The sequence below is a fragment of the Chryseobacterium sp. C2(2020) genome (assembly GCF_014218915.1).
Lineage (GTDB): Bacteria > Bacteroidota > Bacteroidia > Flavobacteriales > Weeksellaceae > Chryseobacterium > Chryseobacterium mucoviscidosis.
This window is the reverse complement of sequence record NZ_JACLCT010000019.1, coordinates 1-81,829: the sequence shown is the minus strand read 5'-3', so window position 1 is coordinate 81,829 and position 81,829 is coordinate 1. Positions and strand designations below refer to the sequence as shown.

The window sequence follows — 81,829 nt, the reverse complement described above, 5'->3', positions numbered from 1 at the left end:
AATACTTACAGTTGTATCTCAACGAGTTTATTTACAAATTAAACAGACGGTATTTTGGAGACAAACTCTTTGACAGACTAGTAATTGCGAATATAACAGGTGCATAAACGGATAATCAGTAAATTTAATAATAAATTGGAAAAGGAAAAAGACATATTAGACAATCTTGAACTACGTTCAGAAAACGTGCAGGATATTCTCACGCAGCCGCCACATTGGATGATTCGATGGGGAAACACGGTAATTTTCGTCATTCTCCTGATGGTTCTCTTGATGAGTTATGTAATTAAATATCCTGAGTTTATACCTGCCCCCATAGTCGTAACTTCCAAAAATCCACCTGAAAAACTTGAAGCAAGAACAAATTCTAAAATTGAAAAAATTTTAGTGAAAGATCATCAGTCTGTAAATAAAAATCAAGTCATGATGGTGCTTCAGTCAGCTGCTGATTACAAGGATATTCTAGCTCTAAAAGATATAGTTGATTCAATGTCATCATCACAAGTTCTCTACTTCCCTACTCAACAGGCATCAACCTTCAAACTTGGCGAAATACAGGGAGAATACAATAGTTTTGCAAAAGCATTGCAGGATGAAAAACTTTTTACTCGTCTTAAGCCCTATGCTCCTGAAAATATTGCAGCAAACCAAAGTCTTGGGGAATACAGGGCAAGGATTGCTACATTACAACAGCAGCGGAACTTAGAAGTTACAAAATTTGACCTTACCAAAAAAAATACTTGCGCTCCCAAGAATTGTTCAATCAAGGTGTAATTGCCGCGATGGAACTAGAAAATGAAAAAACAAAATTTCTACAGGCAGAACAAAATTTGAAAAATATCAATATAACATTGTCACAGATGCAGGAAGCGGTTTCAAATCTAAATAAAACCAAAAGCGGTGCATCAATAAATACTGAGAAAGATAAGATTACATACAGCTCCCAAACGCTCCAATTATTTGAACAGCTAAGAAAATCACTGAGACAATGGGAACAAAATTATCTCATTATTTCTTCTACTGAAGGAGTAGTTAGTTTCCAACAATTTTGGGGCGAGAACCAATTTGTAAAACCCGGTGATATTGTGATGTCTGTTCTACCCAATGATAAGGAATTAGTTGTTGGTCGGATGTTGATTCCATCAGTGAATTCCGGTAAAGTTAAACCAAATCAAAAGGTTTTAGTAAAGCTTGATAATTACCGATACCAAGAATATGGAATCGTTGAAGGCAAGGTCCAAAACATTTCTCTTACTCCAGATGATAAAGGGAACTATTATGTTGACGTTTTGCTTCCAAAAGGATTGCGGACTTCTTTTGGGAAAAAGTTGCCATTTGACAGAGAGCTCAAAGGAAGTGCCGAGATTGTCACCGAGGATTTAAGGCTAATTGAAAGGTTTTTCTATCAAATTAGGAAATTGTTGGGGTATCAAGCTTGATGTTTTTTTTAAAAAAATAATTGTTAATGCTAAGATTTCTTACAGAAACGAGGGATTTCCGTGCATTATTAGTGCAAATTCTCAACAAATAAAGTCATCTTTTTCAAAAACCTGCCTGATTTAACCACAGGCAATTTTTCAACCTGCGTAAATTGGGCACATCCCAATCACAAAGCCGCGTAAAAAAGCCCATTTCCAAGAGAATCTTTTTCATTATTTTTAATTCCAAGATTATCTAAACTAAAATCTAAAAAATAACTCTGAAATAATCATCTACAGAATTTTCAGTCCTTCCGATTCTTTTGTTAAATATGCACTCCCAAAGTAACCACCTGCGAAAAATAGACACAAGTTCAAAATCAACCTGGGTAAAATAGACCCACCCTACATTTTCCTAAATGATAAGCATTCTGACAAAAATTTCAATGATAAAAAGACACACCTTCCTTCAAAACCTGCACCAAATAAACTTATCTTTTTCAATAAGTTGGGTAATTTAGCTACAGGTTATCATGCAACCTGCGTAAATCAGCCACATCCTACTCGCAAACGTGGGTAGAAAAGTTACACCTCAATTCTCCCCGTTTTCCATGTTTTTTTCCTTCCAAAGCAACTTTATCATAAAAAACCGCAAAACAACCCTAATATAAGCATTCGAGGAACCTTTTCAGACCTCTAAAAAAATCAGTAAACTTTTGTTGCAAGATGTGTCTTTGTACCCACAAACTTTTCAAGTTTTGGGACAAAGACGGTCTTGCCTTTTTGCAAAAGGGGAAAAAACGGCGGAACTTGTTTTTTTTAATCACCAAATCTGGTTCAAGCATCTAAACTCGTCTAAATTATTCTTTTTTAATCTTCGGAGAATCTAAACTCGTCTAAATTGTTCTTATTTAGCCCACGCCCCATGAACACTATTGTTTTCACGGATTTGATGTCCCAATTTTGCAACAGAAATTTTAATCAAAAAAATGAAAGCAACCCTCTATGTTCTCCTGACACTTTTTGCCATCAACCTCAATGCGCAGGTCGGAATAAACACACAGACACCCGAAACTACTTTTGATGTAGTAGGAAAACCAAACGACACCTCACATCATGACGGGATTATTCCTCCAAGGATAACGGGCGACCAGTTGGCGAACAAGTTTTACACACAGGCAAAAAAAGGTGCGGTTGTATTTGCCACCGCTCCGGCTTCCAATCTTTCGGGGCAGGTCATCAATATTTCAGAATCAGGAATGTATTATTTTGACGGCAACGTATGGCAGAATTTCGCAAAGGAGAAACAGCCTGTCGAATACAGAATTGTACTCACCTTCGATCCCAACAGCACCGCCGCACTGACAGCAACTTCAACTTGGTCCGCCCCTGTAAACTATTCGGGAAATAGCCACGCCTATCTTACCTCCTCAAAATATTACACCATCGGAACCAAAAATTTCGGAGGACTAAAGGGAGCGGTTTTGTTCAGAAAAGTACAGGGAATTGTAAATGTATGGTTTCAGATGTACAGGTCTTCTGATTCCGCACCGATTACGGGAAACGCCTTCATCAGCATTGCGAGCATCTACAGCGACATCGGATACATTCCCAACCAGATTGTCTTACTGCATACGGAAAATTCCACGCAATATTTTCCAGCCCTGCTGGAGAATTACAGCATCCAGATTCCGCAAACCTCCCTAAACGCAATGTCCACATCCTACTACACCTACGGAGAAGTTCAAGGATATTCCAACTGGATCAAGCCTTATCTGCCCTAATTGATGATTCAACAAAGTCCTTAATGGAAAAAGAAGACTACATAAAATTCAGAATATCCAAAACCAAAAAACAGGACTGGAAAAAAATATGCAAAGACAGAAACCTCACATTGACCGACTTACTGACGGCATCAGTTGAGAACAGAATTTTAGACAACGAAAGAAGACAGATACTGGCGTTCATTGAAAAACAAGACAACGTCTTCATCAAGATAGAGACCAACATCAACCAGGTAGCGAAAATTGCAAACGGACAAAAGTTTATTTCGGAATCAGAACTGAAAAACTTCACCGCAAAGCTTTCAGAAATCGCCAAATTGAAGAAGCAGCAAAACCAAATCTTCGAAAAGATCTATGAAATGCTCGCAAAATGATTGTCAAGATTATTCCTGCTTCAGGCTCGGATTTTCACGGCGTTCAGTACAACGACAAAAAGATGGAGAAAGGAACAGGAGAACTGATGCTGATGAAAAACTTTCCCTCCTTCATCAATGGGGAAAGCAGTCCGGAGCAGGTTCGGGACTACTTCAAATCCATTTCAAAAAATGAGAAGGTAAAGAAACCACAGTTCCACGCCGTCATTTCTGCAAAATATCAGAATCATGGCAAGGAAGAAATCACCGAAATCGCCAAAGACTTCATGCAGGAAATGGGCTACGGAAAACAGCCGTTCATAGTTGTTTACCACAGCGACACCGAGAACAACCACGTCCATATCGTCTCCACAAGGGTTGACAAGCAGACCGGAAAGAAAATCAACGACAGTTACGAACGCTTGAAAGCCCAAAAAGCATTGGCAGATACACTAGAAAAACGATACGGAGTAAGTTCCGAGGAAAAATTAGAAAAACTGCTAAACTATCAAATTGCTTCACTCAGCCAACTGGAACTCCTGCTTGAAAGAAGCGGGTTCAAACTAACTAAAGACACAAATGATGAAAATGACTTTTCCATTCTGAAGAACGGGGTAAAACTTAAAACCATCCACGGTAACCAAATCAGTTTTACCCCCAATTCGGACAACGGACGAATGAGACAGCTGAAAGCCATTTTGAGCAAATACAAAGACCTCTGTTCCAATAAAGTCTTCAAGGTAGAGGACAGAAGGGCGCAGGAATCACTGCTACCGGAAGAAAGGCACAGCGACCATTGGAAACCCAAGATAGAGTTCGAGAGCGAGCTCCAGAAAAAATTGCGGGACATCTACGGACTGGATGTGGTCTTCCACCACAAGGACGGACAGAAACCCTTCGGATACAGCATCATCGACCACAAATCGGGAAAGGTGTTCAAGGGAAGTGAGATCATGAAGATGGACGACCTGTTTGAGATGACCGATGAGAAAATTGACAAGAAACTTTTTGAAAGTCTAAAGGACTATAATCTGGCGGACAGTTTTTCAAAACAAATATTAATGGAGCATCTGAAACGCCAGAATCCCGAAAACGCTATAATAGAATTTATGCTTTTCGAGTCTAAGAAAATAAAGAACAGGGAGGTTTTCAACGCCATAAAAAACGAGGTAAAGGATTATGTCGAAACACAGAATAACAAGGATGTCCACCTCATAAAATCGGAAGATGGAAAATATTATGCCGTCCACTCCAAACTGCATTATGTGGGTTCATTGGAAAACTTAATTGGAGAGAATGCCTATCAAAAATTCCTCAATCCAAGCAAAGAATTGACACCGGAAAGTAGAGATGAAAATCTTTCCAAGGAACTGGATAGAACCATAGACGACCTGATTTTCCAATTCACCAAACCGTCGGGAGGAACAGGGAGAGACCCTGCCGAAGAAGAGTTAAGAAAAAGACGCAAAAATAAAAAAAGAACATAAGAATGATCATCACATTTGCCACCCAAAAAGGCGGAACAGGGAAAACCACCCTCGCCATCGCATTCGCCAACTATCTCTCCAGAATTTCTACAAGGAAGATCAAGGTGTTTGATTTCGACTACCAAAAATCCTTCTTCAACAAATGGAGGGAGGATGCGGACTCGGAACTGCCCAAACTCTACGAGGTGGAAGTCATTGGCGAAGATGACGATGAGCCGCCTTTCGAGGACTTGGAACAGGTTGTCGACCTGAAAGAAAGCAAAGACCTGTTCCTGTTCGATCTGGCGGGAACACTGGACCAGAGATACAGCGATGTTTTGGTGTACAGCGACTTCATCATCATTCCCTTTGAGTATTCCGATGTGTCCGTAAAATCAACCTTGGTATTCAAAAATCTTCTGGGTTTGTTGGAAAGCGAGGCGGAAAGAATCTTCATCCGCTCCAAATACGACAAGGGCTACAAATATCTCAACCAAAAGGAAATGGATATCGAGTTGGCAAAATACGGAACTCTACTAGAAAATCCCGTGTTCAAGAGAAACTGCCTCCAAACCATCGACACGAGAAAACTCACCTACGAGCAAAAATACGCCGTAAAGAAGCCGTTCGACGAAATTATACAGCAGATCAGCGAGGTCAAAAAAGTTGCGCTTTAACGAGAGACAAAAGAGACAAGAAAAAAATAATCCATAAACCACAAACCTCAAATCAATACATTATGTTAAAATACTCACTCATCCTTTTAGGAGCCTACTTTCTGTACTATGCCGGAAATATCGTCTACGACCTTTTCCTAAAAAAAGAGAAAACCGTTCAGACCGATGTTGCAGAAGAATACTCACTCGGCGACTTTGCACAGGCGGAGAATGAGGAACCCACCTTGATCGGCATCGAGGATGTGGAAAATCTCAAAACCCCGAAATCATTCCTAAAAAGCGAACCCATTCCGATTCAAAGACAGAACAATTTTGAAGACAATCCCAGTTTGGAAGAATTGAGGAAACGATTTGAAGAGGAAGAGGATTTGGATGGGACCAGCTCAAAACAGCCCGAAACCAAACACCATGAAAATCCGCCACAGCAAACGGAAATCAGCAAAAAGCCAGAAATTATTGAGCCAATAGTTTCCAAGAAAAAAAATGATGCACAGAGCAAGAAAGACCAATGGAAAGAATTTGTCAACCTTTCTGAAACCAACGTAAAACTGGTGGACAATATTGAGGGACAAAAGGTTTACCACTCGACGATTTAACCAATTTACCATACATAACTAACCTAAATTTTAAAAATGATGAAAAATTTTATCAGAAAAAACGTGACAAAAAAGAAAGTTCTAACCCTTGCCTTGGTGATGCTGGCAATGACCCCGATGCTTGCGCAGGGCGGAGCGACCGCCATCTCCAATGCCGCTTCCGACATTAAGGACTATTGGGACCCCATCAAGCTGATATTAAAGGCAGTCGGTGGACTCGTAGGATTTATCGGAGGATTGAGGGTGTACAACAAATGGACGAACGGCGACCAGGATGTCAACAAAGAAATCCTCGGCTACGGCGGTGCGATGATCTTCCTTATCGTGGTTCCGGAATTTGTAACCGCATTCTTTGCTTAAGATGGGATACTACCTGTACAAGGGGCTCAAAAAACCCCTTGTATTCTTCGGACTCAAAGGCAAATACATCATTTATGCGGTAGCCGTCATCGGCGCAGGTGTGGTTGCGGCACTCATCTTATCCAAATTCGGATTGCTGGGTTCATTATTAGGTTTATTGGTAACCGCAGGAGGTGTCTACCTCATTTTCAAGAAGCAGGACAAAAACGGACTCTACGACAAGACCAAAAATTTTGACCAGATATTCATTTTTCCAAAAAAACTCAACAACAAAAGATTTTTAAAAGATGGTAAAGACAAAGAAACAGGCATTTGACATTCCCTTCATCGGCTACGATTACGGAAAGGATTTTGGATGGGATTTTGATGTCCTCTTCGGACAGTACGGGAATCCGATTATCGGCATCAGAATTAAGAACATTGTGGAACAGTATTCCGCCGACCCAGACAACTACCTGAACTTCCATACCGTGCTGAATCAAGTCGTATCCATTATTGGCGAAGGAAGAATCGTTCAAAAACTCGACATCTTTTCCAAAAAGAGATATACCGCCGAATCCTCCAACCAGTTCCTCCAGCAGAAATACTCCGAGCATTTTGACGGAAGACTATTTAAAACCATCGAAACGGTACTCCTGTTTACGGACATTGTGGACGACAAACTCAAGAAGAAAAACAAGCACTACCAGTTTTCCGAAAAAAGTTACAAGGAACTTCGCGACAAATGCCAAAAGGTGTTGATGCTCTTGAAGCAGAGCGGTTGCGAACCCCAATTTTTATATGAGAAAGATTTTGAATACTACATTTCGGGTGTATTGTCGATGCAGTTTACGGAAACCCCGGTTTTTGACAATATCAAAAGTACCAACGAATATCTCCAAATCGGAAACCGCTTCGTCAAAAATATTTCCTATGTGGATGTCGAAAATATCGACCTGCCTTCAGAAATAGATCCTTTTTCCATATTGGGAGGAAACGGAGCAGCCTCGGAAACGGCGGTGGACAACTTCACCTTCATCAACGAATTGGAGGATTACGAAACCATCATCTACAATCAGGTCATCACCATTCCTCTGCAGGCGCAACAACAGCGGGAACTCGACAAAAAGAAAAAGAAGCACGAGGGGGCGGCAAACAACTCTCCATCCAACGCCATTATTGCGGAAGAAATCCAAACGCTTCTCCACAATATCGCCATCGACGGACAACTCGTGGTCAATGCCCATTTCTCCCTAATATTTTCAACACATACACTGGAAAAAATGGAAGGAATACAGTCGATGATCGAGAACAAGCTTTTTACGAAAGGAATTATCGTCTCCAAGAACGCCTACAACCAGCTCGAACTATTTCGCTCCGCCATTCCAGGCAATGCCACGGAACTTCGGGAATACGATTTATTTATGACGACAAGCGAAGCGGCCTTGTGTTTTTTTTTTAAAGAAAGTTACCCCGTGAACGAGGAATCCAATTTTTATCTGCGTTTTACCGACCGACAAGGCGTTCCATTGAAAGTTGATCCGGCGGACTTGCCGATGAAGACAGGAAGAATCAACAACCGAAACAAGTTTGTCCTCGGTCCGTCAGGTTCTGGAAAGTCCTTCCTGATGAACAATATCGTTGAGCAATACCTGACCTACAATTATGACGTGGTCATTGTGGACACGGGAGATTCCTATTCGGGAACCTGCAAATACAAAGGCGGGAGATACATCCAATACACTGAAGAAAAACCAATCACCATGAATCCTTTTTTGATGAACAAGAAAGAGTTCAACATCGAAAAAATAGAATTTTTGACCAATTTGATTTTCCTGATTTGGCAAGGTCCCGATGCCACGATGTCGTCCGCACAAAAATCTATTTTGGACAATGTGCTGATGTCGTATTACCACCAATATTTCAATTCGGGAACCAGGTGGTATGAGCATAAGACCTCGGAGGAACTCATTCTCTATCTGAACAAATACAACATCCACGAGGAAGACATTATTTCAGATTTTGAGAACCAGTCGAACGGACAGTACAACTATTACGATATTTTGGGAATCGCTTTCGATGCAGGTTCTGACGAGATTAAGGAGGCTTTCCGAAAACTCGCCATCGAATATCATCCGGACAAAAATATGAACAACCCGAATTACGACAGCGAAAAATTCTACAAGGTTTACGAAGCTTATGAAACCTTGAACGATGAAGATAAGAGAAAAATCTACAATGAGACGCAACTCATCCTCATCAAGTCCAACGAGATTATCAGGCAGCCGAAAACGGCGGAAGAATGGAACGAGTCCTTCCGAAAAACCATCATCAAGAAAATTAAGGAGCTCGAAGAAAAATTGGAGGCAAAAGAACTTTCCTTCAACGGATTCTATGACTACTGCGATAAATTTCTGCCCCTTTACCTGAACAATAAGAAACACCACATCACCGAAAAGGAATTTAATCTAAGGACATTCTTGTTCGTGCTGAAGGATTTCTACAAAGGCGGAAGATATGGAACGACACTCAACGAAAGTGCAGACAACACGCTCTTTGACGAACCATTCATCGTCTTTGAAATCGACAATGTGAAAGACAACCCGAAACTGTTTCCGATCGTGACACTCATTATCATGGATACCTTCATCCAGAAAATGCGTCTCCGAAAAGACCGAAGAAAGGCGCTCATCATCGAGGAAGCATGGAAGGCGATTGCCAGCAAACTGATGGGCGGATATATTCTCTATCTCTACAAGACGGTTCGGAAATTTTGGGGAGAAGCAGTGGTTGTTACCCAGGAATTGGACGACATCATCGGAAATGCCGTCGTAAAAGACAGTATTATTAATAACTCGGACACCTTCATATTGCTGGATCAGACCAAGTTCAAGGACAACTTCGACAAGATTGCATCACTGCTTTCATTGAACAAGGTGGAACAAAACAAGATTTTCACCATCAATAATTTGAACAACAAATTTGGAAGAAGCCGTTTCAAGGAATTTTATCTGAAGCGGGGTTCCAAAGGAGAAGTGCACGGCAATGAGGTTTCCTTGGAGCAGTATTTAACCTACACCACGGAAAAACCAGAAAAATCCGCAGTCGAATACTATGTCCAACAATACGGAAACTACGACGAGGCTTTGCAAAAAATTGTAGGCGATTTGAAAAATTTCGGAGACAGCCTTGAAAACTTGGTATCGCTCGTCAACCTTTATCAAAAGCCATTGGACAAAAAGGTGGTTTCCTATTACAGGATGATGAAGAAGACGCACAAAGGGCAAAATATCTTCAAAATCATCTCGCAGGAATTGGAAAACCGAAATATCCATTTTTCAGAATTAATCAACCAAAAACACGAGGAATATGAAAAAGTATAAGCCCCAAAATCCCCAAAGGGGACTTTCAATAAATTCCCTCTCTTGGAGGGTTTGGAGGAGGCTTTTCCTGTTGATTCTCCCCCTTTGGGGGACATGGGGCTTCTCCCAAAACACCTACATCGACCCGACGGTAACGGCGGCGATGATCCTCTATTCAGAAAACTTGAAAGCCAAGCAGAACGATGTGATTGATGAAACCTCCAAACTGAAGGATGCCCAAGCGTGGGTGGGAACCCAGATGGTGGTTGCCAACGATATTCAGAATAAGATTCTGAAAGGTCTGAAGGAAGTTTCGGGAACCTTGCAGAACGGAATCCAGGTGAAGGAGATTTATTCGGAACTCAACAAATGCTACAATTATTCATCGCAGGTAGTTCAGTTGGCATCGGCACATCCACAATATGCCATTTTCGGGGTAAAGGCTTCACAGAAAACCTATGAACAGAGTATAAAAATAGTGACTGATGTCTCCGACATCCTCGCCTCGGGAGAGCTGAACCTTGCCACTGCGGGAGACCGATACAAGATATTGCACAACATTTCCGAGAATGTCAAAAACCTAAAGCTTTGGCTTCTGGCAATCAAGTTAAGACTGGAAAAAGCCAATCGTTTGGGATTCTGGAACTCCATCAATCCATTTGCAGGATACATCAATACCGACAAGGGAATTGTAGAAAATATTATGAACCGATACAAAAGAAATTTCTAGCCCCTGTCCCCAAAGGGGAACAATGTAAAAAAATAAGATGAAAATGAAACATCCCATAATTAACGCTTTAAAAAGCCCCCTTCGGGGGTTTGGGGGCTTGCTGATTTATTTTGTGCTCACTTCATCCAGTGGCGGCTCCACGCCGTCTTGGCAGCAGGAAAACGTATCCTTTCCGATGATGAACCTAGAAATCAAGGCGACGATGGATGAAAACGAGAGGCAGAAGGAGATGCGGAAAAACCAAATTGCCAATGCCACGGTGGAAACTGCCAACAAAACCCAGTGGAACAATTTCAAGGACAAGGTGACCAAAATTCAGGACAGACTTCGAATCGTATCGTTCGCCATTCAAGCGATTCCCACAGGAATTGCGATGAGCAGGGAGATTACGAAAATCACCCAAAACCAGCAAGCCATTATCCATGAAATCAGTACCGCACCTTATTCCATCATCGCGGTTCTGCCTTCACAGGTTCAGTTTGTGGATGATCTGCAAATGGTGACGAGGCTGATTGTCGGGATTGTGGTTTCCTATGGGGCAATGAACCAGATGGAAAAGTCGGAGCGCAAGATTTTATTGGATTATGCCTTGGGAGAAGTCAAGACGCTGAGCAGAAATTCTACCCATATGCTTTTAAAGATTCGGGACATCAAGGCAAAAGTCTTACGAAACAAAAGAGCCTTTCAATACTATGTGAATCGGGACAAACAGGTGGTCGAGAACATTATGAAAAACATCAAATCCTTTTAAAAATGAGAAAACTATTTATCGGAGGAATCTTGTTTTTTTCTGTTGGTTTTGTAAGCGGACAGCAGATTGTTATCAACGACAAACTCTTGGTGCAGATGACCACCAACCACGGCGTAAGGCTGGGAAGCGAGCAGGCATTTCTAAACTCTTATGAAAAACAGAAGGAACTGTACGACGACATTAAAAACAAGACTGCACAGGTCATCGCCATTCAGGAATACATCTACCAACAACTAAAAAATGTCAACTCGGCACTCACGCAGAGCAAAAAGTTAATCTATCTGTACCAATATCTGGGAAAGGTAGCGAACAACTCCAACAAAATGCTGGACTTGTCGGCGCAACATCCAGAATATGCCGTCTTGGTTTCCAAATACTATGTCGAAATCGGCAAACAGACCTTAAAACTCAAGCAGGAAGTCACGCAGGATATTTTGAACGAGAACAAGGATTTCCTGATGGATCCGATGGACAGGGAGATGCTTATTGAAAAGGTGTTTACCCGAGTTCGGAACATCAATGGAAACATCCTCTACATCATATTGCGGTTAGAAAACGCCAAGAAGATTCCGTACCTGTACCAGGTTCCAGTGCTAAGAAACTACCTCAATATCGACAGGGCGATTGTCGGAGACATTATCCAGAAATACAAATACATATTCAATTAAAAAGATGAAAAAATTAGTTAAAAAATTTGCCCTCGTTCCGCTTTTGCTGACAGCAGTCGGCGTATTCGGGCAGTTTACCGTAAAGCGTTTGAACGACCCCTCCATCGTAGCCCAGCACAAAAGGATGGTGTTCCAGAGTTGGGGCGATTGGCGTCCCTATCCAAAATACCTTTTGGGGATTCAGACCAACTTCGCGTATGCCACCGTTTGGGGAATGTGGGCTCCCAGCAGAAACAGGGATTATAAGGATGGAGAAGATATCCGACCGCTAAAACCGACGGGACTTCAAAACCAGCGTTTTGCCCAAGTGAAATTTCAAGAGGAAGAGGCAAAAAAGATAAAGGCGGCATCCGACACCATCTATAAAAGAAGCGTCCAAGACTTTGCCCATTGGACTTCGGCGACGGTCGATGCAGACCCGCTCTGGTTGCTCTACTACAAAAGGATGCTCAGACCCATTACCGAATTTCCAGACAATCCTCAAAACTTTATCGAATGGAGGCTGAAGAACCAGCAAACCTACGAAACGCTCAATACCACGGGAACTTTAAAAAGACTTCAGGAGGAATTGGACTTAATCAAGGAAAAATATTCAATGTCGAGGTCGATGGATATGCCGAGAGGAAAACGCTTTTTGATGTACCATGACACCCTTATCAAATGGAGAAGGTTCGTGCAGGAATTAAGGAAACACAACGATAAGACGACACTTCTTTTGGACTATAAAAATATTCTGAAAAACCATTCGCCTTATGCATTGCCACAGGCTTGGACTCCCGCTTCCGACAAGCAGATCATCCACAACACGATGCAGCAGTACAAACATAAATTTTAGTGATGAAAAGAAATACTACACCCTTATTTTGCCTCTTGGCAATATTGCTGCCGATAATCGGCTTTGCCCAAACCGACGGCGACTACAGCAACCTGCTCCAATTTCTAAAGGGCGACGGCGCATTTGAGAAATGGTTTATGGAGGTCTTTACCAAACTGGACAACAGCGTTCAAGACGGTGCTGTCGGATCCGCTTTGGTTGGAAGGGCGATCGGAGGACTGGGAGCGTTGATGTATCTCGGATACATGGGTTGGCAAATGGCGGCGGGCGACCGGGAATGGGAAATCACCCCGATGCTCAAACCAATCCTCATTGGATTTACCCTGGTGTATTGGAGTGGTTTTGTCAATCTGATTCAGGCACCCTTTGAAGCCATTGCAGAACCGGGAATCGCCATTTTCAGCGACATTGAGTCCGAAGTGAATGATTTGAGGATTCAACGATTCAAGAAACAGCAGCAGCTACTCGATGCCGTCATCAAACTGAAAGCCGACGAGGATGCGAAGCAGGACGTCATCAACAACACCGGCAAAGATGCCGACGACTCTTGGTTCGACATCAGCGAGGGACTGGACAAACTCATCCAACCCATCAAGGAATGGCAGTTACGGATGGAGTTCCAGCTCCAAAAACTGGTTGCAGAAATTATCGAGTTCGTTTGCCTTTCCATCCTTCGAATCTGTGTCTACCTTATTTTCTTCATCCAAAAAATTTGGGCCTACATCCTCATTATTTTGGGGCCTATTGCGGTAGGTATGGCGCTCGTTCCAGGATTTGAAAACTCGCTGTACAGCTGGGTTTCCAAGTTCATCAACATCAACCTATACACCTTTGTAGCCTATACCATCATCAATATTGGTCAGCAACTGATCGCTTCGGGTTATGAAATGGAGATTGAGCGGTATGACACGCTTTTAACCAATGGAACCATCACCAATTTAGATGCCTTGATGGTTTATGTGAGCAATTCGGGAATGATCTACAACCAGCTCTTTACCTGTGTCGCCTATATCGTGACGGGAATCGGGGTATTGATGACGCCCACCATTGCCGACACCATTGTTACAGCGGGAGGTGCAGGTGCGATGACCAAGATGAAGAGTGCTGCTGGAAGAATGGCGAGTGCCGCTAAAACAACGGTATTGGCAGCCAAAACCGGTGGAGCTTCCGTAGCGGGAGCAGCAGCAAAATCGGCTGCATCAGGTTCCGCATCGGGAATGGTCAACAGTGCGATGAATAACAACAAAAAATAAATAAGATGCTGATCAAAAATATCGAACAAAGAATAAAAATCAACAAGGTAGTTTCGCTGGGAACAATAGCATTTGCCGTAATTATCGTATTGGCGGGCTTCTTCTTTGCCTATCGGATGATTCAGGATTCAAGAAAATCCATCTACATTTTGGACAACGGGGTTCCGGTACTGGCAAAGCAGACCGATGTCTTGTTAAACAGACCCGTAGAATACAAAGCCCAAATTGAACTGTTCCACCGACTATTTTTCACCTTGGCTCCCGATGATGCCTACATCAAGGAGAATATTCAAAAATCACTGTACCTCATTGACGACAGCGGAAAAAAAGAATACACCAATCTCAAGGAAAAAGGCTTCTACAACCAGATTGTGGCCTCCAGTTCCATGGTCAGTATTCATACGGATTCCATCTCGCTCAATATGGAGCAACAGAAATTCTCCTTTTTCGGAAAGCAGATGATTACCAGAAAGTCTGCCGTGATTACAAGAAAATTGATTACCGAAGGATACTTTGAGGACATCATCCGAAGTCCAAACAATCCGCACGGTGTGATGCTTAAAAATTGGAGGATTATCGACAACGAGGAAATCTCCAACCAAACCAAAAATTCCTATTAAAGATGAAAAATTTTCTAAAACAAACCGCAAAAAAGGGATTGGAATGGGCGGCAAAAAATCCGAAGAAGTTTTTCACCCATTCGATGGTTTTTCTCTCCGTGTCTTTTATCGGATCGCTGATACAGGGAATTTTCTTTCCGAGCCAGTCGACATTTAAAATCAAGCCCCCAAACCTCTATTCCAAAAGCAACACGACCCAGCAAATTAATAAAAACCAAGAGAAAGAAATGGAGAAAATAGTTAATGAACTCAAAATTTTAAAAATGAAAAGGGACCGAAAAGAACTCCAAAAAGAAGACAGCCTGAGAATAGAATATTTGTACAACCAATACCAAGAACTGCAACATGGACATTAAGAAAATCAACTTTAAGGAAAAAAAATATGTGATGCCCCTTCTGGCATTGCCGTTCCTGCTGCTCTTTGTGTATGTAGGTGCCCAATTTACCAAAGAGGACACCTCTAAAAAGGACAAGCCGAAAGAACTTTCCCTGTCTCTGGGAGAAACACGGGACTCCATCATGACGAAGAACGATGCCTACGACGCCTTTTTCAAGAAGGACGACAACAGGACGATGCTCGGAGGATTGGACAAGGAAGAGGACAGTCTGCTCAGTTATGAAGACCAGTTGTCTTTGGACCAGAAAAGAAAGATCGATTCACTGAAGGCGGTCTCCAGCAGACAAAATCAGCAGGCGTCAAAAGGAGGCAACTCTTCCTATTACAATCCAAAACAGCAAAATGAGGACAAGGATTTCAAGAGGTCTTCTGAAATCATCCGAATGCTGAACGACAAGTCCAATGGGAAACAGGAAAATGAGCAACTTTCAGAAAATCAAAAATCTAGTAATCAAAATGCACAGCAAGACCCCGTAAAATATCTGAAACAGCAGATGCTCGTCATGGATTCCCTAGAAAAAGCGAGGGATCCCGAATACCAAGCCAAACTCTTGGCGGAACAGAAACTCAAGGCAAACAAGGAAAAGATGGACGAGTTCCTCAATTCCACCTTCAATGTCGGCAAGTCGGGAATCAACAGCGAGTTCAATGCCTTCTACAGGGAAAATGAGAACAGTTTTATCAAAGCCGTCATTGATGAAAACAACAAGGGATTTCTGGGAAGCAGAATCCGGTTCCGATTATTGGAAGACATCTTCGTCGGCAACAGAAAAATTGAGAAAGGCTCCATCCTTTACGGGCAAATCTCGGGATTTTCCATGCAGCGGGTTGACCTCAAGATTGTCTCGGTATTTACCAAGGGAGAAATTCTTCCCGTCAACCTTTCCATCTATGATATCGACGGTTTGAAGGGACTTTATGTTCCGGAAAGCGTCTTCAGGGACATGATTCGGGAAATGGGGAGCAACTCCGTACAGGGAACACAGATGGATATGGGCGGACAGGGATTTTTCACGAGCATCGGCTCAAAATTGTTCACTTCCACCTCCAAATCCATAGCCAACCTCATTAAAACCAACAAAGCCAAACTGAAATACAACTCCTATGTATTTCTCATCGACGAAAAACAGCTTAAAGACTCACAAAACCAACAAAAGAAATAAAAATGAAAACAGCAATCAATATCCTATTATTCCTTATATCCAACCTTTTTATTGCCCAAACCGCAACCAAGGAACAAGTCATTTCGGAATTGCCCGAACTAGTGATTACGGAGGGCGTCAACCTGCACATCATCTCACCGGAACCCATCCAATATGTGGATTTGTCCACCCAAAAACTCACGGGTGATCTACCGAACATCAATATCGCGAGAATCAAGATCACGGATGCTCCTACCAACGTCGACCCAAAGGAAAAGGCAAAAACCACCTCTTTATTGAATGGCGACAAAATAGGAATAATAACCGTTGTAGGTCAGTCTTTTATTGCCCAATATAAGGCTATTTACAGAAATTCGGAAAATAAAAACACCGTGACCAACATCCATATCCAGCCAGAAGAGATGCAGCCGATTGAACTGGACAAAACCCGTTTTTCCAACTTGGAGCTGACCAAGTTTGCGATGGACATCATCCAGAAGAAGACGGAAGAAAATCCAATCAGGGAGCAAAAAGACCTTAAACTCAGTATGCAGCTCAACAATGTGTACGTTATCAGCGACTACATCTTTCTCGATATGACCTTCAAAAACAGCTCGAACCTGAGTTACGATATCGAAGACCTAAAATTTTCCATCGAGGACAAAAAAATCTACAAGGCGACCAACAATCAAAGCATCGAGATGACACCGATTTTTAGACTTTACGCCCCGAAACATTTCAGGAAAAATTTCAGAAACATCTATGTCTTCAAAAAATTCACTTTTCCGAACAGCAAGGTGATGATGATCCGCCTGATTGAGGAACAACTCTCGGGAAGAACCATCGAGATGAAGGTGAATTATTCAGATATTTTAAAAGCAGATACATTTTAGTTATGAACCCATTACCAACAGAATTAATTATTGTCCTTCTCCTGGCGTTCATCGCTTTCATCGCTTCTTGCATATCCATATTTTTTTTATTCCGTCTCAGAAAAGCAAAGAAGGAAATAGAAAAGGAAATTATAAAAATGGCTTATCTGAAAGCGTGGTATAAGGAGATTGCAGTGAAGATTTATGGTAAAGACCGTATTGAGGAAAAAGAGAAAGAGTTTTTAAAAAACTACAATTTATAGGAAGTAATGCAGGAACAACAACACCAAATTAAGATTTACGGATTCCTTCAGAAGGCGGTTTATGCGGTCGTGGCATTGGATTGTGCGTCGCTTTTCTACCTCGATGCAGATATTCCTATAGTTTCAAATCTATTGAAAAATTTCTCGAAGATGAGTTTCTTTTACCCACCCATCAACGCAAAGTTTGCGACCCTGATTCTGATTGGATTGGTTGCTGTCGGGACAAAGGCGAAGAAGAAAAAGGATTTGAACATCGCCACGGAAATCGTAATCCCCATGATATTGGGCTTGTTGATGATTTTTTCTTCACTCGTTTGGCAAAACGAGGCAGGAAACTCCAAACTCCCTAAAATTTTTCCTGCACTGAATCTTTATCAGGTCATCTATGCCGTATTGTCTTTTTTGGGTGCAGTAATCCTTCAAATGGGAGCAGACGCCATCTCAAAACTCATGCAACAAAAAATGGGAAAAGACCGATGGAATGTAGAGGAAGAAAGTTTTGCCCAAAATCAGGAACTGGTAGAAACGGACACCTCGATCAATATCCCATATCTCTTCAGATACAGTAAAAAAATCAACAAGGGATGGGTCAATATCAATCCATTTCGTGGGACGATGGTGATTGGAACGCCTGGAAGTGGAAAGTCTTTCGGAATCATCAATCCCGCAATCAGGCAAATGATAGCGAAAGGCTTCTGCCTGTGTATTTACGATTTCAAGTTTCCCGATTTGGCGCAGATTGCCTACTACCATTATCTGTTGAAGAAAAGCAAAGATTCAGGGTATGAATACGATTTTCATGTCATCAATCTGAACGAGGTAGAAAAATCCAAAAGGGTAAATCCATTGAAAAAAGAATACATCCAAACCTTGGCGGAAGCACAGGAAATGGCGGAGTCAATGGTATCGTCGCTCCAAAAGGGAGGTTCAAGTTCGGGAGGCGGCTCCGATGCTTTTTTCACCCAATCTGCCATCAACTTTCTTTCGTCGAGTATCTACTTTTTTGCCACCTACGAGGACGGAAAATATTCGGATTTACCACATATCCTGTCCTTTATGAACCGAAGTTACAAGGAGATTTTTGACACACTTTTTACCAACGAGGAAATATTCTCACTGCTTTCTCCCTTTAAGACGGCGTATGAAAACAAGGCATTTGACCAGTTGGAGGGACAGGTCGGAACCTTGAAGATATTTCTCTCACGATTGGCGACCAAGGAAAGTTTCTGGGTGTTTTCGGGCGACGAAGTGGAACTAAAAATTACGAACAGGGAGAATCCTTCCATCCTGATTTTGGCATCCGATCCAGGAACGCAGGACATCAATTCCGCCCTTTATTCATCGGTTTTAAACAGGACTTTACGACTCATCAACTCCAAACACAATTTGCCGGGAGGAATTATTGCTGACGAGTTTCCCACCATCTACATACATAAAATCGACAACGTGGTGGCGACCGCAAGGAGCAACAAAGTGGCGGTCTTATTGGGACTTCAGGAAATCCCACAACTCCGACAGTTTTACAAAAAAGAAGTTGCCGACACCATTTCCGCCATTGTTGGAAATATCCTTTCAGGTTCCGCAAGGGACAAAAATACTCTGGAATGGCTGGAGAAACTGTTCGGAAAAATCAAGCAAAAATCCTATTCCCAATCCATCTCCCAACAAGGAACGACGACCAGCATCAACGAGAAAATGGACTTTATGATTCCTGCAGGAAAAATTGCGACGCTCAAAACTGGCGAAATGGTCGGAATGATTGCTCAGGGCGAGGAAAACGACACCGAGGAATACAAAACTTCGGCGATGAACGGCAAAATCAATTTGGATATGAAGGCCATCAAACAGGAAGAACACAACTATGTGAAAATGCCTTCCTATTACTCATTTGTCGACAAAATGGGAAACAATAGGAAAAACGATGTCCTGATGACCAACTTCAGAAAAATCAATAAGGAGGTTGAATTAATCGTAAATGAATTTACTAAAAATGAAAAATAGAACGACAATAATAACATTAACAATTCTCCTTTTAACAGGCGGTTATTCCATGGCTCAATTCAATACGCTGATGCCGACAAAACCACACAAAACGGAAGACTTTAAAATTATGGAAACCCCAAAAGAGGAGAATTCCAACCAAAAAAAGGAGAAAAAATCGTGGAAAGAAATCTTCAACATCACCCCAAAATCGGAACTGAAAAACGAAACCGAAAGTTCAATGAAGATGTTAACGAGTCAAATCGACTCTCTAAAGACGATGCTTAAAAACTACCATAATGGAAACAATCAAAGTAACGTGGACTACAAAAAGATGAAAGATTCACTATTTGAACTGATGCAAAATTTTCAACCCGAAAAAAAGCAGGAAAAGGATTTTGAAACCACCTTTGAAGGTTTACGGAAAAATATCTCAATGCCTTTGCGCAATAGAATTAGCGTGACTTCGCCTTACGGAACAAGGATGCATCCAATTTTCGGCACTGCAAAAATGCACAACGGAATTGACCTCAAAGCCAACTACGAAGATGTTCACGCCGTGCTTGATGGAATCATTACCGAAGCAGGTTGGGATTCCAAAGGCGGTGGAAACTACATCAAAATCAAACATTTCAACCGATTTGAAACCTCCTATCTCCACCTCTCCGAAATCTACTACAAAGTCGGAGAAAAAGTCAGGGCGGGCTTCATCATCGGGAAAAGTGGAAACACAGGGAACTCTACCGGACCGCACCTGCATTTTGCAGTAAAGGAGTTTGGACAAAGCATCAATCCCTACCATTTCTTAAACGACCTAAACAAAGCAAACAATTTAATAGCAACCTACTATGCAAACTGAAAACCTACCTACCGAAGAACTTAAAAAGTTCGGAATCATCAATGAAGATTTGTCATTTTCAAAAAAACTGAAAGCGGACGACATCCAAAAATTTCTGCAGGGCTACACGATTGTCGCAGACAACGACAAAAACAGGGCAACTTTCCAACTCACGGAAAACAACACCCGACTGAAAGTCATCTTTCTGGAGCGGGATAAAAGCATCTCCGAAATCCTCAGAAACAGCAAGGATGGAATTGAGTATTCCACTATTCAAGACCTTTCAAACAAAAATGAGAAGAAACTTTCGCTTGAAAAAAAGGCATTCATCTACGACAAGGAAAACAACATCGTCGCCGAGTTCGACCTCATTAAAAATGCCACCGAACTCACCGCAATCATTGCCGACAAGAAGGATGTCGCGGAAATGAACCGCTACAAAAACGAACTTCAGAAACTGAAAAATTTCCTGATGGATAAAATCGACCAATATCCCGAAATCGCCAAGGAAATTTCCAACGACTTGAACATCGTTTCCAGAGAAATCAACACCGTAAACAGCATCTCACCCGATGAGAAGCAGATTTCAAAAGGTGGCAATTCCGAAATTGACCTGAACGTCAATGACAGGGATAGGTACGAAGACGCGAACAGAAACCGGGAAGAGCAGGAAGAAGAAATCGAACAGGAAATCGAACAGGAACAGGAAAAACGCCGTGGATTCCGCAGATAAATTTTTGAAAAGATGGAAACAGAAACGATCAATTACCAGAGCAAATATGGACCGAACACGAATTTCCAATTTCCGACGGACGAGGATACGCAATATCTCAAAACGTCGGCGGGCGAAATATTACCGTACAAACTCTTCAGTGGGAGAAATGATGCTGACCCAAATTCCGCCATCCTACGGGAAAAGGACAATCAAGGTTACGCCAATGACTTTGCGCTCGTAGAGCGGCAGTTTTCGGAAAACAAAAGTCTTTCATTCATGGCGGGAACCAAAATTTCTGATGTGAACGATGTGGCTTGGCTTTTCCGTGCGCTTGAAGACGAGGCGGTGGAACACACCTTTGCACTCTACAAATTCAAGGACGACAGTTATCTCGTTCAACATCTTTCGACAGGCGGAATTACTTCCACCGTTGTGGATTTACGGTTGTTGACGGGAAACGTCTTCAAAATGCAGCCCGAAAGCATCACGCTCGTCCACAACCATCCGAGCGGACAACTGATTTCGAGCAAACATGACCGACTCATGTTGCAAAGACTGCACGAAATTTTCGACCATACAGGAATAAAGGTGGAAGACGGCATCGTCATCAATCTGCGTTCGGGGAAATATTTGGTATTCAACGGAGATTTGGGAAGCGACCGTGTTCTGGAACTTTCCGAGCAAAATCAACAGCAGGGAAAAGTCAGCACCTTTTCCTTTAACAAGCAGATTTTTGCCGCCAATTATCAGCCGTTCAAAATCAACAGTCCCGAAGATTCCGCCGCCTACATTTCAAGCCAAAAGTTTGGACTGTCCGACAAGACGGAAGCCATCATCCTGAACAATGCGAACGACATCGTTGGGAAATTCATTCTTCCGCAGCATCGACAGTTCGAGAAACTGACCGAACTGATGACGATTCACGCCGGAACGGGTGTCATCCTTTATGGAAACAATGTAAACGAGCAGATGTACAAGGAATACCGCGACAAACTCGAACTGATGGGGTTCACGGCTTTGGATGCGATTTTATTGGAAAGCGGAAACTACCACTCCCTTTACGAAAAGACCAAAATCAACGTCTATGACCACCTTTTGGACAAATTCAGCAAGAACCATCTGAATGCGGAACCCATTGTCGGCGTATCGGAAAACAACCTAAATAATAGTTACTCTAAAAATTTTAGAAATATGGAAGAACCACCACAAAAGGATTACGTCAAACTGTTTATTGACGATTCCGAAGGTCATACCAAGCACGAATTTGAAATCTCCTTGACGGAAGACGACAAAGTGAACTACAGCCAGATTGCCTCAAAAATCCAGCTGTATCGAAAGCCGGAAGACCATGTTTTGCTATTCGTTGGCGGAGAACTGCTTACCTACGAGGGAAATGAGGAAACAGAAAAAATCATCGATTCCCTTAAAAGTCTTTTTCTTCCCGATGAGAAAAAACGGAGCAATTTATTCAGCCAAAGTAATTTTCATTCGAGATTTAAAGAAGAAATGGATGCCACAAGGTCAGGATTTTCGATAGACGACATCATTGGAGAGCCTTCTATAAAAGATTACGCCAAAATGAACGGAGATGACTTAACACAACACCTCAATAAAAACAAAGAATATTTTAACAATCAAACCCCAAACATTATGGAAACACAAAAAGAATTCAACCAGGTAGATTATCTAAAAAATCAGCTTAAATACCTCGGTTTCGGCGAAGACGAAAAACTTCACAAAGAATTGGAAAAAGGCATCAAGTCCAAAAACCAGCAATTCGAAATCAAAACTTCCTCGGACAAGGCACTGCCCGGAAACAAGGTTGATTTTGCCTTGAAATTCAACAAGACGGAAACGGGTGGTGTTTTCCTCAACTCTTACGACGCCAAATTGAAGAACGAGAAAGGCGAAGAAATCACCCACAATTTTTCGGTAAACAGAGAAAATACCTTTACCGCAAAAGAAGCCGTAAATCTTTTGGAGGGACGGAGCGTGAAAATCGAGTTCCACAACCCCAAAAGCGACCAGTCGGAAACCGCCTTCGTGCAGTTCAACTTTGAGGAGCCAAAGACGGAGAAAGGAAACTATATGTTCCAGAATTTCTACAAAAACTACGGTGTCGATACCGACAAAATCGTGGAAAAAGCCAACCTCGTTTTCGAAAAGCCGGAATACAGGGATAACACCATCAAGTCACTTGAAAAAGGAAATGTGGTGAAAGTGAAATTTGAAATGGACGACAAGGTGGTGGAAGGAAAAGCAGTGCTCAATCCGCAATACAAGAACCTGAACCTTTACGACAACGACATGAACCGCATCAACACCAACAAACCTTTGCAGGGAATGGAAAATGAAGAAAAACAGGAGAAAGCCCATGTGAAGGAACAGAGCATCAAACGATAATAAATAATACCTGACTATTATCCGAAGGCGGTAAGTCAAATTTTGATTTGCCGCTTTTTTTAAAATGTAATCATTATGAACATCAAATCCATATTTTTAGTTTTCGTTTCAGTATTTATCCTAAATTCCTGCCACAAGGAAATCAAATCCGAAAAAGGCGGAATCGACCTCATTACCAATGTCTATTTTGATGCCTCCAGAGGATTGGACAAGATGCAGAGTTTCCACATCTCGAAAATGAGTTATTCGGAAAACCAAATTATCGAACTGGTTCCAAACCACACCTTTCCCGAAATGAATCAAAATGCCTATCTCGTGAGAGATTCTTTCTGCTATCCATTGGATGCTGAAAACGGCAACATCATACTTTCCGATATTCTTGAAAAACAAAAACCCGCATTGGTTTGGAACAAGAAGGACGGCGCCATATTCTCAAAAGAAATGATTCCGAACTATAATAACAGGCGGAAACTCTCCGACACGGTGTTATTCAAGAAAAAATACAGACGCTTCGAAATCAATTCGCCTTGGAACTATACCCGTTTCTACATCTATCCGACAGACACGATTCTGCCGTATTCCCTCTACAGACACGCCGAAAAGGATTATGGCGGAAGATTGGAGCGCATCGATTCCTACAATAAAAAGACCGACATCTTTGTAAGCCTGCAACTGCTTCCAAGAAAAAACTGGGACGACACGGCGAAAGACATTTTTGAGTTCAACCACTTCGTAAAAAACAGAAAAAGTGAGTGAGACATCCTATTTAAATCATTCTAGTTCAGAAATTTCCATTATTGAGGGAACTAAAAACGAACTGATTGTCTTTAACAGCGATAACGACAAAGATTCGTTTTTGGAACTTTTGAAACTAAACAATCAAAACAACGGCAGAACCCTTGTAACACTCAATTATAATGAAAATACTGGAAGCTTTGTCGAACGGTTTAAAAACTACGACGGAAAGATATTTCTGTGTCTAACCGGTGATGATGACGGAAATAGGTCTACACAAAAAATCCTCAATGAATTTCAAAATAAAAATATCAAGGACATCCGCCTGCTGTATGGAATTTCTGAAAATGGGAACCAAAACCTGGAAGAATATTTAAAAAATAAACTCCAAGTTCAAGAGAAAAATACTACTTTAGTTGAACAAAAAACGATAAGAAATGAAGACGATGGAACTCAATCCGAAGGAATTTCCGACACTCAGCACTTGGGAGCCGAACTTTCTCAACGAAATTCTGGAGAATCTAACCAAACAAGCAAACCCAAGCAAAACGGAAATCACTTTGGAGGACAAGCTGTGGACGGCAACCATACTGGAAATGGACTTGAAGACACAATCTGGAAGCATCTGGTCGGAAAACCAGAGCGAGGACCCGTTGACGGAACACAACCGCAAAATGCTGCAAAAAATGAGGGAGCAGAACATTCCTTGGGCGGAATCGTATCCGGGAGAAATGTATCCAATAGAATAGCAGAAATAGTAAAAACATCTACTCAAAACAATGAGGCATTAGGGGTTCTTATTTCAAAATATAAAGGTCAAAAACTGACCAATGAACAAGTTGCGGAAGTTGTTTCCGCAGCTTGTTTTGTTTCCAGCGATAAGCAAGTTAAACTCAAGGAAAGTCTTAACATTACCGAGGATTTAAAAGAGATCTGTCATCAATTCAAAAGTGGCGGAACAGCTAAAGAAGGCAGGGGTATTTTGGATGAATACTACACCGATTCAAGGATTGTAGATGCCGTCAGAAATTTAATCAAAGACCAGTTTAAGAACAGGCAGGAAATTTCGGTATTGGAACCCAGCGTTGGAACGGGAAATTTTCTGTATGCAGTGAAAGAATTGGGAATCAAGTCCAATATCACTGCCTTTGAAATCAACGAAACCACCGCAAAGATTGCGAAAATCCTTCATCCCGAAGCCCACATCCATCTCCGCTCCTTTGAAACCGAGTTTATCGAAGAGAAAGGCAACAAGAAGGAATTTGCCGAAAAATACGATTTGGTTATCGGTAATCCACCCTACGGCGACCATCGCGGATTATACAAAGGTTTGGGAGAAGAACCCAAAATCTCCAAATACGAGGACTATTTTGTCAAAAGGTCTTTAGATTCTCTTAAACCCAATGGAGTTTTGGCAATGGTGCTTCCTTCGGGTTGGTTGAACCGACAAGCCCAACTAAAAAATGCAGATATTTTGGAAGGTTTTCGTCTGCCGAATGGTGCTTTTGCCGGAACTCAGGTAGGAACGGACATTATTATTCTGCAAAAAAATTCCCAGAAAATTTCTACAGATATTTCCAATTATTTTGAAAAACATCCCGACAGGATTTTAGGGGAAACCCGAGAGAAAACCAACCGTTTTGGGAGGTTGGAAAACTATGTCTATGGAAATTTAGAGGACGCCTTATCTAGGATTGAGCAACTCAAAAATAAAAAGCAGACCGAAAGAATTGGAAACCTCTTTGAAGATTTGTTTTTGGAGGTTGATCAACCTAAAGGAGAATCAAAAAGCAAAACTTTAGAAAACACCATTCCCGCTAAAACAGAAGAAATTGACCTTGCAGAAACGAAAGATAAAATTGAGCAAGTTCTTTCCAGACTTAATGAAGTAAAATTCAAATCTCCCGCAATTGAAAAGGAGATTGAGAAGTATTTCAAACTCCAAACCCAAATTTTTGATAATCCCCCAAATTTTTCGAAAGACCAAATTGATGAAATTCATCGTAAAGCGGATAAAATTATCCAGTCCCACAAAGAGAAAAATGCGGAATATCGAATTCAGACCAAACCGGAAATCAAGAAAGGGGTTTTAAAATACCAATTTTTCAAAGCCGATGAAATTGTGAATGCCTCGCTTCAGAACAGTACCGATATTACTAAAGAACAGATTGAGGCATTTCGGGACACTTCCTACGACGGCACATTAAACAATCACGGTAAGCACTACCAATTTGCCAACTATATGGACGGAAATTGGGTTCACGATTTTTATTACGCCGAAGGGAATATCTACGCCAAATTAGAACAACTGGAAATAGACTTTAAGGACAGGTTCTCGGTTGGCGGAACAGAAAATCAATATGAGAAACAAAAGGATTTACTCCTCAATGTTCTTCCAAAACCAAAAACTTTAGACGAAATCTCAATCAGTCCGAATCATGAATTTGTCCACCAGTTTGATTTGGGATCCATAGAAAAGGAACGCTGGAATCAAAACACAAGACAGACGGAAACTGTAACGGTTCCCTATAATCTTGCAGAAAAATTCAAGGATTTTGTCGGAACGCTTTCCAGTGAGGCATTTGCAGGTTCTTCATCTTGGGAAGTAAGAAGTTTTGTAGACAACGAAAACGTTACCGGAAGCGACAAGGAACGGAATGCCTTGGTTCGCGAAAGACGAAAAGTCGCCGCCAACGACTTGTTTCAAAAATTTTTGAGGGAAGAATTGTCGGACGCTTTAAGGAAGCGTTTTGTCAATGATTTTAACCGAAACTACAACAATATCTATGTTCCGGACTATTCAAAGTTTCCTTTGTTTTCAAAAATCCATTTGAATTTTAAAGGTCGAGAACTTAGATTAACTGAAGTTCAGAAAGCCGGAATCGGAAGGCAGACCACGAAAGGTGTCGGATTACTTGCACATGAAGTGGGATTTGGAAAAACATTGTCTGGAATCCTGTCAATGCACGAAGCGATGGAAAGAGCAAATGCGAAAAGACCGCTGATTGTCGTTCCCAATGACAGCATTCTGAAACAGTGGGTGGAAACCATTTTTGAAACCATTCCCGAAGCCAAAGTGAATGTCTTGGGAAATCTCGGAAAAGACTTCGACCTCTCAAAATTCGACAACAAGGATGGGGAAATCACCATCGTCACTTACGAGGGTTTTAACAATATCGGTTTTTCTGAAAATATTACCCAAAATCTGGCTTCCAAGTTCTCCTATATTTCAGAAAATGAATTAAGAAGTGTAAACACCATCAGCGAAAGGGATTTTCAGAAAGAACTGGAAAAAGAAAAAGAACTGGTGGGTAAAATGAAGCGTGGCAAGATTTACGATTGGGAAGACTTTGGTTTTGACCATCTGACTTATGACGAAGTCCACAACGCGAACCATATCGTAGGAAAAGTAAGAATAAAAGACCGCCGATTTGCTTCAGACTTTAGAAATCAAAACCAGCAGACTTCAAAGTTGGGTATCAATACTTGGATGGCTGCGCAATACATCCAAGAAAAGAACGACGGTAGAAATGTTACCTTGCTTTCTGCAACGCCATTTACCAATAAACCACTGGAATATTATTCTATTCTCTCCTTGATTGCGAACAAGAGATTAGAAGAATCGGGCTACTTCAATGTGAATACCTTCTTTGAAACCTTTATGGAGGCAGACAACGACATGGAGATTGACGCAAAAGGTGATGTGAAATTCAAGGCGAATGTTCGACGTTTTAAAAACAATTCGCTGTTTCAGCAACTTTTATCTGAATTTATTGATATCAAAGGCGAAGAAGACAATCCAGAATTGGTGCGGCCCAACCGAATCAACAAGGAATATAAGATTGAGCAGAACTATTTAACGAGTGAGCAATACGAAATGCTCAATGAAAACTTTACCGAAACCCAAAAAGGGGCAATTCTTACGCATATCCTTAATGCCCGTTTGATTGCGATTTCACCATATCTTTCTCCCTATTATGAAGGAGAAGAACCGTCTTTAGAAGAGTTTATAGAGGATTCTCCGAAACTAAAACAAACGATGGATTTGATTCGGCAGAACAAAAACGACATTCCGGATTCGGGACAGATTATCTACTCTGAATTAGCTGTTTCGGAATTTCCGAAACTAAGGGAATATTTGGTACGGGAGGTCGGCTACAAACCGGAAGAAGTCGGAGTCATCACCGGAGCAACCAGCAAACCAAACCGTTTAAAGATTCAAGATGATTTCAATTCCGGAAAAATAAAGGTGGTCATCGGAAGCGAGGCGATTCAGGAAGGAATGAACCTTCAGGAAAATACGACGGATATTTACATGCTTTCTCTTCCGTACAACTTTACCTCTCTACGGCAAGTGGAAGGTCGTGCTTGGCGACAAGGAAATAGGAACGAAAATGTAAGAATCAACTTTATGTTGACCAATGACAGCATTGATGTCTTTATGCTTCAAAAATTGCAATCCAAACAGGCAAGATACTTGGAGGCAATGAAGAAGGGAGCCGATGTTTTAGATATTTCTGACATCAGCACGCAGGAAATGAAAACCGCCATCATCACGAATCCCGAAACCAGAGCGAATATAGAAATTGAACTGATGAAAAAGCAAATTGAAACCGAAAAAAATAAATTTTTGGCTGATTCTGCTTTTGTGCTTCGAAAATATGACAGTTTTATTAAAATTCAGGAAGAAGTAACTAAAGCGCAACATAACTACAACCGAATCTTAGGCTATTCCAAGGAAGAGGGCGACAATGCCGAATACTGGAAAAACCAGCTTCCATTTTATCAGAAAACGATTGATTTGACAAAGGAGAAAGTCCAAGAGGAAATTGATATTCTTTCTCAAAAAGGCGTGAATGTGACGGAGATTGAACAGCAGACAAAAATTACTGAAGATAAGATTGCTGAATTGGATAAAAGGTTGGAGGATTTGCCTAATGTTCGGGAGGGATTGGTTGAGAAGTATAGGGAGGAGAAGGAAATGCAGTTGAAAATTAATGAGAGTAGGGGTTATTTAGAGGAGAGAATGGTGGAGAATTCACAATTATTTAAGACGAATATTATCAGAGTAATTGATAAAAATTTTGAAAATGAAAATGTACAAAAAATAGAAATACAACAATATGGAAGAAAGAGATAATAAAAAAACAGGGACTTGAAGTCCCTGTTTTAGTCCCCGCTATGCGTAAATCACTGATTTACAGCGTGTGTAGTAGCCCGTAGGGGAATCGAACCCCTCTTACCAGAATGAAAATCTGAGGTCCTAACCGATAGACGAACGGGCCATCTAGTTTCTACGAATAATCGCAGGGTTAGTTTTTGTTTTTATAAGTTTCAACTCTTATTAATTACCAGGTTAGAGTAGTAATTAAGTTTTGTAGCCCGTAGGGGAATCGAACCCCTCTTACCAGAATGAAAATCTGAGGTCCTAACCGATAGACGAACGGGCCAACTATACTTATTAAGCTAGTTTATTAACGTGCTTAGTTAATTTGCTTTTCAAGTTAGCTGCTTTGTTTTTGTGGATAATATTTTTCTTAGCTAATTTATCCAACAAAGAGATTACTTTTGGCAATTGCTCTGCAGCAGCAGCCTTATCTTCTTCATTTCTTAACACTTTCATTGCTGTTCTAGCAGTCTTGTGGTAGTATCTGTTACGAAGTTTTCTTACTTCGTTTTGTCTGATTCTTTTTAATGCTGATTTATGATTTGCCATATCGTTCAAATGTGAGTGCAAAAGTAAAAACTTTTTTTTTATCCTCCAAATTTATTTTCAAAAATTTTTAATTTTCTTCAGATAAATATTTTTTGAGTTTATCTATTGCCTGTTCTATTTTAATATTCTCTTCTTCTCTTTCTAATTTTTTGATGGTGCTTTTCAGCATTACCATCGCATTGTTCCATTCTCCAGTGGTGTTGGTGAAGGTAAGTCCGTCAATCGTTACTTCAAAAGTCACCCTTTCTCCAGTCCTGTCAAGTCTGAAACTTATTTTATCATCACTGCCTGTTATCCCGTCTTCATTGATTTTTAAATCATAACTTTTTGGGTTAGAGTGGATTTTCTTAAAAAGCAATTTTGCTTCTTGTATTTTTAAATCCGGCATGATATAAATTTGGTAGCCTATAGGAGAATCGAACTCCTGTTGCAAGGATGAAAACCTTGAGTCCTAACCACTAGACGAATAGGCCAAATTTTGAGGTTGCAAAAGTAATAATTAACTTTTTAACTTCAAAATTATTTTTTTATTATTTGAAAACTTTTTGAATCACGGTATTCTTAATTCCTTTAGCATCAAGCTCTTTCTGTAATTTTACCGCATCCTCCAAAGTATACACTTTTCCGTAGGTATAATAGAAAACGCCGCTTTCTTTGTTTCTTTCCACATCTTTAAGCGTCTGAAGAATGAAAGAATTTCCATTCAGTTTTTCGCCCACGTAGACTTCAATGGTGTAGTATCCCGTATTTAATTTCTGGTTCGGCATAAATCCTACCGCATAGGCATTCCGGAATCCTGCATCTTTTGCTGTTTTAATGTTGATATCTCTTACAGAAGCAAGGTTGGTAACCCCGTAATAATATTTGTACTGTCCGTTCTCTTTAATAGGCAGAATATAATTTAACCCTTTTAAAGCAGGATCGCCGTCGTTGTGTTTTTCCGGAGAACTCAACAGTAAGATTCGGAAATCATTTTTCAGCGCTACTTCCGCCAGTTTATCCGGTTCAGGTTTTTTCACCACTGCGGAAACACCCGATTTTCTGTCGATCGCTTTTTTGTAATCAATAATTGCCTGATAAATACTTTCCGAAATTTCATCCTGTCCTTTTTCAGAAGCCAGATAATGACTTTCTTCGGGATGATTGATGAATCCGGTTTCAATTAATACGGAAGGCATTGCATTCATACGCAGAACGTGCAGGTTTTTCTGGAACACACCGCGGGAACTTCTTTTGTCTTTATTTACAAAATTATTTTCTACCAATCCGCCCAGAAGAAGGCTGGATTCCAGATATTTGCTTTGCTGAAGTTTCAGGGCTATTAAAGATTCCGGAGAGCTTGCATCATAAGAACCGAAGGTCTGCTTATCTTTTTCATCCAGAAAGATCACATCATTTTCTCTTTTTGCCACTTCCAGATTGGTGTCATTCTGATCCGGTCCCTGTACATAAGTTTCGGTTCCGTACGCGGTTGGTCTTTTGGAAGAATTACAGTGGATGGAAACAAAAAGATCCGCTTTGCTTCTGTTCGCAAGATTGGTTCTGTCCGATAAAGAAGGATATTCGTCGATCTTTCGTGTATAGATTACCTTAAAATCTTTATTTTTTTCAAGCATTGCCCCCACTTTAAGCGTAATGGCAAGCGTTACATCCTTTTCGGAGATCCTTCCGATATCGGTGTAGGTTCTGTTAGCTCCGTAATCACTTCCTCCGTGTCCGGCGTCCAAAACAATGGTAAATTTCTTTTGCGAAAAAATAAAGTTGGTAAACAGGATGAAGAGAAATGATAAAATTATTTTAAAATTTACTTTGTGCATCTTACAGTTTTAAAATTTATATTAATTTTGAGCCTTAATTGTATACATATAAATATAACAAAAAATTGGTCAAAACCGTCTCCAAAAATATATTACAAATTTTAATTATCCTAATTTTTAACAATTTTTTAGCACAGCAAACGCCCAAAAAATTGCCTGAAAATGCGGTTAATGATACTATTTCCAAAAAAGATACCATTGTTCTGAAAAAGGAACCACTGGATGCTGTTCTGCAGACAAAAGCAGACTACCAGAGAAGAGATTTCCAGAAAAAGATGGTGTATCTTAACAAAAATGCGCAGGTGAAATACCAGGATATGCAGATTGATGCAGACTATATTTCCATTGATGAGCAGAAACATCTCATGTACGCACGCGGAAAACAGGACTCTTTGGGAAGAATTATCGAGCCTGTTATTACAACGCAGGCAGGAAAAAAATACGAAACCACAGAATTTCAGTATAATACCTTAACAAGACAGGCAATTGCATTTAATGCAAGAACTGAAGAAAACGAAGGGGTAATTACGGCAAACAAAACCAAAAAGTACAACGACAGTATCTTCGCGATGAGCCGCGCAGATTATACCACCGATGATTATTACATCAAGAAAAAAGATACAGCGGCAGATTATTTTTTAAGAGCAAGATACCTGAAACTTGTAAAAACAAAAAACAAATCTTCCATTGTTTCGGGACCGATACAGATGTATATAGAGCAGGTTCCCACTCCGCTTATCATGCCTTTTGCGATTCTTCCTTTTTCAAGCAAAAGATCAGCAGGTATTCTGATCCCGAGTTTCGGGGAAAGACAGGATGTCGGGTTCTTCCTGAACGGTTTAGGATATTATCAGCCGATCGGGGAACATTTTGACCTTAAAATCCTTTCGGATATTTACACCAAAGGAAGCTGGAATCTGCGGCCTGAAATGAACTATATTAAAAAATACCGCTATTCCGGAAACTTTTCTGCGGACATCGGAACCATGGTTCGTGGGATCAAAGGTTTAGATGATTACAGCAAAACAGGAACGTACAGAATTGCGTGGAGACATACACAGGATTCCAAAGCCAATCCTTTCCTTACATTTTCTGCATCGGTAGATATTGTGAGTACAAAATTTTATAACAATACACTGAACAATAATTATATTTTAAATCAGAATGTTTTAAATACCCAGCAAAACTCTACGGTTACCCTTACCAAAAGATTTTTAAAACTTCCGGTTACCATTACGGGAACGGCTTCCTATTCGCAGAATTTTGCCACCGGTTTATCAGATCTTCGTCTGCCGCAGATGAACGTGGCGATCAATCAGTTTTATTTATTCAGATCCAAGACAGGAGTGCGTTCCGGTCTGCTTGAAAATTTAACGGTAAACACAGGAATTAATTTATCAAACTTTGTTCAGACTAACGAAGGCGAGCTTTTTAAAGCGGCAATGTGGGATAAACTGCAAACCGGAGTGAAAAATAACATTGCTCTGGGAACCAATACAACCGTAGCAAAATATTTCACATTCAGTTTGGGAGCGAATATTGATAATGCGTTAACCACAAAAACCATCAATAAATTCTACGACCCTATCCAGAATAAAGTAGTTACAGAAACCAATAAAGGAATTTCAGGATATTCTACATTTTCAACAACAGCAAGTATTCAGACTACTTTGTATGGACAGGCAAACTTTAAGAAAGGTTCCGCCATTGAGGCTATCAGACACATGATGACGCCAAGTATCGGCTTTACCTATTCTCCGGATTTCGGAGGTTCCGGATATGGATATTTTAAAAATTATTACGATGCAAATGGAGCTTTAACACCATATTCTATTTTTGAAGGCGGAATTATCGGAAGTCCGACGACAGGATTAGTAGGAGCTTTAGGTTTTAACATCGGGAATAATTTAGAGATGAAGGTAAGATCGAAAAGCGATTCTACAGGAGTGAAGAAGATCAAGATTTTTGAATCTCTTAACCTTTCCGGAAATTATAATTTTGCAGCGAAAGATCATCCTTTTTCCATTATTACGATTACGGGGCAGTCTTCTTTCTTTAATAATAAACTGAGTCTGAATACAAGTTTATCTTTAGATCCATACAGAATTATCTATCTTCCGGGGCAGGATGCCGGAATAAGAACAGAAGAGTTTGGTTACTTCAGTGTTCAGGGCTTCAATGTTCAGATGTCTTATCCTTTAAGTAGCGAAATCTTTGGAGAAAAAACAGATTATGCCAAAAAGTATAAAACCAAAGGGGAAGTAAGGAATGAAAATTATTATTTTGATGATGATAATTACGCGCATTTCGATCAGGCATGGACGTTAAATGTAAATGCAAACTATGCCTACACGAAAAGTTCAGCTTCCAGAACACCAACGAGACTGGCTTCTGTGGGACTGGACGGAAGTCTTAAATTAACGCCTTACTGGAACATCAACGGAAGTACCCACTACGATATGGTGACGCAGAAACTGGCATATACCAGAATCGGTTTTGCAAGAGATCAGCGAAGTTTTACCATTAATTTCAACTGGGTTCCTTTCGGGCAGTATAAAGTATATGACTTCTTTATCGGGATCAAAGCCAATATCTTAAGTGATGCGCTGAAGTATAAAGACAGAAGTTTTACACAGCCAAATGCACCTTTCTAATATTTGATTATAGAAATAGAATATAAATTTTATATTTGCACCCAAAATAAATTTTCATGAAAAAAGTAATCAACACCGTAAATGCTCCTGCAGCGATCGGACCATATTCACAAGCCAATATGGCAAACGGAATATTGTATATCTCCGGACAGATCCCTGTAGATCCTGCAACCGGTAAACTGGTAGAAGGAATTGAAAAAGAAACCCATCAGGTAATGAAAAATCTTGAAGCAATTCTTACAGAAGCAGGAATGACTTTTAAGAATGTGGTAAAAGCAACCATTTTCCTTAAAAGCATGGATGATTTTGCGGTAATGAATGATATTTACGCTTCCTATCTGGACGCGGAAAGCTTTCCTGCGCGTGAAACGGTACAGGTTTCCTGTCTGCCGAAAAATGTGGATATCGAAATTTCTATGATCGCACATCAGGATTAATGAATTTTATAAGAAATACAATTGCGGTTATCGTAGGTCTTGGGATTGCAGGACTCATCATTACTCTTGGGATAAGAGCATTTCCGCAATGGGTAAATTTCGACGCTTTTGCTCCGTTCGAGCATTGGCAGAGATTTCTTCAGAGCAAGCAGAACGACGGTGCGTTTTTCGGTTTCCTGCTGTTTATTTCCGGACTGGGAACTACAGTGGGAGGGGTGGCAACTGCCATTATCGTAAAATATGCTAAGGTGGCTTATGCTATTCTTATCGGTTTCATTATGCTTTTTATAGCCATGCTGGATGTCATTGTTTTTCCTTATCATCCTACCTTCTATAAAATCTCTATTTTTCTTACGTTCTTCCCGTTTTCGTGGATCGGAGGTAAGATTGTAGAAGTCATTTATGAACGAAAGAAGAAAAGAAGAATCGCTGAAAAAATGAATAAATCTTAAATAAAAAAACGTTGCAGAAATGCAGCGTTTTTTCTTTGTATTCAATTTCCGGAAAGTTTCTTACTAGGGTACGGGAAGGTTTCCCGCTTTCCGGAAAGTTTGCTGCAGGGGTGAAACATACTTTCCCGGTTACCTGAAAAGCTGTTGCAGGGGTGCAGGAAGCTTTCCGGAAGGCTTGTTTGCAGATTTCAGTTGCAGGATTTAAATAAGATGTTTCTGAATATTAAACTAAAAAAAACTCGGCTGCCTCATTTGAGGCAGCCGGGTTTTTGATATGAAGTGAAGTTTAGCTCTGTAAATTAAGGCATTTTAAAGCCTCTCTGATACCCTCTTCCGTAGTCATCCATATATTTGATCTGGGCAGTGCCATTGAACTTATTCAGAATGTTTTCTACATCTTTCTGAGAGTTTACAGGTTTTCCGTTGATCTCTGTGATGATGTATCCGTCTACGACTCCTGCTTTAGCCATTTCACCGCCTTCAACTACATTTTTGGCAATTACTCCGCTGTTCAGACCATAATATGCTTTTGTTTTATCATCAATACTCTGGAAATCGGCTCCGATTTTTTCCGTTACGCTCAGATCTGCTTTGGTTCTTGTAGAAGTTCCTCCTTTCTGATCTCTTAATGTAACGGTTGTTGTGTAAGGTTTTCCGTTTCTCTGGTAAGTTACCGTCACTTTATCTCCCGGACGTTTGCTTCCGATGGCAATGGAAAGATCTGCAAAATCTGTAATTGGCGTTGTATCAATTTGAGTGATGATGTCTCCTACTTTTAATCCTGCATCTTCTGCACCGCTGCTTTCTCCGAATCCTGTTACCAGAACTCCTGAGCCGGATTTATAATTGGTTTTTTTATCTTTATTGTAAGCCGCAACAAGCTGATCGTCGGAAAGATCTAAAGAAGTTACTCCTAAGAATCCTCTCTGTACGATACCGAATTTCTTGATGTCTTCAACAATTTTTCTTGCTAAGTTTGCCGGAACTGCAAATCCGTACCCCTGGTAATAACCTGTCGTAGACTGAATCGCTGAGTTAATCCCGATCAGATCTCCGTTTGTATTTACCAAAGCTCCTCCGGAGTTCCCCGGATTAATTGCTGCATCGGTCTGAATGAAACTTTCAATCGGATTAGCCGCTTTTCCCTGTGAACTTAAAATTCCAATTCCTCTGCCTTTTGCAGAAACAATTCCCGCTGTAACGGTAGAATTCAATCCAAGCGGATTTCCTACGGCAAGTACCCATTGTCCTACTTCAATATTATCAGAGTTTGCAAAATTTAAATAAGGCAATCCTTTTTCTTCAATTTTAAGAAGGGAAATATCTGTATTTGGGTCTGTTCCTACTAAAGTGGCGATATAAGATTTTTTATTGCTTAAAACAACTTCCAGCTTATTGGCTCCTGCTACAACATGGTTGTTCGAAATTATGTATCCGTCCGGAGAGATGATAACTCCCGATCCCATTCCGGAAGGCATATTGTCCGGAACCTGCTGCTTTTGTCTCTGCTGTCCTCTTCCTCCGAAAGGATCTCCAAAGAAGAAATCGAACATATCCTGCTCCGAAGCTCTGCTTGTGGTTCTGGACTGATAATTTTTGATGGTTACTACTGCCGGAACTGTCGTTTTGGCAGCTTTTACAAAATCGTCTCCCACTGCGGCAGAATTCATCCCTGCAAAGGAAACATTAGAGGATTTTGTAAAATATGATTGATCTGCGTTGTTGGAATCGTGATTAAGATACTGTAATCCTCCAACGGTAGTAGCACCGGAAATTACTCCTACTACTGCAAATGGTAATAGTTTTTTTAAAGTACTCTTCATTGTATATCTTTCTTTGTTATTTATTGATGTTAACTTTTTCATTTTACTGGAAACAAATTTAATGCTAAATACGTATGCAATTGGTACAGAATGTTTCATTTTTAACTAAAATTTAACAACAATTGCAATAATTTATGCATTATCCCATAAATTTTAAAATCTCAATTAACGAACCTTAAAAAAATATTAATGACATTATGGCATATTGATGTTTTAAATGTCATAAAATTACAAAGGTTGAAGATGATTCATCCAAAAGAGTACCAATCTGAATATATACCTGACAAATCTTATATTTTTCATTAATCTGAAAATAATTATCTTTGCAAAAATTTTCTCACTTAAAACGTTTATAGCATGCAACTGTACAACACCTTAAGCGCAGAAGAAAGAGCTCGACTAATTGATGAGGCCGGAAAAGAGCGCCTTACCCTATCTTTCTATGCGTATGCCAAAATTGAAGATCCCAAAAAATTTCGCGACGATTTATTTATAGCTTGGAATGCACTCGATGCACTTGGTCGTATCTACGTAGCGCATGAAGGAATTAATGCTCAGATGAGCGTTCCTGCGGATAATTTCGAAGCATTTCGCGAGACTCTGGAAGCATACGATTTCATGAAAGGCATTCGTTTGAATGTAGCAGTGGAGCAGGACAATCATTCATTTTTAAAATTAACCATCAAAGTCAGAAACAAAATCGTAGCCGATGGTCTGAATGATGAGACTTTTGATGTTACCAATAAAGGCGTTCATTTAAGAGCAAAAGAATTTAACAGTTTGCTTGAAGATCCGAACACCATTGTCGTAGATTTCAGAAATCACTACGAAAGTGAAGTCGGCCATTTTGAAGGAGCAATTACTCCCGATGTGGAAAACTTCAGAGAAAGTCTGCCGATTATCAACGAGCAGCTACAGGATTTCAAAGAAGATAAAAACCTTTTGATGTACTGTACCGGAGGAATCCGTTGCGAAAAGGCAAGTGCTTATTTCAAACATCAGGGTTTCAAAAATGTATTTCAATTGGAAGGCGGAATTATAGAATACACCCGTCAGATAAAAGAAGAAGGCATAGAAAGTAAGTTTATCGGTAAAAACTTTGTATTCGACCACAGATTAGGGGAAAGAATTACCGACGATATTATTGCGCAGTGTCACCAGTGCGGAAAACCGTGTGACAATCATACGAACTGTGCGAACGATGCGTGCCATTTATTGTTTATCCAGTGTGATGAATGTAAAGCGGCGATGGAAAACTGCTGTTCGACAGAATGTCAGGAAACGATCCATTTGCCTTGGGAAGAGCAGGTTGCTAAAAGAAAGGGTCTTCAGGTAGGAAATAAAGTATTCAGAAAAGGAAAATCTGAAGCTTTGAAATTTAAAAAGTCTGGAAATTTGCCGGATGCACCATTGGCAAAAGCTGAAACAAAAGATATCCGTCAGAAAATAAAAGTTAAAAAGACCTTGATCGGAAAAGCGGAGCATTATTATTCAAAATCTAAAATTGCTCAGTTTTTAATTGAAAACAATGAGCTTGCAGTAGGAGATAAAGTGTTAATTTCCGGGCCGACAACGGGAGATCAGGAAATAACCATTTCTCAGATTTTTGTGAACGGAACTTTCAGCGACACAGCAAAAGCAGGAGATCAGATTACTTTCGAACTGCCTTTCAGAGTTCGTCTGTCTGATAAATTGTACAAAATCCTTGATTCTGAAAACGCATAATCGATATGTTAAAAGCAGAATTAAGAAAAAAGTATATGCAAAAAAGAAAAGCCTTGTCGATTGATGAGGCTTTCTTGTTATCTGAAAAGATTTTTAAAAATTTCATTGAATATTTCAAACCTTCTCAAAACCAGAAAATCCATATTTTTATTCCGATTGAGAAGTTTAGGGAAGTAAATACCCAGATTTTCGTCAGCTACTTTTTAAGCAGAAAGATCCGTGTTTTTGTCCCTAAAATTGTCGATACAAGACTGATTTCGGTAGAAATTTTTGCAGATTCTAAATTTGAGTTGAATAACTGGGGAATTTCCGAACCTGTTTCTGATGAAGATTCAGGTATTCTGGATTTTGATTTTGTAATTACGCCCCTTTTATACTGCGACAGACAAGGAAATAGAGTAGGTTACGGAAAAGGTTTCTACGATGGTTTTTTTGAAACGCTTTCGGAAAAGACAAAAAAAATCGGAGTTAATTATTTTAACCCCGAAGAAAATATTGATGATGTCTGGGAAAATGATATTCCGCTCGACTATTTGGTGACACCCGATGCGGTACTGTCTTTTTCAGGAGCATCAGAGTAAAATTTCACAAAGTAAAATTTAAATTCCTTGCTTTTCTGAGAAGGTTTTGATACCAAAGTGTATTGTGCATTTCGCTCAAAATTTCCCAAAGATTTATTTTTATCCCCAAAATATTCCACATTGAATTTGGCAAAATTCAGCGTGTCTTTTTCCTTAATTTTCTGGAAAACATTCAGATTGCTGACGCGTACTTTTTTTACATTCAGGCTTTCGAGTTCTTTAAAAAGATCCTTAAAGGTAGTAGAATCAGATTTCTGGAAATACTTTTCTATTTTAGAGTAAATTGCCGTATCAATTTCCGTATTTCTCTGTCCGGAAAGATATAACGTAGACAAATCCAGCACATCCTGTACTTTTTGCGAAGTAATGGAATTGATAGCCTGAGTACTGTCCATTTTTACCGTTTTGTTGTTCGTGTTTCTTAGCTTTTCCAGATCACTCTGTCCTCCGTTTTCTTCTTTTTTAACGCACGAAGTCATGGTGAATCCTATTAATATGATAAAAAACAAAAAGTTATTTATTGTTTTCATTGGCTGAGATTTTAAATTTAATAGATACGATTTTCCCTTTGTTATCCGTTTTCATCTCGATAACATTAAGGTTTTTAAGTGATGTTGTAGGTGTGGTAACTAAGGTAATGTAATCTTCCTTATCCAAGGTTTCAAGTCCGTAAATATCACTGTCGTAAACCTGAGTGATCACGGCGTTGTTGCTGATTCGGTTTTCCAGTTGTCTTCTTTTCTGGGTGATGAGATCATTCTGTTCCTTTGAATTTTCTCCTTTTACATCTTTTGTTGAAAAATAATAAAGCGCCATCTTATAATCATCGGGTTTCAGCTCGATGGTTTCTTCTTCAGGGGCATTTTCTAAGTTTCGGTTCACTTCCAGATATTCATAAAACGGAGAACTGATCTGCATTTTAAGATTTTTGTCCTTTGTGGCATATCTGAAACATTCTCCTGGTTTTATCCTGTAAAGAATGGGAGATTCGTTTTCCTTGATCACTTTGATTTCTATTTCACGCTGAATACTTAAATTTCTGTCGGCATCCGTAAAACAGTACACATAAGTTTTTTGAAAGATCGCATCTTTAAATCCTAAAAGTCCAGTAAGAATTACCAAAATAGTGGTAACAATTGCCCAAACATTCTTTTTGAAGAAATTTTTCTTGGGTTTTTCAGCTTCTGCTAAGGAAATTTTTTCAGTCTCTGGATTTTTAGTAATTAATTGATTTTCAAGTATTGATTTTTGTAAATCGGAGTTTTCAGGGGTTTTAAATTCCTGTTTTTTAGGTAAATCGTCATCTTTTGGCAAATCAAGTGATGCAGAAACTGTTTTTTCCAGTTCTTTAAGTTCATTGTCTTTCAAATCATCATCATCCTGCAGCAATTCACCTGCAAAAAGATGCTGTTTTTTGAATTCATACCATGAGTCGTAACCTGCATAAATACTGAGTAAATTCAGCATATCGATTCTTGGCAGTTTGGTAACCGGCGAATTCTTAAAATAGGTATAGAAAGATTTTTCGCTGATGTTCCCTTTTGCCTTTTTTCTGAGATCTTCCTGAAAATAAATGATGTCGATACCCTTCCATTTCGAAATATCGTCATAGGAAGGAGTGTATTCTTTCAGATATTGAGCCTGGACATCCTTTTTTAGCTGCTCAAAATGTAATAGATCTAAGTCCGTCAATTTATTTTAAAATGATTAAATTATTGATTATCAGTGATGTTATTTTGTAAAACTATTTTACAAAGGTATTACAATTATTTTTCCTAAACAAATTTTCTATCTGCTATACCTTTGTCTTGTTCAAATAACAGAACAGAAAAAGATTTTATAAAACAATATTAACAAAATTAAATTTAATTTATTATGAAAAAGTCATTATTCGTAGCTGCTATCGCTGCAATCTCTTTAGTTGCTTGTAAAAAAACTGAAGCTAACACAACTGAAGCTTCTACAGATTCAGTAACTGCTACTACAGATTCTGCTACTGCTGCTATCGATTCTACTACAACTGCTAAAGTTGATTCAGTTAAAGCTGCTGGTGCTGCTGCTACTGATTCAGTTAAAGCTGATGCAAAAGTTGCTAAAGAAGAAATCAAAGCTGAAGCTAAGAAAGAAGAAGCTGCTAAGAAATAATCTAAGCTTAAAAATAAAAGAACCGTTTCACTCAGTGGAACGGTTTTTTTATGCTTATATGTTTAGTAATTGTTGGTTTGGTAACAATCAATGATGAACCATCACCAATCTCCAACAACCAAATTAGCCCTTCTTCTGCTTCAGTGTTTCGTAACACGTAATCGCAACAGCATTGCTCAGGTTTAAAGAATCAATGCTTCCTGCCATCGGAATCAGTGTATTTTTTCCTTTACCGATCCAGAAATTACTTAATCCCGAATGTTCTGTCCCGAATAAAACGGCAGATTTCTGTTTAAAATCTCTTTTGTAAAGATCTTCGGCAGTTTCATCCATAATCGTTGTGTAAATATTGAAATTATTTTTCTGAAGAAATTCAAACGTTTCCTGATTTTCTGCCTGAAAAACTTCCATTCCGAATAAGCAGCCTACACTTGAGCGGATTACATTCGGATTATAAAAATCGGTTTTTCCGTCTGAAACAATTAACGCATCAATTCCGAAAGCTTCACAACTGCGCAAAATAGCCCCCAGATTTCCTGGTTTTTCAACACCTTCTACAATAATGATCGTAGAATCTTCCTTTGGTTTAAACGCAGATAGATCGGCTTCTTTTGTTTTGTAAATCCCGATAATTCCTTCCGAAGTTCCGCGATAGGCGATTTTTTCGTACACTTTTTCGCTGACGAGATGAATTTTCCCTTTGGGAAGTTCTTTCTGAAAAATAGTTTCGCAGATAAAAAATTCCACGGGTTCAAAATGATATTTCTGGGCGCGGTCGTTTTCCTGCTGTCCTTCCACCACAAAAACATCCGATTTTTTACGGAATCTATTATCAGTAAGAAGTTTGGTAATGTATTTTACTTTTTCGTTCTGAAAGCTTTCTATTAACATCCTGCAAAATTAGTTAAAATTTACAGTTAAATAAAAAACCTCAGAGCCGATCTGAGGTTGTAAATTTTATTCTTCTAAATTTTCCAGTGCGGTCTGGGAGTTTTCTACCAGACTCTGCGGAAGGTCTTTCTTATTTTTTATCCCCAAAGATTTCAGCTTTTGGGTTTGGATCACCAAATTGTCATTTCCTGTTGAAAGCTGTTTGTAAGCATCATTATAAACATTTTTCGCCTGATCCAGATTTTTTCCTACTTTTTCCAGATTTTCGATAAAACCTACGAATTTATCATACAGTTTTGCCCCTCTTTCCGCAATTTCCATGGAATTTCTGTTCTGGTATTCGCGTTTCCAGAGATCGGCAATCAGTTTTAAAGAAGTAATCAGGTTGCTTGGATTCAGCAGCAGAATTCTTCTTTCGTAGGCAAAATTCCAAAGATTCTGGTCTGCCTGCATCGCTGCAATATAAGCCGGTTCGCTCGGAATAAACATCATCACGAAATCAAGGGATTTTCCGTAATCATCATACGCTTTCTGGCTGAGCTGGATAATGTGATTTTTAATAGAAGATAAATGCTGATTGAGTTTCATTAAATAAACATCCTGATCGGTTTCGTCTACCAGTTCTGTAAAAGCTGTGAGCGAAACTTTGGAATCGATGATAACATTTCTTTCATCTGGATATTTTATAACCGCATCGGGACGCATTTTTTTACCGGAAAATTCTGAGAACAATGCTTTGTTGTCTTCATCACGAAGTTCATGTTCAAGGAAATATTCTCGACCTTTTACAAGTCCGGATTTTTCCAGAATGCTTTCCAGAATCATTTCTCCCCAGTTTCCCTGCGTTTTGCTTTCGCCTTTCAGAGCTCTCGTCAGTTTTTTCGCATCTTCAGAAATCTGCTGATTCAGTTCTGCTAATTCCTTTACTTTTTCGGCAAGAGAAAAACGCTCTTTGTTTTCCTTTTCGTAGGCTTCGTTCACACGGTTTTTCAATTCTACGATTCTTTCCTGAAATGGTTCAAGGATGGTTTTAAGGTTGTTTTGATTTAAGGTGGTGAATTTTTCTGTCTTTTCTTCAAGGATTTTATTGGCTAAATTTTCAAACTGCAATTTAGATTCTTCCTGAATTTTTGCGATCTCTTCTTTCTGCGTCTGCAAAGATTTCTGTAAGCTTTCGTTAATTGCGGAAAGCTCGGAGTTTTTTGCAAACAAAGTCTGTTTTTCTGTTAAAAGATTTTCGATCTGAAGATTCTGTTTCGCATTAAATTCTTTCTGTTCGGAAAACTGAGTGTTTAAAGAAGCGTGTTCCGCAGAAATTTTGGCAAATTCATTTTTCAAATCATTAAGAAGATCGCTCTGCTGTGCATTGATTTCTTTTTCCCTGCTGATATTTTGTGTTAATTCCTGAATTTTCTGATTGGAATTTTCTAAATCGGAACTGTTTTTAATGTGTAAATTATTGAGTTCATCGTAAGAATTCCTCGAAACGGTAGAAGATTTCTGGGCGAAATATAAAATAACCGCACCAAGAATTCCTCCGGCTATAAATCCTATAATTAAATATGTCATCTCCATTTTTCAAAATTACAAAAAGGAAAATTGATTTCTTTTATGGAAAACCGTAAGTTTTATATTAGGAATTATTTTTTTTAGCGGCAAAAGCTGCAAAAGATCATTATAATACGTTGATTACGATATTCAAAACTTTCGGTGTAATAAAAAATTAAAAATCTTTTGTGACATTGTATTTAAAAATTAATCAACTAAAAGTTTTGGTTTTTCGGAAAAGATATTTGCAGGATCAATTTGTTTTCCGTTATTTCATCTTTTCAAATCAAAAATAAGTTTCATGAAATTCTTAAGCATTGCAGCCATTATGTTTTCAGCCTTGTTTTCCGCACAGGATTTTGCCAATTATACGAAATACGAAAAGCAAAATCGGGAAGTTGTAGCCAAAAAAATGGCTCCAAATTCTGTTTTTATGGGAGATTCTATTACGGAAGGCTGGTTTTCCACAGATCCATCATTTTTTACAAAGAATAATTTTGTCGGAAGAGGGATCAGCGGACAGGTAACTTCGCAGATGCTTTTAAGGTTCCGTGAAGATGTGATCAATCTAAAACCAAAAAGAGTCATTATTCTTGCCGGAACCAATGATATTGCCGAAAATCAGGGGCCTATTTCTCTGGATAAAGTTTTTGGAAATATTGTTTCGATGGTGGAACTTGCAAAAGCGAATAATATAAAAGTGGTACTTTGTTCGGTGCTTCCTGCATACGATTTCGGCTGGAGAAAAGATATGCATCCTGCGGAAAAAGTAATAGCCCTGAATACAATGATTGAAGCGTACGCAAAAAAGAACAATATTCCGTATGTAGATTATCATTCCGAAATGAAAGATTCCCGAAACGGACTGGATAAAATCTACACCGAAGACGAAATTCATCCTACGGCAAAAGGCTACGAAAAGATGGAAGCTATTCTTATGAAAAGGCTTGGTAAAAACTAAGAGTCTTATTTGGGGTCGGATTAAATTAATTGTAAGGTTACATAAGAAACTTAAACGTTTTTGGTAGAAGCCAGAATTTCTATGTTTTTTACAACGTCATTGCTTTCACATTTTTTCAATTCCTTTAATAAAGAAGGAGTGAGGATTTTTGGATTCAAAATTTGGGTGGCAACTTTTGCGGCGGCATAATCTACGATTCCGATTACGTTTTCTCTCAGAAAGTTGGGTGTATTTGATGCAATAACGGCGGTTGCCCATGAAGTATCTCTTGCTTTTGAAATGGCAAAATCCAGAATGACGTTGTCTTTTCCGTTCGAAAGCTTATCAATTAATTCTACTGGATAACAAATCTTGTTTAAAGAATCCTGAACTTTCTGGTTAATGGAAGCGATTACATTATTGATGTTTTCAAAATCTTTTTTCAGCGGATTGATTTTTCTGTAAGGCATAATGGAAGCAGCGGAAATTCCCAGATCGAGATTGATGTGTGCATTCATGCCTAAGAAAATGTGCTGTAAGATGAGCAGATTTTTATTCTTTGCGGCTTCAAAAGCGATAAACCAGGAGTTGGTGCATTTTTGTCCTTTCGAATAAGCTTCCCACGCTTCAAGATAACGTGTGGCAAAAGCAATATCCAGTAATGTCATCCTCGGATTGTCTTCAAATTTTTTCTGCTGAATTCCTTTCAGAACCTGCGCCGTCATAATTCTGTAGGTACAGGCAAAATATCCGACCGGACTTTGATTTTCTTTCGCCCAAATAATGATTTCGTCTAATTTTTTCAGAACTTCTTCTATGGTTTTCATAATGTTTTGTTTTTTATAAAGATAAGAAAACCTTGTGTAAATTTTTGTGTAAAAATATTTTGTATATTTAAATCTCCATAAAAGGAATTATTATAGAGGTGTTCGAAAATCTTAAGAGTAGGAGCAAATTAAACAAAATACTATGAAAAATTTAAAGTCTTTAAACAGAAAAGAGCTGAAAGCAATTGCAGGTGGCGCTTATGAAAACTGCCAGGTTCCTTTAGAATACGGAGTCTGTAATCCGGGATATACCTTCTGCAGTAATCCTTATTGTTGTGTACTTGCGCGTAAACCTTACATTTGCATTGATTATTAGAAAAAACAGGCTGTCAAAATTCTGACAGCCTGTTTTATTTTTCATAGTAAGTTAATTGAATCTTATTGTCTCTTATTTCCAAAATTCCTTTTTGGGGATGTTGGAAATATAATTTGAGATGGTTATCTGCTTTTTTAACAATAATGGGTTCTGAATAAAAAATCTTTTCGGGAAGTTCAGTTACTGTTTCAAACCGGTTATTTTTTAATTCCGAAATGGATGTTTTTGTTCCGTGAATACCTGAAATTATTGAATACAGTTTTTTGTTATAAACGAAACTTGATACGATGAGAACTCTTGTTGTATCAAGAATTTTTTTTGTTCCTAAAGTTGATTCTGATTCATATTCGCGAGTTATAATATCAGGATGATAAACCGGAATTTTTTGTGTTGTTGCCATTTTTTCAGGATCTGCAATTTCAAGAATCTCTGAAAATCCCATCATATGCGCCAAAGAATTCGAAACGTAATATTTTCCGTTTATTTTATTTACAGAAACAGGGCAGGTTGCCACTGCATAATGAATGACATTGTTTTGTCTGTTTTTAAAATAAACAGTTCCTCCCCATTCACCGGAGCAGCTTTTCCGCACTTCGTATTTTTCATCTTTATAAAGTAATCCGGAAAAGTTGGTTTCCTCTTCTTTTAAATGCTTCAATTCATCAATAATATTTTTTGAAACATGATTTATTTTTACTTCAAATACGGAAGATTTATTCTTGCAGTTGATTAATGATAGTAACAATAAAACGAAAGATAGTTTTCTCATTAAGACTATGATTAGAAATCGTCTTTTTATATTTATTGGAAGCGTTCCGTTTTTTTAATTAAAAACTAAAATAATTCTTCATAATTATTTTACTCTTTTATTCTTAAAAATTCCTTCGCCAGTTCAATCATTTTAGGATCTCCGGTATATTTTCCGTGTTCATCGGATAATTTTACAGTTGGAATCCATTCTTTGTTCGGAGCCTGAACGCCGATAAGTTTCATGACGATATTCATAGGTTTCAAACCGACATCATTGGTGAGATTAGTTCCGATTCCGAAAGAAACTCCTATTTTTCCTTTGCAGTAATTGGTGATTTCTTCTACTTTTTCAAGATTTAAACCATCTGAAAAAATAATGTATTTGAATAATGGGTTAATGCCGTGTCTTTCATAATGGGCAATGGTTTTATCTGCGAATTCCAGAGGATCGCCGCTGTCGTGACGAACACCGTCGAAAAGTTTCGCAAACTTTTTATCAAACTGCTGGAAGAAAACATCTGTTGTGTAGGTATCTGAAAGAGCAACTCCCAAATCTCCACGGTAAACATCCACCCAATGTTCCAGAGCCAGTTCGTTTGCCATTTTGAAACCATATTCCGCGGCATGGAACATAAACCATTCGTGAGCGTGGGTTCCGATAGGTTTTACACCGTATTTCATGGCGAAATGTACATTAGAAGAACCGATGAATGTAGAGTCTTTCTTTTGTGTTAAAGCTTCCATAACCAGATTCTGAACTTTATGAGAGTGTCTTCTGCGGGTTCCGAATTCTGCGAAATTAACGCCCAGTTTTGCCAGTGTTTCAGCTTTTTCCAATGTTTTGTTCATCACCACTTCATTAGAGTCTCTTTCCATGTGGTTCATTTCGTAGTGAAGCTCGCTGATAAGAGCTAATAATGGGACTTCCCAAAGTATCGTTCGGTACCATAATCCCTCAACGGTTACGGAAAGATCGTTTCCTTCCTGATGAATTTTAACTTCGGAAGGATCATAATGATAACCTTCAAGGAAATCAAGATAGGGAAGATCAATATAAGGGCAGGTTCTTGCCATGAACTTTTTTTCGTCTTTCGTCAGCTTCAGTTCTGCCATTTTATTAACCGCTTCTCTTAAGGCAATATCGAAACCTTCAGGAAACTGATGTTTTCCGCGGTTGATGAATTCATATTTTACCACAGAACTAGGGAATAATTTTACTACCGCATTCTGCATCGTTATTTTATAAAAGTCGTTATCTAAAATGGAGTTTAATCGTACGTTGTGCATAATTGTGTAATTTATACGCAAATATAGTTATTAAAAATAAAATCACCTAAATGTAAGGTGATTTTTTTAAATTTTCCGGATATTTTTTCTTTCTTTACTTTCCAAGATAGGAGTTGTACATCCAAACTTCTTTTTCCTGTTCTGTAATATAATCGCTCATTTGCGAGTTGGTTCCTTCGTCTCCTGCTTTTTCCGTCATATCCAAAAGTTCTCTCTGAAGATCGATAACTACTTTAAATGAATTTAAAATGTTTTCAACACTTTTCGTAGCATCGCTTACTTCCATGCTTTCCTTTATGGTTGATACTTTCAGGTAATCTGAATAATTATGAGCAGGTGTAGCACCTAACGTTAAAATTCTTTCTGCAATTTCATCAATCTTTAAAACAAGACTGTTGTAAAGCTCTTCAAATTTTGGGTGAAGCGTAAAGAACTGATCTCCTTTAATATTCCAGTGAGAGCCTCTTGTATTCTGATAAAATACGGAATAGTTAGCTAAAAGAATATTTAATTTTTCTGAAATCTTTTTGCAGTCGGTTTCTTTAAGACCGATAATGTTGGCGTTTTTCATATCTCTATTGTAGTTTATTTTTCTGTAACAATATTAAGTAAATATTGTGCCGAAAATGTGGTTTCGTGATTGATGATACTTATCTTTGATATTTTTAGAATGAATTTAAATATGCAAGCTTCGTCAAAAGTTAATTTGAAAAGTTTTATAGTCTCTCTTCTTTTTTTTGCTGCTGTATGTGCAGTTTATTTTTTGATATCCTTATCGAAGACTGACGGACATTATATATATATGATAGACGATGCATATATCCATTTGGCAATGGCTAAAAATTTGGCATTATATGATGTATGGGGTGTTACGAAATATAAATTTTCCTCTACGTCTTCTTCTCCTTTATTTACCTATGTTTTAAGTATTCTAATAAAAGTTTCCGGAAATAACGATCTCCTTTCGCTTTGGGTAAATGTTTTTTTTGGAGTCGGAACGGTTTATTTTCTGAATAAATATTTTTCGGGCGCTTTCAATACGGCAAAAAATATTGTGCTTTCGGTACTTTTTACCCTTTTCTTTTCTGTATTGCATGTACAGATTTTATCCGGAATGGAGCATGTTTTTCATGTTTTTTTATTTGTGGTAAATATTTTATGTCTTTCAAATCTTAAAAGCAGATATTCTGTTTTTGGATTTTACCTCACCTTATTATTGATGGGGTTGGTGCGTTTTGAAAGCATGTTTTATTTTGTGATTCTTGCTTTTCTGTTTATTTTAATTAAAAAATGGAAGGATGCTTTTGGGATTTTGCTAATAGGCTTTATCCCGATTGTAGTGTTTTGTTATTTTAATTATCAGCATGATGGCTATTTATTCCCGAATTCAGTAATTGTAAAAGGAATGAAGTTTACTTTTGACTCTCATTTTCCACATCAGCTGAAAACTGTTTTTTTTGATAATTTTTTAATGAATATCAGCTTTTATAAAATTGGATTCTTTCCGATTATGATGTGTTTGATTTTCATTATCAGAGATTTTAGAACAAAGAATTTTCAGCTGATAATTAAAGATCATTTTTTACTGATTGTTATTTCTTTACTGATGGTCTGTCATTCCATGTTTGCGGATCTTAAAGGGATGTTCAGGTATGAAGCTTATATTCTTACGGGTTTTTCTATGGCTTTGATTCCTAAACTGAAAGGCTTGTTTGAGCATTTCAGAACCTACATTAAAAAGGAATTTATAATTTCAGGATTGGTCTTGGCAAATATTTTTTTATTGGTATATAAATTTTCCTTCGCTCACAAAATGCTGATTGACGGGGGCAAAAATATTTATGAACAGCAAATTCAGTCTGCTAGATTTCTGCACACCTACTATAATAAATCAAAAGTTGTTGCCAATGATATTGGAGCTGTTACTTATTATACAGATATTCATTTGCTTGATATAGCGGGTTTAGGTTCAAAGGAAACAATTGTCTTTAATGAAAATAAAAGGCATGCAGATTCTCAGTTTCAAAGTTTTCTAACAAAATATACCGCTGTAAATAATTATGATATTGCCATCATTTACGAAGCATGGCTTCAAACTCACATCCCCAAAAACTGGACAAAGGTAGCCGAACTCAAGATCAGTAATCCTATTACGGTAGCAAAAGATAAGGTGTCCGTTTATTCTGTTAATGGTAATAATCTGGAAGAACTTAAAAATAATATCAAAGATTTTCACTGGAACAGAAATGTTCATGTTACAATTGTTGATAAACCGTAAGTATCTGTTAATTAATTTTTAAATAAAAATATTATTTCTATATAACTGCTTGTTAATTAAAAAAATATTACTATTTTTGCACCCTAAAATAAAAAGCAATTAAATGCCTACTATTCAACAATTAGTAAGAAAAGGAAGAGCCACGCTTGCCAAGAAGAGCAAATCGGCTGCCCTAGATTCTTGTCCACAAAGACGTGGTGTATGTACGAGAGTATATACTACTACACCTAAGAAACCTAACTCTGCACTAAGAAAAGTTGCAAGGGTAAGACTTTCTAACGGTAAAGAAGTGAATGCCTATATCCCGGGCGAAGGACACAATCTTCAGGAGCACTCGATAGTATTGGTTAGAGGCGGAAGGGTGAAAGACCTACCGGGAGTACGTTACCACATCGTAAGAGGAGCATTAGACACTGCAGGTGTAAATGGAAGAACGCAGAGAAGATCGAAGTACGGAGCTAAGAGACCTAAACCAGGTCAGGCACCAGCTGCACCAGCAAAAGGAAAGAAAAAATAATCATTAAATAAGGTACAGAAACAATGAGAAAGACGAAAGCGAAAAAAAGACCGTTGTTACCAGATCCAAAATTTAATGATCAGTTGGTAACGAGATTCGTAAACAATTTAATGCTTGACGGTAAGAAGTCAATCGCATTTAAAATTTTCTATGATGCGTTGGATATCGTAGAAACTAAAAAAGGAGATTCTGAAAAAACAGCCCTTGAAATCTGGAAAGATGCATTAACAAACGTTATGCCTCACGTAGAAGTACGTTCTAGAAGAGTAGGTGGAGCTAACTTCCAGATCCCAATGCCAATCAGAGCAGATAGAAAAATTTCTATGGCAATGAAATGGTTAATTAGCTACTCTAAAAAGAGAAATGATAAGTCTATGGCTTTGAAATTAGCTAATGAGGTAGTAGCTGCTTCAAGAGAAGAAGGTGCTGCTTTCAAAAAGAAAACAGATACTCACAAAATGGCGGAAGCAAACAAAGCTTTCTCACACTTCAAATTCTAATCTGAAATGGGAAGAGATCTTAAATTTACAAGAAATATTGGTATTGCTGCTCACATTGATGCAGGTAAGACTACCACTACAGAGAGGATTTTATTCTATACAGGTGTAAACCACAAAATTGGAGAGGTTCACGATGGTGCTTCTACAATGGACTGGATGGAACAGGAAGCAGAAAGAGGTATTACTATTACTTCTGCTGCAACTACTTGTAACTGGAATTTCCCAACAGATCAAGGTAAGAAATTACCTGAAACAAAACCTTACCACTTCAACATTATCGATACACCGGGACACGTTGACTTCACTGTAGAAGTAAACAGATCTTTGAGAGTATTGGACGGTTTGGTATTCTTATTCTCTGCAGTAGATGGGGTAGAGCCTCAGTCTGAAACAAACTGGAGATTGGCTGACAACTATAAAGTTGCGAGAATGGGATTCGTAAACAAAATGGACAGACAGGGTGCTGACTTCTTGAACGTTGTAAAACAAGTAAAAGAAATGTTAGGATCTAATGCAGTTCCAATCGTTTTACCAATCGGTGCTGAAGAAGATTTCAAAGGAGTTGTAGACTTAATTAAAAACAGAGCGATCATCTGGGATGAAGCAGGACAGGGAGCAACTTATGAAGTAGTTCCGATTCCTGAAGACATGAAGGATGAAGTTCTTGAATATAGAGAGAAATTAGTAGAAGCTGTAGCGGATTATGATGAGACTTTGATGGAGAAATTCTTCGAAGATCCGGATTCAATTTCTGAAGAAGAAATCAACGAAGCTTTAAGAAAAGCTACTATCGATCTTTCTATTATCCCAATGACTTGTGGATCTTCTTTCAAAAACAAAGGAGTACAGTTCATGCTTGATGCTGTTTGTAAATATCTTCCTTCTCCATTAGATAAGGATAATATCAAAGGAACAGATCCAAGAACTGACGCTGATATCGAAAGAAAACCATCTGTTGAGGAGCCTTTCGCTGCATTAGCTTTCAAAATTGCTACTGACCCATTCGTAGGTAGATTAGCATTCTTCAGAGCTTATTCAGGAAGATTGGATGCTGGTTCTTATGTACTAAACACAAGATCTGGTAACAAGGAAAGAATCTCAAGAATCTATCAGATGCACGCAAACAAGCAAAATCCGGTTGAGTATATCGAGGCTGGAGATATTGGTGCTGCTGTAGGATTTAAAGATATTAAAACAGGAGATACATTATCTGATGAAAAGAACCCAATCGTTCTTGAATCAATGATCTTCCCAGATCCGGTAATCGGTATCGCTGTTGAGCCTAAAACGAAAGCTGACCAGGATAAAATGGGTAACGCTTTAGCTAAATTAGCTGAAGAAGATCCAACATTCCAGGTTAAGACAGACGAGGCTTCAGGACAAACAATCATCTCCGGTATGGGTGAGCTTCACTTGGATATCATCGTAGACCGTATGAGAAGAGAGTTCAAAGTAGAGGTTAACCAAGGTCAGCCGCAAGTAGAATACAAAGAAGCTCTTACACAAAAAGCTAGTCACAGAGAGGTTTACAAAAAGCAGTCTGGAGGTAGAGGTAAGTTCGCGGATATCGTATTCGAAATCGGTCCTGCAGACGAAGGAAAAACAGGTCTTGAATTCATCAACGAAATTAAAGGGGGTAACATTCCTAAGGAATTTGTTCCTTCAGTTGAAAAAGGATTCAGAGAAGCAATGAAGAACGGTCCTTTAGCTGGATTTGAGGTAGAATCTATGAAGATTACATTGAAAGATGGATCTTACCACCAGGTTGACTCGGATCAGTTATCTTTCGAACTTGCTGCAAAGTTAGGTTTCAAAGAATCTGGTAGAGCTGCTAAAGCGGTTATCATGGAACCAATCATGAAGCTTGAAGTAGTAACTCCTGAAGAGTACATGGGTGATATCGTAGGTGACCTTAACAGAAGAAGAGGTACTGTAAACGGTATGGACGACAGAAACAACGCTAAAGTTATCAAGGCTTTCGTTCCACTTTCTGAAATGTTTGGTTATGTAACTTCTCTTAGAACGTTATCTTCAGGTAGAGCAACATCTTCTATGGAATTCGAGAAATACGAAGCTGCTCCTACAAACGTTGCTGAAGAAGTAATCGCTAAGGCTAAAGGTTAATATTAAATTAGATTAAAATGTCACAAAGAATCAGAATAAAACTTAAATCTTACGATTACAACTTGGTAGATAAATCTGCAGAGAAAATCGTAAAAACGGTAAAGGCTACTGGTGCTGTTGTAAACGGACCAATTCCATTGCCAACCAACAAGAGAATCTTCACAGTGTTGAGATCTCCGCACGTAAACAAGAAAGCAAGAGAGCAGTTCCAATTATCAGCTCACAAGAGATTGATGGATATCTACTCTTCTTCTTCTAAAACTGTTGATGCTCTAATGAAATTAGAACTTCCTTCAGGAGTTGACGTAGAAATTAAAGTGTGATAATTGCATACTTTGCAATGATTATATAAAATCCGTTCCTTTCGGGGAGCGGATTTTTTATGTATTGTCATATTTTGTTTTTAGAAACAAGGTATAAAATGTAACTGAATTTAACATTTTGATTATCCACAAACTCATCTTTTTCGGCGGAGTTTTTGATGCTTTAAATCTCATTAAAACCAACGAAAATGGATAAGTCAGATAAAAGTTTTTTCGAGAAATTTTCAGACTGGGCAACAAAATTTACAGGAAGTTCCTACGCCTTCATCGGAGCAACCTTAATCGTTATTATCTGGGGTGCTTCAGGACCGATTTTTAAGTACTCCGAAACATGGCAGCTCGTAATTAATACCGGAACAACCATCATCACATTCCTGATGGTATTTTTAATTCAGAAAGCACAGAATAAAGACTCGAAAGCCATTCAGATCAAATTAAATGAATTGATCGCAGCTAACGAAAAAGCCAGCAACAGAATTGTGGATATTGAAGATTTAACGGAAAAAGAACTCGATCAGCTTCATTGTTACTATGAAAAACTGGCAGATTTTGCAGAAGAAGATGAAGATATCCATTCCTCACATTCTATTGATGCTGCCAAAAGAAATCAGGATTACAAGCACGATTTTTTCAGAAAAAAACATGAAGAATGGCTGCAGAAACAGAAACAAAAAAAGGAATCGATCTGATTCCTTTTTTTTATTAAACATTCTATTTCATAAAATACCCGAAATAAGAACAGCTTCCCATCAGATTTTTTGCAGTCTCTGTATCGGCATACTGTGTTTTCAGCATGGCAAAATAGGTTCTGTATTTCTGATTTTTAATCTGATCTAACTGCTTTTGGAAAGCATCCGTTTTCTCGCTCCATTTTGGATCCGAATAATCTACGTTCGAAGGATTTTTAGCTTCATACTGATAATATTTCCCTTGTTCCGCGCTTGCCATCTGAAACAGAATTCTTGCTTTCTGTTCTTTATCCGCTGATGTATTCAATGCTTTTTTATAATAATTAATTGCCAGATCAAAATTATCAGGTTCAATAAAAGTAGTACTTGTAAAGTTCTTGTAGTAGTACTGATATGGAGTTTCACTATCGGTACTCCAGAAATTATATTTTCCGCCATTCGTATTGTCAACATCCATCACAAATAACTGTCTGTAATATCCCAAAGAAGAAGTATTGTAAAGAAGATTTCCGATGAGCTGATTGGCTTTTGTTGATTTTTCGTCCTTACCGTTTCCTATTTTTTTAAGCTGAATTAAAGCATCTGCCAATTCAAATTTATTCATCATAGGTTTAATGAAAGAAAACTGAGAAAAATCTTCCTTCACCATACTTTCTTCTGGCGCACTCTGATAACTTTCCCAAACATTATGTCCGAAAACAAGATCCGAAATACTTCGGAAACCATTGTATTCTGAAGCTCCGTATTGATGAGGCGTTTTTTTCTGAGAATTCCCGTCCCAGTCATAATTGATTCTAGGAATTCCTGTGAAATTCTGAGCTTTTGTGTAGTATGATTTAGCCTTCTCAAAATCTGCCTGTCTCATGGCTCTGTCACCATAAATCACGGCAAAAAAGGCATCGATATTTCCTACATCATCAATATTTTTAGCAATAATCTGTTCCTCGAATTTCGTTTTGTTCGGCTTTCTGTAAAAATCTTCCACACTTTTTACCAGACTGGAGTTGGGATTGTACTGAAGATCAGAAAGCGTATTGCTCATAAGGAAAGATTTTCCGTCTTCACCCTGCAGGAAATAACGGTTGGCAAGAACATCTTTCAGGAAATCTTTTGTAGAAGGAACCTCACCATAATAATCATACTCTGTTTCCGTACTGTCTTTTTTAGGCTCTTCCGGTTTATCCACAAAATATTCAGCATAATCTTTCATTAAATGATCTTCGAAATCCGCATCAATTTTAGGCTGGGAAACGATATCATTCAGAACCTTCATTCTTTTAATCTGTTCCTGATATTCGGGATTGCTGGTTTGAATGTCTGATAAAATCTCTGTACTGGCTTTATAATCTTTCTTAAGGAACTTAAGATAAGCATCTGCAATTTGCCAGTATTCATCCTTAGATTTTTCTTTCGTTTTGCTTGTGAATTTTTCAAGATCATCTAAGAAATCTTTCGTCTGATCGTCATAGTAATAATTATTCTTGTTGAAAACCGGAATTCTGTTCGGGTTGTCCAGCAATTCATCATCGCTTTGATCGGCTTTCATTTCAGTACTCGTTTTATCTTTAACTCCGAATAACTTCTTAAAAAAGCGCACAATTTTCTGCCAAAACGATATTTTTTCCTCTTTAGGAGCTTCCGTAACTTCAGTTTTTGGCTGATCCGCTGTAGTGTTTGCAGAAACTTTTACCGTAGATTTTTCATTATTGTTGGTGTAATAATAAATCGGAAGATAGTTTCTTTCCAGTTCATTGATGCTCCTCACCGCCATCACTTTCAGAATTTCAGAATCAGGATCTATTTCAAACATTTTTTCCATGATCGGAATCGGATTGTTGAAATCCTCATAGCCTAAAAGAAAATAAGCCATGTTTTTTTCTTCATTCGTTCCCGCTCTTTTCATGATATTATTAAAAGAAGCAGTGTCCGAAAGTTTCATAGATACGAAGGCAGACTCTTTACGGCTTTTACTGTTCATAAAAACCTGAAAGAAATTCCAGTTGGCATCACTTTTCAGATCCAGTCCGCGTTGCGCACCCGCCAATTGATCGAGAGCCATAAAATAGGTTGCTCCTCTTGATTTTATGGGTTCAACATAATTCTTGAAAGCTTCAACCGCTGCTTCGTAATTTCTTGTATAATGGTTGAAACGCACCAACTGATATCCGTAACGCTGTTTGATTTCAGGATTTTTTGCTGAGTTGTAAAGAGAGGTTAATGTCGTGATCGTTTTATTGTAATCAAGATTTGTAGCATTTTGGGAGCTTTCGCTTTCACGGTAATAAAAAGAATCCGGACTTTCAACATAGTTGATTTTCATGTACGGTTCAAGATATTTTGCCTCAATCAGATAATCAATTGCTTCCTTATATTTAGAATAGAAACCAGATCCGAGTTTTGTAAGAAGCTGATTGTTGGTGCTGCCATTTTTCAGAGCGTTCAGATCATTGATGTTCATTTTATTCACCAGATAATCTGTTTCCGCGAAAGTCAGTTGATTATTAAAGAATTTTTTCCAGGCATCCACATTTTCATTAGGAATCTGGGATTGTTTAAAATCTGTATAAAATCTGGTGGAATAGCTGTGAAGGAAAGGCAGGTAAGATTTATCCTTGATGATACTCTGTGTAAACAGATTGAAATATTCATAATCAGGATCAGACCATGCGCACGCTTCAGTTTTACTGTAAAAAAGCGATAGAACCGCAAGCGAAAGAAAATACTTTTTCATTTTGTTAATGGTGTTTTTTTAAGTTTATAATTTTAATGAATGTATGTTTAGTTGAAATAAATCTTACGCCGTTTCGTTTAAAAAATCTGTAAGAGTTATCTTTTTAAGCATAATGCAATTTACGCAGAATTTTAATTGAATTTACAAGCTAAAGTTCTGACCTGTAACAAATTTACTGTCTAGCTGATAATAAATCATAGTAAAATTGTTTATTTTTTTCTCCAGAAAACGGATAACTTCCTGAAGCTGCTCATCTGAAATTTCTTCAATTTTAATTCTGAAACCTTTGTTCAGATAACTTCCGAAATAAAATCCGTCCTTTTGTATTTCAATTTCTGTGTCGGATATCCTTTTAAAATTGGGGTTTTTAAGATCATTTTCAGATAGAGCATTAATCAGTTTATGTTTTCCCAAATGGTTGGTTACAATTCCCCACGAATAAATCGGCAGGGCAACCTCAATCTTTTTAACAGGATAATCTTCCAGTTTGGAAAGATAATTTTTGAGTGTACTCACATCCAAAATAGAATTTTTATCTGAGTTTTCCAGCGGAGAAGAAGTGGAGTAGCACATCAGAAATACCTGCTCAACCGGTGGAATTCCCATGATATTTTTATCTTTTACCTGATGAAGACGAAGTGTACAGGTTACCGATTTTTTTGAAACCTCCTTTAATTTTTTCAGAAATTTAAAATAATCATCGCGGGTTCCTGCAGTCCAGTCGCAGTCAATTTGTATTTGATTGTCCGTTTTCAGCTGATATTCTGAAGACTTTTTTGTAATTAAATCATTAATGCTTTCTGCAAGAAACTGTATTTCCTCATTGGTGATGTTGATAAACGCACGGTTTGTAATAAAAACCGTCGGAACAATATTTTTGTCGGTGCTGAAACTCTGATCTTTTGTAATAACTCCGACAGGCTGAAATTTTCCATCCAATTTATCAACATCAAAAAATCGGGTATACAAATAAGGATCAGTTGCTTTATGTAAAACGTCTTTCTCTGTTTTGTCTAAAGCCAAACGGGTTTTCCAGTAATAAAAAGTATACGGATGAGACTGTTTTTTACCACAGGAAAAGACGAGAAATAAAATTAACAGAAGTTGATAGACTTTCATCATTGATATAATATTCCTGAGCATTCGCAATTCGTTTTTTCTATTTCAGAAACTGGACAGCAATCGTCGGATCTTTTCACTTTTCCGTTTTCATCCGTCAGATAAATTCTTTCTTTATCAAATTTCACGTAAAATGTTTCATTATAGGTTTTAAAATAAACTTTCATTACTTTCGGGTTATATTTTCCGGCATTGATTTCTTCCTTGGTTTCTGTTCCGTCTGCCTGATTGATCTGTACAAAACCGAAATAGACATCGCCGTTATCTTTGATGTTAATATAATAGCTTGGTGTTCCGGAGCCATTTGTTCCATCTTCTATATTGAAATCTTTTTTCCCTGAAAAAGGAGCTTTGGACTGTGCAAATGACAGGAAGCCTAAAAGAAGTGTGAGTAGAAATAAAAGTTTTTTCACAAGTGAATTTTTCCCAAAATTAAAAATATCCTATCAAAAATTACACCGTAAAATCACGGTAATTACTTTTATACAAGATTTTGTAAAGTTTAATTTAACTCTTTGTTTAACTTAGCGATGAAACTAAACGCAAAGAAAGACAAAGAAAATTCAAATTATTAACACCGTAGATTTAGATAAACAAAGGCATTTCACTTATTTTCGAAAAACAAAATTTTTTTAATAAAAGCAAAAAACCACCTCAAAAAGAGATGGTCTGTACATCACTAACAATTAATTTTTAAAATACCGTTGCAGCTAATTGAATTCTTGCGAACTTATTGGAAGGATTCCACATTGCCATCATGGAAACAGGCAGGCTGTAATGATCTGTGATTTTTACGGTCTTACTAGCCTTCACGCCTACATTTACAATATCAAAACTGTTTTCTCCGTTTCCGTAAAGAAATCTTTTGTCATTTAAGGCAAATCCGGCTCCTACAAACGCGTCCAGATTTACTTTTTTATCTTTAATGACAGGATAACTCGCCTGAATATATGTTGAATATTTATTCTTTTTATACGTTCCGTCAGATTCCAGAACCACTTCTCCCGCGTTAGCTCCTCCATACAGCATAATATCTGCTTCAATATTTAAAGGAAAAGAAGCACCAAATGTATAATTCGTTCTTAAATCAATAATATGCGCTGTTCTCCTGTTGGAATAATTAAAAATATCTTCCGAAGCCACCGCAGTGTTTATATTTCTTGAATTAAATAAATCCCACAATCCAATGTAAAATCTTCCGTTGGAAAACTGTATATAATAATTGATTTCTTTATAATGCGTATTGTCTTTGTCGTCCGTTAAAGCAGATGCACCCCAAATCCCGACCTTCCATTTTTTTTCTTTATCCAGAGCGTAAGAAAGATTTCCCATCACAACCGGTTTATCGGTAATAATTAAACCTCTCCAAAGATGGTTATTCTGAATGTTTGCCGTAAAATCCAGCCTGCTTTCTTCCGCTGTTTCTTTATTTTCCTGGGCAAAAAGAGTTCCTATACCTGATAAAATCAGGCATAAATAGATTAGTTTTTTCATAAAGTAAAGTGTTGTTAGCTCAGAATTCCGTGAAGTAACGCAGCAAGTCCTGCTCCGATGATTGGTCCTGCAATGGGAATCCATGCGTAACCCCAGTCACTGCTTCCTTTTACCGGAAGAAGTGCATGCATAATTCTTGGTCCGAGATCTCTTGCCGGATTAATAGCGTAGCCTGTAGTTCCTCCTAAAGAAAGACCGATTGCCCAGACCAATAAAGTAACCGGTAAAGCTCCTACACTTCCTAATCCTATTTTTGCTGTCGGATCATTATTTAAAGTCATGCTTGGATCTGCGAAATGAAAAATCACGAATACCAAAACGAAAGTCCCGATAATTTCGCTGATTAAATTGGAAACAGGTTTTCTGATCGCAGGTCCTGTACTGAAACATGCAAGTTTTGCCCCTTCGTCTTCCGTAATGGCAAAATGATCTTTATTGAATATCCAGACCAGAGACGCACCTAACATTGCCCCGATCATTTCTCCGGCAATATAGGTGGGAACCAGATCCCATGAAAATTTTCCTGCGAAAGCCAGACCTAAAGTCACTGCGGGATTCAGGTGCGCTCCGCTGACAGGTCCTGCAACGGTTACCCCCACAAAAACTGCCAGAGCCCAAGCGGTGGTAATTACAATCCAACCGGAGTTGTTTCCTTTTGTGCCTTTCAAAACAACATTGGCAACTACGCCGTTTCCTAAAAGGATCATCAGCATTGTGCCGATTATTTCTGCTGTAAATGGAGTCATAGTTTTATTTTAAAAAAATTAATCTTCGATCCAGTTTTGAGAACGCTGTACTGCTTTTGTCCACGTTTTCACCATCTTTTCCACTTTTTCTTTTTCCAGTTGCGGGTGGAAATCTTTATCAATGATCCATTGAGACTGTATTTCATCAATGTTTTTCCAGTATCCGACCGCAAGTCCGGCAAGATAAGCTGCTCCCAAAGCGGTTGTTTCCAGAGTTTTTGGTCTTGTAATCTTAAATCCGAATAAATCTGACTGAATCTGCATCAGCAAATCGCTTGCAGAAGCTCCGCCATCTACTCTTAATTCTAAACTTTCCGTTCCGGAATCAGCTTCCATTGCTTTTACAATATCATACACCTGAAAAGCAATACCTTCCAAAGTCGCTCTTGCGATATGCCCGTTTGTGGTTCCGCGGGTTACGCCAACGATATTTCCGCGGGCATACTGATCCCAGTGAGGAGCGCCTAAACCCGTTAATGCAGGAACAAAATACACACCGCCATTATCATCAACCGATTGTGCCAAAGTATTTACTTCCTCTGCGGAACGGATTAATTTTAAACCGTCTCTCAGCCACTGAATCGCTGCACCTCCTACAAAAACACTTCCTTCCAAAGCGTAATTCACTTCTCCATTAATTTTCCATGCAACGGTCGTCAGTAAATTGTTTTTAGATAAAACGGCTTCTGTTCCAGTATTCATTAAAAGGAAACAGCCTGTTCCGTAGGTGTTTTTTACCATTCCCGGAGTCGTACACATCTGTCCGAATAATGCAGCCTGCTGATCTCCCGCAATTCCTGCAATCGGAATTTTTGTGGAGAATAATGTAGTAGCTGTTTCTCCGTAGATTTCACTGCTTTGTTTTACTTCCGGTAAAATCGCTCTTGGAATATTGAAGAGTTCCAGTAAATCATCATCCCATTCTAAAGTATGAATATTCAAAAGCATGGTTCTGCTTGCATTCGAAACATCGGTGATGAACATCTTTCCGCGCGTAAGTTTCCAGACAAGGAAAGTGTCTACTGTTCCGAAACATAATTTTCCTGATTCTGCTTTTTCTCTTGCGCCTTCTACATTGTCTAAAATCCACTTCAGTTTTGTTGCTGAAAAATAAGCATCCAGTACAAGACCTGTTTTTTCTTTAATTTTCTCCGCATGTCCCTGTTCTTTTAATTCGTCGCAGTATTTAGATGTTCTTCTGTCCTGCCATACAATGGCATTATATACAGGTTCTCCGGTTTCTTTATCCCAAACAATTGTGGTTTCACGCTGATTGGTAATTCCGATGGCAGCAATTTCCCGACCGGAAATTCCTGCTTTGGCAATGACTTCCGCCGCTACGGAAACCTGTGAAGACCAGATTTCATTGGGATCGTGTTCTACCCAACCCGGTGTAGGAAATATCTGTTCAAAACTTTTCTGAGAAACAAATTCAATTTCTCCGCTGTGATTGAATAAAATGGCTCTCGACGAAGTCGTACCTTGGTCCAGAGCGAGAATCAACTTTTCACTCATGCTGTGATCGTAAATTAAGGTTAAATGGATCTTGGAGAATAAGGAGTCAGTAAATATCCTTTCGCCAATTCGATAAATTCTCTTTCCTGTTCAACTGCCCATTCCGCAGAATGTCCGTTTTCTTTTGCAATGATCTGTGCAATCTTGTGCGCGCTGTCGATTGCTGCTCTTGCATCTAAAAATAAAAGCCGGACTCTTCGTGCTAAAATATCCTCAATGGTTTGTGCCATTTCGCTTCGTATTGCCCAGACTGCTTCTGCCATAGTGAAGGGATGATCAGGATGTATTTTTTCTGACAATTCAGGATTGTTCTGCTGTAGTTTTTTTATTTCAGGAATATCGGCTCCGTAAACATATAAATGATTCGTTCTGTCTACCGTTTCGGGTTTCACATTTCCATGTATCGAAAGATGTTCTGTTTTGGAAGTGGTTATTCCGAGGTTATGAACTTTCATGGCTTCATCAATCGTGTCTTCCGCCATTTTACGGTATGTCGTCCATTTTCCTCCGATAATCGAGATGAGTCCCGTATCTGAAGTAACGACTTTATGACTTCTGGAAACTTCTTTTGTGCTTTTGCTGCCGTCTTTCGGAGCTGCGAGAGGTCTGAGTCCTGCGAAAACAGATTTTACGTCTTCGCGAGTTGGTTTCTTTGCTAAATATTGTCTTGCCGTATTCAGGACAAATTTAATTTCATCTTCCAAAGCTCTTGGCTCAAAACTTTCGTTTTCCAGTAAAGTATCTGTTGTTCCTACCAAAGCTCTGTCGTGCCACGGAACGACAAATAAAACCCTTCCGTCCGAAGTTTTAGGAATCATGATGGCATCATCACTTTTCAGAAACGATTTATCCAGAACCAAATGAATTCCCTGACTTGGAACGACGAATTTTCCGTGTTTCGGGTTGTTCATATTTAAGATATCATTCGTGAAAACTCCGGTTGCATTAATAACAACTTTCGCTTTGATTTCGAATTGCTGTTTTGTAAACTGATCTTCCGCAACAACACCGATGATCTTATTGGAGTCATTTTTCATCAGATTAATCACTTTTACGTAATTAACCGCTGTTCCGCCTTTTTCGATAATGGTCTGTGTTAAGTTGATCGCCAGTCTTGCATCGTCAAACTGCCCGTCCTGATAAACCACTCCGCTCGCCAGACCTTTTTGTTCGATGGTCGGAAGTTTCTCTACGGTTTTTGATTTGCTGATGTATTTCGTTCTACCCAAACTTAATTTTCCGGCAAGAAAATCGTAAACCGAAAGTCCTATTTTATAATAAATTCCTTCCCACCAAGTGTAATTTGGAATAATAAAAGACTGGTTTTTTACAACGTGTGCTGCATTTTTTGCCAGTAAACCTCTTTCTTTTAAAGCTTCTTTTACCAAGCCTATATCTCCCTGTGCTAAATATCTTACGCCGCCGTGTACCAGTTTTGTACTTCTGCTGGAAGTTGCTTTTGCAAAATCGTGAGATTCTAACAGTAACGTTTTAAATCCTCTGCTCGTTGCGTCCAGTGCCGAACCTAATCCACTCGCTCCTCCGCCAATGATGATAAAGTCCCATTCTTTAACGGTGGATAATTTGCTGAGTTCTTCGTTTCGTTTCATAATATTTCGTTATGTTTCGTTTTCAAAGTTATAAATTAAAAACGAAACCAAAAAGAAAATAAATGAAATTTTTCGAATCAAAATAAAAATGGTATTTTTGAGAAAACGAAACATAATGGAGAAATTGCTTCCAAGGCATAATGATATTTTAAAGGAATTAGACGAAAAAGATCATATTCTGGTTCAGGATCTTTGTGAGAAATTCAATGTTTCGTCGGTTACGATCCGAAAGGATCTGAATTACCTTGAAAGTCTGGGATTGCTGTTCCGGAATCACGGAGGAGCAAGTAAGCAGGTGAGGTATGCGTACGAAAAAAATGTAGATGAAAAGGAAAATATCAATGTAGAGGCTAAAAAGAATATTGCGAAAGGTGCGCTTTCTCTGATTCAGGAGAACGACTGTATTATTCTGGCTTCAGGAACCACGATGCATTATCTTGCGCGTATGCTGGTTAATTTTGGCCCGTTGACGGTTCTCACATCTTCTTTACGGGTTGCGATCGAGCTTTGCAATAATCCGAATATTAATATTATACAATTGGGAGGAGAGGTGAGAAAAAGTTCGACTTCCATTGTAGGTTCCATCTCTGAGACGATTCTGAAACATTTCTCGTGCAATAAATTATTTCTGGGAGTAGACGGAATTGATATGGATTTCGGGATCAGTACTTCGAATGCTGCGGAAGCTCATCTTAATCAACTGATGATTGAATGTTCGGATAAAGTAGTGATTCTGGCAGATTCTTCCAAGCTGAATAAAAAAGGTTTCGGAAAAATCGCTGATTTGGATAAAATTGACTTTCTGATTACAGATGGTGATATTTTAGACGAGGATAAAAATAAACTTGAAGAGATTGGCATCAGTGTTATTGTAAAATAAATACGGCGTAATTTTTTAATTCAAATAATTATTGTCTTTTTTTTATATTATTCGCAATTAATTTTGATTATAGAATGTTTATTTATATTTTTAAGGACGCATATGCAGTCTCCAATCATAAAATATGAATAGAATGTCTTATAAAATTACATTTTTTACTTTTTTATTCTTTTTTGCAATTGTTAATTTTTCCGCTCAGGAAAAGGTAAATATTGATGATGTTGAATCCAGATATGTATATCTTTTGAAATATCAGATTGATTCTCTGGATAAATCCAGTTCTAGTGAAGAGTATTTTATTTTGGAAAGGGGAAAAGAGAAATCTCAGTTTATGGGAGTAACTTCATATAACAGAGATTCTTTAGCTGGTGGAGCAAACCGTTTTGCTTTTGGTCTTGATCCTAAAAGTTTACCTAAAACCAACTTTACTTTTCGAGTCATTAAAAACTTTGAAAAAAACAATATTTCTTATTATGATTATATTATTAAGGACAATTTTATTTACGAAGAAAAGCCTGATTTTAACTGGAAGATTACCGGTGAAACAAAAGAAATAGGAAATTTAAAATGTCAGGCTGCGTTGGTTACGTATGCGGGACGTGATTATAAAGCGTGGTTCACGAACGAAATTCCGGTTTCTGATGGTCCTTATAAATTTTATGGTCTTCCGGGGCTGATTGTGGAGATTGAGGATTCTAAAAAACAATATACGTTCGAGCTTGTGAGCTATAAAACCTTTTCAGAAAAGCCTAAGATGTGGATTTCCAAAAAGAGAGTTAAAGGAAAAACGGTAAAGAAATCTGAATTTTATAAAGCATTTAAAAATTTTCATGAAAATTTCGTCTCTGAAATTGCTAAAGGAGGTTTTAGTTTCGATTCAGGAACAGAGCGACAGATAAAGGATAGGATTAAAAAGAAAAATAATCCGATTGAACTGGCTCCTTAATTATTCAGTCATTAAGTCACACCATTTCCTTCTTATGGCTATTTCTTTCGTTTTTGCAAAAAAGTCTGTAAAGTGAATAATTTTGACATCATTTAAAAATTCGTGATCTTAAGATTTTTCTGTAAATGATTAAAAATCAAAATATTTTACTGAAAATATTTGTCAGTTATAAAAATATTCATAAATTTGCACACTCATTTTAGGGGCGTAGTATGCCTATATTCAAAAGTAGAAATTACTTCAGACCTCCAAAAATGGTGATAAATAAAGGATAAATTTTATTATAACATAAACAATGTCAGGTATTATTGGTAAAAAAATCGGTATGACTTCTTTGTTTGACGAAGCAGGGAAAAATATTCCTTGTACAGTTATTCAGGCTGGTCCATGCTCGGTTTTACAGGTCAGAACCATTGAAAAAGACGGTTATAAGTCAGTTCAATTAGGTTTCGATGACAAGAGTGAGAAGAACGTTGGTAAAGCGTTAGCTGGTCATTTCAAAAAGGCTGGTTCTGCTCCTAAAGCTAAATTGGTAGAATTCTACAGAGAATTCGTTGATGAAGTAAAAGTAGGAGAAGAAGTAAAGGTAGACTTGTTCAACGAAGGAGAATTCGTAGACGTAACAGGTACTTCAAAAGGTAAAGGCTTCCAGGGTGTTGTTAAAAGACACGGATTTGGAGGTGTAATGCAGGCAACTCATGGTCAGCACAACAGACTTAGAGCTCCAGGTTCTATCGGTGCAGGATCTGACCCTTCAAGAGTATTCAAAGGGATGAGAATGGCTGGAAGAATGGGAGGTAAGCAGGTAACTGTACAAAACCTTCAGGTATTAAAAGTGGATCAAGAACAAAATCTTTTAGTAGTAAAAGGTGCTGTTCCGGGAGCTAAAAATTCTTATGTAATTATCAGAAAATGGAACTAGTAGTATTAAATACATCAGGAAAAGAGACCGGAAGAAAAGTAACTCTAGACGAAACAGTATTCGGAATTGAGCCAAATCAGCACGCGGTTTACTTAGAAGTTAAACAGTACCTTGCTGCACAAAGACAAGGGACTCATAAAGCAAAAGAAAGAAGCGAAATCACAGCTTCTACTAAAAAACTTAAGAAGCAAAAAGGATCTGGTTCTGCTAGATATGGTGATATTAAATCTCCAACTTTCAGAGGAGGAGGTAGAGTATTCGGTCCAAAACCAAGAGACTACAGATTCAAATTGAACAAAGCTCTTAAGAGATTAGCTAAGAAATCTGTTTTATCTCAGAAAATGAGAGACAACAGCATTAAAGTTTTAGAAGATATGAGCTTCGAAGCTCCTAAGACTAAAGATTTCATTACTTTATTAGATGCATTAACATTAAACGGTAAAAAATCTTTGTTCATTCTTCCTGAAGCTAACAAGAATGTGTATTTATCTTCAAGAAACTTACCTAAGACTAAAGTAATGAACTTCAACGAAGTGAGTTCTTACGATTTAGTAAACGCAGGTGAGATCGTATTCTTCGAAGGTGCAGTAGAAAAATTCCAGGAAAATTTAAAGAAATAAATCATGTCTATTATCATTAAACCAGTTATCTCAGAAAAGGCTAATTACCTTACAGATTTAAGAGGTTCTTATTCTTTCTTGGTAGATACTAAGGCGAATAAAATCCAGATTAAGAAAGCTGTAGAAGCGGCTTATGGTGTAAAAGTAGCAGACGTTAATACAATGATTTATGCTCCGAAGGTTTCTTCGAAATACACTAAAAAAGGTCTTCAAGTAGGAAAGACAAACAAATTGAAAAAAGCGGTAATCAAACTTGCTGAAGGTGAGGTTATCGATATTTTTGCTGTAAATTAATTATAATTATAAATAATAGTAATGTCTGTTAGAAAATTAAAACCTATCACCCCGGGACAGAGATTCAGAATTGTAAACAATTTTGAGGAAATTACTACTAACAAACCAGAGAAATCTCTAACAGTTGGTATTAAAAAGTCAGGTGGACGTAACCAAACAGGTAAAATGACCATGCGTTACACCGGAGGTGGACACAAAAAGAAATACAGAATTATTGACTTCAAAAGAAACAAAGCAAACGTTGAAGCAACTGTAAAATCTGTAGAATACGATCCAAACAGAACTGCATTTATCGCTTTATTAGAGTACGCAGACGGAGAGAAGAGATATATCATCGCTCCAAACGGTATCAAAGTAGACCAAAAAGTAGTTTCAGGTGAAAGCGTAGAACCTAACGTAGGTAACGCAATGAAATTGAAAAATATTCCATTGGGTACTGTAATTTCTTGTGTTGAAATGAAGCCTGGTCAAGGTGCTATTTTAGCAAGAAGTGCTGGTTCTTCAGCGCAATTAACTTCAAGAGACGGGAAATATGCAATCATTAAATTGCCTTCAGGAGAATCCAGAATGATCCTTACTGAATGTATGGCAATGATTGGATCTGTTTCCAACTCTGATCACCAATTAACTGTATCAGGTAAAGCTGGTAGAAGCAGATGGTTAGGTAGAAGACCAAGAACAAGAGCGGTAGTAATGAACCCTGTAGATCACCCAATGGGAGGTGGTGAAGGACGTTCTTCTGGAGGTCACCCAAGATCTAGAAACGGTAAACCGGCTAAAGGTTACAAAACTAGAAAGAAAAACAAAGTGTCTAACCGTTACATCGTATCTAAAAGAAAATAATTATGGCAAGATCACTTAAGAAAGGACCGTTCATTCATCATACTTTAGATAAGAAGGTTCAGGCAAATATAGAGTCTGGTAAGAAGACAGTTATCAAAACTTGGTCTAGAGCATCTATGATCTCTCCGGACTTCGTAGGACAAACTATTGCTGTACACAACGGGAAATCTTTTATCCCTGTTTATGTTACAGAAAACATGGTTGGTCACAAGTTAGGCGAATTTTCTCCAACAAGATCTTTCAGAGGTCATGGTGGTAACAAAAACAAAGGAAGCAGATAATCATGGGATCAAGAAAACAAGATAGCGCAATCGCAAGAAAAGAAGCTAACAAAGACGTTGTTAAAGCTTCATTAAATAACTGCCCATCTTCTCCGAGAAAAATGAGATTAGTTGCTGATATCATTAGAGGAGAGCAAGTAGATAAAGCTCTTTATATCCTTAAATATTCTAAGAAAGAAGCTTCTAACAAATTAGAAAAATTACTTCTTTCTGCAATTGCTAACTGGCAAGTGAAAAACGAAGGGGCTGACATTGAGGAAGCAAACCTTATCGTTAAAGAAATATTCGTGGATAGTGCAAGACAATTGAAGAGACTAAGACCAGCTCCGCAAGGTAGAGGGTACAGAATCAGAAAAAGATCTAACCACGTTACATTAATCTTAGGTAATAAAGAAAACTAAATCAAGGTATGGGACAGAAGACAAATCCAATTGGTAACAGATTAGGTATCATCAGAGGATGGGATTCTAACTGGTTTGGCGGAAACGATTATGGAGACAGAATCGCGGAAGACTACAAAATCAGAAGATACCTTGAAGCTAGATTATCTAAAGGTGGGATTTCAAGAATTTATATTGAAAGAACATTAAAATTAGTAACAGTTACAATTACTACTGCTAGACCGGGACTTATCATCGGTAAAGGAGGTCAGGAAGTTGATAAACTGAAAGAAGAGTTGAAAAAATTGACTAAAAAGGATATTCAGATCAACATCTTCGAAATCAAAAGACCAGAGCTTGATGCAGTATTAGTTGCAGACAGCATTGCTAAGCAGATTGAAAACAGAATCTCTTACAGAAGAGCTGTTAAAATGGCGATGGCAGGTACAATGAGAATGGGTGCAGAAGGTATCAAAGTTCAGATCTCTGGTAGATTGAACGGAGCTGAAATGGCAAGATCAGAATCTTTCAAAGAAGGAAGAATTCCATTGTCTACTTTCAGAGCAGATATCGATTACCATATCGGTGAAGCACTTACTCAGTACGGAAAACTAGGAGTAAAAGTTTGGATCATGAAAGGTGAAGTTTACGGTAAAAGAGAACTTTCTCCATTAGTGGGACAACAGAAAAAAGGAGGTCAGTCAGACAGAAGAGATAACAGAGGAGGAGACAGAGACAACAGAAGACCTAGAAAAAACAACAACAATAACAATAATAATTAAAATTTTAGATTAGAAATTTTGAATTTTAAATTACCGTTACTTTTTTAAAATAAAAAAAATCTAAAATCTAAAATCTAAAATCTAAAATTTAGAAATTATGTTACAACCAAAAAGAACCAAGTTCCGTAGAGTTCATAAGATGAAAATGAAGGGGAATGCCCAGAGAGGTAGTCAACTTGCTTATGGAACTTTCGGAATCAAGGCGACAGAAGGTGCTTGGATCACTGCAAGACAAATTGAAGCTGCTCGTATCGCTGCGACAAGATATATGAAGAGAGAGGGACAACTATGGATTAAAATTTTCCCGGATAAGCCAATTACTAAAAAACCAGCGGAAGTACGTATGGGTAAAGGTAAAGGTGCTGTGGAATATTGGGTAGCTGTAGTAAAACCAGGTAAAATTATGTTCGAAATCGGAGGTGTACCTTACGATATCGCTAAGGAAGCTTTAAGACTTGCGGCACAAAAATTACCAGTAGTTACTAAATTCATCGTTGCTAACGATTTTGTTAAACCTCTTTAATCTTTGAATACAATGAAAAAAGCTGATATTAAAAATTTAAGCGCGGGTGATATTCAAGCTCAATTAACTGAAGCAAAAGCTCAATATTCTAAATTGAAATTGGCTCATGCGATCAGCCCAATTGAAAACCCGATCCAAATCAGAGATTTGAGAAAAACAATCGCTAGACTAAACACTGAGTTAACTAACAAACAATAATTTCATTTTAAAATGGATAGAAATTTAAGAAAAGAAAGAATCGGAGTGGTTTCCAGCAATAAAATGGAAAAAACTATTGTTGTTAGTGAAACTACGAGAGTAAAGCACCCGATGTACGGTAAATTCGTATTGAAAACGAAAAAATATACTGCACACGACGAGAACAACGAATGCGCAGAAGGAGATACAGTTTTAATTCAGGAAACTAGACCTTTGAGCAAGAACAAGAGATGGAGATTAGTAAGAATCATTGAAAAAGCTAAGTAATAATGTTACAAACAGAATCAAGATTAAAAGTTGCTGATAACACAGGTGCTAAAGAAGTATTGGTTATCAGAGTTCTGGGAGGAACCAGAAGAAGATATGCTTCAGTTGGTGATAAAATCGTTGTTACTATCAAAGATTCTACACCATCAGGAAACGCTAAAAAAGGTCAGGTATCTAAAGCTGTAGTAGTAAGAACTAAAAAAGCAGTAAGAAGAAAAGATGGTTCATACATCAAATTCGAAGACAATGCTTGTGTATTGCTAAACGCAGCGGGAGAAATGAGAGGAACTCGTGTTTTCGGACCGGTTGCTCGTGAGTTGAGAGACAAAGAATATATGAAAATCATTTCATTAGCTCCTGAAGTACTTTAATATTTAAAATTGTAAAAAAATGTCAAAGTTAAAAATAAAAAGAGGAGATAACGTAATCGTAACTACAGGTAAGAAAGGTCTTAAAGGTGGTACAGGTGAAGTTATTGAAGTGATCAAAAAAGAAGGAAGAGACCCAAGAGTAGTAGTTGCAGGACTTAATATCGTTAAAAAACACGTTAAGCCTTCAGCTTCAAATCCTCAAGGAGGAATCGTTGAAAGAGAAGCTTCTATTCATATCTCAAACGTAGCTTTAGTTGGAAAAGACGGAAAAGCTATTAAAGTAGGTTACAAAATCGAAGGAGATAAGAAAGTAAGAATCAACAAAAAAACGGGTGAAACTTTATAATTTTAAATAACACATGGAATATATAGCAAGACCCAAAAAAGCATATAAAGAAACGATTGTTCCTGCAATGATGGAAGAATTCGGATACAAATCTGTAATGCAGGTACCTAGATTAGAGAAAATTGTTTTATCTCAAGGTTTAGGAGATGCTACAGCAGACAAAAAAATCATCGATTATGCTGTTGAAGAATTAACGAACATCACTGGTCAGAAGGCTGTAGGTACGATCTCTAAGAAAGACGAAGCTGCTTTCAAATTGAGAAAAGGAATGCCTGTAGGTGCTAAAGTTACTCTTAGAGCGAATAAAATGTATGAGTTCTTAGACAGATTAACTTCTTCTGCATTGCCAAGAATCAGAGATTTCTCTGGAATCAAGGCTGATGGTTTCGACGGTAGAGGGAACTACAACTTAGGGATCACTGAGCAGATCATCTTCCCTGAGATCGTAATCGACAAAGTGAAAAAAATCCAGGGGATGGACATCACTTTCGTTACTACTGCGAAAACAGATAAAGAAGCGAAAGCATTATTAACTCACTTCGGTTTACCATTTAAAAAGAACTAAGAAATGGCTAAAGAATCAATGAAAGCGCGTGAGCGCAAAAGAGAAGCACTAGTTGCTAAATACGCTGCTAAAAGACAGGCTCTTAAAGAAGCTGGTGATTACGAAGGACTTCAAAAATTGCCTAAAAATGCTTCTCCTGTAAGATTACACAACAGATGTAAACTAACAGGTAGACCAAGAGGATACATGAGAACGTTCGGTATTTCCAGAGTAACTTTCAGAGAAATGGCAAACAACGGTCTTATCCCGGGAGTTAAAAAAGCTAGTTGGTAATAATTACTAATTAAAAAATCGGGACAATTAAGTTGTCTGGATACTAAAGATAAAAATATCAGACCGAGATTTCTGAGGTCTGATATTTTACTCTTCAAGTCCTTACAATACTGATTGTTCTTTAACCAATAATTTATAAAAGAAAAATGGTAACAGATCCAATTTCAGATTTCCTAACAAGAGTAAGGAACGCACAAAGCGCAGGCCACAAAGTGGTGGAAATTCCTGCATCGAAAATCAAAAAGGAGATTACTAAGATCTTATTCGATCAGGGGTATATCTTAAACTACAAGTTTGAAGATAGCGCTGTTCAGGGTACGATCAAAATCGCTTTAAAGTACGACAAACAAACCAACAAACCAGCTATCAAGTCTATCCAAAGAGCTTCTAGACCAGGTTTGAGACAGTACAAAGGTTCAGGAGAACTTCCAAGAGTACTAAACGGTTTGGGTATTTCTATCATCTCTACTTCTAAAGGAGTAATGACTGACAAGAAAGCTAGAGAAGAAAAAGTAGGCGGTGAAGTAATCTGCTATGTTTATTAATTTTTAATCACAGGAAAATGTCAAGAATTGGTAAAGCAATTATAACAGTTCCAGCAGGAGTTACAATCACTGAAAAAGATGGTGTGGTAACTGTAAAAGGTCCTAAAGGAGAACTTACTCAGGAGCTTACAGCAGGAATTACTATAGAACAGAAAGATGGAGAACTGAATGTAAACAGACCATCTGATGCTAAACAACACAAAGCGCTTCACGGTTTATACAGAGCGTTAATCAACAACATGATTGTTGGTGTAAACACAGGTTTCGAAAAGAAACTGGAATTAGTAGGGGTAGGATACAGAGCTTCTCATGCAGGTCAAAAACTTGAGTTAGCTTTAGGATTCTCTCACGGTATCGTGCTTGAACTTCCAAACGAAGTAAAAGTAGATACATTGACTGAAAAAGGTAAAAACCCAATTATTACTTTAACGTCTCACGACAACCAACTTCTAGGGATGGTAGCTGCAAAGATCCGTTCTTTCAGAAAGCCTGAACCATACAAAGGTAAAGGGGTAAGATTCGTAGGAGAAATTGTTAGACGTAAAGCTGGTAAATCTGCTTAATAAATTATAAGTATTATGGCATTAAGTAAATTAGAAAAAAGAATAAGAATCAAAAGAAGAGTAAGAGGAAAAATCTCCGGATCTTCTGAATTGCCAAGATTATCTGTATACAAAAGTAATAAGGAAATTTACGCTCAGTTAATCGACGATAACAGTGGAAAAACTTTGGCTTCTGCTTCTTCAAGAGAGAAAGGAGTTGACGCTAACGGAACTAAGACTGAAGTTTCTGCTGCTGTAGGTAAAGCTATTGCTGCTAAAGCTATCGCTGCAGGAATCGAAAATATTGTATTTGATAGAAACGGATTCGTATATCACGGGAGAATTAAAGCTCTAGCGGATGGTGCGAGAGAAGGTGGACTTAAATTCTAATCATTAAATTTCGGAAAATATGTTAGGACTAGATAATATAGAAAGAGTAAAACCGGGAGGATTAGAACTTAAAGATCGTCTCGTAGCTGTTAACAGAGTAACAAAAGTAACTAAAGGAGGTAGAGCTTTCGGATTCTCTGCTATCGTAGTTGTAGGTAACGAAGATGGAGTTATCGGTTACGGATTAGGAAAATCTAAAGAGGTTGCTTCTGCAATTGCTAAGGCAGTGGAAGACGCTAAGAAAAACCTTGTGAAAGTTCCTGTAATGAACCACACAATTCCTCACCAGACTACTGCTAGATACGGAGGTGCAGATATCTTCTTAAGACCTGCTTCTCACGGTACAGGTCTTATCGCCGGAGGTGCGGTAAGAGCGGTATTGGAGTCTGCTGGTATTCATGATATCCTTTCAAAATCTAAAGGATCTTCTAACCCTCACAACGTGGTGAAAGCTACTTTCAAAGCGTTATTGGACATCAGAAGACCTGAAGAAATCGCTAGAATGAGAGGAGTTTCTCTAAGTAAAGTGTTTAACGGTTAATATATAAAACAATGGCAACAATCAAAGTAAAGCAAGTAAGAAGCGCTATTGGAAGAACAAAAACCCAAAAGAGAACGCTTGAAGCATTAGGATTTAAGAAACTTCACCAAGTTGTAGAACACGAAGCTACTCCTTCTATCTTAGGAATGATAGCTGCAGTTAGTCACTTACTTGAAGTTCAAAAATAATTTTTAAAATAATTTTAAAATGAATTTAAACAACATAAAGCCAGCTGCAGGATCTACTTTCAATTCAAAAAGAATTGGTAGAGGACAGGGTAGCGGAAAAGGAGGTACTGCTACTAAAGGTCACAAAGGACAGAAAGCAAGAGCTGGTTATTCTCAGAAGATCGGTTTTGAAGGAGGTCAGATGCCTTTACAGAGAAGATTACCGAAATTCGGATTCAAAAACGTAAACAGAAAAGAGTTTAGAGGAGTTAACCTTGATACAATCCAGACTTTAATTGAAAATAAATCTATCACAGGAGATATTACAAGAGAAGTTATGATTGAGAATGGTTTAATTACTAAAAACGAATTAGTGAAAATTATGGGTAGAGGAGAATTGAAATCTGCGGTTTCAATCTCTGCTGACAAATTCACTAAATCTGCTGAAGAGCTTATCGCTAAAGCAGGTGGAAAAGCAATTACCTTATAATAATCACTAATGAAAGAATTTATACAAACCCTCAAAAATATTTGGAGTCTTAAAGAACTTAGAGATAAAATTCTCTTTACTTTAGGAATTATCCTTGTGTATAGATTCGCATCTTATATCTCATTACCTGCAATTAACCTTGCGGAAGTAGGGGATCTCTTAGAGCATTATAAAAATCAAGGCGGTAACAAGCAAGGAGCAGGTCTCCTTGGCTTGCTTTCGTCGTTTACGGGGGGAGCTTTCAGCCACGCTTCCGTAATGGCGTTGGGTATCATGCCTTATATTTCTGCTTCTATTATTGTTCAGTTGATGGGAATGGCTATTCCTTATCTTCAGAAGCTTCAGAAAGATGGAGAGTCTGGTAGAAATACATTGAACCAGATCACAAGATGGTTAACAATCGGAGTTTGTCTTGTACAGGCACCTTCTTATTTAACATCGATCACTCAGTTGTTTTTACCGTATGCTCAGTTCTCATCTGCATATTATGTAGAGCCAAATTCTATTATGTTCTGGTTGCCAAGTATTGTTATTTTGGTTGCTGGTTCAGTATTCGCAATGTGGTTAGGTGAAAAAATCACCGACAAAGGTATCGGAAACGGTATCTCTATCCTTATTATGGTGGGGATTCTTTCAAGATTACCGGAAGCATTCGTTCAGGAAATGGCAGTGCAGAACGGAAAAGGTGGAATGGGATCTATCATGATCCTTATTGAAGTAATTTTCTGGATGTTGGTTGTTCTTTTAGCTGTGGTATTATCCGTGGCTGTTAGAAAAATCCCTATTCAGTATGTAAGCAGAGCTCAGGCAAGAGGAGGTGTAAACAGAAATCTTATGCAGGGAGCGAGACAGTGGATCCCATTGAAAGTGAATGCAGCCGGTGTAATGCCGATTATCTTTGCTCAGGCATTGATGTTCGTACCTGGTTTATTGACGAAAGTGGATGAGTCCAATACTTTTCTTGCAGGTTTCAAGAATGTTTTTAGCTGGCAGTACAACGTATTGTTCGCGCTATTAATTATTATCTTCTCGTTTTTCTATACTGCAATTACAATTCCGGTGAACCAGATGGCTGATGATTTGAAGAGAAACGGAGGTTTAGTACCGAAAGTAAGACCCGGAAAAGAGACGGCTGATTATTTAGATGATATTTTATCAAAAATTACCTTGCCAGGTGCAATATTTTTGTCTATCTTTGCAATCCTTCCGGCAATTGTGCATGGAACCTTTGTTCAGACAGATGCGTTCGCCCTATTTTTCGGGGGAACATCACTATTGATTATGGTGGGAGTAATTTTAGATACCGTTCAACAGATTAATACTTATCTGCTGAACCATCACTATGATGGCTTAATGCAGTCTAAATTATCAAGAACGACTGGATATTAATTTATGGCGAAACAAAAACATATTGAACAAGACGGCGTTATTACGGAAGCACTTTCGAACGCCCAGTTCCGTGTAGAGCTTGAAAATGGGCATGTACTCATCGCTCATATTTCTGGTAAAATGCGAATGCATTATATTAAACTTTTACCTGGTGATAAGGTGAAATTGGAAATGTCTCCCTACGATTTAACAAAAGGGAGAATTACATTTAGATATTAAAAACAATCTGCCAAATGGAGCATCCGTTCCATTTGGCTATTGTTAAAAAATAAATACTATCAAAATGAAAGTAAGAGCATCAATTAAAAAAAGAAGCGCTGATTGCAAAATCGTACGCAGAAAAGGTGTACTATTCGTAATCAACAAAAAGAACCCAAAATTTAAACAAAGACAAGGCTAAAATTAAATTATGGCGAGAATTTCAGGTATTGATTTACCAAAAAACAAAAGAGGCGTTATCGGTTTAACTTACATCTACGGGGTGGGAAGAAGCACTGCTTCAGAAATCCTTAAAGCTGCCGGTATCAGCGAAGACAAGAAAGTCAACGAATGGAATGACGATGAATTGGCTGCAATCAGAACATACATCTCTGAAAACGTAAAAGTAGAAGGAGAATTAAGATCTGAAGTGCAATTGAACATTAAGAGATTAATGGACATAGGATGCCAACGAGGAATACGTCACAGACTTGGATTACCTTTAAGAGGCCAGAGAACGAAAAACAACTCTAGAACCCGTAAAGGAAAGAGAAAAACTGTTGCTAACAAGAAAAAAGCTAGTAAATAATCGTTAGGAATTATGGCAAAACAAACTAAAGTAGTTAAGAAAAGAAAAGTAAAAGTTGAAGCTATTGGTGAAGCTCATATTCAGGCTTCTTTCAATAACATCATCATTTCTTTAACAAATAAAAACGGAGAGGTTATCTCTTGGGCTTCTGCCGGTAAAATGGGTTTCAGAGGTTCTAAAAAGAATACTCCATTTGCTGCTCAGATGGCAGCTGAAAATTGCTCTGCTGTAGCTCACGAAGCTGGATTAAGAAGAGTAAAGGTGTTTGTGAAAGGTCCGGGAGCAGGTAGAGAATCTGCTATCAGATCCATCCACAATTCAGGAATTGAAGTTAGCGAAATCATTGATGTGACTCCTATGCCGCACAATGGATGTAGACCACCAAAAAGAAGAAGAGTTTAATTTTTAGAATTTACCCATTATGGCAAGATATATTGGACCTAAAACTAAGATTGCTAGAAAGTTTGGTGCTGCAATCTACGGAGATGACAAAAACTTCGAGAAAAGAAAAAACCAACCGCCAGGACAACACGGTCCTAACAAAAGAAGAGGTGCTAAAAAATCTGAATACGCAGTTCAGTTAGCTGAAAAGCAAAAAGCTAAATATACTTACGGTATTTTAGAAAGACAGTTTGCTAATTTATTCGACAAAGCACACAGAAGTAAAGGGGTAACAGGTGAAGTTCTATTACAACTTTGCGAATCCAGATTGGATAACGTAGTATACAGATTAGGTTTTGCTAAAACAAGATCTGCTGCTAGACAGCTTGTTTCTCACAGACACATTACTGTGAACGGAGAGCTGGTAAATATTCCATCTTATTTGCTAAAAGCAGGTGATGTAATTGCGGTAAGAGAAAAGTCTAAGTCTCTTGAAGTGGTTACAAACGCATTAGCTTCTAAAGCAAATTATGAGTGGTTACAATTCAACGATGAGAAGAAAGAAGGTACTTTCGTTTCTGCTCCTGAGAGAATCCAAATTCCGGAAGACATCAAGGAACAGCTTATCGTCGAACTTTACTCTAAATAATTTTTTAATCAAATTTTTGCTCAACCCAATAATATGGCAATTTTACAATTCATAAAACCCGATAAAGTAATTTTACTTAACTCTGATGAATTTAGAGGTCAATTCGAATTCAGACCACTAGAACCAGGTTTCGGGCTTACAATCGGTAATGCTTTGAGAAGAGTGTTGCTTTCTTCTCTGGAAGGTTATGCTATTTCATCTATCAAAATAGAAGGTGTAGAGCACGAATTTTCAACTATTCCAGGAGTAATTGAAGACGTTACCGAAATTATTCTTAACCTTAAGCAGGTGAGATTAAAAGCTACGGCAGAAAACCAATCGAATGAGCAGGTTGTTGCTAAAGTTTCAGGTCAAACGGTTATTACTGCTGGTGATTTAGGTAAGTCTGTGAACGGATTTGAGGTATTAAACCCGGATTTGGTGATCTGCAACCTGAACAGTGATGTAACTTTCGAAATTACTTTCAATATAGAAAAAGGAAGAGGGTATGTTCCTTCTGAACAAAATAAGTCAAACAATGCACCGGTAGGTACTATTGCGATAGACTCTATTTTCACGCCAATCAAGAAAGTACAGTATAGCATTGAAAATTATCGTGTAGAGCAAAAAACAGACTACGAAAAACTTGTATTAGATATAGAAACTGACGGATCTATCAGTCCTCAGAATGCTTTAACAGAAGCTTCTAAGATATTAATTTATCACTTCATGCTGTTCTCAGATGAGAGAATCACGCTTGAAACGGAAGCCGTAAAAGCATCTATCCAATATGATGAGGAAACTCTTCATACAAGACAACTCCTTAAGTCTAAATTAGCAGATATGGATCTTTCCGTAAGAGCCCTTAACTGTCTGAAAGCGGCTGAAGTGGAAACTCTTGGAGAATTGGTTTCTTACAGTAAGTCTGATTTGATGAAATTCAGAAATTTTGGTAAAAAATCTTTGACAGAACTAGAAGAATTAGTGCATTCAAAAGGTCTTAACTTCGGTTTCGACGTTGCAAAATATAAGTTAGACGCTGATAAATAATTAATAATGAGACACGGTAAAAAATTCAATCACTTAGGAAGAACAGCTTCTCACAGAAGTGCTATGCTTTCTAATATGGCTTGTTCTCTAATTGAGCATAAAAGAATCAACACTACTGTTGCTAAAGCTAAAGCTTTGAGAGTATATGTTGAGCCTCTATTAACAAAAGCAAAAGAAGATACTACACACAACAGAAGAATTGTTTTTTCATATCTTCAAAATAAAGAAGCAGTTGCTGAATTGTTCAGAACTGTAGCTCCAAAAATCGCTGAGAGAAACGGTGGTTATACAAGAATCATCAAGACAGGATTCAGACCAGGTGATGCTGCTGATACTGCTCTTATCGAATTGGTAGACTTCAATGAGCTTTACAATCCAAATGCGGAAGAGAAAAAAGCGACAAGAAGAAGCAGAAGATCTGCAACAGCTAAGAAAGAAGCTGTAGTAGCTGAAGCTCCTGTAGTAGAAGAAAAAGCTGCTGAGCCAACGGCTGAAGCTGCAGATTCTACAGAAGAAAAAACTGAAGAATAATATTCATCAGATATAAAAAGAAAAACCGTTCAGCTCTGAACGGTTTTTTTATGCTTTATATTTTGGTTTTTACTAGCTGGATGATGTTGTTTCCCTGATCAAGAATTAAGCTGTCCCTTTTTACTGTAGCTTTCATATCCATTTTTTCGTAGATGGTCTCACTTCCGTTGGATTCTACTTTATTTAATATGAAAGTTTTATTATTACTTCTTATGCTCATTGTTTTTTCTTCATAATTAAAAACAACTTTTGCGAGGCTTCCGTCGGTAGCTTTGTATACATAATCTGTTTTTATACTTTTCTTACCATTAATATCCGTATCATAACTTATTGTAGAGTCTACTTTACCGTTATCTGCCAAGATAGCTTCCGAATCGTTAGCTTTTATAACATTTTTATTCCCTTCTTCACTTTTTTTGCAGCTTAATAACGATAGAGAAATCGCTGAAATAGCGATGAAAAGTACATTTTTCATGATTTTAATTTTTTAATATATTGATTGTTAAATATTTTCGTTTGTAAAATAATTTTTACTAAATTTAATAAAAACAAAAACTAAACCAAAAAGCCATGAACTCAAACTCTGAAAATTACACAAAAGGGTAATTGATTCTGTTTTGATTTCTGTTGAAATTTGTCTTAAACAAAATTACCGACATGAGCATTTCCATAGCCATAGTAGAAGACGAAAAAAACTACAACAATGCGTTGAAGAAAGTCATCAATTATCAGGATGACATGAAAGTCGTTGCGCAGTTTTTTGATGGAAATGAAGCTTTAAAAAATCTTTCTGATATTTCTCCGGATGTGGTGATGATGGATATTCAGCTACAGGATATGCTCGGTATTGAAATTATCGAAAAGCTTAGGAAGGGATTGCCTCAAACACAGTTTATCATGTGTACCAGTTTCGAGGATGATGAAAAAGTCTTCAATTCCTTAAAAGCCGGCGCAATGGGCTACCTTGTAAAAGGCGAAAGCATGGATAAGATCCTTTCCTCAATAAGAGATGTCTACAACGGTGGTGCTCCCATGAGTTTCTCGATTGCCCGAAAAGTTCTCAGCCACTTCGAAAGAAAGCTCCCCGAAATAAAAGGCTATGATGAACTTACGGAAAGGGAAAAAGAAGTACTGGAACTTTTATCGCAGGGATTGCTCTACAAAGAAATCGCCGATAAAAAATTCATCAGCATCGATACCGTTAAAAAACACGTCGGAAACATTTACAGAAAACTCCACGTTAACAACAAAGTGGAGGCTATTAATAAATTTAACCATTTTAAAAACTGAGAATTATGGGTGTCAAATTGAATTTGGAAAGTAACAATCTTTTAGATCTATATCAAATTATAGGACGAAAGGATATTGTAAAAATGTTTATTTCTAAGCCAATAAGTTTAGAAAGACACATGGATGATAAAAAAAGATTTGAAGAATATTTTACAAAGCAAAGGCTATATTTAAAAAATGAATTTCTAATTTTAAAAGATGAAATTAATAGAATTATTAATAAGGCTATTAATGATGGAGTAAACAATTCATATATGCATATTTTTTTCATTGAAGAGAGTAGGGACTTAAATCTTATTTTTAGATTTTCAGATACTAAGAAATTTGATACTACTGGTGGTACATTAGAATTAGGAAATGATAATGCGTACTTATTGAAGAGTGATGGGACTGTTACACAGTTAGATTTAGCGACCACTAATTTTACGAGTATTGTTGAAAATTATAGAAATGGGAATTTAAATAATTTAATTAGAGCTGCACTCCCAAAGAATTTAAGCATGATAACTGAATATATAACTTATGATATGACGCAGATCCGAAGCTTTAATGATTTTGAAGAAGATTTAAACTTCGAGCTTGTATGTTCACTTGATGATCATGATGCTGATTTAACAACACCTAATATTTTTAGATTAGGATTAAATGTTTATATAAGAGACTTTGATAGATTACATCATGTAGAAATAGATATTGAGAGTAGAAAGATAGAACTTGTTTATTCTGGGTACTATGATTTAGGAAACTTAAAACCTTAATGTTGATAATACATTATTTAGACACTATCCCGTAAAGTGTGTAAGTAGAAAAGTTAGGCTTGGATTTTATAATCTGAGCCTTTTTTCAAAAATAAGC

The 81,829-nt window shown here is 38.0% G+C and carries 92 protein-coding genes, 3 tRNA genes and 1 pseudogene; 73 read left to right on the top strand and 23 right to left on the bottom strand.

Annotated elements, in window-relative coordinates; translation table 11 throughout:
- The 27 genes and pseudogenes from H6W52_RS12420 to H6W52_RS12295 form a co-directional block, all read left to right on the top strand.
- Positions 1-107: pseudogene (locus H6W52_RS12420) on the top strand (IS1595 family transposase); the annotation flags it as partial.
- A gap of 28 nt (positions 108-135) precedes the next feature.
- Positions 136-774, top strand: coding sequence for a hypothetical protein (locus H6W52_RS21240; protein ID WP_214649541.1), 639 nt, complete (start codon positions 136-138; stop codon positions 772-774).
- An 8-nt stretch (positions 775-782) separates the two neighbouring features.
- Positions 783-1,439 (top strand): HlyD family efflux transporter periplasmic adaptor subunit, encoded by a 657-nt coding sequence (locus H6W52_RS21235; protein ID WP_214649542.1) that lies wholly within the window; start codon positions 783-785, stop codon positions 1,437-1,439.
- Positions 1,440-2,407: 968 nt separating this feature from the next.
- Positions 2,408-3,202 carry a hypothetical protein gene (locus H6W52_RS12410; RefSeq protein WP_024565584.1) on the top strand — a complete coding sequence of 265 codons (795 nt, stop codon included), beginning with the start codon at positions 2,408-2,410 and terminating at the stop codon, positions 3,200-3,202.
- Positions 3,203-3,225: 23 nt separating this feature from the next.
- On the top strand, positions 3,226-3,576 hold the full coding sequence (locus H6W52_RS12405; protein ID WP_024565585.1) for a hypothetical protein: 351 nt from the start codon (positions 3,226-3,228) through the stop codon (positions 3,574-3,576).
- Positions 3,573-5,042 carry a relaxase/mobilization nuclease domain-containing protein gene (locus tag H6W52_RS12400; RefSeq protein WP_024565586.1) on the top strand — a complete coding sequence of 490 codons (1,470 nt, stop codon included), beginning with the start codon at positions 3,573-3,575 and terminating at the stop codon, positions 5,040-5,042. The genes H6W52_RS12405 and H6W52_RS12400 overlap by 4 nt, the downstream gene beginning before the upstream one ends.
- Positions 5,043-5,044: 2 nt before the next feature.
- Complete coding sequence (locus tag H6W52_RS12395) at positions 5,045-5,698, top strand: ParA family protein (protein ID WP_024567408.1); 654 nt, start codon at positions 5,045-5,047, stop codon at positions 5,696-5,698.
- A 62-nt stretch (positions 5,699-5,760) separates the two neighbouring features.
- The gene (locus H6W52_RS12390) at positions 5,761-6,294 is read left to right on the top strand and encodes a hypothetical protein (protein WP_024567407.1); all 534 of its coding nucleotides are present in this window, start codon (positions 5,761-5,763) and stop codon (positions 6,292-6,294) included.
- A 36-nt stretch (positions 6,295-6,330) separates the two neighbouring features.
- On the top strand, positions 6,331-6,654 hold the full coding sequence (locus H6W52_RS12385; protein WP_024567406.1) for a DUF4134 domain-containing protein: 324 nt from the start codon (positions 6,331-6,333) through the stop codon (positions 6,652-6,654).
- A gap of 1 nt (position 6,655) precedes the next feature.
- Positions 6,656-6,970, top strand: a complete 315-nt coding sequence (locus H6W52_RS12380) for a hypothetical protein (protein ID WP_024567405.1) — start codon at positions 6,656-6,658, stop codon at positions 6,968-6,970.
- Entirely contained in the window at positions 6,942-10,016 is a 3,075-nt protein-coding gene (locus tag H6W52_RS12375; RefSeq protein ID WP_024567404.1) for a TraG family conjugative transposon ATPase, read from the top strand. The genes H6W52_RS12380 and H6W52_RS12375 overlap by 29 nt, the downstream gene beginning before the upstream one ends.
- Entirely contained in the window at positions 10,003-10,725 is a 723-nt protein-coding gene (locus tag H6W52_RS12370; RefSeq protein WP_024567403.1) for a hypothetical protein, read from the top strand. Before H6W52_RS12375 ends, H6W52_RS12370 begins: the two co-directional genes overlap by 14 nt.
- Positions 10,726-10,954: 229 nt before the next feature.
- Positions 10,955-11,476: a hypothetical protein gene (locus tag H6W52_RS12365; protein WP_228457571.1), complete on the top strand. Its 522-nt coding sequence runs from the start codon at positions 10,955-10,957 to the stop codon at positions 11,474-11,476.
- A gap of 2 nt (positions 11,477-11,478) precedes the next feature.
- Entirely contained in the window at positions 11,479-12,144 is a 666-nt protein-coding gene (locus H6W52_RS12360; RefSeq protein WP_024567401.1) for a hypothetical protein, read from the top strand.
- On the top strand, positions 12,101-12,979 hold the full coding sequence (locus tag H6W52_RS12355) for a hypothetical protein (RefSeq protein ID WP_228457572.1): 879 nt from the start codon (positions 12,101-12,103) through the stop codon (positions 12,977-12,979). Before H6W52_RS12360 ends, H6W52_RS12355 begins: the two co-directional genes overlap by 44 nt.
- A 2-nt stretch (positions 12,980-12,981) precedes the next feature.
- Complete coding sequence (locus H6W52_RS12350; protein ID WP_029738611.1) at positions 12,982-14,232, top strand: type IV secretion system protein; 1,251 nt, start codon at positions 12,982-12,984, stop codon at positions 14,230-14,232.
- A gap of 5 nt (positions 14,233-14,237) precedes the next feature.
- On the top strand, positions 14,238-14,852 hold the full coding sequence (gene traK / locus H6W52_RS12345; RefSeq protein ID WP_024565597.1) for a conjugative transposon protein TraK: 615 nt from the start codon (positions 14,238-14,240) through the stop codon (positions 14,850-14,852).
- A gap of 2 nt (positions 14,853-14,854) precedes the next feature.
- On the top strand, positions 14,855-15,208 hold the full coding sequence (locus tag H6W52_RS12340) for a hypothetical protein (RefSeq protein WP_024565598.1): 354 nt from the start codon (positions 14,855-14,857) through the stop codon (positions 15,206-15,208).
- Positions 15,204-16,412 (top strand): conjugative transposon protein TraM, encoded by a 1,209-nt coding sequence (traM, locus tag H6W52_RS12335; protein WP_024565599.1) that lies wholly within the window; start codon positions 15,204-15,206, stop codon positions 16,410-16,412. The genes H6W52_RS12340 and traM overlap by 5 nt, the downstream gene beginning before the upstream one ends.
- A gap of 2 nt (positions 16,413-16,414) precedes the next feature.
- Entirely contained in the window at positions 16,415-17,284 is an 870-nt protein-coding gene (locus H6W52_RS12330; protein ID WP_024565600.1) for a DUF4138 domain-containing protein, read from the top strand.
- A gap of 2 nt (positions 17,285-17,286) precedes the next feature.
- The gene (locus H6W52_RS12325) at positions 17,287-17,526 is read left to right on the top strand and encodes a hypothetical protein (RefSeq protein WP_024565601.1); all 240 of its coding nucleotides are present in this window, start codon (positions 17,287-17,289) and stop codon (positions 17,524-17,526) included.
- Positions 17,527-17,532: 6 nt separating this feature from the next.
- Positions 17,533-19,527, top strand: a complete 1,995-nt coding sequence (locus H6W52_RS12320) for a type IV secretion system DNA-binding domain-containing protein (RefSeq protein WP_024565602.1) — start codon at positions 17,533-17,535, stop codon at positions 19,525-19,527.
- Positions 19,517-20,365 (top strand): M23 family metallopeptidase, encoded by an 849-nt coding sequence (locus H6W52_RS12315; RefSeq protein ID WP_024565603.1) that lies wholly within the window; start codon positions 19,517-19,519, stop codon positions 20,363-20,365. Before H6W52_RS12320 ends, H6W52_RS12315 begins: the two co-directional genes overlap by 11 nt.
- Positions 20,355-21,077, top strand: coding sequence for a hypothetical protein (locus H6W52_RS12310; RefSeq protein WP_024565604.1), 723 nt, complete (start codon positions 20,355-20,357; stop codon positions 21,075-21,077). The genes H6W52_RS12315 and H6W52_RS12310 overlap by 11 nt, the downstream gene beginning before the upstream one ends.
- Before the next feature lie 12 nt (positions 21,078-21,089).
- Positions 21,090-23,462, top strand: coding sequence for a JAB domain-containing protein (locus H6W52_RS12305; RefSeq protein ID WP_024565605.1), 2,373 nt, complete (start codon positions 21,090-21,092; stop codon positions 23,460-23,462).
- Between the two features lie 75 nt (positions 23,463-23,537).
- Positions 23,538-24,218, top strand: a complete 681-nt coding sequence (locus tag H6W52_RS12300) for a hypothetical protein (protein WP_024565606.1) — start codon at positions 23,538-23,540, stop codon at positions 24,216-24,218.
- Positions 24,211-29,337, top strand: a complete 5,127-nt coding sequence (locus tag H6W52_RS12295; protein ID WP_024567399.1) for a helicase-related protein — start codon at positions 24,211-24,213, stop codon at positions 29,335-29,337. Before H6W52_RS12300 ends, H6W52_RS12295 begins: the two co-directional genes overlap by 8 nt.
- A 73-nt stretch (positions 29,338-29,410) precedes the next feature.
- Here the strand turns inward: H6W52_RS12295 and H6W52_RS12290 are convergent.
- From H6W52_RS12290 to H6W52_RS12265, 6 genes are all read right to left on the bottom strand, one after another.
- Positions 29,411-29,482: transfer RNA gene (locus H6W52_RS12290), tRNA-Glu, on the bottom strand.
- Between the two features lie 93 nt (positions 29,483-29,575).
- Positions 29,576-29,647: transfer RNA gene (locus H6W52_RS12285), tRNA-Glu, on the bottom strand.
- A gap of 11 nt (positions 29,648-29,658) precedes the next feature.
- The gene (rpsT, locus tag H6W52_RS12280; protein WP_076391798.1) at positions 29,659-29,913 is read right to left on the bottom strand and encodes a 30S ribosomal protein S20; all 255 of its coding nucleotides are present in this window, start codon (positions 29,911-29,913) and stop codon (positions 29,659-29,661) included.
- A gap of 67 nt (positions 29,914-29,980) precedes the next feature.
- Entirely contained in the window at positions 29,981-30,301 is a 321-nt protein-coding gene (locus tag H6W52_RS12275) for a hypothetical protein (protein ID WP_076391800.1), read from the bottom strand.
- 10 nt (positions 30,302-30,311) lie between these two features.
- Positions 30,312-30,386 (bottom strand) — tRNA-Glu (locus H6W52_RS12270).
- A 57-nt stretch (positions 30,387-30,443) separates the two neighbouring features.
- On the bottom strand, positions 30,444-31,730 hold the full coding sequence (locus H6W52_RS12265; RefSeq protein ID WP_185144383.1) for an N-acetylmuramoyl-L-alanine amidase: 1,287 nt from the start codon (positions 31,728-31,730) through the stop codon (positions 30,444-30,446).
- A gap of 65 nt (positions 31,731-31,795) precedes the next feature.
- Between H6W52_RS12265 and H6W52_RS12260 the strand changes: the two genes are divergently transcribed.
- From H6W52_RS12260 to H6W52_RS12250, 3 genes are read left to right on the top strand one after another with little or no spacing between them, the layout of a single operon-like run.
- The gene (locus H6W52_RS12260; protein WP_116096005.1) at positions 31,796-34,384 is read left to right on the top strand and encodes a putative LPS assembly protein LptD; all 2,589 of its coding nucleotides are present in this window, start codon (positions 31,796-31,798) and stop codon (positions 34,382-34,384) included.
- Positions 34,385-34,440: 56 nt separating this feature from the next.
- Positions 34,441-34,821 (top strand): RidA family protein, encoded by a 381-nt coding sequence (locus H6W52_RS12255; protein WP_076391804.1) that lies wholly within the window; start codon positions 34,441-34,443, stop codon positions 34,819-34,821.
- A complete protein-coding gene (locus H6W52_RS12250; protein WP_108409502.1) occupies positions 34,821-35,273 on the top strand; it encodes a hypothetical protein in 453 nt (150 codons plus the stop codon). The genes H6W52_RS12255 and H6W52_RS12250 overlap by 1 nt, the downstream gene beginning before the upstream one ends.
- A gap of 299 nt (positions 35,274-35,572) precedes the next feature.
- Here H6W52_RS12250 and H6W52_RS12245 read toward each other — a convergent pair whose 3' ends face one another.
- On the bottom strand, positions 35,573-37,096 hold the full coding sequence (locus tag H6W52_RS12245) for a trypsin-like peptidase domain-containing protein (RefSeq protein ID WP_116096006.1): 1,524 nt from the start codon (positions 37,094-37,096) through the stop codon (positions 35,573-35,575).
- A gap of 357 nt (positions 37,097-37,453) precedes the next feature.
- Here H6W52_RS12245 and H6W52_RS12240 point away from each other — a divergent pair, with 357 nt between their 5' ends.
- Together H6W52_RS12240 and H6W52_RS12235 are read left to right on the top strand one after the other, a co-directional pair.
- Positions 37,454-38,821: a rhodanese-related sulfurtransferase gene (locus tag H6W52_RS12240; protein WP_116095788.1), complete on the top strand. Its 1,368-nt coding sequence runs from the start codon at positions 37,454-37,456 to the stop codon at positions 38,819-38,821.
- Positions 38,822-38,826: 5 nt separating this feature from the next.
- On the top strand, positions 38,827-39,402 hold the full coding sequence (locus H6W52_RS12235; protein ID WP_116095790.1) for a 5-formyltetrahydrofolate cyclo-ligase: 576 nt from the start codon (positions 38,827-38,829) through the stop codon (positions 39,400-39,402).
- On the opposite strand, the gene H6W52_RS12230 is transcribed toward H6W52_RS12235, so the two are convergent.
- Both H6W52_RS12230 and H6W52_RS12225 read right to left on the bottom strand, forming a co-directional pair.
- Positions 39,351-39,932 (bottom strand): hypothetical protein, encoded by a 582-nt coding sequence (locus tag H6W52_RS12230; RefSeq protein ID WP_116095792.1) that lies wholly within the window; start codon positions 39,930-39,932, stop codon positions 39,351-39,353. The two genes, H6W52_RS12235 and H6W52_RS12230, sit on opposite strands and share 52 nt — an antisense overlap.
- Positions 39,916-41,094 carry a hypothetical protein gene (locus tag H6W52_RS12225; RefSeq protein ID WP_116095794.1) on the bottom strand — a complete coding sequence of 393 codons (1,179 nt, stop codon included), beginning with the start codon at positions 41,092-41,094 and terminating at the stop codon, positions 39,916-39,918. The genes H6W52_RS12230 and H6W52_RS12225 overlap by 17 nt, the downstream gene beginning before the upstream one ends.
- A gap of 183 nt (positions 41,095-41,277) precedes the next feature.
- Between H6W52_RS12225 and H6W52_RS12220 the strand changes: the two genes are divergently transcribed.
- Complete coding sequence (locus H6W52_RS12220) at positions 41,278-41,547, top strand: hypothetical protein (protein WP_116095796.1); 270 nt, start codon at positions 41,278-41,280, stop codon at positions 41,545-41,547.
- A gap of 123 nt (positions 41,548-41,670) precedes the next feature.
- Here the strand turns inward: H6W52_RS12220 and H6W52_RS12215 are convergent, their stop codons facing one another.
- Together H6W52_RS12215 and rmuC are read right to left on the bottom strand one after the other, a co-directional pair.
- On the bottom strand, positions 41,671-42,438 hold the full coding sequence (locus H6W52_RS12215; protein WP_116095798.1) for a TrmH family RNA methyltransferase: 768 nt from the start codon (positions 42,436-42,438) through the stop codon (positions 41,671-41,673).
- A 66-nt stretch (positions 42,439-42,504) separates the two neighbouring features.
- Positions 42,505-44,013: a DNA recombination protein RmuC gene (rmuC, locus tag H6W52_RS12210; protein WP_372487769.1), complete on the bottom strand. Its 1,509-nt coding sequence runs from the start codon at positions 44,011-44,013 to the stop codon at positions 42,505-42,507.
- 274 nt (positions 44,014-44,287) lie between these two features.
- Between rmuC and H6W52_RS12205 the strand changes: the two genes are divergently transcribed.
- A complete protein-coding gene (locus tag H6W52_RS12205) occupies positions 44,288-44,947 on the top strand; it encodes an SGNH/GDSL hydrolase family protein (RefSeq protein ID WP_116095802.1) in 660 nt (219 codons plus the stop codon).
- A 50-nt stretch (positions 44,948-44,997) separates the two neighbouring features.
- Here H6W52_RS12205 and H6W52_RS12200 read toward each other — a convergent pair whose 3' ends face one another.
- A complete protein-coding gene (locus H6W52_RS12200; RefSeq protein WP_116095804.1) occupies positions 44,998-45,753 on the bottom strand; it encodes a DUF5995 family protein in 756 nt (251 codons plus the stop codon).
- 142 nt (positions 45,754-45,895) lie between these two features.
- Here H6W52_RS12200 and H6W52_RS12195 point away from each other — a divergent pair, with 142 nt between their 5' ends.
- Positions 45,896-46,069, top strand: coding sequence for a bacteriocin-like protein (locus tag H6W52_RS12195; RefSeq protein ID WP_157967225.1), 174 nt, complete (start codon positions 45,896-45,898; stop codon positions 46,067-46,069).
- A gap of 34 nt (positions 46,070-46,103) precedes the next feature.
- Here H6W52_RS12195 and H6W52_RS12190 read toward each other — a convergent pair whose 3' ends face one another.
- The 3 genes from H6W52_RS12190 to H6W52_RS12180 form a co-directional block, all read right to left on the bottom strand.
- Complete coding sequence (locus tag H6W52_RS12190; RefSeq protein ID WP_116095806.1) at positions 46,104-46,838, bottom strand: hypothetical protein; 735 nt, start codon at positions 46,836-46,838, stop codon at positions 46,104-46,106.
- An 89-nt stretch (positions 46,839-46,927) separates the two neighbouring features.
- Positions 46,928-48,106: a nicotinate phosphoribosyltransferase gene (gene pncB, locus H6W52_RS12185; RefSeq protein WP_116095808.1), complete on the bottom strand. Its 1,179-nt coding sequence runs from the start codon at positions 48,104-48,106 to the stop codon at positions 46,928-46,930.
- 94 nt (positions 48,107-48,200) lie between these two features.
- The gene (locus tag H6W52_RS12180) at positions 48,201-48,677 is read right to left on the bottom strand and encodes a Dps family protein (RefSeq protein WP_116095810.1); all 477 of its coding nucleotides are present in this window, start codon (positions 48,675-48,677) and stop codon (positions 48,201-48,203) included.
- Positions 48,678-48,908: 231 nt separating this feature from the next.
- Between H6W52_RS12180 and H6W52_RS12175 the strand changes: the two genes are divergently transcribed.
- The 6 genes from H6W52_RS12175 (at position 48,909) to H6W52_RS12150 (ending at position 54,537) form a co-directional block, all read left to right on the top strand.
- On the top strand, positions 48,909-50,384 hold the full coding sequence (locus H6W52_RS12175) for a hypothetical protein (RefSeq protein WP_116095812.1): 1,476 nt from the start codon (positions 48,909-48,911) through the stop codon (positions 50,382-50,384).
- Between the two features lie 103 nt (positions 50,385-50,487).
- Positions 50,488-50,901 (top strand): 30S ribosomal protein S12, encoded by a 414-nt coding sequence (gene rpsL, locus H6W52_RS12170; RefSeq protein WP_027381287.1) that lies wholly within the window; start codon positions 50,488-50,490, stop codon positions 50,899-50,901.
- 23 nt (positions 50,902-50,924) lie between these two features.
- Complete coding sequence (gene rpsG / locus H6W52_RS12165; protein ID WP_066695920.1) at positions 50,925-51,401, top strand: 30S ribosomal protein S7; 477 nt, start codon at positions 50,925-50,927, stop codon at positions 51,399-51,401.
- Positions 51,402-51,407: 6 nt separating this feature from the next.
- Entirely contained in the window at positions 51,408-53,525 is a 2,118-nt protein-coding gene (gene fusA, locus H6W52_RS12160) for an elongation factor G (RefSeq protein ID WP_076391836.1), read from the top strand.
- A gap of 17 nt (positions 53,526-53,542) precedes the next feature.
- Positions 53,543-53,848, top strand: coding sequence for a 30S ribosomal protein S10 (gene rpsJ, locus H6W52_RS12155; RefSeq protein ID WP_002661363.1), 306 nt, complete (start codon positions 53,543-53,545; stop codon positions 53,846-53,848).
- Positions 53,849-54,036: 188 nt separating this feature from the next.
- Positions 54,037-54,537: a low affinity iron permease family protein gene (locus tag H6W52_RS12150; protein WP_087706505.1), complete on the top strand. Its 501-nt coding sequence runs from the start codon at positions 54,037-54,039 to the stop codon at positions 54,535-54,537.
- 22 nt (positions 54,538-54,559) lie between these two features.
- Here H6W52_RS12150 and H6W52_RS12145 read toward each other — a convergent pair whose 3' ends face one another.
- The 7 genes from H6W52_RS12145 to H6W52_RS12115 form a co-directional block, all read right to left on the bottom strand.
- Complete coding sequence (locus H6W52_RS12145) at positions 54,560-57,268, bottom strand: hypothetical protein (RefSeq protein ID WP_116095814.1); 2,709 nt, start codon at positions 57,266-57,268, stop codon at positions 54,560-54,562.
- Between the two features lie 141 nt (positions 57,269-57,409).
- Positions 57,410-58,411: a hypothetical protein gene (locus H6W52_RS12140; RefSeq protein ID WP_410492725.1), complete on the bottom strand. Its 1,002-nt coding sequence runs from the start codon at positions 58,409-58,411 to the stop codon at positions 57,410-57,412.
- Positions 58,387-58,800, bottom strand: a complete 414-nt coding sequence (locus H6W52_RS12135) for a hypothetical protein (protein ID WP_116095816.1) — start codon at positions 58,798-58,800, stop codon at positions 58,387-58,389. Before H6W52_RS12135 ends, H6W52_RS12140 begins: the two co-directional genes overlap by 25 nt.
- 280 nt (positions 58,801-59,080) lie before the next feature.
- Positions 59,081-59,881, bottom strand: a complete 801-nt coding sequence (locus H6W52_RS12130; protein ID WP_116095818.1) for a hypothetical protein — start codon at positions 59,879-59,881, stop codon at positions 59,081-59,083.
- Positions 59,882-59,895: 14 nt separating this feature from the next.
- Positions 59,896-60,627 (bottom strand): MIP/aquaporin family protein, encoded by a 732-nt coding sequence (locus H6W52_RS12125; RefSeq protein WP_116095820.1) that lies wholly within the window; start codon positions 60,625-60,627, stop codon positions 59,896-59,898.
- A gap of 18 nt (positions 60,628-60,645) precedes the next feature.
- Complete coding sequence (glpK, locus tag H6W52_RS12120) at positions 60,646-62,142, bottom strand: glycerol kinase GlpK (RefSeq protein WP_116095822.1); 1,497 nt, start codon at positions 62,140-62,142, stop codon at positions 60,646-60,648.
- A 20-nt stretch (positions 62,143-62,162) separates the two neighbouring features.
- Entirely contained in the window at positions 62,163-63,752 is a 1,590-nt protein-coding gene (locus H6W52_RS12115) for a glycerol-3-phosphate dehydrogenase/oxidase (RefSeq protein WP_116095824.1), read from the bottom strand.
- Between the two features lie 115 nt (positions 63,753-63,867).
- On the opposite strand from H6W52_RS12115, the gene H6W52_RS12110 reads away from it, so the two are divergent.
- From H6W52_RS12110 to rplQ, 30 genes are all read left to right on the top strand, one after another.
- Positions 63,868-64,632, top strand: a complete 765-nt coding sequence (locus H6W52_RS12110; protein ID WP_185144384.1) for a DeoR/GlpR family DNA-binding transcription regulator — start codon at positions 63,868-63,870, stop codon at positions 64,630-64,632.
- 133 nt (positions 64,633-64,765) lie between these two features.
- Entirely contained in the window at positions 64,766-65,578 is an 813-nt protein-coding gene (locus H6W52_RS12105) for a GLPGLI family protein (RefSeq protein WP_157967226.1), read from the top strand.
- Positions 65,579-65,873: 295 nt separating this feature from the next.
- The gene (gene rplC / locus H6W52_RS12100; protein ID WP_076391854.1) at positions 65,874-66,500 is read left to right on the top strand and encodes a 50S ribosomal protein L3; all 627 of its coding nucleotides are present in this window, start codon (positions 65,874-65,876) and stop codon (positions 66,498-66,500) included.
- On the top strand, positions 66,491-67,120 hold the full coding sequence (gene rplD / locus H6W52_RS12095) for a 50S ribosomal protein L4 (protein WP_076391856.1): 630 nt from the start codon (positions 66,491-66,493) through the stop codon (positions 67,118-67,120). Before rplC ends, rplD begins: the two co-directional genes overlap by 10 nt.
- Positions 67,121-67,123: 3 nt before the next feature.
- Entirely contained in the window at positions 67,124-67,414 is a 291-nt protein-coding gene (rplW, locus tag H6W52_RS12090) for a 50S ribosomal protein L23 (RefSeq protein WP_042720941.1), read from the top strand.
- A gap of 21 nt (positions 67,415-67,435) precedes the next feature.
- Entirely contained in the window at positions 67,436-68,257 is an 822-nt protein-coding gene (gene rplB / locus H6W52_RS12085) for a 50S ribosomal protein L2 (protein WP_027381305.1), read from the top strand.
- A gap of 2 nt (positions 68,258-68,259) precedes the next feature.
- Positions 68,260-68,538, top strand: a complete 279-nt coding sequence (rpsS, locus tag H6W52_RS12080) for a 30S ribosomal protein S19 (RefSeq protein ID WP_002983209.1) — start codon at positions 68,260-68,262, stop codon at positions 68,536-68,538.
- A 2-nt stretch (positions 68,539-68,540) separates the two neighbouring features.
- Positions 68,541-68,939, top strand: a complete 399-nt coding sequence (gene rplV / locus H6W52_RS12075; RefSeq protein ID WP_050020604.1) for a 50S ribosomal protein L22 — start codon at positions 68,541-68,543, stop codon at positions 68,937-68,939.
- Positions 68,940-68,947: 8 nt separating this feature from the next.
- Positions 68,948-69,700, top strand: coding sequence for a 30S ribosomal protein S3 (gene rpsC, locus H6W52_RS12070; protein WP_087708000.1), 753 nt, complete (start codon positions 68,948-68,950; stop codon positions 69,698-69,700).
- Between the two features lie 97 nt (positions 69,701-69,797).
- Positions 69,798-70,223 (top strand): 50S ribosomal protein L16, encoded by a 426-nt coding sequence (gene rplP, locus H6W52_RS12065; RefSeq protein WP_029297776.1) that lies wholly within the window; start codon positions 69,798-69,800, stop codon positions 70,221-70,223.
- Positions 70,224-70,235: 12 nt separating this feature from the next.
- A complete protein-coding gene (rpmC, locus tag H6W52_RS12060; protein WP_027381309.1) occupies positions 70,236-70,421 on the top strand; it encodes a 50S ribosomal protein L29 in 186 nt (61 codons plus the stop codon).
- A 12-nt stretch (positions 70,422-70,433) separates the two neighbouring features.
- On the top strand, positions 70,434-70,688 hold the full coding sequence (rpsQ, locus tag H6W52_RS12055) for a 30S ribosomal protein S17 (protein ID WP_029297775.1): 255 nt from the start codon (positions 70,434-70,436) through the stop codon (positions 70,686-70,688).
- Positions 70,689-70,690: 2 nt separating this feature from the next.
- Positions 70,691-71,059: a 50S ribosomal protein L14 gene (gene rplN / locus H6W52_RS12050; protein WP_007839504.1), complete on the top strand. Its 369-nt coding sequence runs from the start codon at positions 70,691-70,693 to the stop codon at positions 71,057-71,059.
- Positions 71,060-71,078: 19 nt separating this feature from the next.
- Positions 71,079-71,405: a 50S ribosomal protein L24 gene (gene rplX, locus H6W52_RS12045; RefSeq protein WP_076391862.1), complete on the top strand. Its 327-nt coding sequence runs from the start codon at positions 71,079-71,081 to the stop codon at positions 71,403-71,405.
- A 13-nt stretch (positions 71,406-71,418) separates the two neighbouring features.
- Positions 71,419-71,970 (top strand): 50S ribosomal protein L5, encoded by a 552-nt coding sequence (rplE, locus tag H6W52_RS12040; protein ID WP_072883928.1) that lies wholly within the window; start codon positions 71,419-71,421, stop codon positions 71,968-71,970.
- A gap of 3 nt (positions 71,971-71,973) precedes the next feature.
- The gene (rpsN, locus tag H6W52_RS12035; protein ID WP_029297771.1) at positions 71,974-72,243 is read left to right on the top strand and encodes a 30S ribosomal protein S14; all 270 of its coding nucleotides are present in this window, start codon (positions 71,974-71,976) and stop codon (positions 72,241-72,243) included.
- A 146-nt stretch (positions 72,244-72,389) separates the two neighbouring features.
- Positions 72,390-72,788: a 30S ribosomal protein S8 gene (gene rpsH / locus H6W52_RS12030; RefSeq protein ID WP_116095828.1), complete on the top strand. Its 399-nt coding sequence runs from the start codon at positions 72,390-72,392 to the stop codon at positions 72,786-72,788.
- 17 nt (positions 72,789-72,805) lie between these two features.
- On the top strand, positions 72,806-73,351 hold the full coding sequence (gene rplF / locus H6W52_RS12025; protein WP_116095830.1) for a 50S ribosomal protein L6: 546 nt from the start codon (positions 72,806-72,808) through the stop codon (positions 73,349-73,351).
- A gap of 15 nt (positions 73,352-73,366) precedes the next feature.
- The gene (gene rplR / locus H6W52_RS12020) at positions 73,367-73,720 is read left to right on the top strand and encodes a 50S ribosomal protein L18 (RefSeq protein WP_087707998.1); all 354 of its coding nucleotides are present in this window, start codon (positions 73,367-73,369) and stop codon (positions 73,718-73,720) included.
- Positions 73,721-73,739: 19 nt separating this feature from the next.
- The gene (gene rpsE / locus H6W52_RS12015) at positions 73,740-74,261 is read left to right on the top strand and encodes a 30S ribosomal protein S5 (protein ID WP_047401284.1); all 522 of its coding nucleotides are present in this window, start codon (positions 73,740-73,742) and stop codon (positions 74,259-74,261) included.
- A gap of 11 nt (positions 74,262-74,272) precedes the next feature.
- The gene (gene rpmD, locus H6W52_RS12010) at positions 74,273-74,449 is read left to right on the top strand and encodes a 50S ribosomal protein L30 (protein ID WP_007839493.1); all 177 of its coding nucleotides are present in this window, start codon (positions 74,273-74,275) and stop codon (positions 74,447-74,449) included.
- 19 nt (positions 74,450-74,468) lie between these two features.
- A complete protein-coding gene (rplO, locus tag H6W52_RS12005) occupies positions 74,469-74,918 on the top strand; it encodes a 50S ribosomal protein L15 (protein ID WP_087707997.1) in 450 nt (149 codons plus the stop codon).
- A 9-nt stretch (positions 74,919-74,927) separates the two neighbouring features.
- Positions 74,928-76,307, top strand: coding sequence for a preprotein translocase subunit SecY (gene secY / locus H6W52_RS12000; protein WP_072953559.1), 1,380 nt, complete (start codon positions 74,928-74,930; stop codon positions 76,305-76,307).
- Between the two features lie 3 nt (positions 76,308-76,310).
- The gene (gene infA / locus H6W52_RS11995; RefSeq protein ID WP_055861802.1) at positions 76,311-76,526 is read left to right on the top strand and encodes a translation initiation factor IF-1; all 216 of its coding nucleotides are present in this window, start codon (positions 76,311-76,313) and stop codon (positions 76,524-76,526) included.
- Between the two features lie 64 nt (positions 76,527-76,590).
- Positions 76,591-76,707, top strand: a complete 117-nt coding sequence (gene rpmJ, locus H6W52_RS11990; protein ID WP_007839480.1) for a 50S ribosomal protein L36 — start codon at positions 76,591-76,593, stop codon at positions 76,705-76,707.
- Positions 76,708-76,716: 9 nt separating this feature from the next.
- Positions 76,717-77,094, top strand: a complete 378-nt coding sequence (rpsM, locus tag H6W52_RS11985) for a 30S ribosomal protein S13 (RefSeq protein WP_076391870.1) — start codon at positions 76,717-76,719, stop codon at positions 77,092-77,094.
- 12 nt (positions 77,095-77,106) lie between these two features.
- Complete coding sequence (gene rpsK, locus H6W52_RS11980; protein WP_002983263.1) at positions 77,107-77,496, top strand: 30S ribosomal protein S11; 390 nt, start codon at positions 77,107-77,109, stop codon at positions 77,494-77,496.
- 19 nt (positions 77,497-77,515) lie between these two features.
- Positions 77,516-78,124: a 30S ribosomal protein S4 gene (gene rpsD, locus H6W52_RS11975; RefSeq protein ID WP_029297746.1), complete on the top strand. Its 609-nt coding sequence runs from the start codon at positions 77,516-77,518 to the stop codon at positions 78,122-78,124.
- A 33-nt stretch (positions 78,125-78,157) separates the two neighbouring features.
- Positions 78,158-79,153 carry a DNA-directed RNA polymerase subunit alpha gene (locus H6W52_RS11970; protein ID WP_062162712.1) on the top strand — a complete coding sequence of 332 codons (996 nt, stop codon included), beginning with the start codon at positions 78,158-78,160 and terminating at the stop codon, positions 79,151-79,153.
- 6 nt (positions 79,154-79,159) lie between these two features.
- On the top strand, positions 79,160-79,684 hold the full coding sequence (rplQ, locus tag H6W52_RS11965) for a 50S ribosomal protein L17 (RefSeq protein WP_076391872.1): 525 nt from the start codon (positions 79,160-79,162) through the stop codon (positions 79,682-79,684).
- Between the two features lie 55 nt (positions 79,685-79,739).
- Here rplQ and H6W52_RS11960 read toward each other — a convergent pair whose 3' ends face one another.
- A complete protein-coding gene (locus H6W52_RS11960) occupies positions 79,740-80,159 on the bottom strand; it encodes a hypothetical protein (protein ID WP_116095832.1) in 420 nt (139 codons plus the stop codon).
- A 182-nt stretch (positions 80,160-80,341) separates the two neighbouring features.
- Here H6W52_RS11960 and H6W52_RS11955 point away from each other — a divergent pair, with 182 nt between their 5' ends.
- Positions 80,342-80,974: a response regulator gene (locus H6W52_RS11955; RefSeq protein WP_116095834.1), complete on the top strand. Its 633-nt coding sequence runs from the start codon at positions 80,342-80,344 to the stop codon at positions 80,972-80,974.
- Between the two features lie 5 nt (positions 80,975-80,979).
- Complete coding sequence (locus H6W52_RS11950) at positions 80,980-81,732, top strand: hypothetical protein (protein WP_116095836.1); 753 nt, start codon at positions 80,980-80,982, stop codon at positions 81,730-81,732.
- The last annotated feature ends 97 nt before the right edge of the window (positions 81,733-81,829 follow it).

Excerpts from the sequence above, each read along its gene's own strand:
- H6W52_RS12195 (WP_157967225.1), top strand. The coding sequence starts at position 45,896 with ATGAAAAATTTAAAGTCTTTAAACAGAAAAGAGCTGAAAGCAATTGCA.
- rplD (WP_076391856.1), top strand. The coding sequence starts at position 66,491 with ATGGAACTAGTAGTATTAAATACATCAGGAAAAGAGACCGGAAGAAAA.
- H6W52_RS12215 (WP_116095798.1), bottom strand. The coding sequence starts at position 42,438 with ATGTTAATAGAAAGCTTTCAGAACGAAAAAGTAAAATACATTACCAAA.
- H6W52_RS12275 (WP_076391800.1), bottom strand. The coding sequence starts at position 30,301 with ATGCCGGATTTAAAAATACAAGAAGCAAAATTGCTTTTTAAGAAAATC.
- rpmD (WP_007839493.1), top strand. The coding sequence starts at position 74,273 with ATGGCAACAATCAAAGTAAAGCAAGTAAGAAGCGCTATTGGAAGAACA.
- glpK (WP_116095822.1), bottom strand. The coding sequence starts at position 62,142 with ATGAGTGAAAAGTTGATTCTCGCTCTGGACCAAGGTACGACTTCGTCG.
- rplP (WP_029297776.1), top strand. The coding sequence starts at position 69,798 with ATGTTACAACCAAAAAGAACCAAGTTCCGTAGAGTTCATAAGATGAAA.
- rpsS (WP_002983209.1), top strand. The coding sequence starts at position 68,260 with ATGGCAAGATCACTTAAGAAAGGACCGTTCATTCATCATACTTTAGAT.
- rplN (WP_007839504.1), top strand. The coding sequence starts at position 70,691 with ATGTTACAAACAGAATCAAGATTAAAAGTTGCTGATAACACAGGTGCT.
- H6W52_RS12390 (WP_024567407.1), top strand. The coding sequence starts at position 5,761 with ATGTTAAAATACTCACTCATCCTTTTAGGAGCCTACTTTCTGTACTAT.
- H6W52_RS12145 (WP_116095814.1), bottom strand. The coding sequence starts at position 57,268 with ATGAAAAAGTATTTTCTTTCGCTTGCGGTTCTATCGCTTTTTTACAGT.
- secY (WP_072953559.1), top strand. The coding sequence starts at position 74,928 with ATGAAAGAATTTATACAAACCCTCAAAAATATTTGGAGTCTTAAAGAA.
- rpsH (WP_116095828.1), top strand. The coding sequence starts at position 72,390 with ATGGTAACAGATCCAATTTCAGATTTCCTAACAAGAGTAAGGAACGCA.
- H6W52_RS12405 (WP_024565585.1), top strand. The coding sequence starts at position 3,226 with ATGGAAAAAGAAGACTACATAAAATTCAGAATATCCAAAACCAAAAAA.
- H6W52_RS12125 (WP_116095820.1), bottom strand. The coding sequence starts at position 60,627 with ATGACTCCATTTACAGCAGAAATAATCGGCACAATGCTGATGATCCTT.
- rplB (WP_027381305.1), top strand. The coding sequence starts at position 67,436 with ATGTCTGTTAGAAAATTAAAACCTATCACCCCGGGACAGAGATTCAGA.
- H6W52_RS12300 (WP_024565606.1), top strand. The coding sequence starts at position 23,538 with ATGAACATCAAATCCATATTTTTAGTTTTCGTTTCAGTATTTATCCTA.
- H6W52_RS12315 (WP_024565603.1), top strand. The coding sequence starts at position 19,517 with ATGAAAAATAGAACGACAATAATAACATTAACAATTCTCCTTTTAACA.
- H6W52_RS12365 (WP_228457571.1), top strand. The coding sequence starts at position 10,955 with ATGCGGAAAAACCAAATTGCCAATGCCACGGTGGAAACTGCCAACAAA.
- rplO (WP_087707997.1), top strand. The coding sequence starts at position 74,469 with ATGAATTTAAACAACATAAAGCCAGCTGCAGGATCTACTTTCAATTCA.
- H6W52_RS12130 (WP_116095818.1), bottom strand. The coding sequence starts at position 59,881 with ATGAAAAAACTAATCTATTTATGCCTGATTTTATCAGGTATAGGAACT.
- rplQ (WP_076391872.1), top strand. The coding sequence starts at position 79,160 with ATGAGACACGGTAAAAAATTCAATCACTTAGGAAGAACAGCTTCTCAC.
- H6W52_RS12395 (WP_024567408.1), top strand. The coding sequence starts at position 5,045 with ATGATCATCACATTTGCCACCCAAAAAGGCGGAACAGGGAAAACCACC.
- H6W52_RS12110 (WP_185144384.1), top strand. The coding sequence starts at position 63,868 with ATGGAGAAATTGCTTCCAAGGCATAATGATATTTTAAAGGAATTAGAC.
- rpsT (WP_076391798.1), bottom strand. The coding sequence starts at position 29,913 with ATGGCAAATCATAAATCAGCATTAAAAAGAATCAGACAAAACGAAGTA.
- rpsK (WP_002983263.1), top strand. The coding sequence starts at position 77,107 with ATGGCAAAACAAACTAAAGTAGTTAAGAAAAGAAAAGTAAAAGTTGAA.
- infA (WP_055861802.1), top strand. The coding sequence starts at position 76,311 with ATGGCGAAACAAAAACATATTGAACAAGACGGCGTTATTACGGAAGCA.
- rplE (WP_072883928.1), top strand. The coding sequence starts at position 71,419 with ATGGAATATATAGCAAGACCCAAAAAAGCATATAAAGAAACGATTGTT.
- H6W52_RS12380 (WP_024567405.1), top strand. The coding sequence starts at position 6,656 with ATGGGATACTACCTGTACAAGGGGCTCAAAAAACCCCTTGTATTCTTC.
- H6W52_RS12325 (WP_024565601.1), top strand. The coding sequence starts at position 17,287 with ATGAACCCATTACCAACAGAATTAATTATTGTCCTTCTCCTGGCGTTC.
- H6W52_RS12220 (WP_116095796.1), top strand. The coding sequence starts at position 41,278 with ATGAAAAAGTCATTATTCGTAGCTGCTATCGCTGCAATCTCTTTAGTT.
- rpsN (WP_029297771.1), top strand. The coding sequence starts at position 71,974 with ATGGCTAAAGAATCAATGAAAGCGCGTGAGCGCAAAAGAGAAGCACTA.
- H6W52_RS11950 (WP_116095836.1), top strand. The coding sequence starts at position 80,980 with ATGGGTGTCAAATTGAATTTGGAAAGTAACAATCTTTTAGATCTATAT.
- rplR (WP_087707998.1), top strand. The coding sequence starts at position 73,367 with ATGGCATTAAGTAAATTAGAAAAAAGAATAAGAATCAAAAGAAGAGTA.
- rpsG (WP_066695920.1), top strand. The coding sequence starts at position 50,925 with ATGAGAAAGACGAAAGCGAAAAAAAGACCGTTGTTACCAGATCCAAAA.
- rmuC (WP_372487769.1), bottom strand. The coding sequence starts at position 44,013 with ATGGAGATGACATATTTAATTATAGGATTTATAGCCGGAGGAATTCTT.
- H6W52_RS12200 (WP_116095804.1), bottom strand. The coding sequence starts at position 45,753 with ATGAAAACCATAGAAGAAGTTCTGAAAAAATTAGACGAAATCATTATT.
- H6W52_RS12310 (WP_024565604.1), top strand. The coding sequence starts at position 20,355 with ATGCAAACTGAAAACCTACCTACCGAAGAACTTAAAAAGTTCGGAATC.
- H6W52_RS11955 (WP_116095834.1), top strand. The coding sequence starts at position 80,342 with ATGAGCATTTCCATAGCCATAGTAGAAGACGAAAAAAACTACAACAAT.
- H6W52_RS12400 (WP_024565586.1), top strand. The coding sequence starts at position 3,573 with ATGATTGTCAAGATTATTCCTGCTTCAGGCTCGGATTTTCACGGCGTT.
- H6W52_RS12105 (WP_157967226.1), top strand. The coding sequence starts at position 64,766 with ATGTCTTATAAAATTACATTTTTTACTTTTTTATTCTTTTTTGCAATT.
- rplV (WP_050020604.1), top strand. The coding sequence starts at position 68,541 with ATGGGATCAAGAAAACAAGATAGCGCAATCGCAAGAAAAGAAGCTAAC.
- H6W52_RS12230 (WP_116095792.1), bottom strand. The coding sequence starts at position 39,932 with ATGAAAACAATAAATAACTTTTTGTTTTTTATCATATTAATAGGATTC.
- H6W52_RS12180 (WP_116095810.1), bottom strand. The coding sequence starts at position 48,677 with ATGAAAAACGCCAACATTATCGGTCTTAAAGAAACCGACTGCAAAAAG.
- rpsC (WP_087708000.1), top strand. The coding sequence starts at position 68,948 with ATGGGACAGAAGACAAATCCAATTGGTAACAGATTAGGTATCATCAGA.
- H6W52_RS12375 (WP_024567404.1), top strand. The coding sequence starts at position 6,942 with ATGGTAAAGACAAAGAAACAGGCATTTGACATTCCCTTCATCGGCTAC.
- rplX (WP_076391862.1), top strand. The coding sequence starts at position 71,079 with ATGTCAAAGTTAAAAATAAAAAGAGGAGATAACGTAATCGTAACTACA.
- H6W52_RS12350 (WP_029738611.1), top strand. The coding sequence starts at position 12,982 with ATGAAAAGAAATACTACACCCTTATTTTGCCTCTTGGCAATATTGCTG.
- H6W52_RS12245 (WP_116096006.1), bottom strand. The coding sequence starts at position 37,096 with ATGAAGAGTACTTTAAAAAAACTATTACCATTTGCAGTAGTAGGAGTA.
- H6W52_RS12360 (WP_024567401.1), top strand. The coding sequence starts at position 11,479 with ATGAGAAAACTATTTATCGGAGGAATCTTGTTTTTTTCTGTTGGTTTT.
- H6W52_RS12370 (WP_024567403.1), top strand. The coding sequence starts at position 10,003 with ATGAAAAAGTATAAGCCCCAAAATCCCCAAAGGGGACTTTCAATAAAT.
- H6W52_RS12240 (WP_116095788.1), top strand. The coding sequence starts at position 37,454 with ATGCAACTGTACAACACCTTAAGCGCAGAAGAAAGAGCTCGACTAATT.
- H6W52_RS12255 (WP_076391804.1), top strand. The coding sequence starts at position 34,441 with ATGAAAAAAGTAATCAACACCGTAAATGCTCCTGCAGCGATCGGACCA.
- H6W52_RS12250 (WP_108409502.1), top strand. The coding sequence starts at position 34,821 with ATGAATTTTATAAGAAATACAATTGCGGTTATCGTAGGTCTTGGGATT.
- rpmJ (WP_007839480.1), top strand. The coding sequence starts at position 76,591 with ATGAAAGTAAGAGCATCAATTAAAAAAAGAAGCGCTGATTGCAAAATC.
- rpsJ (WP_002661363.1), top strand. The coding sequence starts at position 53,543 with ATGTCACAAAGAATCAGAATAAAACTTAAATCTTACGATTACAACTTG.
- rpsD (WP_029297746.1), top strand. The coding sequence starts at position 77,516 with ATGGCAAGATATATTGGACCTAAAACTAAGATTGCTAGAAAGTTTGGT.
- rplC (WP_076391854.1), top strand. The coding sequence starts at position 65,874 with ATGTCAGGTATTATTGGTAAAAAAATCGGTATGACTTCTTTGTTTGAC.
- H6W52_RS12265 (WP_185144383.1), bottom strand. The coding sequence starts at position 31,730 with ATGCACAAAGTAAATTTTAAAATAATTTTATCATTTCTCTTCATCCTG.
- H6W52_RS12330 (WP_024565600.1), top strand. The coding sequence starts at position 16,415 with ATGAAAACAGCAATCAATATCCTATTATTCCTTATATCCAACCTTTTT.
- rpsL (WP_027381287.1), top strand. The coding sequence starts at position 50,488 with ATGCCTACTATTCAACAATTAGTAAGAAAAGGAAGAGCCACGCTTGCC.
- H6W52_RS12340 (WP_024565598.1), top strand. The coding sequence starts at position 14,855 with ATGAAAAATTTTCTAAAACAAACCGCAAAAAAGGGATTGGAATGGGCG.
- H6W52_RS12410 (WP_024565584.1), top strand. The coding sequence starts at position 2,408 with ATGAAAGCAACCCTCTATGTTCTCCTGACACTTTTTGCCATCAACCTC.
- H6W52_RS12205 (WP_116095802.1), top strand. The coding sequence starts at position 44,288 with ATGAAATTCTTAAGCATTGCAGCCATTATGTTTTCAGCCTTGTTTTCC.
- rpsE (WP_047401284.1), top strand. The coding sequence starts at position 73,740 with ATGTTAGGACTAGATAATATAGAAAGAGTAAAACCGGGAGGATTAGAA.
- fusA (WP_076391836.1), top strand. The coding sequence starts at position 51,408 with ATGGGAAGAGATCTTAAATTTACAAGAAATATTGGTATTGCTGCTCAC.
- H6W52_RS12320 (WP_024565602.1), top strand. The coding sequence starts at position 17,533 with ATGCAGGAACAACAACACCAAATTAAGATTTACGGATTCCTTCAGAAG.
- rpsM (WP_076391870.1), top strand. The coding sequence starts at position 76,717 with ATGGCGAGAATTTCAGGTATTGATTTACCAAAAAACAAAAGAGGCGTT.
- H6W52_RS12235 (WP_116095790.1), top strand. The coding sequence starts at position 38,827 with ATGTTAAAAGCAGAATTAAGAAAAAAGTATATGCAAAAAAGAAAAGCC.
- traK (WP_024565597.1), top strand. The coding sequence starts at position 14,238 with ATGCTGATCAAAAATATCGAACAAAGAATAAAAATCAACAAGGTAGTT.
- H6W52_RS12305 (WP_024565605.1), top strand. The coding sequence starts at position 21,090 with ATGGAAACAGAAACGATCAATTACCAGAGCAAATATGGACCGAACACG.
- H6W52_RS12385 (WP_024567406.1), top strand. The coding sequence starts at position 6,331 with ATGATGAAAAATTTTATCAGAAAAAACGTGACAAAAAAGAAAGTTCTA.
- rplW (WP_042720941.1), top strand. The coding sequence starts at position 67,124 with ATGTCTATTATCATTAAACCAGTTATCTCAGAAAAGGCTAATTACCTT.
- H6W52_RS11960 (WP_116095832.1), bottom strand. The coding sequence starts at position 80,159 with ATGAAAAATGTACTTTTCATCGCTATTTCAGCGATTTCTCTATCGTTA.
- rplF (WP_116095830.1), top strand. The coding sequence starts at position 72,806 with ATGTCAAGAATTGGTAAAGCAATTATAACAGTTCCAGCAGGAGTTACA.
- rpsQ (WP_029297775.1), top strand. The coding sequence starts at position 70,434 with ATGGATAGAAATTTAAGAAAAGAAAGAATCGGAGTGGTTTCCAGCAAT.
- H6W52_RS21235 (WP_214649542.1), top strand. The coding sequence starts at position 783 with ATGGAACTAGAAAATGAAAAAACAAAATTTCTACAGGCAGAACAAAAT.
- H6W52_RS12115 (WP_116095824.1), bottom strand. The coding sequence starts at position 63,752 with ATGAAACGAAACGAAGAACTCAGCAAATTATCCACCGTTAAAGAATGG.
- H6W52_RS12150 (WP_087706505.1), top strand. The coding sequence starts at position 54,037 with ATGGATAAGTCAGATAAAAGTTTTTTCGAGAAATTTTCAGACTGGGCA.
- pncB (WP_116095808.1), bottom strand. The coding sequence starts at position 48,106 with ATGCACAACGTACGATTAAACTCCATTTTAGATAACGACTTTTATAAA.
- H6W52_RS11970 (WP_062162712.1), top strand. The coding sequence starts at position 78,158 with ATGGCAATTTTACAATTCATAAAACCCGATAAAGTAATTTTACTTAAC.
- H6W52_RS12140 (WP_410492725.1), bottom strand. The coding sequence starts at position 58,411 with ATGCTCAGGAATATTATATCAATGATGAAAGTCTATCAACTTCTGTTA.
- rpmC (WP_027381309.1), top strand. The coding sequence starts at position 70,236 with ATGAAAAAAGCTGATATTAAAAATTTAAGCGCGGGTGATATTCAAGCT.
- H6W52_RS12190 (WP_116095806.1), bottom strand. The coding sequence starts at position 46,838 with ATGAGAAAACTATCTTTCGTTTTATTGTTACTATCATTAATCAACTGC.
- H6W52_RS12175 (WP_116095812.1), top strand. The coding sequence starts at position 48,909 with ATGATAGACGATGCATATATCCATTTGGCAATGGCTAAAAATTTGGCA.